Raw genomic sequence first — 115,343 nt, 5'->3', positions numbered from 1 at the left:
TGGTTGCCGGCTACTTATACACCGTCGAGCAGGCCGATTTCACCGCGCCAACTACTTTTCAGGCAGTACCGGGAGCCGTGGCCAACGGCCTGAGCGGCTTCACGGTACCGGCCGGCCGCCCCGGCTACTACCGCCTGCGCCGCACCGACATCTGCCAGCAGGCTCAAGCTGTTTCCGAACCGGTGAGCACGCTCACGCTGACGGTTCAGCCGGCTGAGCGCCGCAACGAGCTGGCGTGGCAGTTCGGCCCCAGCCCTGCCACCTACGAGCTGACGCGCAATGGCACTGCCCTGCCCGCCCCGCCGCCCACCGCCCGCTCCTACTCCGATACGGCCGTGGCCTGCGGCATCCGCTACACCTACCGCCTCACGGCGCGGTATGCGGGCGGCGTCACGTCAGTTTCGGAGGCCGTTTCGGTGCTGGCCGCGGCCACGCAGGCGCCGGCCACACCACGGCTGGTGGCTACTTTCGATGAGCGCAACCGGGTGGTGCTGACGGCCAGCGTGGCCCGCTTCCCCAGCACCGGCCAGCTCACCTACCTGCGCGACAACACCGTGCTGGGTACCACGGCGGCCCGCGCGCTCCGCGATTCGCTGGCCAGCTACAGCCCGGATTTGGCGCCGTGCTACCAGGTGCGGTTCGAGGACGACTGCGCCAACCGCTCGGCGGCCAGTGCGGCCTTCTGCCCGGCCGTGCTGGCGGCCGAGCTGGCCGGCACCCGCAACTCAGCGGTGCGGCTGCGATGGTCGGGGCTGCGGGGCGCGCCAGCTGCCACCGACTCGCTGCGCTACCGCCTGCTGGTGCTCAACCCCGACAACTCGGTGCGCAACAGCTACGCCGTCGGCTCCCGCGGCACCTACCTCGACCAGCTGCCCCCCACCGACCTACAGGCCGTGCGCTACCGCCTAGAAGTGACGGGCGCGGGCCTGCCCGCCGCCAGCTACTCCAACATTGCCAGCGTGGTGCGCCCCCTCGAAGCCTACGTTCCGACGGCCTTCACCCCCAACGGCGACGGCCTCAACGATGTACTGGAAGTGAAAGGCCGCTTTCTTCGCACCTACACCTTCACAGTGGTGGACCGCAACGGCCAGGAAGTGTTCCGCGGCACCGACCGCACCCAAGCCTGGGACGGCCGCATCCGGGGCCAGCCGCCAGTGTTGGGGGCCTACGTCTGGCGGTTTGAGGCCGTGGATGCTGCGGGCAAAACCGTAGTGCAGCACGGCACCGTCACGATAGTAAAGTAGGCCCGCCTGCACCCGCAGAGGGGATTTTGCCAGGCTTGGCAAAGACAGTTGCCAGCAGTAGCAGCGTGGTAGAAACCGTGCCTTTATCCGGGATACACTACCGAAAATGTAGCGCAACCATCCGTTTTTGCGTAGGCAGATTTCAGTTGTACCTGTTTTCTGCCTATGCTGCTCGACGTCAAGCTTCCCGTTTACTACATTTTCAAGCGCATCCTGCCCGACATTCTGCGGGTGCTGCTCATTTCTATCATTTTCCAGGTGCTGAAGTGGTTTTTCAGCAGCTACCTGCCAGAGATACCGCTGCAGCTGGCCACTATCCTGGGCAGCTCCATCTCGCTGCTGCTGGCCTTCAACGTTAGCCAGTCGTACGAGCGGTGGTGGGAAGGCCGCAAAATATGGGGCGCCGTTGTGAACGACTCGCGGACGCTGGTGCTGCAGGTGCGCAGCTTTCAGCAGGCTGACGGGCTACCCCCGCACGAGGCCGCCAGCCAGCTCACTGCGGTGGCCCACCGCCAGATTGCCTGGTGCTACAGCCTGGGCGAATCGTTGCGCGGACAAGACCCGCTGGCTTCGCTGGCAAAGTTTCTGCCGGAGCCAGAGCTAGCCTATGCCAAAACCCAGAACAACCGCCCTCTGGCGTTGCTGGCGCTACACGCCGCTCAGTTCAGGGAGCTGCATCAGCGGCAGACCATCAATACCTTTCAGCAGGTGCAGCTGGATTCCACGCTGGTGCGCCTGTGCGAGTCGATGGGCCAGGCCGAACGCATCAAGAGCACCGTATTTCCGGCCAACTATCGGCTGCTGGTGCATTTCCTGATCTACCTGTTTCTGGGCACCTTGTCGCTGAGCCTGGTAGAGTCGATGGGGTTCTGGGAGGTTCCTGTACTACTTCTCATTGCGTCCACCTTCTTCCTGATCGAGCGCACCGCCCGCTACCTGCAGGACCCGTTCAACAATGCCCCCACCGATACGCCGGTCACGGCCATTGCCCGCAACGTCGAAATCAACCTCAAGCAGCTGCTGCAGGAACCGAACGTGCCCGCTACCCTCACCTCCGACACGTTTTATCTGATGTAGTGTCCGGGGCGGCCGTGGTTCGCGCTGTATCTGGCAGGCCAGGCAAGCCGTGGGAGACGGCGCGAGCCGCGGCCTTTTATTGGCAAACCTGCTGCATAATAGGCGGGCCTGCTGCAAATCACTAATATTGCTGCCGCTGGGGCAGGCTGCGGAGGACACTCGGTAGCCTGCCCCGGCAGGTCAGGGCAGCCAGGACCGAAGATATTTGCGGTCGACCCCTGTGCTTATGAACAACTGACCATGCACTTGCAGCACCTTATGGCTTCCAATTCTCCCGCTGATATTGCCACCGACTTGAACATGTCTGTCGAGAAGATGGAGAAGGTGGCGTTCATTCTCAAGACTACGGCGCATCCTACCCGCATTGCCATCGTGCAACTGCTGGCCCAGCACGACAGCCTGTCGGTGAACGATATCTGTGAGCGGCTGAGTGTGGAGCAGAGCCTGGCGTCGCATCACCTTTCCGGCATGAAGCTGAAAGGGATTCTAAGCAGCTCGCGCGAGGGCAAAAACGTGTTTTACAGCCTGAAAATGCGGGAAGTGGTCGACGTTATTCAGTGTCTGGCCGCTTGCACCTTCCTGTAAGGACAGTACTTTTTTTGCCTTTATGCATGAATGAATCTTCATGTATATAAGGCAACTTCCGGAGTTCTGTCCGCTGCTTGTTGCCTTTTGGGCGTATGTGTACCGTAAATTGCGCCCGGCTTACCCGGTTTACTGGCTGAGCTGTTGCAAACCGGATGCTATAGTGTGCTTCTCCCGGCTGGCTTGGCGGTGAGGCAGCCCCGGCAACCGTCACTTTTCTAACCCCTTTCCGGCTCGCCGGAAATAACGACGCGAAACCTATGTTTGATATGATGGGCATGATGGGCAAAATGAAAGAGCTGCAGGAGAAAATGCAGCAGGCCCAGCAGGAAATGCAGTTTGTAACGGCTACCGGCGAGGCTGGCGGCGGCCTGGTGCGCGCCACAGCCAACGGCCAGCGCCGGGTAATCAAGCTCGAAATCGACGATTCGCTGCTTTCCGACCGCGAAATGCTGGCCGACCTGGTGGTAGCCGCCGTGAACAAGGCCCTTGATGAGGCCGGCGACAAAGCCAAAGAGGAGCTGAAGCGCAAAACCAGCGGCCTGATTCCCAACATTCCCGGCCTCGACCTCGGCGGATTTGGCCTCTAGCAGTTCCCCGGAATCTGCGGTGGCTACCTGCGCCGATGTGGCGGTGGTGGTGCTGAACTGGAACGGCGCGGCCCTGCTGCGGCAGTTTCTGCCGTCGGTGCTGGCTCACAACCACGCGGCTACCGTTTGGGTGGTTGATAACGCCTCTACCGACGATTCGGTGGCGGTGCTGGCGCGCGAATTTCCAGCGGTGCAGGTGCTTCGGCACGCTGCTAATCTGGGTTTCTGCGAAGGCTACAACCAGGCCCTGCGGCAGCTGCCCGCCGCATTTCAGTACGCCGTGCTGCTCAACTCCGATGTAGAAGTGACGCCGGGTTGGCTGCAGCCGCTGCGCCAGCTGCTGGAGCAACGCCCCAGTGTGGCCGCCGTGCAGCCCAAAATCCGGGCCTACGCCGACCAGACGCAGTTCGAATACGCCGGGGCTGGCGGCGGCTACCTCGACCGGCTGGGCTACCCCTTCTGCCGCGGCCGCCTCTTCGATACGCTCGAAGCCGACCACGGCCAGTACGACGACGCCCGGCCGGTGGCCTGGGCCACCGGCGCCTGCATGGCAGTGCGCCTGAGCAGCTGGCACGCGCTGGGTGGCCTGGAACCCGAGTTTTTCGCTCACATGGAGGAAATCGACTTGTGCTGGCGGCTCTGGAATGCCGGCCACGAGGTGTGGTACCACGGTGGCAGCACGGTATTTCACGTGGGTGGCGGCACGCTGCATAAGTCCAACCCACGTAAAACCTACCTCAACTTCCGCAACGGCATGGCCTTGGTCTATAAGAACACGCACCCGGCGGAGCTGGCCAGCACGGTGGCCGTGCGGGTGCTGCTCGACTGGGTAGCGGCCCTGCGCTTCCTGCTGCAGGGGGCCACCGCCGACGCCCGCGCCATCCTGCGGGCCCAACGCGACTTCTACCGCCGCCGCACCTACTGGAAACAGAAGCGGCAGCAGTTTCCACCCCGGCTCACGCTGGCAGAGCGCCCCGGCGTGTATCGCGGAAGTCTGGTGTGGGCCTATTTCGCGCAGGGACGGCGGAAGTTTTCGGAGCTGGATGCGGAGTTATTGACCTGAGCAGCAGGCATACAGTGTAGGCAGCTTGCGGAAATTACCGACGAAGGAATCTGTGAAATCCCCTTTCTTAATCTACAAAATCTGCGATACAAAAAAGCCTGCCCTTTTGCAGGAGCAGGCTTAGAAATCATTTGTAGTAAAGTCTACTGATCAGCTTACAAATCCCAGACGGTGCTGCGCTGCCGGCGCATGGCGCGGCGTACGTTCATCCAGAAGGCCAGCGCGAAGTACAACACAATGGGCGAGCCAAAGGTGAAGAACGAGGCATAGACAAACGACAGCCGGACGCTTCCCGTGGAAAAGCCCAACCGGTTGCCCAAGGAGTTGCAGACACCAAAGCTCTGCTTTTCGATGTAGTCGGTAAGTCGTTTCATAACGGTTGGTGGTAAGTGAGGTCTGCTGCTAACCTGGTACAAGATAGCACGATACGATAGCGCAAGCAAGCGGAAGCAGGGTAATTTCTTTCGAAGATACGTCTCCCTCCCGCGGTTTTGCGTTTGTTGTTGGAAATTCCGCCCCGATTCGCCCTGTATGAGAAGCCCGTTGCCCCGTAATCTTTCTATTCTGCTGCTGGCCCTGGCCGGTACGCTCCCTGCTTGTACGCTGCCCAGGATGCTGAAGGTTGCGCAAAGCGGCCAGCAAGTGAGCGTGCAGCCCGCAGTACTCGAAAGCAACGGCGAAAACGTGCTGTTTGAAGTAACAGCCCGCGTGCCGGCCAGCCACCTCAAAAAAGGCGCCGCCTACGGCCTCAACCTGCGCTACGTCTACGACAACGGCCTACGCGAGGATACGCTGGGCCGCCTCAGCTTCCAGTCGGGCGAGTACGTCTACGACGAGGACAAGAAGGATCAGCTGGTCATCAAAAAGCAGCTTTCCTTCCCGTATGCGCCCAACAAAAACCCCGGCCAGCTGCTGGCCCTGGCCGAAGTGCGGGAGCTGAAACCGAAAGGCAAGCGCCTCAAAGGCCAGGAAACCCGGCTGGCGCGGGGCGTGGCCAGCACCGGCCGCCTGGTAGTGCGCCAGGACACGGCCATTGGCCTGCTGCCCGAACTGGCCGACAACAACATGAGCGGCACCCGCGTGCTGCCGTTCTTCTTCGACGCCGGCCGCTCGGAAATCCGCAATTTCCTGGGCACCAACGTAGCAGCGCTGGAAGACTTTATCGAGGCTAACCAGCGCACCGAGAAGGTGATGATTGTGGCCGGTCACTCGCCCGACTCGCTCGATGCCCACGACTTGCGCTTGGCCGACAAGCGGGTGCAGGCGCTGCAGCGCTACTACAAAAACCGCGTCGACACCGACTCCTACCTCAACCAGGTGCGCGACATCGACTTCGAAACCGAAGCCTACCACCGCCGCTGGGACCTGTTTTTGAACAAGGTGCAGGAGTCGGCGCTAAAGCCTGCGCAGGTCGATTCGGTGCTGCTGCTCATCAACGACACGCCCGGCACCTACGCCCAGAAGGAGAAAAGCCTGCACAGCTTGTCGTTCTTCGACTACCTGGAGCAGTACATCTACCCTGTCATGCGCTTCGGTACGGTGGCCGTGCAGTACACGGCTCCCAAGCGCTACGATTCGGAAATCTACCTGCTATCCAAGAAGATTGTCGACAAGCAGCTGGAAGTGGATGCCCTCACGCCGGAGGAGCTGCGCTACTCGGCCACGCTCACGCCGCTGCTGGCCGAAAAGCAGCGCATCTACGAAACTTCGGCCGCCACTACGGGCCGTTGGGAGGCCTACCACAACCTGGCCGTGGTGCTGCTGCAGCGCTCCGAAAAGGAAGTCAGCGACAAGGTGCGTAAGGCCTACCTGCGCCGCGCGGCCGTCAATTTCACGCTGGCGGCGCACCGCAACCCCACGGCCACCATGTTCTACCGCGTGGCCACCGCCTACCACCGCGCCGGCGACAAGCTGGAGGCCCTGCAGAACTACGACTACGCCATCAAGCTCGGCGGCGCCCGCCCGGTCCTCGACAAAGTATTTGCCGACAAAGCCGCGCTGGAAATCGAAATCGGGCAGATTGATGATGCGCTGGGCAGCCTCAGCTACAGCGCCAAGAGCTACCAGAATACCATGAACCGCGCCCTGATCTATCTGCTCAAGGGCAACTACGACGGCGCCGCAGGCATCTACCAGGAGGCCCTCACGCTGCAGCCCAACGACCCGCTGGCCTACTACTGCCTAGCCGTTGTAGCCGCCCGCCAGAAAGACGAAGCGAAACTGGGCGAGAACCTGCGCCGCGCCGTGCAGCTGGACCGCAAATATGCCAACCGCGCCGTTGAGGACCTGGAATTCATGGATTACGCCAGCGGTAAGGTGTTTCTGGAGACGCTGCGGTAAAGGCTGTCATTGCGAGCGGAGCGAAGCAATCCTTCCCCTCGCAGCACACACTTTCCTCATCGCAAAGTTCTCCCAGCAATGGGTTAGCGACTTACCAATGGAGGCTTTCTGCGAAGGGCTGCTCAGCAAATTAAGAGGAAGGATTGCTTCGTTCCGCTCGCAATGACAAGTGGTTATTTGCCCAACCGCGCTACTCGTTGTAGCTTTACGCGCCGGCTAGCCCGGCTTTTTCATTCTGACTTTCGAACTGCCACAGACTATGCGGACCATCCAATTCCGGGAAGCCCTGCGTGAAGCCCTGTCCGAAGAAATGCGCCGCGACCCGCGCGTGTTCCTGATGGGCGAAGAAGTAGCCGAATACAACGGCGCCTACAAAGTAAGCCAGGGCATGCTGGACGAGTTTGGCCCGGAGCGCGTGATTGACACCCCGATTGCCGAGCTGGGCTTTGCCGGCATCGGCGTAGGCGCGGCCATCAACGGCCTGATTCCGGTCATTGAGTTTATGACCTTCAACTTCTCGTTGGTGGCCATTGACCAAGTGATTAACTCGGCCGCCAAAATCTATTCGATGTCTGGCGGGCAGTACTCCTGCCCCATCGTATTCCGCGGCCCAACGGGCAGCGCCGGCATGCTTAGCAGCCAGCACTCGCAGAACTTCGAGAACTGGTTTGCCAACACGCCCGGCCTGAAAGTGGTAGTTCCTTCCAACCCTTATGATGCTAAAGGTCTGCTAAAAAGCGCCATCCGTGACCCGGATCCAGTGATTTTCATGGAATCGGAGCAGATGTACGGCGACAAAGGCGAGGTGCCGGAGGAAGAGTACCTGCTGGAAATCGGCAAAGCCAACATCGTGCGCGAAGGCAAATCGGTGACGCTGGTGAGCTTCGGCAAGATGATGAAGATTGCCCTGGCCGCCGCCGACGAGCTGTCCAAGGAAGGCATCGAAGCCGAAGTAATCGACCTGCGCTCCGTACGTCCGATTGACTACGACACGCTGGTGAACTCCGTGAAGAAAACCAACCGCATGGTGGTGGTAGAGGAAGCCTGGCCGCTGGCCAGCATCAGTTCGGAGCTGGCCTACACCGTGCAGCGCCGCGCCTTCGACTACCTCGATGCCCCGGTAGTGCGCGTGACCTGCATGGACGTGCCCCTGCCCTACGCCCCTACCCTCATTGAGGCCTCGCTGCCGAACGTGAGCCGCACCATCAATGCCGTGCGCGAGGTGATGTACGTGAAGAAATAAGGAAGCTCCGGTTTCCACGAAAAAGCCCCACAACCAGCTTGGTTGCGGGGCTTTTTCGTGGAAACCGGTTTCACCACAACATCCGCGGGCCCAACTCCAGCGTGGCCTGCGCTGTGGCCGAGGCCCAGAAGCAGAGCGCCACAAACCCCACGTACGCCACGCCTACGCCTACCAGCTGCCGGCGCGGCAGCCGGGCCGGGCGCCACTTGGCGGGCAAGCCGAAACACAATACGGCGTACAGGAGCAGGTGCAGTGGCAGTAGAAAGCGGCATTCCATACTCATGGGCAGCATGGGCACGCATGGCACCAGCAGCACGGCCAGCACCAGCCACTGCGGTGGCGTGAAGCAGCGAAACCGGGTGCGCAGCAGCATCAGCCCGGCCCCAAACCACACCGTATAGTTCAGCCATGCCAAGCCCCAGGTCGGCACGTACACCTGCTTGATATAGGGTGTCGGGTACTGAATATCGAGACCATTGAAGAGCCGCCACGCATACATGCGGGCAAACAGCACGGGGTGGCGCAGTACCAGCTGCAGGTAGCTGCCGTAGGAGTTGAACCAGCCGATGTGCTCCTGCCGCACCAGCGCTTCGCCGGCATAGTCCCGGAAAATCATGACCCGGTCCGGGTAGTCATCGCCGATGCGGGTTTCGTATTTCTGGTGCAGCAGTCCCCACTTCAGCTTTTCCCGGTAGAGGTTGTCGGTTTCCAGGTTTTCATCCTGGGCTAGCACCAGGGGCGTGTTCTGGTGGAAATGGCGCTGGTTGATAAGCAGCTGCGGCCCCAGTACCAGCGCCGCCCCGGCCAGCAGCGCCAGCCCGCGCGCCAGCCGCCCCAGCTGTGAAGGCGCGGGCAGCACCAGCGCCAGTGCTACAAAAAACGGCGCCGCAATCAGGTAAGAAGGCCGGATGTTGCAGGCCGCCGCCAGGCAGGCCCCGGCCAGGGCCGTCCAGCCCAGGCCGCGCCGGTAGAGCAGCAGCAGCCCCAGCAGCAGTGCCCCGAGGCTTGGGAAGTCGGTGAGGGGGAAGTTGAAGTAGTCGCGCCAGAGGGCGAAGCCCAGCGCCGCAAACGCCGCCCGGCGTGGCCAGCTCAGCGGTGGTCTTTGGCTGGCCGTCTGCCAGAGGCGCGGCCCCAGCCAGCCAAAGACCACCGCCGCCAGCACCGCCCCAAATACCTGCGCAAACAGGATGACGGGCAGTCCGCTGTAGAACTGCGTGATGCGCAACGGCAGCAGCACCAACGGCAGCAGATACCCCCGGAAACTGTCGTGGAAGTTGAGCAGCGACAGGTGGCCGTCTTTGTGGAAGAAGATGGAGATGAACCAATAGTTCAGCGCATCATTGTAGAGCATGGGGTAGCCCGACAGCGGCAAATACACCAGATACACTACCAGAATCAGCGTCGTCAGGCGCCAGTAAGTTGGCACCGCGGCACGGCTCACAGATAGCAGGGAGGGGAGTTTCAAGGGTAGAAGTCTATGGAAAGCCAAAGGCTTAGTCGTCGACCAGGGACTTGCCGTGGTCGGGCTGCAAGTTGCGGAAAGTGGCGGCCGAAAGCCAGAAGCAGCCACCCAGCCACAACCCGGCCACCAGCACCACGGCCCGCGCCCGGCCGGGCCGGCCACGCAGCAGCCACTGCCAGTACGATGGTGAAAACCCGAACGCCGCCACTGCCAGCAGCAGCAAGTGCAGCGGCAGCAGGAAGCGGCACTCGATGGCCGTGGGGATGCCGGCCATGCAGGGCAGCAGCAGAGCCAGCAGCAGCAGGGCCCGCGGCCACGTCAGCCAGCGGGTAGGCCGGCGCAGCAGCGTGAGCAACCCCACGCCCAGCGCAGTGTAGTTGAGCAGCTGCACCCACGGCCGCTCCGGCCCATAGTCGCGGATCAGGTAGGGAGCGGGCTGCTGCACGTCAAGGCCGTTGAAGAGGTGCCGCAGGTAGCGCACGGTGTAGTCGAAGGGATGGTGCAGCAGGATACCCAGAAACTGGCCGTAGGAGCCGTACTCGCGGATTCCTTCGGCCCGTAGCACGGCCAGGCCGGCCGGGTCGGCGTAGATAAGGCGCTGCTGCAGGCTGGTATCGTAGCGCAGCACGCGGGTGCCCCAGGTGAGCTGCCGGAGGTAGAGCGGCGTGGTGTCGGTGGGATTTACACGGGCCAACACCAAAGGCGTATTCTGCCCGTAGTAGCGCCGATTGATCTGCCACTGCGGGGCCAGCACCAGCGCCATGCCCAGCAGCAGCACCGTCCAGCGGCTCCGGCCATGCCGCCGGCCATGCCGGAGGCTCCACCACACTGCCAGCCCCAATACTGCGGGCACCGCTGCCAGATAAGCCGGCCGGCTGTTGCAGGACACCGCTAGACTTAGGCCCGCCAGCAGCCACCAGCCTAGCCCAACCCGACTTAATGCCCATAGCGCCAGCAGCAGCAACGATAAAGCGGGCATGTCGGCCATAGAAAAGCTGAAATGGTCGCGCCAGAAGGCAAAGCCCAGCAGCAGTAGCAGTAGCCAGCGTCCTCCGGCCACGCGCCCCAGCCCCATGCTTCGCCACAGCGCCGGCAGCAGCCACGCATACAGCAGCGTGGCCCACGCTACGCCGGTGATTTTGGCGGCCACCGGCATCGAGCAGTGCGTGATGAAGCGCACAATGAGCGCCGGAAACTGCAGCAGCGCCGCGCAGTAGCCACGGGTGGGGTCCTGGAAATTGAGCAGCGAAAACCCGGTGGCCGGGTCTTTCAGCGCTACGGCCAGCTCCCAGTAGTGGCCGGCATCGTAGGGCATTCGTTCCCCGGTGAGGCCCCCGCCCAGCAAGAAGTAGCCCCCATAAAGCACCAACACCACCAGTACCCGCACGGGCAGCGGCCACTCGCGGCGCAGCAGCCCAGGCCCGGGCGGCACGGCGGCGTGTGGCGCAAAACCAGAAAGCGAAGCAGGCGGAACAGCCATATAACCGGAAGCAAGAACCCGCGTAGAAGCCAGCGGCGGGGATTTGTGTACCTTTTGCCCAAAGCTACGCTCTAACCGCCCACTCCCCCGCTACGCCATGAATCATCGTCTGCATTTACGCTTCGAGCAACTCGAACTAGCCACCACCCATCTGCTGCAAGCCGCGGAAGCGCTGGGCAGCAGCGCCCACCAGTCGCCGGGGCCGGGGCAGTGGTCGGCGGCGCAGGTGGTGCAGCATCTGCTGGTGTCGGAAGCCGGCATCGAGCAGTATCTGGAGAAAAAGCTGCAGCAGACGGAAGAGCTGGAGAAGGCAGGCGTGCTGCACACGCTCAAGTCGCTGCTGCTGCGCGGGTTGCTGCGGCTGCCGTTCACGCGCTTCAAGGCCCCCAGGCGCCTGGCCGAGCTCACGCCCGAGCAGGTGGAGCCGCTGCCGCAGCTGCAGGCCGAGTGGCAGTCGACCCGGCGGCGGCTGGAGCAGCTGCTCAACGAATACCCCGGCCGGCTCCTGGACCGGGCCATCTTCAAGCACCCGCGCTCCGGCATGCTCACCATCTACCAAACCCTGGACTTCATGCTCGACCACGTGCTGCACCATCAGCGCCAGATGGAGCGCATTGCCAAAGCCCTGAAAAAGTCTTAAGGCGCCAGCAACAGATGATTTCATCCAGAAAAAAGCCCTTGGCACACTATTGTGCCAAGGGCTTTTTTCTGGATCGGATACCCGAGCAGTACCGATCATAAACTGGGTTTACTCCTCGGTTTTCTTTTCGCGCATGATATCAGCGTAGGTGGCATGGCGGGTGATGCCGGTGAAGGCGGCCACCAGCTCGGGCGGCGGCAGCGTGAGCTTGCGCAGGCGCAGATCCAGCCAAGCGCCGTCGACGGTCACGGTGGCAGCTTCGCGGCCATCAGCTTTATAGAGGGTGTGGATGATGCGCCAGCGCGAGCCGTCGGCGCTGAGGCCGCCCAGCTCCGCCGATACGCGGATGGTTTCGCTCATGTGGACTTCCTTGAGAAACCGGGTGTCCTCACGAAACAGGATGGGTCCGATTTGCAGCTCGGCGAAGTGCCGCATAGTGAAGCCCTGGTCGGCCAGAAACTCCAAACGCACCTGGGCGGCGTAGTCGGTGTAGGCGGAGTGGCGCATGTGCACGTTGGGGTCCATGTCGGCCCAACGCACGGTGTAGGTTTTGCTATAGCTCATGGTAGCAGCGTACTTGTGGAAGCAAAAAAAGGTTGAATCATCCGCCGGAACACCCCGCCACGGAAATTACCTAGCTGTTGGCGAGCGTGAGGCGCACCAGGTACTGCTGCTGCTCGTCTTCGCCCAGAAACTCCACTTCGTAGCCGGCTTCTTCGGCGTAATCCTGCAGAATACCGGCCCCGGCGAACAGCCAGTGGAAGGCTGCACCCTGCTCGGCACCGTACTGCATCGTGTAGGTTACTTCGCCGTGGTAAGGGCCGTTGAGGTCGAACACCAAAGCGCCATCCTCGTCCTCGTAGAGGTAGCTGATGTCGGAGGAAGTGGCCAGAATCTGGCCGCCGGGGGCCAGCAGCTGGCGCGCGTGGCGCAGAAAATCCGCCAGCCCGTCGAGGGAACCCACCAAGCCCAGCCCGTTCATGAGCATGAGCAAGGTATCGTACTTTTCGTGGGTGAGGGCGGCGTCGCGCAGGTCGTGGTGCGCAACCTGGTGTACGCCGCGGGCCTGCATCACCTGCACCGCCCCGGCCGAGGCATCAATGGCCTTCACCTCGAAGCCCCGGCTTTGCAGCTCCAGCGCGTGGCAGCCGGCGCCGGCCCCCAGGTCGAGCACGCGCCCCTGGCACTGCTCCAGGGCCTGCCGCTCCAGCTCCGGCATCTCCCACAGGCTCCGGAAAAAATAGGAGGCCGGCAGCGGCTCCTCCTCGGCTACGTCACTGAATACGGTGAGGGTGGCCTCCAGTCGGCCATGCAGATAGTCGAGCAGGGCGTGGCCCAGGGGGTCGGCAGAAACGGGCGTGGCAGCGGCGGGCATAGGCATCGGGGGAAAAGTCAGGCGCCGGCCAGGCGCCGGCGCTGCAAGGTACGGCATCGGGCGGGGCCGCAACAGCGGGGCGGGCTCAATAAAGTTTCGCATATTTCTACTGCCGCGCTCGGCTGGCTCGTTTTCAACCGCTTATCCGCCATTCATTCCTTATATGAGTTACTCTTACTTACTACTGCCGGCGCTGCTGACGCAGCTTGCCGGCGCCGCCCAGGCCCAACGTGCCAACGAAGGCGGCAGACTCAACAACTACGACTACATCAACCGGGAGCTGGGCCACCGGCGCGACGGCCAACCCGCCACCGGCAGCCCGTTTCTGCTGCCCGGCTGGGCGCTGGGCACCGTGCTGCTGCGCACTGGCAACGTGCAGCGCGGGCAGTGGCTGAAGTACGACCTTTCGGCAGAGCGGCTGCTGTGGCGACGCCCTCAGGGCGACTCGGTGGAGCTGTTCACGACGCTGGTGCGGGAGTTCACGCTCCGCGACTCGGCCACACACCAGACACACCTTTTCCGGCTGTATCCTGAAGTAAAAACCGAACAGCCGGTGCTGCGGGCCACTTTTTTTGATGTGCGCTATGATGCCGGCCGCACGGCGCTGCTCCGCCACCTCACGCGGCAGGTCCGCACCCAATCTTCCAATGGCGCCATGACCACGGTAAAGAAGTCGGAATGGAGCAGTAAAACCGTGTATTTCCTGAAGCTGCCCGACCAAGCACTGGTGCCCGTGCGGCTGAGCAGCCGGAGCGTGCTGGATGCGCTGGCGCCACAATACCAGGCGCAGGCCAGCGCCTACGTTTCCCAGCAGCAGCTCAACCTGAATAAGGAGGCCGACGTGGTCCGGCTGCTGACTTACTACGACCGGCTGCAGCCCTAGCCAGCCGGCGCTGCATCTTTCCTTAGCCGGCTACGTTTGCCAAGGTTCATGTCTGACTCTCTTTCCTATGTCCACTAACCTCGACTACCTCGACCCCAACCTGCTGCCGCTGGAAGACAAGCTGAACGCCTATCTGGCTGCTGAAAAAGAGTTGCGAACCGCCAAAACCGACAGTGCCAGCCTGCCACAGCAGCAGCAACAGCAGGCCATAGCCGCCGAGGAATTTGAGCAGCGCTCCGCTACCGGCAGTTTCCCGCAGCACGCCGAGGAAGTGCGCGACCAACTCACTGATCTGCAGCAAGACCTCGACCGGCTTCGCCACGAAATAATAGCGCTGCTCCCCGCGCGCAACGAATGGGTGAAAGTCAATCTAGGTTATGGCCCCAGCCGCGTCGGAGCGTTCGAACTCCCCGGCCAGCCAGCGGGCACCTATGAGCTGCGCGTAGTACACTAAGCGTTCTATGTTCTTGTCTTGGGCAGCGCCCGGTAGCCACATGGCTGCCGGGCGCTTTGCTTTACAAGAGCCTCCGAAGGAACAGGACGGCGCATAAAAAAAGGACGACCAGTAGCCGTCCTCTTTCCCACAACCAAAACACCTAAATATTATTTAGATGTTTTTGCTATCCTCAATTATCGGGCCAGAATAAACAATAGAGAATCCGGCAAGACACTTTGCAGTCTTCAAATCACGTTTATGCATTATACCGCTATAATCTTTTCACAACTTCATCAAAAAATAATGAGCCCAATAGCACCAGATGATAAAATACGCTTATAATTGTGCTCAATAAGCGCACTTTAATTTAACTATTTCAATAAATCCATATAAACAATTACTTTACTATATATTGAAATAAACCAAGAATGCCTTCCACTCCTAACCCTTCCACAGATGAAAACACTATTTCCCAAATGGCCTGGAGCAGCTTCTTCCATACGGTACCTTGGCGGCAGTCTGTTGCTGGGCTCACTGCTGAGTACTACGCTGGGTTGCTTTTCAGAAGCACGGGCGCAATTCCCACGAATTGAGTCGTTTAAAAACAATTCGGCTACGGGCTTCACGGTGGGGGGCAGTGCCTCGCTTACCGGTGGCGCAGGCGACCCGAACGGCCAGGGCTATCTGCAGCTTACCTCAGTAGTCCTCAATCAGTCGGGCTTTGCGGTAGACCAGACGGCCTTTGCTGCACCGCAGGGCTTCGGTATATCGTTTGAGTTTTTCGCGTATGGCGGCACCGGGGCCGATGGATTTTCGTGTTTTCTGTTTGATGGCAGCACAGTTACGTTTGCGCCGGGGGCTTCGGGCGGCTCGCTGGGCTACGCGCAGAAAACCGTTGACCCCATCAGCAACGGGGTGCCCAATGGCTACATCGGCATTGGCATAGACGAGTTCGGCAACTATGCCAACCCTACAGAAGGGCGCATCGGCGGCCCAGGCTCCACGCCGGATGCCGTGTCCATCAGAGGCGCTGGCAACGGGCGCAGCGCCACCGACTATCCCTATCTCGACGGGAGCGGCACGCTTCCTTTCAGCCTAGACGTTCCCACGGCCAGGGCGCAGGTAGGCAGCGGCGACTACCGCCGGGCCTACATCGACCTAGTGCCCACCAATGGCACGTACCAGGTTACGGTTCGAATTCAGCACGGCAACCAAGTGACTACGGCCATCCGCAGCGTACCGGTTCCGACGCCGCCCCCTACCCTGCGCATCGGCTTCTCGGGTTCGACCGGCGGTAGTACCAACGTACACGAAATCCGCAATCTGGCCATTGTGCGGGCACCGTTTGCCAACGACGACCTGGCCGGCACGCCCTTCAACCAGGCCGTTAGGCTGAATGTCCTGGCCAATGATGTTGCGCCGGGCAGCAATTTCGACCCGGCCACGGTAGACCTCGACATCAGTGCTACCGGGGTTCAGCAAACGCTGTTGATACCGGGCCAGGGCACGTTTTCGGTGACTGCGCAGGGAGAGGTGGTCTTCACGCCTTCGGGCACGTTCTCGGGCGTGGTCACGGTTCCGTACACGGTTCGCAATGTACTCGGCGACCAGTCCAGCCCGGCCAATATCACCATCATCGTGCAGGGAGCCGATGTGGCCACTACCGTAAGCGGCCCCAGCACTGCCAATCCTGGTGCCCGCATCACCTACACGCTCAACACCACCAACCTGGGCACTGAGCCCGCCACCAGCGTGGTGCCCACCATTCTGCTGGCACCCAACCTGCCAGCCGGCAGCGTAACGCTTCCGGCCGGTGCCACTTACACCGCGGGCACAGGTCTGGTCACGTTTGCTACCATTCCCAGCATTGCGGCCGGCGCCAGCCCGTTTACCAACTCCGTGACCTTCACGGTGCCCGAAACCGGCACCACAACCATCACCGGCACGGGCAACTCGACGGCCGCCACCCCGGACCCGGTTTCGACCAACAACACGTCGGCCATTACCACCCAGGTAACGGGCCTGGCCAACATCGACAAGGTCTGCTCCGAGCCGGGCAAGGACGGGCCGGGCGCGCTTACCGCCTCCTCGGTGCCCAACACCTACTTCCAGATAGCCAGTGGCACCGTGGTGAATGCCGGCAATACCAGTATTCCACTGGCGGCGGCCGCCAGTGGCAGCACGCCCATCAGTGCCGGCGATATTGTGCTCATCATGCAGATGCAGGGAGCTGATATCAACACAACCAATACAACGGCCTATGGTACCAGCACCGGCAACTACACGGCCGGCCAGTATGAGTATGGCATTGCGCTGAACAGCGTACCAACCACCGGCGGTACGCTCACGCTGGTGAAGGGCGTAACGAACGGCTATGTAAACCAGGATTTCGGCGGTACGCTCACGGGCCAGCGCCGTTTCCAGGTGATTCGGGTGCCGCAGTACTCCAGCCTGAACGTGAGTGGCGCCGTTACGGGCGCTGCCTGGAACGGCCGCGCAGGCGGTGTCCTGGCCCTTGATGTAGCCGGCAAAACCACGTTTGCCACTAGCGCTTCCCTAAACATGGACGCCAAGGGCTTCCGGGGCGGCGCCGGCCGTAATTTGGCCGGCAGCACGTCTTACAACAGCGCCATCTTTGTGGCACCGGCCACTAACGCCGCACACGCTGCGAAAGGGGAAGGCTACGCGGGCACGCCCCAGTACACGTACAGCGGCACCGCTTTGCAGAACAACTTAGTGGAAGGCTACTTCGGCGGCAGCCAGGGCCAGGGCGCCCCCGGCAACGGCGGCGGCGGCGCCACCGACTACACCCCCGGCACCAATTCCGGCAATGCCGGTGGCGGCGGCGGCAGCAATGGCGGCGCGGGTGGCACTGGTGGCTTTGGCTTTGGCTCAGGCGGCACCGGTGAAATAGCAGATGGGGGACGAGCCGCTTCCGGCACTTCGGCCAGCCGCTTGCTGCTGGGCGGCGGCGGCGGGGCGGGCTCTTCCAACGATGCCACTGCCCTGCGCGCCAGCGGCGGCACCGGCGGCGGCATTATTGTGCTGCGTACGGGAGCCATTGCGGGCACGGCCACCCTGAGCGCCAACGGCGGCAATGCCCCCGCTACTCCGAGCGACGACCAGGGCGGCGGCGGCGGCGGCGCGGGGGGCGCTATCGTGGTGCTTGCCACGCCTCCCAGCGGCGTGGCCAATGGCCTGAGCGGCCTGACCATCAGTGCCATTGGCGGCACCGGCGGCAGCGCCAATACCGACCAGAACCAGACTACTCAACGCACTGGCCCCGGTGGCGGCGGCGGCGGCGGACTTATCTTCAGCAACGGGGCATTTGCTAATTCTGGTGCAACCGGCAATACGTCACCTGTACGCCCCGGCGCAAACGGAGTTACCGATGGGAACAGCGCCGCTGCCTTCGGGGCAACGGCTGGCACTACCGGCATCATCACGCCCAGCGTTGACCCCGCCACTACGCCCATCGTGGCCGGGGCCGGGGCCTGCGAGCCGGTGCTGAATGCTGCCCTGAGCACCAGCACCCCTAATATTACGCGCACTGGCGGCGCGGGCAGCGCAGTCAATCCGGCTACCTACCTGCTGGCCGTGTCGAATACGGGCGGCGCGGCTACCAACGTTACGGCCACTGCCTCGCTGGCAGCCAACATTGTGGGCTATGATGCCTCGTTTTCGCCGACGGTGACGCTGACGCTGGCCAACGGTACCACCTCCACGCTTGGCAGCGGCAGCTACACCCTTCCCACGGCCGATGGCACCAGCACGCCGGCTTTCGGCGGCCTGAGCATTCCGGCTGGCGCCACTACCACCATTGCCTTCCGCGCCCGGCTGGCGGCCACCGCGCAGGACAACTTCGCATACCAGGCCAGCGTGCTGCTGCAATACCTCGATCCGACGCGCCTGACCACGCCTAAGACGGTACAGCCGGGCCTGACCTACGACAGCTACACTGGCGCCGGGGCCGGCGTGGCCGCCGCCCCCGGCAATGGCTACTCCGGTAGTTTCAGTACGTCCGAAGATGTGACCATCGCGCGGCCTTTGCCAGTGGAGCTGAAAGCTTTTGAAGCCAAAGCCGTGCAGCTGGATGCCTTGCTGACCTGGACTACCGCCAGCGAGGTGAACAACGACCGGTTTGAAATAGAACGCTCTTTCGATGCGCGCAGCTTTGAGCAGGTAGGCACTGTACGCGGCCAGGGCACCACCAGCCGCAGCACCGACTACGGCTTCACGGATGCCGGGGCCGGCCGCCGCGGCTCCCAGCTCGCCTACTACCGCCTGCGCCAGGTTGATACCGATGGCAAGGAGTCGCTCAGCCCGGTGCGGGTAGTCCGGTTCTCCGGGCTCGACAAAACCGCCGTCAGCCTCTACCCGAACCCAGCCCCGGGCCGCACCACCCTCGACCTGACCGGGCTGCCCGCCGGCACCTACCAGATCCAGGTGCTGGACCTAGCCGGCCGCGCGGTACAGAACTACACCTTGGAAGGCGCCAATAAGCATCCGCTGAACCTGCTCAGCCTGCCACAGGGCTCTTACGTGGTACGTGTGGTAGGCCAGGGCGTGAGCCTGGCACTGCCTCTCACGCACCACAACTAGCGCTTGCTGATAGGCAGAAAACCTAAAAAAGCCCCTTCGGATGTTTCCGAAGGGGCTTTTTGCATCAGGCAATCTGTTGCCTACTCTTTTACAATCCGGCTTACCATACGGCTTCCCTCCGACTCTACCGTGAGCAGATACACGCCCGGCGCTACTCCGGGCAGCAGCAGCGTCTGGCGGTTGGCGCCCGCCCGAACGGCAATGGCCTGCGTGGCGACCGTGCGGCCCAGCAAATCCTGGATCTGCAGGGTGCCGCTGTTGGCGCGACGGGCCTCAAACGTCACCGTCAGCGCGTCGCGAACGGGGTTGGGATAGGCCGCGAAGCTCTCAGCAACCAGCGCGGCGGGCTGCGTAGCCAGCACAATACTCAGGTCTTTGGCGCCACGGAACACCTGGCCGCGAATTTCGCCGCCGGGGTTGGCCGCCGTGTGGATGTTTACATACATACTGTCGCGGCGGAACTGCAGGGCGCGGCGCGCCGTGAAGGGCCGGGTAGCGTTGGTGCCGGCATTGCCAGTGGGCTGCCAGAAACCCTCGGCCGAAATGGCGGCTCCGCCGCTGGGCCCGAAAAATGGCGCCAGATCAAACACCACCGGGCCAGCCTGCGTGCGTAGCGCCGAATGGAAGTGCCCTACTGTGACGGGGCCACTCAAGCCGCCCCAGGCCATACTGAAGTGCACGTTGCTCTGGTCGCGGTCCATGCTCACGAAGCCGGAGCCGTAGCCAGCGCTGACGACGGGCGTAGGCCGCTCTTGGGCGCCATTCATCGAGAACGTATAGCCTTCCCGCGCTAAGCGGTAAACCTGACCGCGAATTTCACCATTGGGATTAGCGGCTGTGGTGAAAACCATGTTCACGCCACCCTGCAGAAACAGGTTTATCAGCGCCGGGGTTGGACTCGTGAACAGTACCGAAAACGCCGCCGGGGTTCCGGCCGGAATGGCGACGTTGGCTATCGGAGCAGCCGGGTTAGCCTGCCCGGCATCTGCCTGAAACAGCGTGAAGTTGGTGGGCGCACCGCTCAGGCCGGTGTGAGCCACAAAAAGCCGAAGCGAATCCAGCGTGGTATTAAGCCGCAGAAACGAGACGGCCCGGGCCGTCGTCGTGACAGCCGGCACCATTTGCGCCCCGTCGAGGCGGGCATCGTGGCTCAGGTAGCGCGCATCCCGGATCAACTGGCCCCGAATTTCGCCGCCAGGGTTGGCGGCCGTATGCACGTTGATGTAGATCTGCCCGGCCAGCATAGCCGTCACGATGGCGGGCGTGGGCGCCACCTCGCCCTCAATTACGTTGCCGCTTACAAACGACATCAGGTCCAGCACCACGGGGCCTGCGGCACCGGCGGCACCTTGGTGGAAATGGCACATGGTAATCGGGCCGCTCAGCCCGCCTACCACTACCCGAAACTTCAGCTTGTCCTGGCTCTGCGCCAGATTGAACGTGCCAACGCCTACGCCGTTGGTTGTTACGGGCGGCACTTCCTGCGCGCCCGATAGCGACGCCACAAACTCTTCGTCCTTCTCCACCTCAATCTGACCCCGGATTTCACCGCCGGGGTTGGCCGCCGTATGAATGTTGAGGTAGTAGCCGCCCCGCAGGTAGCGGTCCAGCTTGCCCCGGTCAATGTCGGCCCCGGTCAGGAAGCCCTGGATGCGGTTGCCGCGGATAAAGCGGAACAGATCCGTCACGACTGGCCCGGCCACGCCGCGAAAGCCGTTGTGGGTGTGGGCCATCGTAATCGGGCCGCTCAGCCCCGTGAAGGAGCCCGAAATAAAGAGTGTGTCGCGGGTAGGATTGAGCGTGAAGCTGACGGCCCCGCGGGCAGCCGTCGTGACGGCTGGCACTTCCTGGGCCCCGCTGAGCGAAGCCCCCAATAGCAAATGTGCCCGCAGGTGGTCGGCAAAAGCCGAGCTACTGCCGAGTAGCGTGCACAGCAGCAGCAAACGAGTAAGAAATTGTTTCATGGAACCAGGAAATAGAAATGAACGGAATGACAGTTGGTTATCAGGCCAACTCGTTGTAATCTACCATTTCGTTGTCTGCAGGTTATGTATAAAATTGCGTCATTGCGGGCTTACCCGCCGTTGTCGCGGCCACTGGCGGCACCAAACCGTCTTTTCCGTTCTCTATTCTACTCCTTTATGGAAGCTCCCAACCCCGAATTCATGCGCGAAGCCATTCGCCTGTCTATTGAGAAGATGCAGGCCGGCCACGGCGGGCCGTTTGGCTGCGTCATCGTCAAAGACGGCCAGATCATTGCCCGCGGCTTCAACCAAGTCACCAGCACCCACGACCCCACCTGCCACGCCGAGGTGGATGCCATCCGGAAAGCCTGCGCCACACTGGGCACCTTCCAGCTCAACGGCTGCGACCTGTATACCAGCTGTGAGCCCTGCCCCATGTGCCTGGGCGCCATCTACTGGGCCCGCCCGCGCCGGGTGTTCTACGGCAACACCAAGGCCGATGCCGCCGCCATCGGCTTCGATGACCAGTTCATCTACGATGAAATTGAGAAGCCCCTCTCCGACCGGCAGATTCCCATGACCGAGTTGCTCCGCGACGAAGCCACGGCTGGTTTCCGGGCCTGGGAACAGCACGAAAGCCGCACAGATTATTAAAAGCATTTATTATATAATTCCGCTGCGAAACTTCACCCGGCCTGCCGCAAAAAATGTGCGGGCCGGGTGTTTTTTTTTCTTTCACCAGCCCAAAACATCATTCATAAGTCCATTAAATAGACAATAAGTCCATAAAATATAAACTATCATTCGCTCTTACCCTGCTTTTCCAGACTCTAACTTTGTATCATAAATATGATTAAACAAATACTCATAAGTGAAGCCATTACCTTTTCTGCTTGCGGCAGTGTGTTGGATGTTCTGCCTGAGCAGCCATGCCCAAACCGGCGCCTGGCTGCCTGCCGGCGCTAACGCGGCATATCCGCGCACCCTGCTGCAGGCCGCCGACATTCCGGCCGTGCAGGCTACGCTGGCCGGCAGCCGCAGCGCCTACACGCTCTACGCCGGCCTGTATGCCGGCACCGGTGCCACCCCACCCACTGATAACACCTCTTCCGGCGGCCGGCGGGCGCGGGCCACATTTGCCAAAAATACGGCTTTCGTGCTGCTGCTGAACCGCCGGCCCGATGGCGCGGCACTGGTGCCGCTCACCGAGGCCGAGCAAGCGGCGCTGCTGAGCGGCGCGCAGTCGGCCCTGGAAACGCTGAACTTTGCCGTAGAACCGTTTGCCAGCTTTGCGGGAGCCAGCTATACGGAGTGGCAGTGGCGCTCCAAGGAGCTGATTGACTACCTGATTGCCTACGACCTGCTGCGGGGTGCCGCCGTGCCGGAGGCTGCGCTGGCCACGGCCAAAGCCCGCCTGCAGACGTTTGCCGGCAACCTGTACCAGCAAAGCAACCAGCCGTTTTTCGGGGTGAGCTTCTACGCCACCATCAAAAACAACCACACCCTGATGACAGCCGCCGCACTGGGCATGGCGGCCGTGGTGCTGAACGATGCCACCAGCCTCAACACCCAGCAGCAGCCCCAGAACTGGATCAATGCGGGCATATACCACCTCGACAACGTGCTGTGGCAGGATGCGCAGCGGCAGTCGGACCCGGCGGTGGTAGCCGGCTACGCTGAGGGGCCGTATTATTTCAAGTATGCCTTTCTCAACTGTCTGCCCTTCTTCCGGGCGATGGGCCACTTTCTGCCGGCCGGCACGCTACCCTACACCGTGGGCAGCCGCACCCGCGACATCCCCAACCCCTACTACGACCCGCGCTACTCCCGCCTATACGACTGGATTACGGCCATTTTGCTACCCGACGGCCGGCTGCCGGCCCTGGAAGACTCCTACGTGGATATGGGCATGCCCGAGTTGGCCCTCACCGGCCAGCGCCGCTACGTGCGCCCCCTGGCGCTCCGCAACCTGGCTCCTCAGCAGCTCAACACCCTCAGCAGCCAGCTGCGCGACATCACCGTGGACATGCGCGCGGCCTACCTGGCCGCCAACCTTCAGCCGCTGGCCGCCCCCGCCGATTCGGGCCTGACGGTGCTGCCCGCCAGCGGTAACCTAGTGTTCCGGAGCGGCCCCGACACGCTGGCCACCTACCTGCACCTGTACGGCAAAAACGGCGCGGCCCAGACCAATTCCGGCGGCCACAGCCAAGCCGATGCCGGCAGCTTTCTACTGCACGCCCACGGCCAACTGCTGGCCCTCGATGCCGGCTACCTCAGCTACAGCCGCCGCGCCGAAGTTGGCAACGCCACCAACCACAACCTGGTGCTGGTCGACGGGGCCGGCCCAGCTATCGGCACAACCGGTGCGGCCAACGATGCCGCGGCCTTCGTCCAGAACACCTTCCAGACCAGCGGCCTGCGTTACGGCGAGGTACAAACCAGCTACCAGCAGGCCAGCATCACGCGGAAGGTGCTGTTTGTGCGCGGCACCTACTTTCTGCTGGCTGATGCGCTGGCCGCGCCAGTGCCGCACACCTACACCTGGCAGCTGCACGGCTACGGCCTGGCCGGCGGCACAGCCGGCACCGGCACCTTCACCGACAGCCTGACGGTGGGCGCCGGCATCTGGCACAAAAACGGCGTGCAGCTGCGGGCCCAGGTGGTGGCCACGGGCGGCACCACCTACACGGCCGCCACCGGCAGCCATGAGCTCACCTACAACACGCCAGAGCAGCACACCACGCTGCTGGCGCACGCCACCGGCACCAGCCCGCAGTTTCTGGCGGCCCTGTATCCGTACACGTCGGCCGCGCCGCGCCTGCTGGCGGCCAGCACCGCCAGCACGGCCACGCTCAGCAGCCATGCCGCCTTCACCGACGTGGTCTTCGCCCAGGCCGATACGGTGCTGAGCACGGTGGTGTCGGCGCTGCCTGAAATGGTAGCGGCCGATGGACGCCTGAACTTCTACTCCACCGATTCGCTGGGCAACTTCGCCCAGCTGTTTGTGCAGGACGGGCGGCTTCTGCAGTATGGCCCCCAGCCCATGCTGCAGGCCAGCCGCCGCGCCACCCTGAGCTGGCAGCAGCTGAGTGGCACCCAATACGAAGGGTACGCCAGCCGCGCCACTGAACTGGTGCTGGCTCTGCATTTCGTGCCGGGCAACGTCACGGGCGCCGGGGTGCGCAGCTTCACTTATGATGCCAGCACCCGCCAGCTGACCCTCACCCTCATTCAGGCGGGCCGCTTCTTCGTGTCGGCGGCCGCGCGGCCGCTGCCGGTGGAGCTAGTGCGTTTCGGGGCCGGCCGCCAGCCCGACGGCACCGTACGCCTCAGCTGGCAAACCGCCTCCGAGCTGCGCAACGCCGGTTTCACGGTGGAGCGCCGCACCGCCGCCACCACCTTCCGGGCAGTAGGCAGCCGGCCCGGCCGCGGCACCACGGCCGCTCCCACCAGCTATACCATTGATGACCTCACGCCCCCCATCGAGCCGACGTATTACCGGCTCGTGCAGACCGACCACGACAACGCAACCACCTACTCGGCCGTGGTGATAGTGCCCGGCGTTGTCCGGCAGCCCAGGGTGCTGGTGCAGCCCGTTCCGGCCAGCCAGGAGCTGACCGTTTCGTTTGCGGGGGCAGCGCTTGGCCAGCAGGTGCAGCTGTTCAACGCACTGGGGCAGCTGGCTTTGCAAGCGCCTTACCAGCCACAAACCCGCCTTAACATCAGCCACCTACCGCCCGGCCTATACCAGCTACGGCTGGTTGATACCTACGGCCAGCCCCTGGCCCCCACCGAAAAAATACTGATTGTGCGGTAAAGCCATCCGCCACTTTCCTCCAACGAAAAGCCCCTGCTGCAGCTGCAACAGGGGCTTTTTGTTGGTGCAAGTGCTGCCGCGGTAGCCGGCAAAACCGGTTTAGCGCAGCGGACCTTTCATGCCCATCATGCGGGCCATTTGCTGCATGCCGCCTTTGGTCTGGCTCATCTTGTTCATGGTACGCATCATTTTGCGCATGTCCTCGAACTGCTTCATCAGGTTGTTGACCTGCTGAATATCGGTGCCGGAGCCTTTGGCCAGGCGGCGGCGGCGCGAGCCGTTCAGCAGCTCGGGCTGGGCACGTTCGGCGGGCGTCATGCTCTGGATGATGGCCTCAATTGGCTTGAAGGCATCGTCGTCGATGTCCACGTCCTTGATGGCCTTGCTCATGCCCGGAATCATGCCCACCAGATCCTTCAGGTTGCCCATCTTCTTGATCTGCTCCAGCTGCGAGAGGAAGTCATCGAAGTTGAACTGGTTTTTGCGGATCTTCTGGTTGATGCGCTTGGCCTCGTCCTCGTCGAACTGCTGCTGCGCACGCTCTACCAGGCTGATAACGTCGCCCATGCCCAGGATCCGCTGCGCCATCCGGTCGGGATAGAACATATCCAGGGCCTCCATTTTCTCGCCCGTGGAGATGAACTTGATGGGTTTCTCCACCACGGCCCGGATGCTCAGAGCCGCACCGCCACGCGAGTCGCCGTCGAGCTTGGTGAGCACCACGCCGTCGAAGTTCAGCCGGTCGTTGAAGGTTTTGGCGGTGTTCACGGCGTCCTGGCCGGTCATGGAATCCACCACGAACAGCGTTTCGGAAGGATTGATGGCGCGCTTCACGGCCTCAATCTCATTCATCATCTGCTCATCCACGGCCAGGCGGCCGGCGGTGTCGATGATGACGACCTTCTTGTTGTTTTTGCGCGCGTACTCAATGGCATTGCGCGAAATGTCCACCGGGTTCTTGTTCTCGGGCTCCGAGTACACCTCCACGTCCACCTGCGTACCCAGCACCTTCAGCTGGTCGATGGCGGCGGGGCGGTACACGTCGCAGGCCACGAGCAGCACCGTGCGGTTCTGCTTCTTGAGGTAAGCGGCCAGCTTGCCCGCAAACGTGGTTTTGCCCGAGCCCTGCAGGCCCGACAGCAGTATCACCGCCGGCTCGCCCTTGATAACGATGTCCTGCTTTTCGCCGCCCATGAGCTGGGTGAGCTCATCGTAGACGATTTTGGTCATGAGCTGGCCCGGCGACACGCTGATGAGCACGTCGCGGCCCATGGCCTCGTCCTTGATTTTGTCGGTTACCTCCTTGGCTACCTTGTAGTTGACGTCGGCATCGACGAGGGCGCGGCGGATTTCCTTAACGGTCGCGGCGACGTTAATTTCGGTGATGCTGCCCTGGCCCTTGAGGGTTTTAAAGGCTTTATCGAGCTTGGTACTGAGGTTATCGAACATTTAATCGCAGATTTTGCAGATTTTTTTTGATTTCGCTGATTCGGTGCCGGCCTCAGGAGGCGTTGCGCAGCACGATGCTTTCCAGAATTTCCAGGCGGTGTAGCATATCCGCCCAGCGGGCTAATGTTGATGCGGCAGCGTTGGACACGACACCTGGCGCCTGACTCACGGAACCGGTTCCACTGGGTAGCGGAGCTGGAAGTGGTCCGTTGATGGCGTCAGATGGCATAACTGGCAGCGTGCGAATGAAAAACGGGTTTAGCCTTCAAAAGTAACCAGAAAACCCCGAAAGGCCGCATCTGTGTACCTTCGCGCTTTGCTTAGCCTTTTGCCTGTGTCTGCTGCCCGCCCGCTTCGTTTGCTTGTCATCACCTACTACTGGCCGCCGTCGGGTGGGGCGGGCGTGCAGCGCAGCCTCAAGTTCGTGAAGCACCTGCCGGCGCTGGGCGTCGAGCCCACGGTCATTACCGTCGACCCCGAAAAAGGCGCGTATCCGGTGCTGGACCATTCGCTGGCGGCCGAAGTACCGGCCGGCGTGCGCGTGATTCGCACGGGCACTTCCGAGCCGTTTGGCTCCTACAAGAAGCTCACGGGGCGCCAGCAGATTCCGTATGGCGGCTTCGTGGGCGAAAGCAAAACCAGTTTGGCGCAACGCTTTTTCAAGTTTGTGCGCGGCAACCTGTTCATTCCGGATGCCCGCCGCGGCTGGAACCGCCACGCCCTGCAGGCCGTGGCCGAGCTGATAGCGCAAGGCGAGCAGTTCGACGCCGTGCTGACCAGCTCGCCACCGCACTCCACCCAGCTTATCGGGCTGGCCCTGAAGCAGCGCTACGGCCTGCGCTGGCTGGCCGACCTGCGCGACCCCTGGACCGACATCTACTATCACCAAGAGCTCAACCAGACGCCGCTGGCCCGCCGGCTGGATGCACGCTACGAGCGGCAGGTACTGGAGCAGGCCGATATCGTACTGACTACCAGCGCCGACACGCGCCAGCTGTTCCTGGGCAAGTCGCCTGGGCTGCCGCCCGGCAAGTTCCACGTGCTGCCCAACGGCTACGACGAAAGCGACTTTCAGCTTCCTTCCGAGCCGCCGACTGAAGCGCTGCTCATCACCCACACCGGCACCATCTCCGAAACCTACCACATTGAGCTGTGGCTGAGTGCCGTGGCCGAGTGCGCACGCCGCCACCCGGCAGTGCCGCTGCGGCTGCGCTTCGTGGGCAAGGTGTCGGACGGGGTGCAGCGCCAGCTGGCCGACAACGGCCTGCTGCCCATCACGGAGCTGGTGCCGTTTGTGCCGCACGATGAGTCGGTGGGCTACCTGCGCCGGGCCACGGTGCTGCTGATGGCCATTCCGGACGTGCCGCACAACCTGGGCATTCTGCCGGGCAAGATATTCGAGTATCTGGCGGCCAACAAGCCCGTTATCTGCATCGGCCCCGCCGGCTCCGACGCCGACCTGCTGCTGCGGGAGTGCGGCGCCGGCCAGGCGTTTACGTACGGCGCTTACGAGGCCATGCTGGCGCATCTGGAGGAGCTGGTGGCGCAGTGGCAGATCAACCCTTCGCTGGATCTGCCCTCGCTCGGCCACGCCCGCTACTCGCGCCGCGCCCTCACGGAGCAGCTGGTGGCGCTGGTGCGGGGTGGTGTAGCATAGGCTTTAGCCTATGCCGACTTGCGTCTTGTCAGTTGTATCCGTTCAAACTCCATCTGGCACAACCGAAGGTCATGCTACACCATTACCTTTGCGCCCCACTCCTCACCCAACTCCCCTGAATGGCCCTCGACCTCAACCATAAATCCATCCTGGTAACCGGCGGTACCGGCTCCTTCGGCAAGCAGTTTGTGCAGACTGTATTCGAGCAGTTTCCACAGGTGAAGCGCCTAGTGGTGTACTCGCGCGATGAGCTGAAGCAGTACGAAATGTCGCAGACGTTTCCGCAGGCTAAGTACCCCGCCATCCGCTACTTCATCGGGGATGTGCGCGACGGCGAGCGGCTGAAGCGGGCCTGCGAAGGTATCGACATCATTGTGCACGCCGCCGCCCTCAAGCAGGTGCCCGCCGCCGAGTACAACCCGATGGAGTGCATCAAAACCAACATCTTCGGGGCCGAAAACGTGATTAACGCCGCCCTCGACTGCGGCGTGAAGGAAGTGGTGGCCCTGAGCACCGACAAGGCCGCCGCCCCCATTAACCTCTACGGCGCCACCAAGCTCTGCTCCGACAAGCTGTTTGTGGCCGCCAACAACATGAAAGGTGCCCGCGACCTGCGCTTCTCGGTGGTGCGCTATGGCAACGTAATCGGCTCCCGCGGCTCGGTAGTGCCCTTCTTTATGCAGCGCCGCGAAACCGGCGTGCTGCCCATCACCCACCCCGACATGACGCGCTTCCACATCTCGCTGGAACAGGGCGTAGATTTGGTGTTATATGCGCTGGAAAACAGCTGGGGCGGCGAAATCTTCGTGCCCAAGATTCCGAGCTATGTCATCACGGAAGTGGCCAAGGCCATCGGCCCCGACTGCCGGCAGGAAATCGTGGGCATCCGGCCCGGCGAGAAGCTGCACGAGGAAATGATAACCTCCACTGACGCCCTCAGCACAGTGGAGCTGCCCAAATATTACGTTATCCTGCCCTTTACGCCGCAGTGGGATGTGGAGCAGTTCATCCAGCATTTCAACGGCAAGCGCGTGCCCGAAGGCTTCCACTACGACTCGGCCAACAACGACGACTGGCTGGACGCCGAGCAGATCCGCGAGGAAATCCGGCTGCACGTGGATGCGGATTTTGTGGTGTAGCCGGCAGTTCATTACGGCGGCATAGGGCTTCCGTATGCAATGTTTTTTGGCACTATATATAAATGCCACTGCCGCTTCCTGATTTAGGAAGCGGCGGTGGCATTTCAGGGCCAAACTTTACAGCCCGTCCTGTACTTTTGAAGTCTATGAGTGTTCCTGTTTTCCAGCCCACCCGCCCCATCGCCTACGGCCGCCAGCACATCACCGACGACGACGTGCGGGCCGTGGTGGAAACCCTGCACTCTGACTACCTCACGCAGGGGCCGAAAGTGGCGGAGTTCGAGGAAAAGTTTGCCGCCTACATGGGCGCCCGGTACGCGGTGGCCGTGAGCAACGGCACGGCGGCGCTGCACCTGTGCGCGCTGGCGCTGGGCGTGCAGCCCGGCCAGCGGGTCATCACCACGCCCATCACCTTCGCGGCGTCGGCCAACTGCGTGCGCTACTGCGGCGGCGAGGTGCACTTCGCCGACATTGACCCGGCCACGGCCCTGATTGACTTGCAACAGGTGCGCCGGCTGCTGGAAAGCTACCCCCGGGGCCACTTCCACGGCCTGATTCCGGTGGATTTTGCTGGCTTGCCCGTGAACCTGGAAGCCGCCCGCCAACTCTGCGACGAGTTTGGCCTGTGGATGATAGAAGACTCCTGCCACTCACCTGGCGGCTTCTTCACGGACTTGCAGGGCCGGGAGCAGCGCTGCGGAAACGGGCAGTTTGCTGATCTGGCCATTTTCAGCTTCCACCCCGTCAAGCACATTGCTACCGGCGAGGGCGGCATGATTACCACCAACCGCGAAGACCTGTACCGGGAGCTACTTAAGCTGCGCACCCACGGCATCACCAAAGACCCCGCCCAGATGCAGCGCAACGACGGCGGCTGGTACATGGAAATGCAGGAGCTGGGCTACAACTACCGGATGCCCGACATGCTCTGCGCGCTGGGCATCAGCCAGCTGACCCGCGCCGACGAGGGCCTGGCCCGCCGCCGCCAGTTGGCCGCCCGCTACGATGCCGCCTTTGCCGACCTGCCCGCTGTGCGGCCGCTAGCTTGCACGCCCGGCCACGCCTACCACCTCTACGTGATTCAGGTGCCCGACCGCAAAGGCCTCTACGACTTTCTCCGAACCCGGGAAATCTTTGCGCAGGTGCACTACATTCCGGTGCACACTATGCCCTACTACCAGGGCCTGGGCTGGCAGCCCGGCGACTTCCCGCTGGCCGAAGCCTACTACGCCCACTGCCTCAGCATCCCGCTGTTCCCGAGCCTCACCGACGACGAGCAGCAGTACGTCATCGACTGCATCCGGGAATTTGTGGCGGGGTAGCTCTTTGTCATCCTGAGCAGAGCGAAGGACCTTACCACCTTGAGCGTTTCAATGAACGGCTCATTGTCAATGGCTTCAGTCTGACAAGGTCCTTCGCAAGTTCAGGATAACAGACGGGCCTCATTACCTGATTACCTCATCACTTCATTACCTCTTTTGAAAAACGTCGGCATCATCTCGCAGGCCCGCATGACCAGCACCCGGCTGCCGGGCAAGGTGTTGCGGCCCATGGCCGGCCAGCCGCTGCTGCTGCACCATGTGCTGCGCCTGCAGGCCAGCGGCCTGCCGCTGTACCTGGCCACTACCACCAACGCCACCGACGACGTGCTGGCCGAATTCGGGGCCGCCCACCAGCTGCCCTGCACCCGCGGCCCCGAGGACGACGTGCTGGCCCGCTACCAGCAGTGCGCCGCCGCCCATAACCTGGATGTGATAGTGCGCGTGACGTCCGACTGCCCGCTACTAGACGGAGCGCTGGTAGCCGACGCCGTGCGGACTTACTTAGCCGCTGACAACCCGCGCCTGTACCTGTCGAATGTGCTGGAGCGCACGTTTCCGCGCGGTTTCGACTTCGAGGTATTTTCGCGGGAGCTGCTGGAAGAGGCCGCCGCGCAGGCCACGCTGCCCTCCGACCGCGAGCATGTGACACCCTATATCCATCAGAACCGCTCGGGGCGGGTGCAGTTCCGGCACGTGCGGCGCGCCGAAGACCGCAGCGCCTACCGTCTCACAGTGGATACGGCCGATGATTTCGAGCTGATCCGGCAACTGATAGAGAACTACGACGCTGCCACGCTGCCCACCGATGGTCTGATTGCGCTATTGGACGCGCACCCTGAACTGGTGGCGCTCAACGCCCATATCGAACAGAAAAAGCTCTGATGGCTCCTCCCCGCCTTGTGCTACGCGCTGACGGCAACTCCCGCATCGGGCTGGGCCACGTGATGCGCCTGCTGGCGCTGGCTGAGATTCTGCGGCCGGACTTTGCCGAGCAACTGTTTCTGATTCGGGAGCCGGATGAGGCGCTGGCGCAGCAACTGGCGGCCGCCGGCCTGCGCGTGGTGGCGCTGCCTACCCAGCCGCAGCCCGAGGAAGCGGCCCATCTGGTGCGCCACGTATTGCGCGCCACCGATGTGCTGGTACTCGATGGCTACGATTTCCGCTACGACTACCAGAACACGGTGCGCGGGGCAGTGGCCCGGCTGGTGTATGTGGATGATCTGCACGGCTTTCCGCTGGCAGCCGACTTGGTGCTGAACCCGGCCGGCGGCGTGCAGCTCAACCAGTACCAGATGCGCCAGCCCGGCGCCCGGCTGCTGGCCGGCCCGGCTTTCGCGCCGCTGCGCAGCGCCTTCCGCGAAGCCGCCCGGCAGCCTGCCTCTGAGGCCTCCCACACGTCGGTGCTGGTGTGCTTGGGCGGCGCTGACCCCACCCACCAGACCCGCCACGTAGCCGCCGCCCTACTGGCGCTGCCCAACGTGGCGCAGGTGCACGCCGTGGTGGGCAGCGCCTATAGCGGCCGGGAAGCCCTGCAAACCTGGGCCGACCAGCAGCCACGCCTGACGCTGCACCACAGCCTGCCGGCCCCGGAGCTGGTGGCGCTGATGCGCCGCTGCGGCGCGGCCGTGTGCTCGCCCAGCACCATCAGCTACGAGTACTGCGCGGCCGGGAGCGGCCTGCTGCTGCTGCTGCCCGTGGCCGACAACCAGCACGACATCAACCACTTTCTGCTGGAAGCTGGCCTGGCCCTGCCCTACCCCAGCGCCCCCAACGTGCTGACCAGCCCCGAGGCCGACCGCCTGATCCGCCAGTTGCGCCAGGCGCAGCGCCGAGTGTTCGATGGGCTGGCGCCGGTGCGGCTGCGCCAGGAGTTCCGGGCGCTGGAGCTGCCGGCGCCGCCGTTCCTGCTGCGCCCGGTAGTAGCTGCCGATTCCGCGCAGCTGCTGGCCTGGACCAACGACCCCACCGTACGGCAGTTTTCCTTCAACCCGCAGCCGGTGGCGCAGGCTATGCACGAGCTGTGGCTGGCTGCCCGCCTCCGGGACCCCAACAGTCTGCTGCTACTGGCCGAAGACGCCGCCAGCGGCCAGCCTCTGGGCCTGATCCGGTTTCAGGTGGAGGAAGCCCGTGCCACGCTCAGCTACTTGCTCGATGCTCGGTTCCGGGGCCGGGGGCTTGCGCCTTTGCTGCTGCTGGCTGGCACTCGGGCGCTGGCGCAGGCATTTGGCGGGGTTCGGCAGGTGGTGGGGCATGTGCAGGCCGCCAACGTAGCGTCGGTGAAGGCATTTGAGCGGACTGGGTTTCAGCGAATAATTACGCGGGTAGACTCTGAAAATCTGAGCTCTCCACTTACATTTGAATGGTTAACCGATAATTTTTGACGCGTATATTCTTTCCTCTTTATGGTGCGTGATAATACTCAACGGGCCCGCCAGACGCTCTTGCTGTTCTGGGTCATCATTGCAATAAATGCCATTCTAATCCTCACCAATTTTATCTACACCACGCTCCCGGCCGGTCTCGATATCACCAGTTCAGACAGCTTTGCGCCAGTGCTTGTTCTGTTGCATGGGCTACTGGAAATAGTGTATGTAGCTATAATGGTGCTGGCCACCGTCTTCTTTTTGCAATGGTTTCGGCGGGCTTATCTTAACCTGCGCCTGGCCGGGCGCTGGCCGGAACACACGGATGGATGGGCTGTAGGTGCCTGGTTTGTACCATTTCTGAATCTGGTGCGGCCTTACACCATCATGAAAGAAATATGGCACGACACCAACGATATGGCAGGCCGCACCAAAGACCACACTCTGGTAGGATGGTGGTGGGCGGCATATCTGGTGCATAGTGTGATTACCAATGCCGCCAGTAAGAACACGGCAGATGATGTGACCATGTATACCCTGCAAAATGCAGCGGCGCTCAACATCATGTCCTGCGTCTTCAGCATCATATCAGCCTACCTCACTATCCGCGTGGTGCAATATGTGCATCGCTCAGAGCAGGAGATGCAACTGTTTCAGCAGGTGACACAACTAGGCGGTGCGGCCCCGCTACTGGATTCCGACGACCTGCAGCCGACCAGCGAAGAAAGCTACGGTTAGCCAGCTATAGGCTTCGTAGTTTTGCGGCATGACGATTTCCTTTGGCTCCCGCCTCGTGGGCCCCGATCAGCCACCGCTCATCATTGCCGAGCTCAGCGGCAACCACAACCAGGACCTCAATCGTGGCCTGGCCATCGTGGATGCTATGGCGGCCGCCGGCGCCCACGCCATCAAGCTCCAGACCTACACCGCCGATACCATGACGCTGCCCGGCGCCTACCGCATCGACGACCCCAACTCGCTGTGGTTCGGCCGCGAGCTGCACGAGTTATACCAGGAGGCCCATACGCCCTGGGAGTGGCACAAGCCGCTGTTTGACCGCGCCCGGCAGCACGGCATGCTGGCTTTTAGCTCGCCTTTCGATGAAACCGCCGTCGATTTTCTGGAAACCCTCGATGTGCCGGTCTACAAGATTGCCTCGTTTGAGAATACCGACTGGCCGCTGCTGCGCCGGGTGGCCGCCACCGGCAAGCCCGTGATTATGAGCACCGGGGCCAGCACACTGGCCGAGGTGGCCGAGGCCGTGCAGGTGCTACGCGAGGCCGGCTGCCGCGAGCTGGTGCTGCTCAAGTGCACCAGCACCTACCCCGCCACGCCCCAGAACACCAACCTGCGTACGCTGCCCCACTTCCAGCAGCTCTTCCCCGATGCCTTGGTGGGCCTCTCCGACCACACCGCCGGCGTGGGTGCGGCCGTAGCGGCCGTAGCTCTGGGGGCCTGCGTGGTGGAAAAGCACGTGACGCTGCGCCGCGCCGACGGCGGCGTGGACTCAGCCTTCTCGCTGGAGCCCGAGGAAGTGGCGCAGCTGGTAACCGAAACCGAGCGCGCCTGGCAGGCCCTGGGTCAGATTCAGTACGGCGTGCAGCGCGCCGAAGAGAAAAGCCGCCTCTACAAGCGCAGCCTCTACGTGGCGCAGGATATCCGGGCCGGCGAGCTATTCACGGCGCAAAATCTGCGCGTAGTACGCCCCGGCGACGGCCTGCCCCCGCGCTACTACGACCAGCTGCTGGGCAAGCCGGCCCGCCAGGACCTGCACGCCGGCACCCCGCTCACCTGGGAAGCGCTGTAGCCCCAGCCATGCCCGAAGCTGCCCTTCCGCCCACCCCCGCTGCCCGCCTGCGCGACATATTGCAGCTACGGTTTACGCCGCTGTTTGCAGCGCTACCGGCCCGCATGCTGGAACCCATTTCGCCGGCCAGCCCGTGGAAGCGGCTGCTGAAAGTGGCTGGATATGCTGGACTGCGGCTTGTCGGCAACATGCTACATAAGGTGCGAAACCCAGATGAGTTGCGCGGCAAAGTGTGGCTCTACACGGTAAGCCAGAACAACTACGACGCCCTGCATTTTTTACGCGAAGCCCGGCCCGATGCCGTGCTGGTGGCCGGGCAGAGCAAGGAAATCGGGCGCTACAATGGGCAGGTGAACCGGCTGTCATTGCGGCGCAAGCTACTGTACTACGGGCAGCTGCCGGGCGTGTACCGGGCGCTGCGGCGCACGGAGGGCGAGCGGGCCTGGCGGTTTTTTGATTTGATTTTCAACGCCATCGGCTACTACGAGGTGTACCGGCGGGCCCTGCGTCACTACCGGCCACGGGCCGTGGTGTTTGCCAACGACCACAACGACGACGCCCGCGCTCTATTACTGGCCTGCCACGCTGAAGGCGTGCCCACGGCTTATGTGCAGCACGCCAGCGTGAGCACCAACTTCCCGCCCCTGGGCTTCGACCTGAGCTTGCTGGAAGGCCAGGATGCGCTGGACAAGTACCGGCAGTGCGGCCCCGTGCGGGGCCAGGTGGAGCTGGTGGGCATGCCCAAAGCCGACGCGTTTCTTGGTCAGAAAAACCAGCGCCCGGCCGTGCGGCGCGTGGGCGTGGCCTGCAACACGCTTGATAACACTGAGGCCATCCGGGAAACGCTGGCCTACCTGCTGCGCGAGTTCCCGGCCCTCACCTTCACCTTCCGCCCCCACCCTGGCGACCCGCGCGACTTCTCGTTTCTGCGCCAGCAGCACCCGCAGCTGCTGTTTTCGGATGCGCGGCAGCAAAACGTGTTTGAGTTTCTGCAGCAGCAGGATGCGCTGATTGCGGCCGACACCAGCACCCACCTCGAAGCCACGCTGCTGAATCTTGCCAGCCTGTACTTCCGCTTCGGCACCCACGCCGTGGCCGACGACTACTACGGCTACGTGGCGCACGGCCTGGTGCCGCGGGCCGCCACCCTGCCGGAGCTGGCGGCGCTGCTGCGCGGCTACCAGCAGCACAAACCGCTGGATTTATATCAACGGGCAACTTACTACAATGCCACCCTGGGCACCTCCGACGAGGGCCACAGCCGGCATCGCGCCGCCCGCCTGCTCGACAAGTGGCTGGAAGATGTAGCATAAGCTTTAGCTTGTGCCCGAAACACGCCCCAAAATCAGTACGCCGCTCTATTTTTCACCAGCAATCCGGCACAAGCTAAAGCGTATGCTACATACTTTGCCGCCGTTGCCTCCCGTTGTTGCCACCACGCCCGAAAGCCGGCTGGCATACGTGCTACACCACTTCCGGCAGGCCTACGACGGCGTACAAGAGATGGACATCGGCTATGCCGCCACGCAGCCGCAGGTGGAAATTATCGAGACTGCCGGCATCTTTTTCAGCGAAACCAACCCCTACCCGGCCGCCCCTATCTGGCGCGACTGGCACGGGCAGCAACTGCCGTTCTTCTTCGACCCGCACCCAGAAGCGCCGCTACTGGAGCTGCTGCCGGCCGGCCGGGCGCGCATCAACGCCGACGTCGTGTCGGCGGCGTTTTATCTGCTTAGCGGCTGGCAGGAGTTCTTTTCCGACGAGCGGGACCGGCACGGCCGCTTTCCGTTTGCGGCCAGCGTGCAGCACCGCTACGGCTTCGTGACCGTGCCGGTCGTTAACTACTACTTCGAGGTGCTAAAAACGGCCGTGGAGCACGCCACGGGCCAGCCGCTGCCGCCGCGCCGCTGGGCAGGCGGCGCGCCCTTCGCCACCTTCGTCACGCACGATATCGACAGCCTGCACGGCGCCTGGAAGGCACCGGCCAAAGCCGCTCTTCGGAGTGGCCGGCTGCTGGATTTCGGGCGGCAGCTGTGGCGGCATTTCACGCAGCCCGATGCATGGGACAACCTGGAGCTGGTGCAGCGCACGGTGGCGGAGTTCGGGGCGAAGAGTACATATTTGTTTCTGCCTGAGCACCGGAAGGCAGCCAACGGCACGCCCAATGCGGATTATAAACTTACAACTGTGCTGCCCCGTATCCGGGCACTGGAAGCGGCTGGAGCTGAAATTCGCTTACACGCCAGCATCGGCACTGCCAATAATGCCAGCCAGCTTATGCAGGAAGCATCTATTGGTTTCTGTACTCCCGATAATGTGCCAGGGGTGCGGTTCCACTATCTGCAGTGGGAGCCACGCATCACGCCGGCTTTAGTGGATGATCTGGCTTTTGAGTACGACTCCACGCTGGGCTTCGCCGAGCATTACGGCTTCCGCAACTCCTACTGCCTGCCGTTCCAGCCATTCGACTTCCAAACCGGCAAGCGGTTCGACTTCCTGGAAATTCCGCTCAACGTCATGGATGCCACGCTGCACCACCCCAACTACCTGCAGCTGGCCCCCGACGAAATCCTGCCGGCCCTGACGCCCATGTTCCAGGAAATCGAGCGGTTCGGCGGCGTCTGCACGCTGCTCTGGCACAACGACCACTTCGACCCGGCCAACACCACCACCGGCCCGCGCCAGTTCGCCGAGCTGATGCACTACCTTCGCAGCCGCAACACGGCCTTCGTCAACGGCACAGACATATGGCAGGCCGTGATGTAGCTGTCAGGCTAAACACAGGGCATAACAAGCCGAATGCTTAGCCTCCAGACTTTTCACCCCATCACCTCATCACATCCTTTGGGTATCGTTCGGCGGCAGGGGCTGCGCAATACGGTTATTTCTTACGCGGGCCTGGCGCTGGGCTTCGTGAATACGGTGCTGGTGCTGCCCAAAGTGCTGGAGCCGCGCCAAATTGGCCTCACCAGCGTGCTGGTGGCGCTGGCCACCATGTTTGCGCAGGTGTCGGCTTTTGGGTTTGGGAATATGGGCGTCCGGTTTTTCCCGTATTTCCGGCACCCCGAAACCGGGCACCGGGGGTTTCTGCCGTTCCTGCTGAGCGTGCCGCTGCTGGGTTTCGGGCTGGTGGGGGCGGTGTACCTGTCGGGTAAGCCACTGGTGCTGAGCTGGTACGGCCATGATGCAGACTTTATCAGCGAGTACTATGTGTGGGGGCTGGTGCTGGCCTTGTTCACGCTGCTGCTCAACCTGCAGGATACCTACTTGAAGTCGCTCTACCACACGGCCTTCTCGTCGTTTGCGCAGGAAATCATCCTGAGGCTGCTGATTACGGCCGGGGCGCTACTGTTTGGCGGCGGCTACCTCGATTTTCACGGCTATGTGCTGTGGTACATCGGGGCCAGCAGCAGTATTGCCCTACTGCTGACACTCTACACGGCCTACATCGGGGAGTTGCACCTGCGGCCCACGCGGGCAGCGCTGCGGGTACGGCCGCTCGGCGAGATGCTCAGCTTCGGGGCGTTTGCGCTGCTCGGCAACGTGTCGGGCGTCATCATCACCACCATTGATTCGCTGATGGTCAGCTCCAAAGTGAGCTTCGACGGGGCAGGTATCTACAGCGTGGCGTTTTTCATCAGCACGGCGCTGGTGCTGCCGTTTCGGGCGCTCTACAAGGTGGCTTTTCCGCTGCTGGCCGACTACTGGAAGGAAAACGACCACATCCGCATGGCCGATTTCTACCAGCGCACCACCCGCCTCAACACGCTGCTCGGCTGCTACCTGGCGCTGGGCATCGGCCTCAACCTCGACTTCATCTTCGCTCAGATGAAGCCCGCCTACGCTGCCGGCTCCACCTCGGTACTGATACTACTGGCCGGCCGGCTATTCGACGGCATTACCGGCGTCAACGGCCTGATCGTCGTCACGTCGCCGCGCTACCGCTACGATTTGCTATTCAACGCCTCGCTGGCCGGCGCTACGGTGCTCATGAACCTGCTGCTGATTCCGCGCATGGGCCTGACGGGCGCCGCCGTGGCCGCTTCCGTGGCCATGGTGCTCATCAACACGGCGCGCACCTGGTTTGTGTGGCGCAGCTTCGGGCTGCAGCCGTTTGATAAGCGCGTGCCGCTGATTCTGCTGCTGGCCGCCGTGGCCGGTTTGGCGGCGTGGCTGGTGCCATTCGTGCACTCCCTATTCATCACGATGCTACTACGCTCCTCGTTGCTGACGGCCGTGTACGGCGGCTTGCTGCTGCTCACCAACGCCGAGCCCCAGGTGCGCGAGGTGCTGCAGAAGCTGCTGAAACGGCTGACTTCGTAACCCGCGCTTAACGGTTGCCACCTTCGGGCGAGATGACCTTATCAAGCATATTTCTGATATGCCTTCCGCCAGAACTAATCTGCAGCCGCCACAACCTCCAACATCTGCGGCGTAACCGCTGCAACAACTGCTTCCGGCAAAACAGTGGTTTTGTGTACGCGCCACAATAGCCCGGCCAGTACGAGGGCGCTTAGTGCCACCACTGTAACGTATATCCAAGGCGCCCCAAACATAGCCGTAATCTCTTCATCCTTTGCAGCTTCGGTGGTGGCCAGCATAGCCGTAAAAGCGAACAGGTTGTTGAGGAAGTGCACACCCATACACAGCCACAGTGAGCGGGTACGGTAATACAGCCAGCCCATCAGCAACCCCAGTACAAACGTCGCCAAGCTCTGCGGTGGGTTGGCGTGCATCAGCCCAAAAATGAGAGCCGACTGGCCGATAGCTATCCACGGACGGCCTGGAAAATTGCGCAGCAACCCTTGCAGCAGCACGCCCCGCAGCAATAGTTCTTCCAGCACCGGAGCTGCCACGCACAAAACCAGAAACGCCACTGCGGGTAGTTTCAACAGTTTCTGATAAGTGTCTGGACTGAATGCCGGCAGGTGCAGCAAATCAATCAGTGAGAGCACCATATCTGCTGCCAGCACTAACGCAGGCAAGGCCACGACCAACCAGCCGGGCACCCGTCCGTTTAGGTTGATACCGGGCCAGCGGGCTGAGTACCGCCGCCGCAGAAACCATAGCAGCGTACCATTGCTGCCCGCCGCTACCAGCAATAGCGCCACGGCTGTCGGCAGCGAGAGCAGCTTTTCCCCTATCAAAAAGGTCGGGACTCCCACCACCAGCGAAGCCAGCAGATACCACCCCAAAAAGCCCCAGCTTTCCTTGATAGTTGGGTACACCGGTGCTGGCCGCGCCGGTGTTGGTGGAAGCATATCCACCACAGTAGTTTCCGCGAATGACATGTAATAAAACCTGAATAACCGCTTAAAGCTACGCGTTTATTCAGGTCCATATATACCCCTTCGAAACCGCACGCAACCGACTAGCGCCGCCTAAGCGCCCAACTGTCGGGCAATATCTCCTATCGTAGGTCCGGTGTAGGCGGGGGCGGCGGCCAGCGGGTATTGGGCCTGTCCGGGGCGCGCCACGAAGGCTGCCTGCAAGCCGGCACGCACGGCCCCAGCCGTATCCCAGCCGTGAGCCGCAATCAGCAGGGTGTCGGCGGGGGCGGTTTTCAGGGTTTGGCAGGCCATGCGGTAGGTGTCGGGGTGGGGTTTGTAGCGCTGCACGGCATCCACGCTCAGTAACTGCTCGAAGAAGCTGCTGAGGCCAGCGTAGGCTATCTGCTTTTTCACGGCCGGGCCCGAAGAATTGGTTAGCGTTGCCATGCGAAATCCGGCTTTTTGCAGGCGCGTGAGGGCCGGCACCACGTCGGGATGCGGCGGCAGCTCGGTAATCAAGCCCAGCAGCTCCTTTTTGCGCGTTTCGGGGCGAGCGGGCTGGCCGAGGGCCTGCGCCAGCATATCGAGGGCGGCGGCCCCAATCTGCCCGAAATCGTGATAGGCGGCCGTGGTGGTATCCACCAGCGAGTATTGCAGCAGCAGCGAAAACCACTGTTTGAAGGCAAATTCCGACTTGAACTCCTGGTTGATGGCCATCTGCAGCTTGCTCAGGTCCAGCAGGGTTTCGTTGACGTCGAACAGCAGCAGTTTGGGACGGGCGGCGAGAGGCATGGCCATAAGCGAAGAAGGCAGCGCGGCCGCCGTGGCAGCCAGCGCGAGTGAGGAAAGAAACGTGCGACGAGTAGACATAACCGGGGTATACGAAAAAACCCGGCGCTAACCGGGTTTTCTTCGCAAACCACCCCGCAACGCAAACAGCCGGAACCTCGCGGCTCCGGCTGTTGCAGTGGGCATATTGGCTCAGTTTATACTTCCTTCAACTCATCAGCTTTTCCCGGATTTCCCAGCTTGCTGTGCTTGCGACCATAGCCGAAGTAGATGGCCAGACCGATAGCCAGCCACACGGCCAGCCGCAGCCACGTTTCCCAAGGCAGCGCCAGCATCATCACCACGCAGGTGAGGATGCCCAGTATGGGCACCAGCGGCACCCAGGGCGTGCGGAACCCGCGCGGGGCGTCGGGCTCGCGCTTGCGCATAATCAGGATGCCGATGCACACCATCACGAATGCCAGCAGCGTGCCGATGCTCGTCATCTCACCCACCACCGAAATGGGCACGAAGCCGGCAAACAGCGCAATGAACAGCCCCAGCAGCAGGTTCGACTGCAGGGGGGTACGGAACCGCTCGTGGATGCGGGCGAAAACCGGGGGCAGCAGGCCGTCTTTTGCCATGCTAAAAAACACCCGGCTCTGACCCAGCAAATCCACCAGAATCACGGAAGTGTAGCCGATGATGATAGCCAGAATCACGGCCGACGACAGCCAGGCGTAGGGCGTTTTCTCAATGGCAATAGCCACCGGCGCGGCGCTGTTCTTGAATTCGGTGTAGTTGGCCAGACCGGTCATGACGTGCCCGAACAGCACGAACAGCACGGTGCAGATCAGCAATGAGCCGATGATACCGATGGGCATGTTGCGCTGCGGATTCTTGGTTTCCTGGGCCATGGTGGCCACGATATCGAAGCCGATGAACACGAAGAACACCACGCCTGCCCCGCGCAAAATCCCACTCCAGCCGAACTCGCCGAACACCCCGGTATTCTGCGGAATGTAGGGTTGGTAGTTGGCCGGATCGATGTACTGCCAGCCCAGCGCGATAAACACTAGTACCACGGCCACCTTTAGCGTAACCACCAGCGCATTAAACCACGCCGAGCCCGACGTGCCGCGAATGATAATCATAGTAATGGCCAGCACAATCAGCATGGCCGGAATATTGACGAAGCCGTGCACCACGCTGCCATCGGCCAGCGTGGCCGTTTCAAACGGCGACATCACCAGCTGCGGCGGCACGATGATGCCGTACTTGCTCAGGAACTTGAGCAGGTATTGCGACCAGCTGATGGCCACCGTAGCCGCGCCCACTGAGTATTCGAGCACCAAATCCCAGCCGATAATCCAGGCGAAAAGCTCGCCCATGGTGGCGTAGGCGTAGGTGTAGGCCGAGCCGGCCACGGGCACCATGGAGGCAAACTCGGCGTAGCACAGCGCCGAAAAGGCGCAGCCCACCGCCGCCACTACAAACGAGAGCGTGACAGCCGGGCCGGCATTATTAGCGGCGGCAATGCCGGTGAGCGAGAACAGGCCCGCCCCGATAATCACGCCGATGCCGATGGTAATGAGGTTGAAGCCGTTCAGGCTTCGTTTAAGCGTTCCGGCGCCGGTTTCGGCCGCCTCCTGCCGCAGCAGTTCCAGTGATTTTCTGATCATGAAAGGGGAGAAAAAGACGCCCCGGGCCGGGGCGTCTCCTGCATAGTTGTGTTGAGACACTGCGGGCCGCTGCTGCGGCTGCACGCACTGCAAAATGGGTATATGTCCGGTCGGACGCTAGGATTTTTTGGGTTGTGTCAGGCTTTGCCTATCTGGCATCCTGAGCTTGCGAAGAACCTTATCACGTTCGAGTTATCCTTTGACGACTCGTTTCGACGTGATAAGATCCTTCGCAAGCTCAGGATGACAGGCGAATTTCAGGCAACCAAGTTACGCCACTACCTGGATAACAGATTCGGAGAAACGCTCCATTTCTTCCAGCTGCGGGCTGGCCTGCAACAGGAAAAAATCAACGCCTACAGCCTCGAAAGCGCCAATCCGGTCTTGCAGCTGGGCGGGCGTGCCGGTCAGGCCGGTGCGCAGGCCACGGTTGGACACCGAGTAGTCTTGCAACGACACCTGCTGCTCCAGCTGGGTGCCGGCCAGCCACTGCTGGTAGTTGCCGTAGCCCGAGGCCGAGGCCTTCACGTTGGTGATGCGGTCCAGCTCCTTTTTCACGTCCTGCTCCGAGTCGCGCACAATGGTGTAGCCGGCCACGCCGAATTTCATCGGCGGCAACCCTTTCTGCTCGCGGCGGCGGCGCATATCGGCAATGCGGGCCCCAATCAGCTCTGGCGAGTCGCCGTGCATCACGTAGCCGTCGCACTGCGTCGAAATCAGGTCCTTGGCCGCTTCCGATTCGCCGCCGGCGTACAGGAACGGGGCTTTGGCGGGCTTGGGTTGCAGCACGTTGTCGGCCACTTGGTAGTACTTGCCGTCGTAGCTGAAATGGTCCTGCTTCCACACGTTGGTCACCACGTCCAGCCACTCGCGGGTGCGGGCGTACCGGTCGTCGTGCTGCTCGAAGTGCAGGCCGTACTTGGTGGCCTCGTCCTTCCACCACGACGACACCACGTTCAGCGACAACCGCCCGGGCGCAATCAAATCGATGTTGGCGGCCTGCTTAGCCAGCAGCGCGGGGTTGTGGAAGGTGGGGCGCACGGCCACCATAATTTCCAACTGCTCGGTCACGGCGGCCAGCGCGGCGGCCGTGCTCCAGGCCTCCAGCGAGGGCGCCTCGGTGCCTTTGATGTCGTTCAGGTAGAGCTCCGCAATCAGCGTCAGGTCGTAGCCCAGGGCCTCGCTGCGCTGGGCCAGCTGCTTTACGTAGCTCCAGTCGGTGGGCATCTGCTCGTCCTCGACGTTGCGCAGCCAGCCCCCGAATATGGGCATCCAATAGCCAAATTTCATGGTTCGTTGAGTTGAGATTGATAGAACGTCATGCTGAGCTTGCCGAAGCATCTCTACCGCTTCGTTAGATTGCTACTGCAACGAAGCGGTAGAGATGCTTCGACTGCGGCTGCGCCTTCGCTCAGCATGACGTTCTGATTGTTTGCTTGAATGAATCGTCGGCCTACGCCGTGGCTACTTCCTCCTGAGCCACCGCCGCCACCGGCAGCTGCGACTCCAGGTAGTCCACGAAGCGGGCGTAGGGGTCGAAGCCGACCACGTTCACGGCGTCGGCCACGAAGTTGGACAGGGCGTTGATGTCGTAGAACAGCACGTCGCCAGTGCGGTCGTCGATGAGGTACTCGATGCCGCCCACGTCGATTTTGGCGGCCTCCACAATGCGCTCCACGGCTTCGATTACTTCGGCGGGCGGCGTGAAGGCTTCCACCTGGATGCCCTTTTTCGGGGCTTCGGTCAGGCAGAACTCGGCCGACTGCTCTTCCGGAATCTGGCAGATTTCGGCCGGGCAAAGGTTGAAGCTCTCGCCGGTGGTATACACCTTCATGGCGTAGAGAAACTTACCATTGAGCATTTCCACGCGGTGAATGTGGCCGCCGCGGGGCGTCACGTACTCCTGCACCAGCGCCGTCTGGTCGATACCCAGATCGATCTGGTTGTTGTCGACGGCGGCCTGCAGGCCCTCGGGCGTATCGAAGCGGATGATACCAGCGCCGCTGCCCCCGATGTTCACCTTCACCACCACCGGAAAGCGCAGCTCGCGCGCTGCGTCCACAGCCCGGGAGGCGTGGTTGATGACCCGCGAGGCCGGGTATTTCAGCCCCAGCAACTCGAACAGGGACAGTTGACGAGCCTTGTTCGTTTCGATGGCCGTGGCCGCCGAGCCGTTGATGATGCGCGTGCCGATACGCTCCAAATGCGTGGCAAAGCCGGCCGTGTGGAAGATGCCCTGCCCGTGCCCGCGCAGGTACGCCGACGAGCTCATGCGGTTCACCACCAGACTGTAGCGGCTCTCCTTTTCCGAGGGGTTGAACAGGTGATGGGCGGCGTCGATTTTCTCGTAGGGCAGGCCGCGGCGGTCCAGCTCCGCAAACAGCGGCTTAAACCACTCGGGGTGCTCGAAATAGATACCAATGGGCTTTTGGAGGGATGACATAGTCAGAAGCAAAAAGACGGAAAATGAAAAACGAAACGGCGCCGGCAGCAGCGCAACGCCACCGGCTCCCGGGAGAAAACAAAGCAGGAACGGAAGTCCGGCCTAGCCGATTACGCCGCCCGCAAACCGCGCAACGAGCGAATCAGCAGCCACCGCAGGCCGCCAACCGGAGCGCAAAGCCTGTGCCCGGCCCGGCCATCGGGTGACAATCCGAGAAAAAGAGGAGGTGCGGGCGCGAAGCCGCTTAGCGCAGCAGCCGACCGACGTGCGACGTCGGCGGGTGCGTACCCGCGAAAACAGAGAAAGGGCTAGCTACGCCCGACAACAACAGCAACAACAGCCCCGGCCCGCCAGCCGCAACGCGGCAGCCGGAGCCAAAAAAGCGGAGGTTGAATGCAGGAGGTTGTTGGAAGCGTCCACGGCAACTTGTTTTTATATGGTCAGGAATTGGCACCGTTCCGGAGGGTTCCGGGTGGTTGCCGACGCTTCATCGAGCCTGTCTCTCAGCGCCTCTGTATAAAAACAATCCTTCGGGCTAGAAAGAATTGATGGGGCAAAGGTAAAACCGGATTGCTGCCCCCGCAACCCGGACTGTACAAAGCCCGAACCGCCACGTTTTGTTGCGGCCGGCGATTGTTTCTTCCACTCCAGCAGCCTGCCCCTGCCAACCCAAAGCCGGGGCAGCGGCCCTTGCCTGCCAGTGCTGAAACCAGTCTTTTTCAGAGCATAAGCCCCGATAAAAACCCGCGACTGAGCCAGCAAACGAAGGTTTAACCGGAAAATTTAAATTTTTCAAGAGGCGCTTTTTCGGGCTTGGCACTGAAAACTGGCATCGGAGTTGCAAATGACCCTGCAGAAGCCTAAACGCCAGTCCGGACGGCAGCGGGCTTCTTTCACCCGCCATAATTTTTCCAACCATAGCCATGAAGAAGTTCCTCGTAATCCTCGCCGCTTTCTCGTTCTCCGCCGCCGCCGTTTCGGCCCAGACGCTACCCACCAAAGCCGCCCACGGCCAGCACCGCATGAAGGGCGAGAAAGGCGACAAGGCCGCCAAAACGCCTGAGCAGCGCGCCGCCCACGCCGCTCAGGCTCTCACCAAGCAGCTCGGCCTCTCCGCCGCCCAGACTGAGCAGGTTCGCCAGCTACACCTGAGCCGCGCCCAGGAAATGCAGGCCTACAAAGCCCAGGCCGGCACCACGCCCGCTACAAAGCGCCAGCAGCATGAGGCCATGAAGGGCAAAAAAGCCCAGTACGATGCCCAACTCAAGCAAATCCTGAGCGCTGACCAGTACGCCAAGTACAGCCAACTGCAGTCGGACCGCATGGCCAAGCGCAAAGCCCACCAGGGCAGCAAGCAAGCCAAAGGCTAAGCTTTTCAGTTTACAAAAAAACAGCCCTGACGTTTCCGTCAGGGCTGTTTTTTTGTGTCATTCCGAGCGGAGCGAGGAATATGGGTGCTGACGTTGCATGTGCTTACTCAGATTCCTCGCTTTGCTCGGAATGACATTTACTGTGCAGGATCCGCTTCTCCAGCAATCCGGCCCTTCTCGGCAAACCAGCGCAGGCGGTAGCACATGATGGCCGTTTCGCCGAGCTGGGCCAGCAGGCGGTAGTTGGCCACGGCGCCCACGGCCGCCCCAATCACCGGTACCAGCTGGGCCAGCTTGGCCAGGTCGATGTAGTCGCGGTACTCCTGTTGGAAAGTGCGCCAGTCGAAGGTTTCGGCCGTAACGGTTTGCTGCGTTTCGGGCCAGGCTGCTAGCTGGCGGTAGGTTTCGCGGCGGGTGTGCTGGCTGCTGAAGGCCAGTTGGAAGATGTGCAGCAGGTAGAGCCGCTCCGGGAAGCTGCGTACATCGTGGCCGTAGAGGGCGGCAATATCAAAGAGCAGTTTCAGCTTGATGCCCAGCAGCAGCGGAAAATCGGCGAGACCCAGCAGGAAGCCGCCGGCCCCGGTCACGCCGCCTTCCAGAGCCGCCGTGTTGCGGTACGCCCGAATGCGCGCCCGCACCCGTGCCTCCCGCTCCTGCAGTGTGCCCGCTAATACCGGCCGTTGGGTGGTGTGCGTGGACCCGAACAACACGCCCTGCACCATTTTCTGAATGGCCGCGGTAATGGCCACGTGCACTTTCTCCGGCAGCAACGCATTCAGCCGCGCCTGTACGCGCCGCGCTATCTGGTTCAGCCAAGTGGGTTGCTGCTGCATCCGGCGCTGCCAGGCCTGCAGGTCGTGGAGGGCTTGGTGGTCGGGGGATTTCAACCGCGGTTTGTTGATTTAGCAGGATGAGTATCTACTTGAGCACAACAATGTAAGTCATTGCCAGCACGAACAAACCACCCACGAATAGAAATCCATAGTCCACATCGTCAGAATATTTACGGGCGCCCACAGTTTTTGCTTTGACAGACAGATTAATTAATTTCTGCCTGAAAACAGCATACCCGTTCATCTGAAAGGAATAAACCTGAACCGTCTTATTATGTGCCTGAATTTGCACCTTCTCACCCTTGGCCACAGTATCGTTCTTGAGCGACCCGGCGCGACTCTTTTCAATATTGGCCTTGTCGAAAGTTAAAGTACTTATTGAATCATATGATATTCTATCGACAACAATGAACCCTCTTTTGACGACCATTCCTCCGCTCACCAGGCTCACTTCACGGGGTAAAACAAGTTCGCTGAGCGCCCACAGCCCAAGCACTATCACACTCCCATAGAATACAATAAATAAGGATGACTCGATAGAAATACTTTCTCTCGATTTATTCAACGCATCCAACGCATTTTCTGAAAATAACAGAGAAATGTTCAGGCAAAATACAACACACTCAATTAATAAAACTTTATAAAACAACCTTATTCCACCAATAAAATAAACCATACTTGCTGCTATATTATTTCAACGCATAAATCCGCTCAATCATTTCCACCACTTTCAACCCTTCCAGGGCATTGGTAGTGGCTACGCCGCGCTTTTGGATGGTGTCGACTACGTTATCGATGACGTGGACGTGGTTGGCGGCGGAGCCCTGGTAGGGGCCGTACTGGTTGGCGGGGTTGGTGGGCGCAAGTTCGGGCATCTGGTAGTCGCGCAGGTGGCAGTAGTCCACTTTATCCATGTACTGGCCGCCGAGGCGCAGGCTGCCGTGCTCGGCCACCACCGTGAGGGAGCTTTCCAAGTTCCGGTCCCAGACGGCGGTGCTGTACTGCAGGGTGCCGCTACCGCCGCGCAACAGGTCAAACGTGACGAGGCCGCTGTCCTCGAATTCGGTGAGGCCGGCGTGGTTGAAGTCGCGGAAGCGGGCTGAGATATTGGTGATGTCGCCGAACACCCAGTAGAGCAAATCCACGAAATGGCTGAACTGGGTGAAGAGCGTGCCGCCGTCGAGGGCCTGGGTGCCGTGCCAACTGCCGGGCGTGTAGTACCGCTCGTCGCGGTTCCAGAAGCAGTTGAGCTGCACCAGATACACCTGCCCCAGTCGGCCTTCGTCCATCACCTGCTTCAGCCAAGCAGCAGGCGGCGAGTAGCGGTTCTGCATCACCCCAAACACAAAACGGCCGGTTTGCAGCGCCTTGTGCACAATTTGCTCGGCGTCGGCTTTGCTGAGGGCCAGTGGCTTTTCTACCACCACGTGCAGGCCGGCGCGCAGGCCGCGCACCGCCTGCGGGGCATGCAGGCCGTTGGGCGTGGCAATGGTCAGCACGTCGGCAGCGGGGCCGTGGGCGAGGTAGTCATCGAGCGAGGCGAAGAACGGGACGCCGGGAAACTCAGTGGCCAGGGCAGCCTGGACTTCGGGGTTTGCATCGATGAGGGCTACCAGTTGGGCATCGGCGTGGCGCGTCACCAACGCGGCGTGGCGGCGGCCGATGTGGCCCACGCCGCAGATGGCAAAACGAACGGCAGCAGGAGAATCAGCCAAGGAAAGCGGGTTTCGGAGCACAGGAATGTTCGGCAAGCTCCGAAAAAACGCGGGTTTCTCCTGCACCTCCCCTGCCGCTCGTTTCAGCCACGCCGCACGCAGCAGCCAGTAGCGCGAACTTTGTAGTTCGCGCCCCCGCGCCGTTTGCCTCATTCAGGTAGTTCTACCGGCGCGAGGGCGCGAACCACAAAGTTCGCGCTACTGCTACGGTCTGTTGGAAACGTAAAAAAGCCAGTTCCGGCCGGTTGAGGCAATAGAACTGACTTTTTGAATTGAAGCAGAAGGCAGCAGACGTTACAGAATCCGCTTCAGCTCCGCGAAGTTGGTGTTGCTGACCGAGCGGCTGGCGCAGCCCAGGGCCTGGGCACTTTTCTGGATGTTGGTGATGCGCGAGCCGGGATTGGGGTGGGTGCTCAGGAACTCGGGCGTGCCGCCTCCCCCCTGCTTTTCGGCCTTGATGAAGAAGCCGGCGGCGCCGTCGCAGTCGTAATAGCGGGTACCGTTGAGGTAGATGGTGGAGTATTTGTCGGCGTCGAGCTCGTAGTCGCGGCTGAACTTGAGCTGGCCCACGCCGGCCGCCAGCTGCACCAGTTGGCTATTGGAGCGGTTGCCGAGCACGATGCCCAGCAGCAAGCTGGTGCCGTACTGCTTCTGGAGCATCTGGGTGCTGTGGCGGCGGTCGGAATGCGCAATTTCGTGGCCCAGGATACCGGCCAGCTCGCTTTCATTATCCAGGAACTTAACCAATCCTGAATACACATAAATGTGGCCGCCGGGCGTGGCAAAGGCGTTTTGCACGGCGTCGTCCTTGATGATTTTCACGTCCCAGGGAAACTGGGTGCGGTACTTCACGTTGCCGTTGTCGAGCACGCGCTTCACCACGCCATCGAGCAGCTGGTAGGCGCGCGGGTTACGGCTGCGCTCCAGCAGCTGGCCTTTGGCACGGTAGGTGGAGTCGGTCTGGCGGGCCACCTGGGCACCTAGCTCAATGTCCTGCTGAATGGAAAACAGGCTGAACTGCGCGGGCTTGTGGATGGCGGCGGTGGTGAGGGCGGCTACCCCGGCCAGTGGCAGAAGAAGCGTCAGGAAGGAACGGCGCATATATCGGAGATTCTGGAAGCGTGAAAAGTGGTGTCTATACGGCGAAAAGAAAAAACAGTGCCAGTACGTATTTGTCATTCCGACGAAGGAGGAATCTGAGGTAAAAGCCAGACGATTTCTACTCAGATTCCTCCTTCGTCGGAATGACAGCCAGCGCGCACCACAGCAGCCACGTAGGCTACCTGCTCGTCGCTGAGTGTGGGGTGAATGGGCAGCGACAGTACCGTCCTGCACAGCCGCTCGGCCACCGGAAACTGCCCAGCGCGGTAGCTCAGGTGGGCATAGGCCGGCTGCAGATGCGTGGGCAGCGGATAGTACACGGCGCTGGGCACGCCGTGCGCCGCCAAGTGCTGCTGCAGCGCGTCGCGGCGGCCGGGCGTGTCGTCAGTTAGCGTGAGGGTGTATTGGTGGAAAACGTGGGTGCTGCGCGGGTCGCGGGCGGGAACGGCCAGGCCGGGTACGTCGGCCAGGGCGGCATCGTAGCGGGCGGCTACGTGCTGACGGGCGGCGGTCCAGGCGGGCAGGTGGGGCAATTTCACGCGCAGCAGCGCGGCCTGCAGCGTATCGAGGCGGGAGTTGAGGCCGATATGGGCGTGGTGGTACTTACGCGTCTGGCCGTGGTTGGCGAGCTGGCGCAGGTAGGTGGCGCGGGCTTCATCGCGGGTGAACAAAGCGCCCCCGTCGCCGAAGCCGCCCAGGTTTTTGCTGGGAAAAAACGAGGTGGTGCCCACCTCTCCCACCGTGCCGGCCACCCAGGTTTCGCCCAAGCTGGTGCGGAACGTGGCCCCGATGGCCTGGGCATTGTCCTCAATCAGGGCCACGCTGTGCTGGTCGGCCAGAGTGCGCAGCGCCTCCAGATCGGCGCACTGCCCGAACAGGTGCACGGCCACGATAGCGCCGGTGCGGGCAGTAATGGCAGCCGCACCGGCCTGCGGATCGAGGTTGAAGGTACCGGGCAGCACCTCGGCCGGCACGGGCACCAAGCCCAGCACGGCGGCGGCCTCCAGCGTGGCCACGTAGGTGAAGGCCGGCACAATTACCTCGGTGCCAGGCGGTAGGCGTAGCGCCATCAGGGCCAGCTGCAGGGCGTCGGTGCCGTTGGCGCAGGGCACCACGTACGGCCCGCCGAGGTAGTCGCTCAGCTCCTGCGCAAACTGCTGCACGGCCGGCCCCTGAATGAAAGCCGCCTCGTTGAGGGCGTGGCGCAGAACCGTTTCCAGCTCGGCCCGGATGGGCGCGTGCTGGGCGGGCAAATCGAGCAGCTGAATGGGTGATGAAGGCGGGGTGGATGTGGGCACGGGGGCAAAGCAAGCGAATGAGCGCGAAAGATAGAACAACCCCGGCCCGCCGGCCGCCAAAACGGCCGGCGTAACCTCCGGCGTTCGGCCTGCGTTATATCTGCCAAGGCCGGGGCACCAGCTGCTACGGCCCTTCACCCACCACACTCTCTCCCGCCATGTTCAAAAAACAACTCACTCTCCGCGCCCTGGCAGCCTTGATGCTGATGGGCGGCGGCGCCTTCACGCAGGTAAGCTGCAGCCAGGATCAGAAAAAAGAAATTTCGGCCGAAAGCGACCAGGCCTACAACGACTTCGCCACCTTCGTTTCGGATGCTGAAGCCAAAGCCGACGCCGTAGCGACCGAAGCCGAAGCCGACTACGACCGCGAAACTGCGCAGATGAAAGCTGATTTCGATGCCAAAGTAGCCGCCGTAGACAAATACGCCGATGGCTACGATGACGCCCGCCGTCAGGAAATAGAAACCCTGCGCACCCGCTACACCGCCGCTTACGACAAGCGCGAAATGGCTTGGAAGAACCGCGCCGGCGCTGACATGGCTACCGCAGCAACAGGTACGGCTGCCACTACCGACATGAGCACCGCCAAGCCGGGCAAATACTACAAGCCCATGAGCCCGGCCGCCCAGATTACTGCTTCCAACGCCCGCGCTACGTACGAGAAGTTCGTGGCCAACGTGAAGCAGAACGAAGACAAGTACGACATCGAAGACTGGCGCTATATCAATACCGAGTGGCGTGCGTTGGATGAAGCCTACGACAAGGTGAAAGGCGACATTCCGGCCAAAGATCTGGCCGAGATTCAGAAGGAAAAGCTGAAATACGCCGCCTTTAAATCGTTTGACAAGTCGGAAGCCCGGGCCGCTCAGGGAGCTGACGCCGTGAGCCAGGGCGCCAACAATGTGGAGGAAGAAACCGCCGACGAGCGCAGCAAGGTAGGCCAGGCCGCCAGCAACACTGCCTCCGACGTGAAAGGTGCCGGCAAGAAAGTTGGCAGCGCCGTGAAGGGCGCGTTCAAAGAAGTGAAATCGGAAGTTAAAAACACCGATAACGACTAAGCACCCACCCGGGTCAAAGGCCTCTTCCTGCAAGGGAAGGGGCCTTTTTTTGTGCCTTATGCTTTGGGGTTTGTTTCTGCGCAGCGGCTACTTCAGCTCTGTTAGCAGCCAGTAGAGCTTGATGGCATCGAGCTGGCGCAGGCTGGGCTGGCCGGAGAGCAGGTTTTGGCGCACCTGCTGCTGCCGCAGCGCAAACGCCACGCGCACTGCCTCGCCGAGGCCCCAGCGGCGCAGCTGCAACGCGGCCTTTAGCAGCTTGGTATCGGCGCCCAGGCCCTCGGCGTGGTAAAGGCGCGCCAAGTTGCGGACGGCATCGTGCGTCTTGCTCAGAAACAGGGCCGCAGGCTCCAGCCCATCGTGCAATACGGGGTTATCGAGGTGATGCACGCTGGTGCCGGCCTGCCGCAGCAGCCAGCCGAACTTGGTGTCTTCGTGGCCGTAGCGGGTCAGGGTTTCATCGAGGCCAAACCGGCGGAACACGGTCGCCTGCACCAGCATGTTATTGAGCGTAAGCTGGCCGTGCGGAGCCCGCTGGCGCAGGGCCGCCGGCCGGGCCTCGCGCCGCCGCCCGTACAACCAGCGCAGGTACAGCTCCGGCTCAACTGGTGGCAGCGCCTCATAAGTGGTGCCGCCCACCAGCACTGGCGCCAGCAGTCGGGCCGCGGCGTAGCGGGCCAGAAACTGTCCATCCGGCAGCAGGCTGTCGTTGTCGAGCAGCAGCAGCCACTCGTGGGCGGCGGCGGCGGCCAGTTGGTTGCGGATGGCCGCGCGCCCTACGTTCCGGGGCAGCTCCTGGTAGCACACGCCCGGCAGCGCGGCCAGCGCCTGGTTCAGGCGGCGATACTGCGGGGCGGAGGCGTCGTCGAGGCAGTGGATTTCCACCGGCCCACCCCAGTCAGCAGCCTGGGCCAGCAGGGCACGGACCAGCGGCGTCACGTCGCGGTTATACACCGGAATCAGCACCGAAAGGCCGGGGGGATTCAATTGAGAATTGAGAATTGAGAATTAGGAATTAAGAATTAGCAGTGACGCGCAAGAGCAGCCCTACTCTCCCATTCTGCTTGACCAACGCCACCGCTTACCGGTCGCCCTGCAGCTGGAAGGGCGTGGTGGCCGAGTCCACCAGCTGGCCCTGCTCGCACTTGAGCACGCGCTTGGGATACTGCTGGATGATCTGGTAGTTGTGGGTGGCCATGAGCACGGCCGTGCCGGAGTTGTTGATTTCCACGAACAGGCGCATGATGCTGTCGGCCACGTCGGGGTCGAGGTTGCCGGTGGGCTCGTCGGCCAGCAGCAGCAGCGGCTCGTTGAGCAGGGCCCGGGCAATAACCACCCGCTGCTGCTCGCCGCCAGAAAGCTGGTGCGGCATCTTAGCCGCCGAGTTGGCCAGCCCCACCTGCATCAGCACTTCCGAAATGCGCTGCTGCTTGCGGGCTTTGCCGTTCCAGCCGGTGGCGTTCAGCACAAACAGCATATTTTCGGCCACCGTGCGGTCGAACAGCAGCTGGAAATCCTGGAAGATGATGCCCAGCTTCCGCCGCAGAAACGGCACCTTGCTGCCGCTGCTGAGCTTAGGCAGCGGGAAGCCGACCACCGTGCCCGTGCCGCCGCCCAGCGCCAGATCGGCGTACAGGGTTTTCAGCAGCGAGCTTTTGCCGGAGCCGGTGCGGCCCACCAGATAGGCAAATTCGCCTTTGTCGAGCGTGAACGTCACCTTCTGCAGCACGGTGTTCACGTCCTGCATAATATAGGCGTCGTGGAGCTCAATAACGGGGTTGGTGGCAGTAGGCATAGGGCGAAGATACGGGGCAGATGGACTTCCTGAAAAAACAGAATTCCGGATGAAGCCAACTGGTGGCCGGCCGGTAAACCCGGCCAGCCCCACAGTTTCACTTCATCCGGAACCCTAAAACGGGGCGCGGCAGCTCAGACTTCCAGCTTCTGCAGCTTGCCAAACGCCAGGCCTTCGATAACGGCGGCCAGCGGCTCTTCCTTGCCCTGCAGCCCGTAGCGGTGCAGGTCCTTCAGCGGCCGGTCGGCGCGGAAGTAGGCGATGAGCACAAACTCCTCGTCGCGCAGCTGGATGTAATCCGGAATCTTGGCCTTGCCTTTTACTTTGATAATGTACATAGCTTGATGGGCTGATTGTTAATCTGTTGATATGCTGATGCGTTGCTTGTGAATGAGCTTAGCCGGTAGTTGACGACGATACGTAGCGAAGCCAGTCAGCACATCAACACATCAAAAATCAGCACCTCAGCTAGCCATTCACCTTGGCATGGTCGGCCAGGAACGTGGCCAGGCCTTTGTCGGTGAGCGGGTGGTTGAGCAGGCCGGTGATGACGTTCAGCGGGCAGGTTACCACATCGGCCCCAAGCTCAGCGCACTGCAGCAGGTGCGGCACGTGGCGCACAGAAGCCGCCAGCACCTGCGTGGGGTAGCCGTAGTTCGAGAAGATGTCCACGATCTGCTGCACCAGTTGCAGGCCGTCGTGCCCGATATCATCGAGGCGGCCCACAAACGGCGACACGTAAGTGGCGCCGGCTTTGGCGGCCAGCAGTGCCTGCCCGGCCGAGAAAATCAGCGTGCAGTTGGTTTTGATGCCTTTCTCCGAGAAATACTTGATGGCTTTCACGCCGTCCCGGATCATGGGCACTTTCACCACGATGTTGGGGTGCAGGTCGGCCAGGGCCTCGCCTTCCCGGATGATGCCCTCGAAATCGGTAGCAATTACCTCGGCCGATACGTCGCCGTCCACCAACTCGCAGATCTGCTTGTAGTGGCTCAGCACCGCATCGGTGCCGCGGATGCCCTCTTTGGCCATCAGCGAAGGGTTGGTGGTCACGCCGTCGAGGACGCCAAGTTCTACGGCCTCCTGAATTTCTTTCAGGTTGGCGGTGTCAATGAAGAATTTCATGCGGGTAGGTTGGGAACAACAATGGCTGCAAAGCTACTCACGGATTAAACGGATTCTTCGGATTGCGCGGATTTTGTAGCCTACCACGCCAGCGTATAGCCCTCTGCTGAGGCCATAAAACACAAAAAGCGGCTTCAGGAGCCGCTTTTTGCTTGCTGTCGAACTGGCCACGCTTCCGTGAAATCCGAAAATATTCGGCGCAATCCGTAATAAAAAAGCGAGCCAAAATCGCACCGCTCAACCGTCTACCCTTGCTACCTTCCGGTCCTGGGGGAGTTCAACAGGAGCTGGTCGTTCTGACTCGCCGGGTCAAAGGTACGCACAGATTCGGCTATTGCGCCATCCCTGGCAACTATTTTCCTGGAAATTCTGCGGCAGCAACCGGGCGGGAGGTTGTCGGCAGGCAGTAAGTCGTTCTTGCCCAAAGAGCTGCCCTAGTTTTTGCGCCAGGCTTTATCAGCCGATTTCAGCTGCTTTTTAAGCTGCTTTTTGTAACGAGCCACGGCCCGCAGCTCCACCACCAGCGGCTGGCCGGCCGGCGGCATCACCACGGTGGTGTCGTAGTAGCCGGCGAAGCTGACGCGCAGCTCAGGGGTAGGCTGTGGGCTGGGCAGCAGAAAGCGCCCGGCGGAATTGGTGATAACCGACGAGTTGCGGTTGGCGGCCAGCATGACGGTGGCACCAGCCAGCGGCTCGCCGCTGCGGTTGGCCACGGTGCCCACCAGCTGGTGCGGGGCCGTCTGCTGAGGCTCTGTCCGTGCCTGAACAACCGACGAAGCAGCCGGCACCCATGATGCCAGGCCCGCAACCGCCAACACCCCTACAAAAACGCTCTTGAAAAGCATGGCAAACGTAAAAGATGATGAAACTTCCAATCTGCAAACCCGGCCCTGCCGCATCTGCCCGGGCAGATGCGTACCGGTATAACAAACGTCACGCCGCAATTGGCATCCTGGCCACTATGCGGCAAGGTACGGCGCCTGCAGGCCCGAGCAAGATTGCTGACAGACGCTTTTACCTGATTAATATGCCGGAAGTTTCCTATTCCGCAAAATCCGTTAGTAGCTTTGCACTATGCCTCAACAAATCCTGATTCTCGATTTTGGGTCGCAGTACACGCAACTCATTGCCCGGCGCATCCGGGAGCTGAATGTCTACTGCGAAATCCATCCGTATAACCACGCCCCGGCCCTCACTGAGGATATCCGGGGCGTTGTGCTTTCGGGTTCCCCATGTTCCGTGCGCGACGCCGACTCGCCGAGCCCTGACCTGAGCGCCTACCTAGGCCAGGTACCGGTGCTGGGCGTGTGCTACGGCGCACAGCTGCTGGCCCACCAGCAGGGCGGCGAAGTGCTGCCCGCCACCATCCGCGAGTACGGCCGCGCCCGCCTCAGCCACGTCCACCACGAAAGCCCACTACTGCACGGTGTGCCCACCGAGTCGCAGGTGTGGATGTCGCACGGCGACACGATTAAGACGCTACCAGCCGGCTTCGACATTGTAGCCAGCACGCCGGAAGTGGCCGTGGCGGCTTTCAAAATAGCCGGTCAGGAAACCTACGGCATCCAGTTCCACCCGGAAGTCACGCACTCGACGGACGGCAAAACGCTGCTCCAGAACTTCGTGGTGAACATCTGCGGCCTCGACCAGAGCTGGACGCCGGAGCACTTCGTGGACAGCATGGTAGAAACCCTGCAGCGCACTATCGGCGAGCAGGACCAAGTGATTCTGGGCCTTTCGGGCGGCGTGGATTCATCGGTGGCGGCGCTGCTGCTGCACAAGGCCATCGGCACGCGTTTGCATGGCATTTTCGTGAACAACGGCCTGCTGCGCAAAGACGAGTACGAGCAGGTGCTCCACTCCTACCAGGGCTTGGGTTTGAACGTGCGCGGCGTAGATGCCTCGCAGGAATTTTACGACGCGCTGGCGGGCCTGACGGACCCTGAGCAGAAGCGCAAGGCCATCGGCCGCACCTTTATTGAGGTGTTCGACCGCGAGGCCCAGAAGGTGGAGGGCGCCCGCTGGCTGGCCCAGGGCACCATTTATCCGGATGTTATTGAGAGTGTATCGGTACACGGCTCATCCGTGACCATCAAGAGCCACCACAACGTGGGCGGTTTGCCCGAGAAGATGAACCTGCGGATTGTGGAGCCGCTGCGGGCTTTGTTCAAGGACGAGGTGCGCGAAGTGGGCCACACGCTGGAGCTGCCCGCGCACATTCTGCACCGCCACCCCTTCCCCGGCCCCGGCCTGGGCATCCGCATCCTCGGCGACATTACCCCCGAGAAAGTGGATCTGCTGCAGCGCGCCGACGCCATCTTCATCAACGGCCTGAAAGAGCACGGCCTCTACGAGAAAGTGTGGCAGGCCGGCGTAATGCTGCTGCCCGTACAGAGCGTGGGCGTAATGGGCGATGAGCGCACCTACGAGCGGGTAGTAGCCCTGCGCGCCGTCACGAGCGTGGACGGCATGACCGCTGACTGGGCCCACCTGCCCTACGAGTTCCTAGCCGAGGTGAGCAACAAAATCATCAACCAGGTGCGCGGCATCAACCGCGTGGTGTACGACATCAGCTCGAAGCCGCCAGCAACGATTGAGTGGGAATAGCGACTAGTTGAGTAACTGAGTAAAGGGCCGCTGGCATTGCGCTGGCGGCCCTTTTTGCGTCTTTACCAGCGGCAGAAGTCAGGGGGCGGTGATGGTTACCAGTGCACTGCCGGCAAAGGTGTAGCTGCGTTTGTTTTCCGTATCGCAGGACAGTCTTCGCAGGTACAGATCCAGAGTGTGGCGGCCGTTTGACACGCGCAGTGTGAGGGCCTGATCAGGAACTTCCCGGGACATGTCCGACTCACTACCGGCTTTGGCCATCAGCGAATCGGCCAGGCGGCCAGGGTAGGCCGTCAGCTGCGGCTGCCAGCTGCCGTCGGCGCGCTCCTGCTCCAGCAGTATCCGGGCTCCGGAGTCAGAAACATACAGGCGAAAGTTGCCCTCCCGTAGCGTCAGCGGAATAGTGCCGCCTGTTTCCACGATATTCGAGCTGACATTGTTTACCCAGTATTTTCCATTCCCAAGGCTCCTCACGTCAGGATACTCGGCGTAGAAGGACACGATTTCCTCTTCCTCACCATCGTTGCTGCTATACATATTATAGCGCTTCAGACCACTTACGCTGAACAGCCGGTCATTCAACCAGTCATTTTGCTGCCACACGTCCTTGTTCAGCAGCGAATCTGCGGGGATAAGGGCAGTTGCGAACAACGGCTGCAACTGCTCAATAGCTTCCCGCTTCGCGAAGAATTCGAAAATGGAGGCCACCTGCTTCTCAACGGCTACCGGCAGTTTGGGCACCCGCTCCCCGGCCCCATCCAACTTGCCATTCTTCAGCAGCTTGTATTCGGTGGCAAGCCGACTCAGCTGGTTGAGCTGGCTGCGCTCGGCTACGGCAAATGCACCCCAGGGCCCGCCCGCTGCCAGAAACGCCACCACCGCCAGGGAGGCCGGCACCCAGATGATGCCCTGCCCCTGCCGCCACAGGAAGTAAGCCGCCATAACCGCCAGCCACGCCGCCAGCACCAGCACGAAGTAGCGCTCCTCGGTGACACCGTACTCGCCCACGCGGGTACCGATGGCCACGAACAGCAGCCCCAGCAGCGGAAACAGCGCCCGGTAGAACCAGCGGGCGAACGTGCGAATCCAGGTGTTTTCGGTGGCGTTGCGGATGGGATGAATAAGGAGCAGGGCGAAGATGCCGGCTACTGAAAACGCCAGAATCAGGGTGGACACCCAACCTTCGGGCAGCTCCCAGCGCACCACAATCCGGGCCAGATAAGCGTAGAGAATCACCAGGTAGAGCACCACCAGCGGCAGCAGCACAAACTGCGTAAACAGTTTCAGGCCCTTCGGGTACGTGGTTTCCTGCTCCAGCGCCGCCCAGTCGTGGGGCACGCCGGCCAGGAAAAACCAGGTATTGAACCCCGTGGCCAGCACCGTGAACAGGTGCTCGTAGATGTGGCGGTCCAGCTTGACGTCGAACAGGTTTTCGATGGCCGCCAGCGCCAGCGCGCAGCCCACGTACAGCACGCCGGAGTACAGGCCACCGGTTAGCAGCCGCAGGAACAGGGTTTCGTTGTAGCGCCAGAAGCCGGCAGTATCGGCCTGGCGGCGCAGCTCCGGCAGGTAGGGCACCACCGCCACCAGCAGATGCAGCCCCAGCAGCAGCAGAGCCAGCCGCAGGCCCCAGACCAAGGTGGGTTCGGCGGGGCACAGCACGTACCACAGCGCCAATAGCCCCACCGCCCCAGCTGCTGCCAGAGCTTTTAGCCACACCGGCCAGCGGTACCGCTCCCCGGCCAGCGCCACGTTCAGCGTGAGCGTCAGGCCCAGCCCGGCCGCCGACAGCAGCGGAAACAGCCAATCGGCGTGGTTTTTCTCGGTGAAGCCGAGCCGCTGGTAGTAGATGCCGACCGCGCCCAGCAGCAGGCTGCACAGCAGCGTGAGGGGAAAGCGCCGCACTACGCGGGCCGCTTCGGCAGCCAGAAGCTGCAGGGAAGGAAGTTTCATGGATACCAATAGAATAGGGCCCGCAAGAAACGGACTTCTCCGACTTGCCGCGGATTTATCTGACTGACCCGCCCGCTCCCGTATCACAATGGCTGATTCTGCGTATTAGCCCCCAACCACCTGCTCCCGCGCCCCTGCCAATTCTGCCCATATGAAAAGACCGTCCTTTCGCCAATTGCTGGCCGTTGCCATGCTGGGATTGGTAGTGATGGTACTGGGCGGCGCCTGGCTGATAACCTCAGAATGGGCGCAGCGCCGCCTGGAGCAGCTGATCCGGGAGCGGCTCACGCGCAACTCCGACCTGGTGCTGGCGCCCTTTCAGGTGCGTATCTCGGCGCTGCGCGACTTCCCGCACCTTTCGGCCTCGCTGCAGGGCGTGCAGTTCACGGATACTTCCTACCGCCAATCGGTGCCGGTATTGCGCGTGGGCCGGTTGGATGCCCGCCTGGATTTGTCGCGCATCTGGCGCGGCGAATTCCGGGTGAGCCGCCTGACGCTGCGCGACGGCGAGTTCTGGCAGCTGACCGATACGCAGGGCCGCGACTGGGGCCTGCGCGGCAAAGGCCCGCGCAACGGTACGCCCAAAGGCCCGCCCGATTTCAACCTGGACTCGCTGCTGCTCTACAACGTGCGCGTGACGGACCGCAACGAGCTGCACCAGAGCGGCTTTTCGGCGTACGTGCGCCAGGGGCGGCTGGCGGCCCGGGTCCGGGAGGGCGTAGCGCACGTCAGGGGCCGGTTTGATGGGAAGCTGGTGTACCTGCGCAGCGGGCGCGGCAATCTGTTTGCCAACAAGCCTGTGGTGGCGCAGGTGCGCTACAGCTACAATTTCCGGCAGCGCCAGGGCCGCTTCCACAGCACCCGCGTCACGCTCAACAACGACACCATTCTGGTGCGCGGCACCCACCGCGGGGCGGCCCCCAACGAAACCCGCGGCACCCGCCTCGACCTGCGCTTTGCGGGCCGGCAGCCGCTGCTGGAAGTGCTGCGGGTGGCGCTGCCTACCGGCCTGGAGCGTTTCCTGGATGATGCCCGCAGCCCCAGCCACGCCTTTATTCGCTACAGCATCCGGGGCGTGAGCGGGCCCACCACGCGGCCCCGCACTATTCTGCATTTTGCCATGCGCAACGCCCAGGTGCAGTGGGCCGACTCGGCGCGGCGCATCCGGCGCTGGGACGCCCGCGGCACCTTCGACAACGGCGCGGCCCACGCCCCGCGCACCACCAGCCTGTCGTTTGAGCAGTGCCGGCTTTATTCCCAGGCCGGCGAGCTGGATGCCGTGCTGAAAGTCACCGATTTCACCCGGCCCCGCTTCAACGGCCACGTACGCGGCCGCACCGACCTGCAGACGCTGGCCGCCGTGGTGGTACCGGATTTCTGGCAGGCCCGCCAGGGCGAGGCGGCCATCAACCTGGAGCTCAACGGCGTGCTGCCCACCATTCCGGACCGCGCCGGGCGCCGGGCGGCCCAGGCCGATACGCTGCTGCCGCCTATTGCCGCCCGGGGCACCGTGCGGCTCGAAAATGCCTCCTTTGCCATTCCGCGCCGCCACGCCGATATGGTGGGCCTCAACGTGAATATCCGGCTGCACGACAGCCTCTGGACGCTGGAAAACCTCACCGGCCGCATCAACGGCATGCAGCTGCGGGCCAACGCCACCACCACCTACCTGCTGGCCTACTTCAGCGGACAGCACCCGATTACGACGGTGGCCGGCACTTTTGAGGTGGATGAGCTGCACCTGAGCGAGATGCGCCGGCTACTGGCCGCCCCCGGCAGCAGCCAGCGCCGCAAGCGCCCCGCCCCGCCCACCGACCACAACCGTACTTCCAACCAAAGGCTGGCGGCGCAGGCCCTGAACCTGCTGCCCCCCGGCCTGCGCCTCAACATTCAGTTGCGGTGCGGACGACTGGTGCTGGCCGCCGATACGCTGGAAAACCTGGCGGCCACCGTGCGCCACAATGGCCGCTACGTGCAGCTGCGCGATCTGCGCGCGCAGGTGTGGGGCGGCCAGGTGCGCGGCACCATCAGCTGGCCCACCGATACGCTCAATCTGCAGCCCGTGGCGGCCCGGCTGGCCGTGCACTTCCCTTCCCTCAGCTACCAGCAGTTGCTGGCCCGCGTGATGCGCCCCGCCCGCCGGGCCACCACCGCGCCCAAAGACCCGACGCTGCGCGAGGTGCTGCTGGCCGCCAATGGCCAAGCCACCGTGAAGGTAGATCAACTGATACTGCCGGGCTCCGCGGCGCTGCAGCAGCTACGCCTGCGCATTGATAAAAACGGCCGCCGCTTCCTGATTCCGGCCTTCACGTTCCGCTCGTCCACGGGCGGCCAGGGCCGCATAAGTGCCACCGCGCTGCTGAATGGCACGCAGCTGGCCCGCGCCCGCGCCGACCTCGACCTACACTACGCCACCCTCGATATCCAGCACCTACTACAACTGCTGGCCGCACTCAGCACCATGCCCGCCCCACCCGAGGAAGCACACTCCCGCCTGCGCCGTTCGGCCGGCGCGCGGCCCTCGCCTTTTCTGGACGGCACCGTAACGGGCCGCGTAAACGTGACGGCCGACCAGGTGAAATATGGCGCGCTGCGGGGCGGCCGTTTCCGCCTCCGCAGCAGCCTGGAGGCCAACCAAGTGCGGCTGGAGCAATGCTCGCTGCAGGCGTTTGGGGGCGATATTTCGTTGCGAGGCGTGCTGCAAACCGATGCCGAGGCGGGCCATCACCCGCTACGGGCCCAGCTCCGGCTGCGCCAGATTCAGTTGAGCCAGCTGTTTGGGCTAGCCGGCGCGGTAGGGTTCGATGTGCTGGGGGCTGATAATGTGCGGGGCACGATGAACGGTGAAACCGACCTGCGCACCGACCTCGACGACACCTTCCTGCCCGACATCAACCAAACCTACGCCTTCCTCAAAACTGACCTGCAAAACCTGGAGCTGCTAAACGTGGACGCCCTGATGCAGGCCCTGCGTTTTATGCGCGAGGAACGCACCAGCCACCTGTATTTCGAGCCCGTGAGCCCCCGTTTTGTGCTGGCGGGCGGGCGGCTGCTGATTCCGGACCTGCACCTGAACAGCAACCTCACCGACATGCACATCAGCGGCGAATACTACCTCAATGGCCAGGCAGACCTGTATGTAGGCCTGAGCCCGCTGCAAACCCTGTTCGGCAACAACGAGAAGCGCATTGCCCGCATCCAGAGCGGCGAAGCCACCCAGCGGCCCAGCCGCGGCCTCGTTTATGTGGGGCTGAGCCGGCCGGCCGGGGCCCGCCGCTACCAGGTGAAACCGTTTCGGCAGCAGCAGCAGCGCCAGAACCAGCAACGGGTGCAGCGGCAGTACCAAACGCTGCTCCGCACCCAGCAGCTGGATACCACCTTGCGGCTGCTGCGCTAGCGGCCTAAGCGGGCAGGCACACCATAAACTCGGTGTACTTGCCAGGCTGCGTAGCTACCGTGAGCGTGCCGTTGTGGGCTTTCGTGACGATGTCGTGGGCCAGCGACAAACCCAGGCCGGTACCTTGTCCCAGCGGCTTGGTGGTGAAGAACGGCTGGAAAACCTGCTGCTGCACATGCGGCTCCATGCCGGTGCCGTTGTCGCGCACCCGGATGCAGACCTGCCCGGCTTCCCGGCTGGTACTCACGTGCAAGGTGGGCTCGTAGTCGGCGGGCTGCTGGCGGGCCCGCTCGGCCAGCGCGTGGAACGCATTGGTAAACAGGTTTAGCAGCACCCGCTCAATCTCCGTGGGCACCAACGGCACCTCCCCTACTGCCGCATCCAGCTGGGTGTGCAGCGTAGCCCGAAAGTCCGGGTTCTGCACCTGCAGGCCCGCGTAGGCCAGCTGCAGGGCATTGTCTACCATGGCATTCAGGGCGGTGGGCTCCTGCTGGCTGGTGCCGGTGCGGGCGTGCGCCAGCATGTCGGTGATGATGGACGAAGCCCGCTGCCCGTGCTGACTGATTTCCTGCAGGTTCTGCTTGAGGCCGCTTAGAATCTCCTGCTGCAGGCCCGGCACGGCGGCGGCCTCCGGGGCGCGGGTGCTGTCGTGGTCGAGGAGTTCGACGCTCACTTCCGCGAACTTTTTCATGAAGCTGAGCGGGTTCTGCAGCTCATGCGCAATGCCCGCCGACAGCTCGCCCACAAACGCCCACTTTTCGGCGGCCACCAGCTGCTGCTGGGTGGCCAGCAACTCCTGCTGCTGCTGCTCCAGGCGGGCATAGGCGCGTTTTTTCAGCTGGTTGCTCCGCCAGAGCACCACGCTCAGCCCAGCTACCAGCACAAATCCCGTCAGCGACACCCCCAGCAGCCACTGCTGCTGCCGGTTCTGCTGCCGGATGAGCTGCGCGTTGCGGGTCAGCTGGCTGATGCGGGCCTGCTGGCGAGCGAGCTGGGCGGCGTACTGCTGGGCCGCCAGCCGCCGGATCAGGTCGCGGCTGCTGAGGCTGTCCTGGTACACGCTGTAGAGGCGCTGGTAGCGGTAGGCATCGGCAAAGCGGCCCTGCTGCACGCTGGCCTGGGTCAGCACCTGGCTGGCGTCTCGAATGCTCTCCTTCACGCCACTTTTCAGGCTGGCGTTGAGGCTGGCCTGGCCGTAGTAGAGCGCGCTATCCGGGCGGCTGGTGTGCAGATGGGTGCGGGCCAGCACCAGCTGGGCCCAGGGCAGGTAGCCAACCACATCCAGCTTTCGGATGGTGCGCAGCACGCGGTAGGTGTAGGCAAAGGCCTCGGGGAAGCGTCCCTGGTGCTCGGCCATGTCAGCCACGTTGAGCTCCTCCACCAGAAAGCCGGGCTCGTCGCCCAGCTGGCGCGTGAGGGCGGCATCCTGCTCGTAGTAACGGCGGGCGGTGGCCCACTGCTGCTGCATCCGGTACAGGTCGCCGAGGCCCCGCAACCCCTGCGACACGCCGGGCTGATTGTGGTGCTGCCGCGCTATCTGCAGGCATTTTTCCAGGTGTTGGCGAGACTGGGCATATTCGCCCACTTCCGTGGTGATGATGCCCATCTGCGCGTTCATCAGCACCAGCCAGTGCGGGTCGCGCAGGGTTTCGGCCAGCGTAAGGGCCTGCTGGGCATAGGTCAGTGCCTGCAGGTAGTTGCCCTGGCCGGAGTAGATATACGCCAAGTTGTAGGTGCAAGCCAGCTGATTGCGCCGGTCGTGCAGACGGGCAAAAATCTGGCGGGCCTGCTCCGTGTACGCCTGGGCCAGGCCATATTCGTTGCGCTTGCGGTAGTAGAAGCCCAGCCCCAGCTGCGCCTTGGCCTCGCCGGATCGGTACCCCAGCAGCTGCGCCAGCTCCAGCGCCTCCTCGAAGCGCACCCGCGAGTCGCGCGGGGCAGTGAAGCGCAGCACGAAGGCCAGCTCGTTCAGCCGGTTCACGCGGGCGGTGTCCAGTTCCGGGTGCGCCCGCAGCTGGTTCAACGCCTGCCTGAGCATCGGCGACTCAGCTCCCAATGCCAGACTGGAAGACAGCAGCAGAAACAGAAAGAGCCAGAACTTCAAAGCAAACAGGTGGATAGATATAGAGGCGCGGGACCTTGCAAAGCTACTATATTCTACCTGTAAATAGTCGGCTTGCCGCTTATCCTGGCTTGGCCGACGATGCCGCTGCCGGCCGTTCTCCCGTTAAAATCCCTTCGGCAAATCGATACCGCGAATGGTGCGAAACAGGCTGAGGGCATTTTGATCGGTGAGTCCCCCGATATGGTCGGTGAGCAGCACAATCTGCTCGTAGGCCGAGGCACCTTCCTGCGGGCCCGACGCCCGGAACTGCTCGGGCAGCAGCTGCAATAATTTTCGGGAGCGAGGGCTGGCCTGGGGGTCGAAGGTGGCGTGCAGAAAGGCATCGAGGAGGCCGGCCAGCACCTCGAAGCCGGCGGCCTCAATCTCCAGCACCGGCCGGCTCTGGTAGAGGTGCTCGACGGTGAGGCGGTGGATTTCCTGCAGCTGCTCCCAGCAATCCAGCTGCTGCACCAGCGGCTCGTCGGCGTGGCCGCGGAGCAGGTCGGGGGCGCGGTCGGCGAAGAGGCGGGCCGTTTGCTGCACAAGCCGGTTGATGAGGCGGGCGCGCAGGTAGCCCAGCTCCTCGCGCCAGTCGCGCCACTCCACCGAGCCACGGCGGTCGGGCGCGTCGCCGAGCATGGCGCGCAGCAGCGCCAGACCGGTTTCGCAGGGAATCAGGCCCAGCTTCAGGCCATCCTCGAAGTCGATGATGCGGTAGCACAGGTCGTCGGCGGCTTCCACGAGGAAAGCTAGCGGATGACGGTGGTAGAAGCCGGCCGGGTCGGAAGCCGCCGATTTGGGCAGCAGCCCCAGCTCGCGGGCCACATCCTGGAAGCGTGACGTTTCGGTCTGAAAGTAGCCGTATTTCTTTTCGCTGGCGCCGTGCGTGCGGCTGGCATCCTCCACCACCGAGGGCCGCGGATACTTCGTGAAAGCGCCCAGCGTGGCATACGTGAGGCCCAGGCCGGCCGAGCCGCTGCTGTGCGCCGCGTACGTGTGCGTCAGGACTCGAAAGCCGGCGGCGTTGCCTTCAAACTGCTGCAAATCGGCACGCTGGGCGGGGTTGAGCATGCGCACGAACGGCTCGGCGGCAGGACTGCGGAAGTAGGCCGAAATGGCGTCCTCGCCGGAATGGCCGAAGGGCGGGTTGCCGATGTCGTGGGCCAGGCAGGCCGCGGCCACAATGTCGCCGAAGTCGGAATCGAGATGAGGCAGGCTTTCGGCGAGGCCTTCGGTTTCTTCGAGCAGCAGCCGGCCCCCGAGGCGGCCCAGGGAGCGGCCCACGCAGGCAGTTTCGAGGCTGTGGGTGAGGCGGGTGTGCACGAAGTCGGTTTCGGGCAGCGGCATCACCTGGGTTTTGCGCTGCAGCCGCCGAAACGCCGAGCTAAATACCACCCGGTCGTAGTCGGCCACGAAGGCGCCGCGCACGGGCGGCGCGTCGGTCACGACGTGGAGCTGGGGCTGCTCGGGGTAGCGGCGGCGGCTAAGCAGCTGCTCCCAGGTCATGGTGGCGGTATCGGCGGGATCGGGCGTGAGGTGCAGCATGGATGGCAAGGTAGCGGGCTGAGCTGAGCTTTTTTGTGCAGCGCTTACGCAACATCTGCGCAAATCATCTTACTTCGCTGCTTCAATTTCTATTCGCCTATCCTTTTTAGTATGCCTTCTATTGAAAAGCCGGCGGCAGGCCGCGCGGTTGTTACCAAATCAGCCACCAATTATTGTGTTACGCTGGCCAACCGACGCTTATGGCTGCTACTGCTACCGCTATGCTTCGGCTTAATTATCCACTCTACCGATAATCCGTGGCACCGCCTGACGGATAATCGTTCGGGTCTGTTAGGCATTTTCTGGATAATAGCAGCCGCCATGCTGGTCTTGTTGGTGCTAGTTTTCACCTGGAGCCTGCTGGGTAGCGAGAGTCTGTTGGCGGATGACCAAACCATAACCATGCAGAACCGACTGCTGGGCTGGCCATTATCAACCACGAAACTGTCGGTTTCGGAGATAAGCAGGTTATGGGTAGAGCCATTGCCGGAAGTTTCGATTCTTACTGGCCGCCCGCAAAACGTACAGCAGATAGCTATACAGTACGGTTTCGGACCGGGCGCCATTCAACTGACTGCCAACGGAAAGTTGTACTCATTTGGGCGGGCCCTGGATCAAGCCGAAGCCAACTACTTGCTGGGCGAGATAAACGATTTTCTATACCGGCCCTGTGTTTCAAACTAGCCGCTGCACAATAGTGGCACAGCAGTACGGCACGCTGCTGCGCATCAGGGCCGTACAGTTGCCTCGCTTTAAAGGATTTGGGCTATTCTGGTTCACCTTCTGGTCTTTGGGCGGACTAGCCATGCTGAGCAAAAGCACCGGCACACTACTCCAGGACCAACAGCCAGCAGCATTTGAATGGATCTGGCTGATTGGCTGGGCAGCTGGATGGAGCTGGATGGCGTGTATGCTGGCCTGGACTTTCTGGGGCGAAGAGTTGGTAACGATAGCCGGGGCCCAACTTAGTATCCGGCAGTGTATCGGACGTTTCGGCCGGGAAAAGCATTACGCAGTTGCCAATATCCAGCATCTGAGCGCCACCGCTGACGATGACTACAACGAAGTACGAACGGGCCTGAATTTCCAGCCGCCCCGCCTGACCGGCGGGGCCTTACAGTTCAGCTACGGCATGCGCACGGTGCGTTTTGGCCTGCAAATGGAAGCAGCGGAGGCCATAGCGGTGCTGGAGGAACTACGCCAACAAAAGTCATTGCCAATGGCCTGCTTTACTCCTGCTTAGTTAGCTCCTCGACCGGGCCCAGCAGCCGCACGGTGGCGTAGCCGAGCAGCAGAAACACGCCGTAGAGCAGCGTAACGCCCCAGGTACCGGAATAGGCCAGCGGGTGCAGAATCCGGTGCACGATGTCGTAGAAGAGGGTGAGCGGGTTGGTGATGATGTCCCAGGAATTGAACCGCAGGTAACGGCCCAGGTACACCCCGAAGCTGCTCAGCAGCAGCGCCACGGTAGCAAACGCCCAGCCGGCGCCCCAGCCCAGCCGGCGCGCTACCAGCGCCTGCATGTCGGTGAGCGAGGCGTAGGCCAGCATCAGGCCGTTCCAGGCGGCGCTCAGCAGCAGGGCCAGGTCGAACCAGTACGGCACGCCGGCGCGGGGCTCCAAGTGAAACAGGTCGGTGAGGATGTAGGGCGCGTTGGGGAAAAACAGCAGCCACACGGCGCCCACCGGCAGTAGTACCCGCGCCTGCAGCCGCCCCGCCGACAGCCCCAGCATGGTGCTCAGCCCAAACGGAATCAGGGCCAGAAACAGGTTCCAAAGCAGGAACACGAAGGTTATCTGGTGCGTCAGGAAGACGCGAAACGTAATGAGCACCACGCTCAGCGTGAGCGACGCGCCCAGCACCAGCAGCAGGCTCAGGCGCTGCCGCAGCTGCGGCATAGCAATAGTTATGGGCATCGGCATAGCTACAAGTACGGAAATTCCGGGCTTGGAAACGACCAGCCGCGCCCGGTATTGCCTGGCTTACTTATCGAACCATAACGAATAGACGAACCACGCCACCACGAAGATGACCATGATATACCAGCCCCATTTAGCGGATTCGCGGGAGGTGTCGTTGTGCAGGCGCGGGCGGCGCTTGATTTCCGGAAGCAGACCCATGACGGTGAAAGTTGGTGCTAGGGCCTTAACACGCACAGCCGCCGCTCTGTTCCGGCAAGTGGCCGTGGCTGTGGCACGGACTTTAGTCCGTAGCCTGAACACACTGTGCACGGTACACGGTACAGATGTTACGCGCTAAAAACGGGCTGCGGACTGAAGCCCGCGCCATAGCCTCAGAGCTTACTCCTCCACTCCGCCGGCGGCCCAGCGCAGCGTGGCCTGGGTCTGGGCATATTTGGCTTGCAGCTCGGCCAGCTTCACGCGGGCACTCACCAGGCTGGCTTCGCGGGCGTTGATGAGGAACACCGAGCTTTCGCCGTTTTCGAAGCGGATCTGCTCGCCGTCGCGCAGGCGGCCGGCGTTTTGCACCACCTGTTCCTGCAGGCGCAGCTGCTCGCGCAGGGCTTCCCATTCGTTGGCTACCGCCCGCACTCCGGTCTGGATTTCGCGGCTGTCCTGCTGCAGATCCAGCTCGGTTTCGCGCAGCTTGAGCCGGTTGAGCTGCAGCTTGGCCCGCTCTTGGCGCAACAGCAGCGGATAGGCGAAGCTCACGCCCAGCTTGTAGTTGTTGGTCAGGTAGGTGCTGCTCAGGCTGGCGGTCTTTTCGGGGTTGAACGGCTGGCCGGCCTGCAGCAGGTTGTAATCGACGTTGAGCTTGGGCAGCAGCTTGTTGCTAAGCAGGCGCCGCTCGATGCCCAGCTGGGCCAGCTTGGCGCGGCTTTTCAGCAGCTCCGGATGGATTTGCTGGGCCAGCGCCGTGAGAGCCGCCAACGAGTCGGGCGGCAGCTGGCGCCAGTCGGTGGGGCCGGGCAGCACCTGGGGGCGCACCCCGGCGGGCAGCTCACGGGGCTGCTGCTGCTCGTCCCATAGGTAGTTGCTGAGCTGCAGGGTGGCATTTTGCCATTGCACCTGCGCCTGCGAGAGCAGCGCCAAGCGGTTCTGCAGCTCCGTGAGGGCCTCCACCGAGTCGATGGCGGCCAGGTCGCCGAGACGTACCCGCTCGCGCACCGCCCGGAAGCGCACGTCGGCCAGCTCGGCGTTCTGGCGCAGCAGCTCGCGGCGGCGGAAGTTCAGGGTCCAGTCCCAATAGTCCTTGGCGGCCTGCAGCAGCAGCTTGTTGAGGGCCGAGCGGCGCTCAGCCTCCGCCAGACCCTGCAGCGCCTGCGCCTGGCGCACGGCGGCCCGCCGCTCATCAATCAGCAGGCCCTGCGCCAGCGGCACCGAGAGGCCCACGTAGCTTAGGCCGGCCGGGGAAGTGTAGTTTTCACCGCTGATGTACGGGCCTACGCCCCGGTCGAAGCCGGCTTTCACGTCGAGCCCGTACCATACCGGCACCCGTAGCTGGGTTTCCCAGTCGTGAAAATACTCCAGGCCCTTGAAGGTTTTGCCGTAATATTTGCTGGTGGCGGTAGGGTCGAAAAGGCCGCGGGCGTAGCGCACTTCTTGCAGGGCGCGCTCAGGCAGCAGGCCGGCCTGCCGGGCCACCGGGTGGCGCAGCGCTACGTAAGTCAGCAGGTCGTTCAGGCCAAAGACGCGGCCAGAATCGGGCAGCAGCAGCGGGCGGGCCACCAGGGCGGGCGCGCTAATCACCTCCGGCTGGGTGGGCCGGACCTGGCCCACGGCCGCGGGCGCACTCAGCAAGGCCAGCAGCAGCGCGGGCAGGGCTGCCCAGCGGGCCCACCGCCCCTGCCGGCGCCATTGGGCAAGATTCATATGCAGGTGCTGGCTCATTTGGCTTCCTCTTCTTCAGCGGACGCCTCGGCTTTGCCTCCCTTGTCGGGTTTGCCGTACGTGGCCTTGGCTTTGGCGGGCTTGCCCACGAAATTAGGCGGGAAGCCGTTCACCTGCCGCCACAGCTCATACCAGATCGGCACGTCGTCGAGCAAAGCCCAGCCATACACGCCGGAGCCCACGCGCAGCGGCGGCGGCCACGCTTCCTGCTCCGGGTCGGGCGTCACGAGCACGCGGTACTGGCCCTGCGAGTCGATGTTGTCGATGACGGCCACTACGCCGCCGAACGTGCCGAAGCTGGTGCCCGGCCAGCCGCTGAACACCAGCGCCGGCCAGCCATCAAACTGCAGCCGCACCTTGCGGCCCACGCTCAGCAGCGGAATATCCATGGGCTTCACGTAGAGCTCGGCCGCCAGCATGGGAGCAATCGGCATCACCGTCAAAATTGGCTCGCCTTCCTTCACGATTTCGCCCAGGCCTTCCTTGAGCGCCCGCACCACGTAGCCGTCCTGGGGGGCCGTAATCTGGTAGTAGCCGGAGCGGATGCTCAGGTTGGCCAGCTCGTTGCGCATCTTGGCAATCTGGCCTTCGGTGTCGAACTGGTAGGCCGTCACGGAGCGCCGGTCGGATTCCGACTTGGCCAGTTTGTCCTGGTATTCAGCGTTCAGCGAGGCCAGCTCCAGCTGCGAATTGGTGAGCTCCTGGAGGCTGGCGTCCAGCTTATTTTGGGCTGATTGCAGCTTGGCGGTGCTTTCCTGGAACTTCAGGCGGCGCTGTTCCAGCTCGGTCAGCGACTTCAGCCCCTGCTTATACAGCGCTTCCTGACGCTCCTGCTGGCGCTCGGCAATCGTGAAATCGTTCTGGGCAGCGCGCAGGTCGGCTTGGTCGGAGTTCACCTTCAGGCGGCTCTGCTCTACCTTATTGCGGGCCTTGTCGAGGCTCACGCGCAACGACTGGCGCAGGGCCACCTGCTGGCTTTGCAGAGCCAGGTCTTTCTGGCGGTTTTCCCCGAGCGAGCCAATTTTCGCGTTGAGCTGCTCGCCGGTGCGCTGCACCAGCTGCGGATCGAAGTATTTTTCCTTGACTTCGGCAATGTCTACCAGCGTGTCGCCTTTGCGCACGCGCTGGCCTTCGCGCACCCGCCAGCGCTCAATGCGGCCGGCAATGGTGCTGGGTACAGTCTGGGGCCGGTCCTGGGGGCGCAGGGTGGTAAGCGAGCCAGTGGAACGAATATTCTGGGTCCAGGGCAGGAAGCCGGCCAGCAGCACCAGCAACCCCAGGCCGGCGGCCCAGCGGGCCAGCGTGCGGCCCGCCGAGGGCGTCTGCACGTGCGCAAACGAGCGGAAGCGCCCGGTCAGGGGGTTGGTTTCGGCAAGCGGATTTTCGGCAAAAGCCATCTATTGAATTGCTTAATTGTTGAATTGCCAGCTGGCTGAAGAGATGACCGTGCACAGACGATGTCGGGACGGTCAGCTAGGTAACAACGCAGCCATTACACCATTGTCACTCAGGCCAGCAGCGCCTGTATTTCGGGCTGCTGCGAAACGCTTTCAAACGTCCCGTTGGCTACTAGGCGCCCCTCGTGCAACACTGCCAGGCGCGGAAGAAGTGCCGTGACGCGCAGGTCGTTGGAAGCCAGCACGATGGTCCAGTTGTGCTTAGGCGCCAGCACAAGGTGCAGAATCCGCAGGCGCTCGGCCGGCTCCACGCCGGGCAGGAAGCCGTCGAGCAGCAGCAGGCGCGGGCGGCGCACCAGAGCGCGGGCCAGCAGCAGCTTCTGGCGAGTGCTGTCGGCCAGGGCAGTGCCCGCGCCCAGCACTGTATTCAGGCCCATTGGCCGGGCGTACACGTTGTCACGCAGGCCTACCAGATCCAGCACCCAGGCCACATCTTCGGGCCCGATGCCGGTCTGCCCCAGCGTAAGGTTGTCGAGTACGCTGCCCTCAAACAGGTGCTGATGCGAGATGTTGTCGCCGACGTGCTGCCCCAGCGACTCCGGCGAGAGGTCCTGCAGCGCCAGGCTGTCGTAGGCAATAACGCCGGTGTATTCGGTCAGCAAACCGGCCATGATGCGCAGGAGCGTGGTTTTGCCGGAGCCATCGGAGCCGGCCAGCGCCAGGTGCTTGCCGGGCTCAATGGTGAGGGTGATGTCGTGGAGCGTGGCTTTCTGGCCGTACGGATACTGGTAGCCGAGGTGGTGCAGCTCAGCCTGCAGGCCGTTGCGCACGGCCGGCAGCGGCAGGTTGGTGCCCGCGCGCTCGTTCACCACCGGCAGATCCAGCACGTGCCCGATCTTATCGAGCGAGGTCAGCGCGTCGTACACCACATCCAGCTTCAGCAGCACCTTTTCCACGGCCGAAATGGTAAGGATGATAACGATTTCGGCGGCCACAAACTGCCCGATGTTGATCTGGCGGTCAATCAGCAGCCAGCAGCCGATGATGAGCAGGCCGGCCGTAATCAGGGTTTTGAACACCACAAAACCCCAGTATTGCGTGAGCAGAACTTTGAAGTGGCTCTGCCGGGCGTGCAGGTAGCCTTCCACCAGCTTGTCGGTGCGCTCCAGGGCCAGCTCCTGCCGGGGTGGGTGCCGGAAGGTTTGCACGGTGCGGGCCACGTCTTCCAGCCAGGCCACCACCTTGTACTTGTACTTCGATTCCTGCAGGCTGGTGCTCAAGCCCTTGGGGCCGGTAGCGCGCAGCATCAGCACCAGCAGCAGCACCAGCAGCACCCCGAAGGCAATGAAGATGGGATGGTAGAACGAGAGCAGAATCACGCCGAACAGAATCTGCAGGGCGGCGGCCGAAAACTCTATCAGAATGGTGGCCAGGCCCTTTTGCAGCGTGGGCGCATCAAGCAGGCGGTTCATCAGCTCGGGCAGATACTCGCCGTCGAGGCTCTCGGTGCGCACCCGCGGCAGGCGCACGGCAAAGTCCATGCTGATGCGGGCAAACAGGCGCTGCTGAATGAATTCAACCAGATACACCTGCATTACCTGCAGGCCGCCGACCAGCAGCGTACCCAGCACAATGAAGCTGATGAGTACCACCAGCGAGGTGCTGACGTCGCCGCTGCTTACAAAGCCGATGACGGACTGCACGCCCAGCGGCAGTGAAAGATTGATGAACCCGGCCAAGGCCGCGTACACATATAAGTAGGTGATGTCGCGCTGCTCGGAAACCAGCAGGCGCCACAGGCGCTGGCCGGGACTGAGAGCAGAAGCGGAGGAATCTGCCATGGCAGGAGGTCGGGAAGATAAGTGTGTGAGTGGAGAGCAGGACGTGCACAGCCCGGCAAGTAAGCGTCTTTGACGGAGGCTGACAGCTGATGCATGCGCGGCGCAAAGGTACAGCAGGTAAAAGGGAAGCGCCTTAAACGGGCATTAAATGGAGCTTAACTTTGCATTAAAGAAGAAGTGGTCCGGTAGCAACAACTGGCAGCCGACCGGAGTTTCGAGTGAGGCGGCCCCGGGCCTCCCGGCCAGCCCCGGCCAACGGGCCGTGGCGGCCACGCCACATCTTCCCCGGCGTTCCTGCGTACCTTTGCGGCGTGGGTTTCGGCCTGCCTGTTGTTCCTCTCTCCCGCCTCTCACTTCTGGCTTCTCTGCCATGCGGTATCTTTTTGCTCTTCGGTTGGCTTGCCTGAGCACCGGCCTGGCCCTGGTGGGCCCGGCGCTGGCCCAGCAGCCGGCTCGTCCTGCCACCACCCCGTCTGCCCGGCCTGCTACGCCGCCTGCCAAAGCGCCAGCCAAGGCAGGTGTTACTGCTGCCGGCAAAACGCCCACTCCGGCCACCAAGCCGGCTGCTGCCACCACTACGCCCGCCAAAGCCGCCACGCCCGCAGCTAAAGTAATGGCCCCGGCTGCCAAACCCGTTACGCCGGCCCCACCCCGGCCGCAGGGCCCGCCCCTGCCCGCCAACCTGGGCTCCACGGACTTCAACACGCGCTACAAAAACGGCAAAACCCTCATCGGCCAGGCCCGCTACGACCTGGCCCTGCAGGAGCTGGAGCCCCTCACGGCCCCCGGCAACAAGTTCGGCCGGGCTCCGGAAGCGGCTTATCTCTACGCCGTGGCTGCCGCCAAAGCGACTAAGTGGCCCGAAGCTGAGCAAATGCTGAATCTGCTGCGCAGTGAGTATCCGCAGTGGCCTAATCTACCGGAAGCCTTCTTTTTGCAGGGCCAGGTGTCGTTTGAGCAGGGCGACTTCGACAATGCCCTGCGCGTGCTGGCCCAGCTGCCGCCTGACCGCCTTACCACAGAGCGCGAGAACATGAAGGCTGTGTACCTGCCGCGCATCAAAGACAAGCCAGCCTTCCAGAAACTGCTGCAAACCTATCCGCAGGAAGCCGCGCTGGGCCGCGCCTACGCAGGCAAGCTAGCCAACGGCGGCTGGTACACCGATGCCGACAAGCCGCAGCTCGACCAGCTCATTACGCAGTTTGCCCTGGACCGCACCCGCTATACGCCCCGCCCCCAGGCCCAGCGCAAAAGCACCTACAACATTGGCGTGCTGCTGCCCTTCGAGTTCAACGACCCGAGCTGGGAAACCCGCCGCAAAAACCAGTTCGTGACGGACCTCTACGCCGGCCTGCGCCTGGCCCAGGACTCGCTGCAGCGTGAAGGCCGGCCGGTGCAGCTGTTTGCCTACGATACCGGCGCCGATACGCTGCAGCTCAAGCAGGTGCTGGCCCTGCCCGAACTGGCCGGCATGGACATGCTCATCGGGCCGGTGTACAAGTCGGGCGCCCGGATTCTGGCCCGCTACGCCCAGCAGCGCCAGATTCTGTGCGTCAACCCCTTGTCGCAGGATGCCGATTTGGTGCTGGACAACCCGTGGCACTACCTCTACGAGCCCAGCACCGCCACCCAAGCCCGGCAGGCGGCTCAGTTTGCCTTCACCCGCCTCGGGGGCCCGCGCACGGCCGTGGTGCTCCACGAAGACACCAAGGACGAAACCGCCTTCGGCCTGGCCTACAAGCAGGCTTACGAGGCGCTGGGGGGCCGCGTGCTGCAGCTGCGCCGCATCAACTCCGACGTGGACGAGTCGCTCAGCACCGGATTTGCCGGGCTGGATCTGAAATCCGTAGGGCACCTGGTGGTGGCTTCCGACGCCAAAAAGGCGGGCCCGTACACGTTTGGGATAATGAAAGCGCAAGAAGCCCGCGTGCCGCTTATCACCTACGCCTCCTGGCTCGACAACAGCCGCGTGGGCCTCTACCAGCTGGACGCCCGCGACGTGTACTTCGTGCATTCCAAGTTTCTGGACCGCACCAACCCCGGCGTGCGCCGCTTCCGGCAGTTGTACCTGCAGCGCCAGAAGCTGCCGCCGTCGGTGTTTGCCTTCACTGGCTTCGAGCTGCTCTACTACTTCGGCTCGCAGCTGCACCAGTATGGCCCGGCCTTCCAGCAGAACCTGGCGGCCAGCGGCCCGGTTTCGGGCGCGGTGTTCCAGGGCATCGGCTACCCCGGCGGCACCCACGACAACCAGTACGTACCCATCACCAAGCTGGAGCGCCTGGAAGTGGAAGTGCTAAACCCCGTGGGTATCCGGTAGGTTGTAACACCAAGCTCCAGCTCGGTGCATCGTCGAACGAGCCGGCTGGCGCATTACATTAAGGTATCGTTTGACCACAGCAACGACTCACCAAGCTGGAGCTTGGTGCTACATACTCCTCATGTCACAGCAGACCCTCACCCCCGCTCTCAACCTTTCCACTTCCGATGCGCTGTTTACGCGCGCCAAAAACCACATTCCCGGCGGCGTCAACTCGCCGGTGCGGGCCTTCCGGGCCGTGGGCGGGCATCCCGTCTTCATGCAGTCGGCGCAGGGCGCTTGGCTTACCGATGTCGACGGCAACCGCTACCTGGACTTCATCAACTCCTGGGGGCCGATGATTCTGGGCCACGCGCCGCAGATTGTGCTGGACGCTGTGCAAGGGGCCATCGGCAACTCACTTTCGTTTGGGGCCCCTACCCGCCGCGAGGTGGAAATGGCCGAGCTCATCAAGCAGATGGTGCCCAGCATCGAGAAAGTACGGCTGGTAAACTCCGGCACTGAGGCCACGATGTCGGCCATTCGGGTGGCCCGCGGCTACACGGGCCGCACCAAGATTCTCAAGTTCGAAGGCTGCTACCACGGCCACGGCGACTCGTTCCTGATTGCAGCCGGCTCGGGCGCCCTCACCCTGGGCACCCCCGACTCGCCCGGCGTGACGCCCGGCGTCGCCCAGGACACCCTCACGGTACCCTACAACGACCTTGCCGCCGTGGAGCAGGCCATTGCCGCCAACGACGGACAGATAGCGGCTTTGATTCTGGAGCCCGTGGTGGGCAATATGGGCCTCGTGGTGCCTGCCGAAGGCTACCTGCAGGGGCTGCGCGAGTTGTGCACGCAGCACGGCATCGTGCTCATTTTTGATGAGGTAATGACCGGCTTCCGCCTGGCCCGCGGCGGCGCGCAGGAGCTCTACGGCATCACGCCCGACATGACGACGCTGGGCAAAATTATCGGCGGCGGCATGCCCGTGGGCGCCTACGGTGGCCGCCAGGACATTATGGATCAGGTAGCGCCGGCCGGCAAGGTCTACCAGGCCGGCACGCTTTCCGGCAACCCCATTGCCACCGCCGCCGGCATTGCCCAGCTCACCTATCTGCAGCAGCACCCCGAGCTTTATGACGAGCTGAACCGCATCACCACCCGCCTCGCCGACGGCACCCGCCAGATATGCGCCGAGCTGGGCCTCAACTACACCGTGAACCAGGTGGGCTCGATGTTCAGCGTGTTCTTCACTGATAAGCCCGTTGTCAACCTCGAAGACGCCAAAACCTCCGACACCGAGGCTTTCGGCCGCTACTTCCAGGGCATGCTGCACCGCGGCATCTACCTGGCCCCGGCCCAATACGAGGCCCTGTTCGTGAGCACCGCCATTACCGACGAGCTGGTGGACCACTACCTCACGGCCTGCCGCGAAGCCATGCGCGAAGCGCACAGCCTGTAGCATCAGCGGCCGCTGATATGGCGGCCCCGCTTCCGGCCCGGCATTTTTCTTTGCCCCGAAAGCCTCCTGACCACGCGTCGGGAGGCTTTTTGCCTTCCGGGAGCAGCCGATAAAAACCCGCGCAAGCCTATGGGCAACGTGTTACCTTTGCGGCAACCATTCGCGTTGCCATGTCCCGATTTCGCCCGTTGCTGCCGCTTTTCCTGTTGCTGTGGCTAGCCGTGCCTGCCTCCCTGCGTGCCCAGAACGGCACCCCGGCCGCCGCCAACAAGCAGCTTTTCGACCGCACCGTAGACGAGCTCAACTTCCGCACCATGGAAACCGTGTACGACAAGTCGTTCACGCGGCGCAAGTTTCCGGCGGCCATGCGCACGGCCAAGGCCCGCCGCGACTTCACTGATTTCAACGGCCGCACCGACCTGCAAACGCTGTTTCAGAACTACAACGGCGTGTCGGAGCGCTACAAGGGCCGCTTTGGCAAAGGCCGCACCGATCTGGCCGAGTTCGAAAAGCAGCTGGGCAGCATCCTGGTCGACAAGAACTTCGAGTTTTTCATCCGGGTACTGCCCCGCGACGAGCGGGTTGCGCTGATCCGGGCGCTGCAGCGCGTGATTTCGCAGGGCGCCGCCCGCTTCAACGCCTCCGAGGACCCCGTGCCCGAGGAGCTGTCGGCCGACGGCGCGGCTGTGCCGCCTGCCGACGTGGATGCCCCCGCCACTACTTCAGCCGCCACGGAGGATCCGTCGCCGCAGCCCGAAGCGCCGCTTACCACCACTACCACTTCGGTCAGCACCGGCCCCCGCGCCCTCGACGTGCCCGTGCGCCACGACTGGCTCGACTACCTCACCCTGCTGCTGGCGGCCACTTCCACGCTGCTGCTGCTGCTGCTCGTGACCAGCGTGCTGCCCGACCTGCGCGCCCGCCTCGACGGCCTGGCCGAAGAGCTGGACCAGCAGCCGGCCAAGCCCCGCTCCCGCTCCAACGCTTTGCCCAAAGACCGTTACGACGACGAGGAAAGCGCTTAATTTTTGAAACACCTGTCATTTCGAACGGAATGAGAAATCTCCCCAGGGTACTATTGAATACCACGCTGGCAAGATTCCTCACTCCATTCGGAATGACGTTTATTCATACTCCATGATCCTCACCGACCAGCAGATTCTCGCTGAAATCGAAAGCGGCAACATCGTCATCGAACCCTACGACCGGAGCTGCCTCGGCACCAATTCCTACGACGTGCACCTGGGCCGCTACCTGGCCACCTACCGCGACAAAGTCCTGGATGCCCGCAAGCACAACGAAATCGACGTATTTGAAATCCCGGAGGAAGGCTTCGTGCTGCAGCCCGGCGTGCTCTATCTGGGCGTCACGGAGGAATATACCGAAAGCCACGCCCACGTCCCGTTTCTGGAAGGTAAGAGCAGCGTCGGCCGCCTCGGCATCGATATTCATGCCACCGCCGGCAAAGGCGACATCGGCTTCTGCAACACCTGGACCCTGGAAATCAGTGTATCGATGCCGGTGCGCGTTTATTACCTGATGCCAGTGGGCCAGCTGATCTACTTCAGCGTGCAGGGCGATGTGGAAACGTTCTACAACCGCAAGCCCAACGCCAAATACAACGAGCGCACGGTGAAGCCCGTGGAGTCGATGATGTGGAAGAACAAGTTCTAGGGCAGTAAAGCCCTGCCTGCAAGGCGTTTTGCCGGGGCTGAATATAGCCTGGGCAAAACGCCTTTTTGCGTTCGGCATAAACTCCCTGGCACAGTTTTTCGTTAGGTAAAAAGCAACTAGCTGCCTGTTCTCCTTCTGGCTACGCTGGTTTTCCCGATTTTCGAACGATCAACGATGTCTACCATGAGAAACCAACTTGCTACTGCTGCCCTGCTGCTGGCCGCCACGCTCGGCTCGCAGGCCCAGCAAAAGCCGGCCCTGGCTCCTAAAGATAAAACCCAGTCGTCGCCGCGCCTGACGCCGGTGCAGGTGCGCGCCGCCCGCCTCTCCGACCAGATGGCCCGCGAGCTGCGCCTCAACGGCTACCAGGCCACCCGTCTGCGCGCCATCAACGAAGACAAGATTGCCAAGATGGCCGCCATTGAGCAGCGCAACGCCGGCAACCCCAAGCTCATCGACGAGCAGTGCGGGGCCGTGTGCAAAGAGCGGGACCGGGAGCTGCAGGCCGTCCTGTCCAACGACCAGTACAGCAACTACTTTGGTTCCCGCTCGGCTTACTACCGCTACGATAAGGATTACGCCTCCCGCTCCGGCAACGTCAACTCCGACTTCGTGAATTCGGTGCAGAACCCTTCCCCGGCCTCCAGCGGCGCAGTAATCGCGCCGGCCCGTAAGCCGGCCAGCACAACCCGCTAGTAAACGCTTCCATACAAAAAGCCCCGCTCAGCAGCTGCTGAGCGGGGCTTTTCTGTGGGCCGCAAAGACCTAACTCTGTTTCTTGGTTTCCAGGTCGATGTGGTCGGTGAGGGCGCGGCACAGGTCGCGCATCTTGGTGGCCATCACCACGTCGTTGGTGGCCGTCATGATGGTTTCGGCCATGGCCCCGATGTTGTCGACCACAAAGTATTTCATGGCGTCGATGGGCATGTCCTTGGTCCAAAGGTCGATTTTCATCGTGCCGTCCTGGTCCCGGTCCCAGATGGCAATGTTGATGGCTTTGGCAAACTGAATATCGGGGCCCGCGTCAGTGGCCGACCAGCTGATGGCCTCCGGCACTTTCTGGTCGTCGAGGGCAATGCTGAAGCGGATTTCGGATTTCTTCATGGGTTCAAAAGGTGAAAAGCACGTCATGCAGAGCGGAGCGAAGCATATCGCCAGTGTAGTAAACTCATTTATTGAATTACTATACTGGCGAGATGCTTCGCTCCGCTCTGCATGACGTGCTAAAGTATTGCAAAAGAGTTAAACGTAGTTGTTCAGCATCACCGGCATCACCAGCATCAGGATGCTTTCGTTGTCGTCGGCGAGGGTGGGCATGAGCAGGCCGGCGCGGTTGGGCGTGCTCAGCTCCAGCGTGATTTCCTCAGAGTCGATGTTGCTGAGCATTTCCTGCAGGAACTTGGCGTTGAAGCCGATTTCCATGTCCTCGCCGTCGTACTGGCAGGCCAGCTTCTCGTTGGCTTCGTTCGAGAAGTCGAGGTCCTCGGCCGAAACCGTCAGCTCAGAGCCGGCCAAACGCAGGCGCACCTGGTGGGTGGTTTTGTTGGAGTAGATGCTGATGCGCTTCACCGAGTTCAGCAGCTCCTGGCGGCTGATGATGAGCTTGTTGGGGTTGCTAACCGGAATTACGTTTTCGTAGTCGGGGTAGCGCTCATCAATCAGGCGGCACACGAGGCGCATCTGGTTGAAGCTGAAGAAGGCGTTGGAGTTGTTGAACTCCACGCGAACCGGCGTGGCCTCGGAGGGCAGCGCGCCTTTCAACAGGTTGAAGGCTTTGCGCGGAATGATGAGGTTGGCGGTCTGGCCGGCGCCCACGTCGGAGCGGCGGTAGCGCAGCAGGCGGTGGCCGTCGGTGGCCACAAAGGTTACCTGGTTATCAGCCAGCTGCACCAGAATGCCGGTCATGGCCGGGCGCAGCTCGTCGGTGCTAACCGCGAAGATGGTCTTGTTGATGGCGCGGCTTAGCGACGACGACGGAATTTCCACCGGCGTGGAGCCTTTTACCACGGGCACGCGGGGGAAGTCGGTGGCGTTTTCGCCGGCCAGCTTGTAGCGGCCGTTGGAGCTGGCAATTTCGATGCTGTAGGTTTCCTCGTCCAGCGTGAAGGTCACGGGCTGATCGGGTAGGTTTTTGAGGGTATCGAGCAGGATGCGGGCGGGCGCGGCAATACGACCACTTTCGCGGGCTTCCACGGGCAGCTCGGTCATCATGCTCGTTTCCAGGTCGGAGGCCGTAATCGTCAGCTTACCGTCTTCGATTTCAAAGAGGAAGTTCTCCAGAATCGGCACCACAGGGTTGTTCGTGACCACGCCGTTGATGCTCTGAAGCTGCTTGAGCAGGGCGGAAGACGAGACGATGAACTTCATAAAGGATGGGGTTCGGGAGTGTTTTTGGAAGGGTGACAAAGATAGGAAACCGGGGCGGGGTTTTCTAGCATTACGCAAGTGGCTTTGTATGGCACAGTGCGGCTCAAAAACCGTTGAAACTGCGTCTGAGCTAGCAAGACCTGCATGGGCTACCCCACGCCAGATTTTGAAGGCATAAACTGAGCGGGGAGCCTTTAGCTCCAGCCGTGGCGCAAGACAACTATCAGTATACCAATCCAGAACGCCACTAACAGCAACACGCCTAAAATCTGCATCAGCGAATTCGCCACCGCAGAGCCGGCAGTAGCATAGCGGCCAGCGTATTGCTGGGCTAGCACCTGCTTTACCACCTGCGGCTTCCAGTAGCGGCCATAGAGATATAAAAAGCCGATTGCACCCAGAAATCCGTCATTGATGGCATTCATCAGTGACTCGCCCAGAATATCACTTAGCAGCTCACCCAGCATACAGCTTATTCAGTAGTGCTTATGGGAATTGCTGCCTAAAACCGCGCATACCGCCGCTTCCGGCGCCAGGCCCGCACGGCGCCAAACACACCCAGCAGCACCAGCGGGGCCACCAGATTCAGCAGCTGCCACTGGCGGCGCTCCTCGGCCACGCGCAGCTTGTCGAGGGGCCGGAGCGTGATTTGCTTGCCGCGCACCGATATCAGGTTGCTTTCGTCAAGCATGTAGTCGACAGCGTTGAGCACCAGCTCGCGGTTGGCAAACTCGGTGGCGGCGAGGCGGTCGAAGCCCAGGCGCAGGGGGCGGCCGGTTTTGGGGTCCACGTCGTTGCGCACGAAGTCGCCGTCGGAGAGCACCAGCACTTTGGCGGGGCGGTCCTGGGGGCTGGTGGCGGGCTGGAAGCGGGCCGTGCCGGGCTCGGCGCGGTTGGCGTAGAGCGAACGGAACTGGCCTTCGAGCAGATAGCCGACGGGCTTGAACTGCGAGGTATAGAGCTTGCGGTCGGGCTCCATGCGGGCGTCGTTGAGGTTGACGGGCACTGGCGAGGGCAGCACGCGGGTGTAGCGCGAGGTGAACAGCAGCGGCGTTTTACGGATGCCGGCGGCCTTCACCGTGTCGATGCTGCTCACGAACTTGGTGTACACCGCGTCGAGGTTGCGGGTGATGGGGTGCTGGCTGAAGTTGTTGATGAGCGGGTAGAACTGCCAGGGCATGGGCTCCACCTTGGGCTTGTTGCCCATCATGCCGGTCACGAGCGGGATGACGCCGGAGTTTAGGTCAAGCAGCAGGTCGGGGTTGACGCGCACGCCGTATTTGAACAGCAGGTCGTCGAGGTTGGTCTGGATGGGGAACGAGAGCATGCCGCCACGGCTGGCGCTATCCAGGTTCACGCGCATGGCATCCACGAAAAACAGCGCGTTGCCGCCGTGGGTGATAAACTGATCCAGCTTGAACTTCTCGGGCTCAGAGAAAGTGCCGGCGGGCTTGGCCACCACCAGAGCGCTGAGCGTGCGCAGGTCCTGGGGGCGGGTCTGGGCGAGGTTCACGCGGAACACGTCGTAGAACTGGCTTAACGAGCCAATCAGGTCGCCGGCTTCGGCGTTGCTCAACTCGCCGTGGCCTTCCACTACCCCAATGCGCTTGCGCTGGCCCGGCACCAGCTTACGGATGGCGCTGGCCATTTCGTACTCCAGCCCTTCAATGCTTTGGTTGAGGCGCACATCAGCGGGAGCGGCCTGGTTGCCGCGCAGCAGCAGTACCTGCTGCTCTTTGCCCCCGGCCGATACGGTAGCCCAGGGGAAGATGATTTTCTCGACCCGCTTGCCGTTTTCGTTGGCCCCGAGGTTGGTGGGGCGCAGGCCCTTCTTGAGCAGCGTGGCGTAGTAGGCGTTGCGGGCCTGCTCGGTGCCGGCCGCCGAGGGGTCGATGAACACGTAGCGCAGGTTCTGGCCGCCATAGACCTGCATTTCGTTGAGGGTTTCGCGCACGGCCTGCTGCAGGCGCCGGAAGGACGGCGGAAAGTCGCCGTCGAGATACACCGTGACCGTGACGGGCTGCGGCAGCTTCTGCAGCAGCTCCTTGGTGGCCTCCGCCATGGTATAGCGCTTCTCCTCCGTCAGATCGAGCCGGAAAAAGAACTGCTGGCCCAGGAAATTGAACAGCAGCAGCAGGCCGATGACCAGCAGAAAGCGGGTCAGGTCGCGGCGTTTGCGGGTTTGGGTGGGCGCGGTGGATTGTGTTTCGGGCATGTTCTGTCGGGGGCCTCACCCCCTAGCCCCCTCTCCTGCAGAGAGGGGGGACTAGTTTTTAGCTTGTTAGCACCATGTTTTTCTAGAGCTAGTTCCCCCTCTCTGCAGGAGAGGGGGTTAGGGGGTGAGGCAAACGGCCTGCTACCAGTTGCGGCTTTGCAGTACCAGGCGCGTGCCGAGCAGCAAGGCGGCTACCAAACTCAGAAAGTACACTAGGTCGCGGGAGTCGAGCAGGCCTTTGCTGATGTCGCGGTAGTGAGCGGCAATGCCGAGCTGGCCGATGTAATAAGCCGGCGCCCCGTCGAATACCGAAGCCACCGAATCGAAGCCCGAGTACACCAGAAAGCAGCCCACTACGGCCACCAGAAAGGCAATGATCTGGTCGCGGGTGATGGCCGAGGCAAACACCCCGATGGCCGCAAAAACCGCCGCCAGCAGCACAAGCCCCAGGTAGGAGCCCACGGTAGCAGCCGAGTCAATGTTGCCGGCGGGCGAGCCCAGCTGATACACCGAGTAGTAGTAGAGCAGCGTGGGCAGCAGCGCCAGCAAGGCCAGCAGCAGGCAGGCCAGGTACTTCCCTCCTATTATCTGGCCGTCGGTGAGCGGGCGGGTGAGCAGCAGCTCCATGGTACCGGCCTTCTTTTCCTCGGCGAAAGTGCGCATGGTGAGGGCCGGAATCAGGAACAGGAAAACCCAGGGCGCGATGTTGAACAGCGTCTGCAAGTCCGCAAAGCCGGAGTCCAGCACCGAGCTATCCGGAAAGACCCACACGAACAGGCCCGTAGCCACCAGAAACACCCCTATCACCACGTAGGCGACAGGCGAATTGAGGAAGCTGTTGAATTCTTTGCGAAGGATGGCGAGCATCTAGGCGGGTAATGATGTGATGATTGGTTGTAAGAACGTCATGCTGAGCTTGCCGAAGCATCTCGCGTGCTGACGTTGAGTTACTAATCCTGAGTCAGCACGCGAGATGCATCGGCAAGCTCAGCATGACGTTCAAGCGTCACTTGGTCAGTTCCTGGAACACCTGCTCCAGATTCTGTTCTTCCTGACGCAGGCCCAGCAGCACCCAGCCCTGGGCAGCGGCAAGGCGCGAAATAGCGCCGCGCTGGTCGGAGCCGGCGGCAGCCCGAATGCGGTAGGTGTGGCCGGTTTCTACGTCCACGCTCCGGATGCCGGGCAGCGCCAACAGCGGCGCGGGGTCAATGGCCTGCTCAAACTCGGCGCGGATTATGGTTTCGCGCAGGGCCTTGCCGCCCAGCTCCGCCACCGGCGAGTCGGCCACGAGCTGACCGCGGTTGATGATGATGGCCCGGCTGCACAGCGCGGCTACCTCGGGCAGGATGTGGGTGCTGAAAATGACGGTTTTGTCCTGGCCCAACTCCCGGATTAGATTGCGGATTTCGCTGATCTGGTTGGGGTCGAGGCCGGTGGTGGGCTCGTCGAGAATAAGCACGCCGGGGTCGTGGATGAGAGCCTGCGCGAGGCCCACACGCTGGCGGTAGCCTTTCGACAGCGCCCCGATCAGCTTGTTTTGCTCGCGCCCCAGCCCTACCCGGTCCACCAGCTGGCGCACGCGCTGGCGCAGCGCGCTACCGCCCAAGCCGTGCACCGACCCGATGAATTCCAGGTACTCGTGCACGTACATGTCGAGGTAGAGCGGGTTGTGCTCGGGCAGGTAGCCCACGCGGCGGCGCACTTCCAGCGGTGCCGTCTGCACGTCGTACCCTTCGATGATGATGGTGCCGGCCGAGGGCGGCAGGTAGCCGGTGGCCATCTTCATGGTCGTGGACTTGCCCGCACCGTTCGGCCCCAGGAACCCCAGAATCTCGCCTTTGCCCACCGTGAAGGATATATCGTTCACGGCGGCCTGGGTGCCGAAGAGTTTGGTCAGATGTTGAATTTCTACCATAGAATGTGTGGCCTGTCAAACCAGAACGTCATGCTGAGCGGAGTTGAAGCATCTCCACCGCTTCGTTGCAATGCCATGCAGGCAAAGCGGTAGAGACGCTTCGACTCCGCTCAGCATGATAACGTCTCATGCAGCAGACTATTTCGGCATCGTGGGCCGCATCTGAATTTCCGAAATCATAGTGGCCTGTGGAGCTTCCAGCGTGTGCACGATGGTGGCGGCAATGTCCTCGGGCTGCATCTTGTGCGGGTTGGGCTCGGCGCCCGGCTCCATCCCGCCAAAGTTGGTTTCCACCGAGCCGGGCATGATGCACGTTACGCGCACGCCCTGGGGCCGCACTTCCTTGAACAGGGCGTCGGAGAAGCCGCGCACGGCGTACTTGGTGGCGCAGTAGCCGGCCAGGTTGGCCGTGCCGGCCGTGCCCGCCAACGACGCCACGTTAATGATGTGGCCTTCCTTCTGCTTTTTCATCTGCGGCAGTACCGCTTTCGTGCAGTAAAACAGGCCGTGCACGTTGGTGTCGAACATGGCGTGCCAGTCGGCGGCCTCGAAGCCGTCAATCGGGCCGAAGTTGCCGATACCGGCGTTGTTGACCAGTATGTGCACCTTGTCGCCGAGCAGCTTGGTGGTGGCGGCGTAGGCCTTCTGCACGTCGGCTTCCTTACGGATGTCGCACTTGATGAAGTGGAAGCGCGGGTGTTTGAAATCGTCGGGGGCGGTACGGCCCCAGCCGGCCACCTCGGCCCCTTTGGCCAGCAGCGCCTCGACGGTAGCACGCCCGATTCCTTTGCTGACGCCTGTGATAATGGCTACCTTGCCGTTGAGTTCCATAGCTGTAGAATGATGGTTGGGCGTACGTTTGGAGTGCAAGTTAGTGCCCCCTGCGGGGTTTTACGTGCCGCGCTGGCCTTGGGGCTGAGTATGGGGCTGTTAGCGTCGTGCGGCAGCGACGACTGCCTGAAAAGCGCCGGCCCGGAAACCACCGAGCGCCGCGAGTTGCCCGCCTTCCACGACCTCACCGTGGCCGACAACGTGAACGTGACGCTGGTGCAGGACACGGCCACCTACGCCGAAGTCCGCACCGGCTCCCACCTGCAGCCCGACCTTAAGCTGGAAGTGCAGGGTACGCGCCTGTTCATCAGCAACGAAAGCCGCTGCAACTGGGCCCGCAGCTACGATGTGGCCCACGACGTGGTGCTGCACCTGCCCCGCCTCATCAACATGGACCACACCGGCCAGGGTACCGTGCGCACCCAGGGCCGCTTCCGCGCCGACACGGCCTACTATCACCTGAAAGGCCCCGGCGACTACGACCTCGACCTGCAGAGCCAGTACCTCTGGCTCGACCAGTACGAAATAGGTGACTTCCGCCTGCGCGGCACCACCGACCAGCTACTGCTCTCCGGCGGCGGGCTGGGCCGCTTCTATGCCACCGATATGCGGGCCCGCGCCTGCTACCTCAACCTGACCATCTACGCTGGCAACGACGTCTACGTCAACGGCTCGGAGGAAGTGCTGGGCACGCTGGCCGGACCCGGCACGGTCTACTACTCCGGCAACCCCACCACCGCCGACGTCCGCGTGACGGGCAAAGGCAAGGTGGTAAAGCTGAATTAGGTAGGTAGGGGCTTAGGGGCTTGGATGATGTTCCGGGAGCTATAACTCCAAAACGTCATCCAAGACCCCCAAGCCCCTAAGCCCCCACTTACAAGTCGCCCAGCTGCGGGCGGATCAGCAATTCCTCAATTACGGCCTGCGGCGAGAGGCTGTAGGCTCCGAAAATGGCTTCTGCCACGTCTTCCGACCGGATGAAACGCTCCGCCGGCAGGTCCACGCCTTCCCAACTGGCCGTGAGGGTGGCGCCGGGCAGCACGGCCGTCACCCGAATCTGCTGGTCTTTCAGCTCCTCGCGCAGGTTACGGGTGAAACCGTATAGCGCGTGCTTGGCAATGCCATAGGAGCCGCCGTTGGCGTAGGCCGCAATGCTGGCCGTGGAGCAGATGTTGAAAATATGACCCTGACGGCGCGCAATCAGGCCCGGCAGCAGCGGCAGGGTCACGTCATAGGCGCTGAGCAGGTTCACGGCCAGCATCTGGCGCAGCTGCGAGCCGTCGGCGGGCTCATCCTGCAGGCGGCCGGGCAGAAACGCGCCGGTGTTGTTCACCAGCACCTCCACCGCCCCACCCAGGCCCAGCACGAAATCGGTGAACCGGTGACACTCGGCGGCCTCGCTCAGGTCGGCTGGCAGCGTGTGCAGCACGGCCTGCGGAAGTTGCTGCCGCACATCGGTTTGCAGCGCCTGCAGATCCGCAGCGGAGCGGGCGCACGTAACTACCGGCAAGCCGGCCTGCAGAAACCGCATGACCACGGCCCGGCCGATTCCTTTGGTACCGCCGGTTACTACCACATATTTTTCCATTCCTTTGGTTGTTATTTCGGTTTTCACGTAAGTACGCGGGGCCGAAATGCCCCGTGCACGCTGCTGCGCAAGTTCCTGCTTTTCCTCTCATTCTCCTTACCTCATGGTTAAGACCTTCGGCTCTTTCCTGCTGTTTATTCAGAGTATGCTCTCCCGCAAGGAGCGGTTTGCCGTGCTCTGGCAACGCACCATCGACGAGTGCATCCTCATCGGCACCGATTCGGTGTTCATCGTGTCCATCGTTTCGGCCTTCATCGGGGCCGTAACGTGCGTGCAGATTGCCTACAACCTCATCAACCCGCTCATTCCCAAGAGCACCATCGGGTTTATGGTGCGCGAAATGACCATTCTGGAGCTGGCCCCTACCATCACCAGCATCGTGCTGGCCGGCAAGGTGGGCAGCAGCATCGCCGGCGGCCTGGGCACCATGCGCATCACCGAGCAGGTGTCGGCGCTGGAGGTAATGGGCATCAACTCGGCCTCCTACCTAGTGCTGCCGCGCATCGTGGCCTCCATGCTGATGTTCCCGCTGCTCGTGATTCTGGCCATGATGCTTTCCATTATGGGCGGCTATCTGGCCGGCACGCTCTCCGGCGCCATGTCGGCCCAGGAGTACATTGAAGGTATCCGCACCGATTTTGTGCCCTACAACATTCTCTTCGCCCTGATCAAGTCAGTGGTGTTTGCCTTCCTGGTGTCCGCTATTTCGTCCTTCAAAGGCTACTACACCGAGGGCGGGGCCCTGGAGGTAGGCGCCGCCAGCACGGGCGCGGTTACCAACTCCATCATTGCCATTCTGCTGGCCGACTACGCACTGGCCGCTATCCTGTTGTAAGGAGCTGCTTTATGGCTGAGCGGGCTGCTGGATCATCTCACACGTCAGCAGCCGGTACAGCCCATTCAAAACCAGCACATCAGCACATCCCCAAATCAGCATCTCACCCATGATTGAGGTTCACAATATCCAGAAGGCGTTCAACGGCAACCCGGTACTCAAAGGCATTACCTGCACCTTCGAAACCGGCAAGTGCAACCTGCTGCTGGGCGGCTCGGGTACCGGCAAAAGCGTGCTGCTGCAGTGCATTGTAGGGTTGATGAAGCCGGATCTGGGCAGCATCACCTTCGACGGCACCGTTTTTACCAACAATAAGGTGGACATTCGGCAGGAAATCCGACGTAAAATCGGGATGCTGTTCCAGGGCTCCGCGCTGTTCGACTCGATGACGGTGTATGAAAACACCGAGTTTCCGCTGAAGATGCTCACGCCGGAAATGACCAAAGAGGAACGCCGCGACCGGGTGGAATTCTGCCTGAAACGCGTGGGCCTGGAAAATGCCGGCACCAAAATGCCCTCCGAAATTTCCGGTGGCATGAAAAAGCGCGTCGGCATTGCCCGCGCCATTGCCCCCAACTGCACCTACCTCTTTTGCGACGAGCCCAACTCCGGCCTCGACCCCGCCACCAGCATCAAAATCGATGAGCTGATTCACGAAATCACCCACGAATACGGCATCACCACGGTCGTCATCACCCACGACATGAACTCGGTGGTGGAAATCGGCGACCATATCATCTTCATGCACAAAGGCCTCAAGCTCTGGGATGGCACCAAGGATGAAATCCTGAATGCCAAAGTACCCGAGTTGCGCGAGTTCATCTTCAGCAGCAGCCTCGTACGTGCCGCGAAGCGCGTGGACGAGGAATCGGAAGGCGGCCTGGAAGCGCTGGCCAACGAGCCACTTTCGGAAGTATAACCGCGCAAGTCACGGCAGCAAAGCAGTCAGCGAATACATCCTTCAACGAAAAGCCCTCCGGCATTAGGCAAGTCCTAACGCCGGAGGGCTTTTTGCTAACTAGCTACGCTGATTTTCAGAAATCAGCTCGCCGCTGAATTACTACCAATTCTCGCGGCGGCGCAGCTCCGTGATATGGGCCAGATGGTGCCGGCTGTGCCAGGAATACAGCGCCAACGCCTGGTCCAGCGTGAAGTTGCGGCCGGAATCGGGGTGGTGGAAGGTGCGCTGCCACTGGGCCTCAGTAAGGTTGCGCAGCAGCCGCACCCAGCGGATATGCAGCGCCTCCAGCAACGCCAACGACACGGCCGGGGGCGTAGCCTCCACATCGGCCAGCTCGGCCCAGGCGGCTTCGTCGTAGGGCTTGATGGTGGGATTGTCCTCGGTGAGGGCCAGTCGGCAGCGGGTGTAGGCGTTCAGGTGCGAGTCGGGCAGGTGATGGATGAGCTGGCGTACGGTCCAGCCCTCGGGGCGGTAGGGCGTGTCGAGCTGGGCCGGCGTGAGGCCGGCCACGGCGGCTCGCACTTGGTCGGGCAGGGTGGCTAGGTGGGCAATGTAGGCCGTGCGGCGGCCGTGGTCCAGCGCCGCATCAGGCAGCACGGGCCGGCCGATGGGGTAGCGGAGGTCGGAAGAAGCAGAATCAGGCATAGTAAAGACGGGTTGGGGGCGCAAAGTAAGGCAGCTGGTTGCAGCCGTACCTTTGCAGGCCAAATTTCAGGCACAAAAAAGGCCTTCCCGGGCAGGAAGGCCTTTTATTTATTTCAGACAAGCCGCGGCTTAGCTGTCGCGCTTGTTGAGTTCGTCGCGGATTTTGGCGGCTTTCTCGTAGTCTTCGCGCTCCAGGGCCTGGGCCAGCATCTTGGTCAGCTCGTCCAACGACACCTGGCCGCTGGGCTCGCGGGGCGCGGGAGCCGGCTTGGCCGGGCCCTCGTTGGTGTCGTCCTCGTCGTCCTCATCCTCGTCGTCGTCCGAATCTTCGGCATTTTCGTCGAGGTCAGACAGGATGATGCCGGCTTCGCTGAGCACGCTTTCCACCGTGAAGATGGGCACTCCGAAACGCAGACCGATGGCAATAGCATCAGACGGGCGCGAATCCAGCTCGAAGGTGGTAGCCCCATCGGAGCACACAATCTTGGAGTAGAAAACGCCTTCCTTGAGGTCGGAAATCAGCACTTCCAGCACGGCCACGTGCACCTGCTCGGCAAACGACTTGAACAGGTCGTGCGTGAGGGGCCGGTTCGGATTAATTTTCTCTATCTGAATGGCAATGCTCTGCGCCTCAAACATGCCAATGATAATCGGCAGGCGTCGGTTGCCGGTCTTCTCGCCCAGGATGAGGGCAAAGGAACCCGACTGCGACTGGCTGGACGAGAGGCCCAGGATTTCGAGCGGTATTTTTTTCACAAGGAAGGTCTTGGTGAATTTGCTAGTGTGAAGAATGTGAAAATGTGCGAAATACGGGAATGGCCGCAGCACATTTTCCGCATTTCGCACATCATAAGCACATTAGTTCAGCTCTTTTACCGCTTGCGTGAGCTTGGGCAGCACGTCGAACACGTCGCCTACGATGCCGTAGTCGGCGGCCTTGAAGAAAGGAGCCTCGGGGTCTTTGTTGATGACCACGATAACCTTGCTCGAGTTCACGCCGGCCAAGTGCTGGATGGCACCCGAAATACCACAGGCAATGTACAGGTTCGGCGACACGGTGATGCCGGTCTGGCCCACGTGCTCGTGGTGAGGGCGCCAATCGACGTCCGATACGGGCTTGGAACAGGCCGTAGCCGCGCCTAAGGCCTTCGCCAGCTCCTCGATGAGGTTCCAGTTTTCGGGGCCTTTCATGCCACGGCCACCCGATACCACGAGGTCAGCCTCGGGCAGCAGAATGCCGCCGGCTTGGTCCTGCATCACCACTTGTTTGGGAGCATCGGCAAAGTCAGCATCCGACAGCTGGGCCGAGAAGGCCTCTACCTGAGCGGTTTTACCGGCTTCGTGCAGCGCTTCGATGGAGTTCTTTTTAACGGCAATGATTTTCCGGTCGCCGTCCAGCTTCACATCAGCAAAGGCTTTGCCCGAGAAGGCACCGCGCTTCACCGTGAACGAGCCACCGTCGATTTTGGGCAGCTCTACCACGTTGGTGGCGATGCTGGCCTGCAAGCGGATCGAGAGGCGCGAGCCTACCGAAGCACCGATGTTGGAGTTGGCCAGCACGATGATTTTGGCGTCCTCCTTCTGGGCGGCAGCGGCAATCAGCTTGGTGTAGGCACCGTTCACGAAATCCTTGAGGCGGGGCTCGGCGTCGTGCAGCACCTTGGTGATGCCCTGCTCACCCAGTTGGGCCAGGTTGGCTTCGGTGGCCTCGCCCACGGCCACGGCCGTAGCGGTGGTACCCAGCATCTGGGCTACCTGGCTGCCGTAGGAGGCCACTTCCAGCGAGGATTTCTTTACCTCGCCGCCGTCACATTCAACAACTACTAGTACAGACATTTTTTTTTGAGAACTTAGATAGTGAGAACTTAGAGCTTAGTTTGAACTAGAGGCAGGCAACTTTGCGGCTTGGAAATGTAGCTAAGTTCTGGGCTCTAATCTCTAAGCTCTCCCAACTAGATGACCTTGGCTTCGTTGCGGAGCAGGCGAATCAGGTCGCCGGCGCTTTCGGCCGGAATGAGCTTCACGCCCTGCTTCTGTGGGGGCAGCGCGAAGGCAGCTACCTCGGTGCGGGCCGCGTCGGCGGTGGCTTCCACCACTTTCAGGGGCTTGGTGCGGGCCGTCATGATGCCGCGCATGTTCGGGATGCGGGGCTCGCACATCGGCTGCTGGCACGAGGCCACGAAGGGCGTGTTAACCTCCACGATTTCCTTGCCGCCTTCGATTTCGCGCTCCAGCGTGGCGGTGTTGCCGCTCAGGTCCAGCTTCATGGCCGGGGCCACTGTCGGGATGCCGAGCAGCTCGCCCACCATGCCGTGCACCTGGAAGCCGTTGTAGTCGATGCTTTCCTTACCCATCAGAATCACGTCGTAGCCGCCGTCTTTGGCGATGCTGGCGATTTGCTGGGCCACGAAGAAGGCATCCTTCGGATGGGCGTTTACGCGGATGGCGTCGTCGGCGCCGATGGCCAGGGCCTTGCGGATGTTGGGCTCGGTGTCGGCCTCGCCCACGTTGAGCACCGTAACGGTGCCGCCGCCCTGGGCCTCCTTCAATTCAATGGCGCGGGTGAGTGCATACTCATCCCAGGGATTTATTACGAACTGCACGCCAGCTTTGTTAAACTCCTTGTTATCAGGAGTAAACGCGATTTTAGTGGTCGTGTCGGGTACGTTGCTGATGCAAACGAGAAACTTCATCTACGGCTGCTTATATGGAAGATACTAGGAGAAAGTGCCAAATTTGGGGCGAAGATACTCAAAACTCCCGCCCTATGGAAACTGCGCCGAGCCGCCTGCAACAACTCCTGGCCTTCTACCAGGATGATCCTACCGACGCGTTTACCATCTACGCACTGGCCACCGAATACCGCGTTACGGAGCCGGAACGGGCCATGACGTACTACCAGAAACTGCTCGACGAGCATCCGGAATACGTGGGTACGTACTACCACGCTGGCAAGATGCTGCAACAGCTGGAAAAGCCGGAAGACGCCGAAAAAGTTTACCGCAAAGGCCTGACCGTGGCCCGCAAAGCCGGCCAAATGCACGCCGCCAGTGAAATTCAGCAAGCCCTCAACCAACTGCTGGGCCTGGATTATGAGGATGAGGACTAATTATTTCTGATTCGTTGTTCGCCGCCTTATTTTTTTGTGGCAGATAACAGGCGGCGAACATTGGACCGGCACCCCTACTTCACGGCTACCCCGCCCTTTTCCAGCACCTGCTGGAAGAACTGTACGTGGTAGGGCAGCGCGTTCTGCCAGTATTCCCAGGTATGGGCGCCGGGTCGCTCGGTGTAGTCGTGGGGCGTGTGGTTGTAGACCAGGCGACGGTGGACTTCGCGGTTGATTTCGATGAGGAAGTCGTCCACGCCGCAGTCGATGATGAGGGGTAAACCGTTGGTGTAGAGCTTATCGGCCATGTTCACTACTGAGTTGGCGCTGTACGGGCTGGGCGCGGGCGTTTCGGGGCCGAGAATGGGGTTGAACAGGCTCTGCCGCTGCTGGGCTTCCTGGGGGTTCAGCTTGCGGTTGGTGATGCTCAGATCCAACGCCCCGCTCATGCTGCCAGCCGCCGCGAACAGCTCCGGGTGCCGGCCCGAGAGGTACAGCGCCCCGTGCCCGCCCATCGACAGGCCCGAAATAACCCGGCCTTCTTTGCGCGCCACGGTGCGGTAGGTCTGGTCGATTTTGCTGATAACATCCTGCGTAATGTACGTTTCAAACTGGCTGGCCTTGTTCACCGGCGAGTCAAGGTAGAAGCTGAACGTTTCGCCCTCGGGCATGACGATGATGAGGTTGTACTGGTCGGCGAGGCGGTGGATGAGGGTTTTGTCGGGCGTCTTGCTGCTCCAGTCGGCGAAGTGGCCGTAGGCGCCGTGCAGCAGATAGAGCACCGGGTAGCGGGCCTTCTTGTTTTTGGCGTAGCTGGCCGGCACCGCTACGGCCGCCTTGTATGTGCGCTGCATGGCGGCGCTGGCAATGGCCACGGTATCGACAGTGGCGGCGCGGGCGCTCAGGGCGCTTATCAGCAGCAGGCACGCCAGGAGGCGAAGAGTTTTCATACTTTCAGGAACGGTTTGTCTTTTGCCGGAAAGTACGGATTCCTTCCTAACCCCGCCGCCCATGCCTACTCCTGCCTCCGCCACTTCCTGGCCCACCCTTCCCCTAGCCGCCTGGTCCGATACGCTCGCCACGTTGCACATGTACACGCAGGTGGTGGGCAAAATCCGGATGGCCAGCACCCCACTCGTCAACCATTTCTGGAACGTGCCGCTCTACGTCACGGCCCGAGGCCTCACCACCTCGGCCATGCCCTACGAAGGCCGCAGCTTTCAGATTGACTTCGACTTCCTCGACCACCAGCTCATCATCCGGTGCAGCGACGGAGCCGAGCGGCAACTGGCCCTGCAGCCTCGCTCCGTGGCCGTGTTCTACCACGAAGTGCTGCGGATGCTGGCCGAGTTGGGCATTACGGTGCACATCTGGCCGGTGCCGGTGGAAATCGAAAACCCGGTTCCGTTTGCTGAGGACGAGCAGCACGCCAGCTACGACCCCGAGGCGGCCCAGCGCTTCTGGCACGCCCTCACCCTCATTACGCCGGTGCTGGAGCAGTTTCGGGCCGAGTTCATCGGCAAGTGCAGCCCGGTGCATTTCTTCTGGGGTTCGTTTGATCTGGCCGTGACGCGCTTTTCCGGCCGCCTGGCCCCGCCCCGCGCCGACGCCGACGGCATCACCCGCGAGGCGTACTCCCACGAGGTCATCAGCCACGGCTTCTGGCCCGGCGGCAACGGCCAGGAAGCCGCATTCTACGCCTATACCGCCCCGGCCCCGGCCGGTTTTGCCGAGGCCCAGGTGCAGCCAGCCGCCGCCTACTACAGCCCGGAGCTAAGCGAATTCCTGCTGCCCTACGAGGCTGTACGCACTGCCTCCGACCCCGCCGCCGCCCTCCGGGAATTCCTGGACAGCACCTACACCGCCGGGGCCACCCTGGCCGGCTGGGACCGGGCCGCGCTGGAACGGCAGGCCTGAGGCTCCGGCCAGATCCTACGAAACGCCACCGGCAGCAGCTTCCCTATATAGCGCCGCTTCGCTCCAAATGGCAACCTGCCGCGGCCGGCTTGGACTCTGCACCGAAAACGGCGGCCAGCCAATCGGTTAGTGCTTTCCCGGCGAACTTTCCGGGGTCTGAGGGTGTCGGGAGGCATGCGCACGACCACTCTGCTGACCGCTGGCGGGCTTTTGCTCGCGGCCCCCGCCTGCACCCTGGCCCAAACTATCGACCCTGGCGTCGGCAATACCGAAACGCCCTTCATCCGCAACATTCGCCCCGACCGCCCCGGCCAAACCGTAACGACCAGCATGCTCCGCCCCGGGCAGGTGCAGGTGGATTTGGGCACGCAGGGGCAGTTGAAACCGGCCATAGGGGCACCTCGCTCGTTTTCGCAGGGCTTGTTGCGCGTGGGTTTCTTCGGGCTGATGGAGCTGCGGGTGCAGCAGCACTACCTGCCGCAAGGGCCCACGCCGTTGCCGGCCACCGAGGGTGGCAGTGCGGTAGTTAGCCGGCCGGGTGGCTTCGCGCCCCTCACGGTAGGCGCCAAAATGCTGGCTTCCTCCAACCAGGATACCCGCTCGCAGGTGTCGGTGCTTGCCGAGCTGACGCTGCCCGGCACCGGAGATGCTTCTTTTGCCGACAAGGTGTACGAGCCGGCGGCCCGCCTGCTGGTGTCGCAGCAATTGGGGGAGCGGTTCGGGCTGGAAGCCAACCTGGGCTTCAGGCAGCGCGGCTTCAGGGCGGCCGACACCAGCCGGGGCCAGTACCTGGGCACGGTGGCACTCAACGGCCCGCTGGGGGAGAATTTTGGGTTTTTCGCCGAGACGTATACCACCTGGCAGAAAACCGCCAGCTGGAAACCCGGCCTCACCGGCGGCCTCTACTGGCGCCCCGCGCCCAACCTGCGCCTCGACGTGACGGCCGGCGGCGGCCCCGGCACCAGCACTTATGCCCCGGCCGGCCCCTACGTGGGCGGTGGTCTGAGCGTACGCCTGCCCCATTAGCCAGTCGATTGGTGCTTCATCAGCCTTTCCTATATCACATCATCATGTGATTGTACAGGGCATCGCCAGCTGGTAGATTTGAAGATCTACTACCGACTTCTGCTGACGCCAGCGGTAGTAGTATACCTGCTTACACACCTTGCACATTATTCGCCAGCCGCTACCCCTTTTCTTCTGAACGCAAACACCCTGCAGGCAGCCTGCAGGGTGTTTTTTTTTATTATCTGTCTTAGCAATTCAGGCCCGACTATTATTTACTGCCTCCGGTGGACGGGGCCGGCTTCGGTGCTTCCGGCGCAATACGCGTGGGCGTTTGCTGGCCCGCAATGATGCCCGCGGCCCCGCGGGCCACGGCCGTTATCACGGCCGTCATGTTCGGCAGATCCAGGCTCTGCACCTCGTCGTCCACGGAATGGTAGAGCTTATCGGTCGGAATCTGGTCTGTGCTGATGCTGTGCGCGGGCACGCCCAGCCGGGCCAGCGTGGCATTGTCGGAACGGTAGAACAGGTTCTGCTCGGGATACGGGTCGGGCTCGAAGCGAAACAGGGTGCCCTTGACATTGGTCTGCAGCATCGCCCCGAAGTCCGATTTGTCGAAGCCCGTGATGAAGGCCGTATTGGGGCCGAACTTGGCTGGCTTGCCAATCATCTCAATGTTGAACATGGCCACCACCTTATCCGGATCCAGCTGCCGCGAGAAATACGTGGAGCCAAAGCCGCCGATTTCTTCGGCCGTGAAGGCCACGAACACCAGCGTGCGGGCATTGCTGTTCTTCTTCTTGAAATGCTCGGCCAGCGCCACCACGGCGGCCGTGCCGCTGGCATCATCGTCGGCCCCGTTGGCAATGGAGTCGCCGGCCACGGCCGGTAGCAGCCCGATGTGGTCGTAGTGCGCCGAAAACACCACCTGCTCCTTGCTGCGCGCCGAATCCTTACCGGGCAGCACGCCCACAATGTTGCGGATTTCTACCGTGCGCGTGGTAGTATTGGCTGCCAGCTTGAACGTGACTTTGGCCGCCGCCGGCAGCGCCTGCATGATCACCAGGCTGGAATACGGATTGCCCGCTTTATCGAGGCGGGGCGCGCTCCGGCTGACGTAGCCGGCTATGCGGCGAAACTCCTCGTCGTGCACCGGGTGCAGTACCACCACCAGGTTTTCGCGTGGCCGCATGATGTCGCGCATGTAGGGCTGCACTTTGTCGTCGGGGCCCACTACCACTACTTTGGTGGCGGGCTCGTCGGTATCAGTCCAGTTGAGGTGAGACTGCGAGGAAATAAGCAGCGCCTTTTCCTTGGGCACCGGCGCATTATTGAGGGTCACAAACAAGGCCGCCACTTTCGACTCATAGGCCGGAAATACCTGCTCGTAGCTCGTCAGCCCGGGGAGCATTCCCAAGCCGATGCGCTGGAATTCAGTGGCCAGAAACTGGGCCGCTTTCTGCCCGCCGGGCTTGCCGGTGGCCCGGCCCTGCATGTCGTCGGCGGCCAGGGCTTTCACTACCCGTTCAACCGTGGCAGCCGATACCCCGGCTGAGGCGGGAAGGGCTACCGGTTTTTTCTGAGCATAAAGCGAGGAGGATGTTGCAAGCAGAAGCGGAAACAGAACGAAGAGGGGGAATTTTCGCATACTGCAAAATAACCCTTTTGTTATGGTTTGTGTACAACTGAATTGGTGCACAGTAATTTTTTGTTCTTCTCTCTTCCGCTATTCTCTTGCTGCCCATGCGTACTCCTCTGGTCCTCATAGCTACCGTGCTGCTGGCCACCGGCTGCCAAACTGCTGCTCCTGTCACTACCAATGCCCCTGATGCAGAGGCCACCAGCCAAGCCGGTCAGACGGGTGCCCGCACGCCGGATGCGGCACTGCGCAATACCCGTTGGGTACTGCGCCAGCTAAACAGCCAGCCAGTGCCGCCACCCACCAACGCCGAGCCCTACGTAGTACTGCGCCAGGATGAGTCCAATGCCGAGGGCAACGGCAGCTGCAACCGTTTCCGCGGCACGTTTGAGTCGGCGGCGGCAGGGCAGCTGCGGTTCGGGGCCCTGCTGTCCACTCGCATGGCCTGCGCCAGCCCCGACGGCAACACCACCGAAACCGGCTTTATGCGCGCCCTCGAAAACACCCGCACCTACCGCATCAGCGGCGACACCCTGCGGTTGTTTGCTGATGGCAGCGCTACGCCAGCGGCGGTACTGCACGCGGTGTATCTGCGGTGATAAAATGAAGAATGGCCATTGAATCGTCACAACTGACGATTCAATGGCCATTCTTCATTTACCAGATTACTTCCTACCCCAGTGTCAGCACCAAGTCATCGGCATTCACCAGGCTGCCTTCAGTGAGGCTCACGGCTTGTACGACAGTGTCATCGGGGGCAGTGATGGTGGTTTCCATCTTCATGGCTTCGATGATGAACAGTGGCGCGTTACGCTTCACCTCTTGGCCGCTTTCCACCAGCACCCGCGAAAGCAGGCCCTGGAGCGGGGCGCCCACCTGCCGCGGGTTGGCTTTGTCGGCTTTCGGGTTCTGGATCTTCTTGACTTCCACCGAAGTGTCCCGGATTTCCAGGTTGCGGGTCTGGCCGTTGAGGTTGAAGAAGATGGTGCGGTTGCCTTCCTCATTCACCGGCCCGATGCTCTGCAGGCTCACGATGATGCTCTTGCCGCGGGCAATTTCGATGAGCGTTTCGTCGCCGGGCTGCAGGCCGTAGTAGAACACAGGCGTGGGCACCACCGACACGTCGCCGAATTCCTGCTGATGCCCCCAGTATTGCTCGAATACCTTGGGGTAGAGCAGCCACGACAGCACGTCGGTGAACTTGCCGCGCTGCCCGAACTTCTCCTCGAACTTCTGCCATTCGGCCTCGAAGTCAATGGGGGCCAGGTGCTCATTGGGGCGGTCCGTGAACGGGGTTTCGTCTTTCAGAATCACCTGCTGTACGTCGCGGGGCCAGCCGCCTTCGGGCTGCCCGATGTCGCCGCGGAACAGCTCCCGCACCGACTCGGGGAAATTGAGCGTGGCGCCTTTTTCCAGCACGTCGCGGGTGGTGAGGTTGTTGCTGACCAGGAACAGGGCCATGTCGCCGACCACCTTCGAACTGGGCGTCACCTTCACGATGTCGCCGAACAGCTGGTTGACGTCGGCAAACGTGGTTTTCACGGTTTCAAACTTGTCGAGCAAGCCCAGGGAGGCCGCCTGCGGGCGCAGGTTGGAATACTGCCCGCCCGGAATTTCGTGCTGGAACACCTCCGAGGTGCCGGCCTTCAAGCCCGACTCAAACGGATAATAATGCTCCCGCACGGTTTCCCAGTAGTTGCTGAACTCGTTGAGGGATTGCTGATTGTACTCGCGGTGCCGCTCCTGCCCGCGCATCATCTCCACCACCGAGTTGAAGTTGGGCTGCGAGGTGAGGCCCGAGAGGCTGCCCAGCGCCACGTCAATCACATCCACGCCGGCTTCCACGGCTTTCAGGTAGGTGGCAGGCTGCAGGCTGCTGGTGTCGTGGGTGTGCAGGTGGATGGGCAGGCTGATGGTGTCGCGCAGGGCCGTAATCAGCTCGGTGGCGGCGTAGGGCTTCAGCAGCCCGGCCATGTCCTTGATGCACAGAATATGGGCGCCGGCGTCCTCAATCTGGCGGGCCAGGCGCAGGTAGTAGTCGAGGTTGTACTTCTGGTTGCGCTTGGGGTCCAGAATGTCGCCGGTGTAGCAGATGCTGGCTTCGGCGAGGCGGTCGGTTTTGTTGCGCACGAAGTTGATGCAGGCCTCCATGCCCGGCATCCAATTCAGCGAATCGAAGATGCGGAACACGTCGATGCCAGTTTCGGCGGCCTGCTGCACGAAACGCTCCGTCAGGTTGTCGGGGTAGGCCTTATAGCCCACGCCGTTAGCCCCACGGATCAGCATCTGCAGCAGGATATTGGGCACGGCGGCGCGCAGCTTGGCCAGCCGCTCCCAGGGGTCTTCGTGCAGGAAGCGCAGCGCCACATCAAACGTGGCCCCGCCCCAGCACTCCAGCGAAAACGTCTGCGGGTGCTGGCGGGCGTAGCGCTCGGCCACCTTCAGCATATCGAAAGTGCGCATGCGGGTGGCCAGTAGGCTCTGGTGGGCGTCGCGCAGGGTGGTGTCGGTGTAGTGGATCTGCTTGTCGTGACGCAGCCACTTAGCAAACTCATCGGGGCCCAGCTCCGTGAGCTTCTGCTTGGTGCCGGGCGGCGGGGTGGCGGTCAGGTCGGCTTCGGGCAGGCGGGGCTTGCGCAGCTCGCGGCGCGGGTCCAGCAGGTTGCGCACGTCGGGGTTGCCGTTCACAATCACGTCGCCGAGGAAGCTGAGCACCTTGGTGGCGCGGTCCTGCCGGGTCTTGAACTTGAACAGCTCGGGGTGGTCCTTGATGAAGTCCACGTTGGCCTCGCCGGCCATGAAGACCGGGTGGGCAATGATGTTCTGCAGAAACTGGATGTTGGTGCTCACGCCCCTCACCCGAAACTCGTCGAGGGTGCGGGCCATTTTCTGGGCCGCATCAGCCAAGCTGGGCGCATGCGTCGACACCTTCACCAGCAAGGAATCAAAGAACGGCGACACTTTCACGCCGGTGTACACCGAGCCCTGATCCAGCCGAATGCCGAAGCCGCCCGCCGAGCGGTAGGCCGTGATGGTGCCGTAATCGGGCTTGAAGTCTTTGGTGGGGTCTTCGGTAGTGATGCGGCACTGAATAGCCACCCCGATTTTCAGCGGCTTCACGTCGGGCCCCAGTCCGATTTCGGGGTCGGTGAGGCGGCGGCCGTCGGCAATGTGGAGCTGGGTTTTAATCAGGTCGATGCCCGTAATCATCTCCGTCACGGTGTGCTCCACCTGAATGCGGGGGTTCACCTCGATGAAGTAAATCCGGTCGTGCTCGGGGTTCACCAAGAATTCCACGGTGCCCACGTTGTTGTAGTTCACGGCCCGGCCTAGGCGCAACGCATACTCATATAAGAGGTGGCGCATGTGGTCGGGCAGGTTCAGCGAGGGCGCCACTTCCACTACTTTCTGGTAGCGGCGCTGCACCGAGCAGTCGCGCTCATACAGGTGCGTGAGGCCGCCGTAGTTGTCGGCCACCAGCTGCACCTCGATGTGCTTGGGCTGCTCCACGAACTTCTCCAAAAACACGGTGTCGTCGCCGAAGGCCTTGAGGGCTTCGTTGCGGGCCTCGAAGAAGCCGCGCTCCATCTGCTCGTCGTCGCGGATGATACGCATGCCGCGGCCGCCGCCGCCGCTGGCCGCCTTCAGCATCACGGGGTAGCCAATACGGTGGGCTTCCGAGATGGCCGTTTCGGCATCTATCAGGTCGGCCTCGCTGCTCTCAATAATGGGAACCTGGCAGGCTACGGCCACTTTTTTGGCCGCTACCTTGTCGCCGAGGGCTTCCATCACCTCGGGCCGGGGCCCTACGAAGATGAGGCCTTCCTCGCCGCAGCGCCGGGCCAGGGTAGCGTTTTCGCTCAGGAAGCCATAGCCGGGATGGATGGCGTTGGCCCCGTTTTCTTTGGCCGTCCGGATGATGCCTTCAATATCCAGATAAGGCTTGAGCGGCTCGTCGTCGCGGCCCACCTGGTAGGCTTCGTCGGCCTTGTAGCGGTGCAGCGAGTAGCGGTCTTCGTAGGTGTAGATGGCCACGGTCTGAATGCCCAGCTCGGTGGCGGCGCGCAGCACGCGAATCGCAATTTCGCCCCGGTTGGCGACCAGCAGTTTGCGGATGTTCATCTTGGAAAACGGAATTTAGGGAGGGAACCAAATGTGGATGGCAAGCTACAGAAAGAGCGGGAAAGCGCCAGCGAAAATTCGCTAACACTTTCCCGCTCTTCGCTTATCCTCTGGCTATCAAGCCAATTATACTGTGGTGCGGCTTCGAAAGCGGCTATTTATTGATTACCCGCACACTCAGGCGGCGGTTCATGGCGCGGCCGGCGGGGGTGGTGTTGGAGGCGATAGGATAGTTGGAGCCGTAGCCGCGGGCTTCCAGGCGCGCGGGGCTCACGCCCAGCTCTACCAGCGCGGCCCAGGCAGTGCGGGCGCGCGCCTCGCTAAGCTGCCGGTTCATCTGGTAAGCGCCCACGCTGTCGGTGTAGCCGCCCAGCTTGATGCGGGTCTGGGGGTAGCTCTGCAACAGGAGCGCAATGTTTTTGAGCTGCTGCATCGACTCCTTGGTGAGGGTAGCCTTGCCGGTTTCAAAGTACACCCGGTCGAAGCTCATCCAGCCTTTGGTACGGTCTACAGTGTCTATCTGCTGCTTCGGGTCAGCAATGAATTGATGTAGCTTAGTTTCAATCGAGTTGACACCCACGCCACTCAGCTTGCGGCCGTTGGTTAGCTGCAGCGTCGTCGGAGTACCGGTGTCATAGATATAATTGCCCGACGCGGCATCGTAGTGCCCGCCAATGGCCGGCGCTTCAATCGTTTTGGGCGAACGGCTGCCGGGCCGAAACGCCGGCCGCGCCGCCGGAGCACTGATCATTGCAGCCTTGCTATTAGCAGGTGCAGGAGTCGCAGGTGCCATTGCAGCAGTGGGTGCCGGAGTCGGAACTGCAGAGGCCATTCGGGCCGGGACGGGCGCGGCGGTTACGGTCGCTGCAGTTACGGGCCGGGTGCCGGCTGGCTGGCCGGCGGCCATTGGCTGGGCAGAAGCCATGGCCGGCCCGGTGCCTGACGGAATGATGCGGCACTGCTGAATGTAGGTGAGATGGTAGCGCGTAGGCACGGCTGCCACGGCCTGCCCACCGGCCGAGGCCAGCAGTGCCGGGCCGGCATCGGCTCCGGTAGCCAGCTTTTCCTTGCCGGATTTTTTGCGCGTGTTGGCTACCGCTTTATCAGCAGTGGGATGCAGCACGAAGGTTCCGTTGGCAGTTTTGCCCGTCAGCAGAAACACGTCATTCACGATTTCCGGCTGGTAGTTGGGCTGGCTGACCTGCACGGTGTACGGGCCGCCCACGGCTAGCTCAGTCACGGCAAAATTGCCGGCGGCATCGGTGGTAGTGGTGTGCCGCTTGCCGGTAGGCACGTACACCACTACCACGGAGGCCTTGGCCAGCAGCTGATTGTCGGCCGAGCGCACGGTTCCTACAATGCCTACCGGCGCCTGAGGGTCGTTGGGCACGGCACACGCCCACAGAGACCGAAACACGAGTAGAACAGACATTAAAAGAGTCTTCATCGGGGTAGCGTAAGAATATCTGTGAAATCGACATTTAAATGTAATACTTATTATAAAAACAGTTATAAAATATCATCCAATTATTTCTTTTTTTATTTTCAGATCCTGCTTCAGCCAGATTACAGCCGCAAAATTATGACACCATAAATCCTGCTACTTTATCCTACCAGGCGGCAAACTTTCCCGGGACGGTTCAGTTCTGAACCCACCTCCCTACTTCTGACTTCGCACTCATGGAATTTGCCGACAAAAACATCCTCATCGTAGGTGCCTCCTCGGGCATTGGCCTGGCTACGGCCCGACTTCTGCACAAGCTCAAGGCCCACCTGTTCACGGCCTCCCGCCACGAGTCGGCCGAGCTGGCTGAGTTGGGCACTACCTTTCTGCCCCTCGACGTGACCCAGCCTTTTGGCACGGCCCTGGATGGCCTGCCGGAGGTGCTGCACGGCGTGGTGTACTGCCCTGGCAGCATCAAGCTGCGCCCATTCGAACGGATTCCTGCCGACGATTTCCGGGCTGATTTCGAGCTGAACGTGATGGGCGCGGTGCAGGTGCTGCAGGCCAGCATGAAGCGGCTCAAAAAGGCCAACGGCGCATCGGTAGTGCTGTTCAGCACCGTGGCTGCCGATACGGGCATGGCGTTTCACGCCAGCATTGCCACCGCCAAAGCGGCCGTGGAAGGCCTAACCCGCGCTTTGGCCGCCGAGTACGCCGCCAGCGGCGTCCGGGTGAATGCCGTGGCCCCGTCGCTCACCAACACGCCGTTGGCCGCCGCTTTGCTTAGCACGCCTGAAAAGCTGGAAGCCGGCGCCAAGCGCCACCCACTCCAGCGCATCGGCGAGCCCGAGGATCTGGCCTACATGGCGTCTTTCCTCCTCTCCGACCACGGCTCCTTCATCACCGGCCAAGTAATGCCCGTGGATGGCGGTATGGGCCGACTGAAGTAGCGAATCGCCTGTCATCCTGAGCGGAGCGAAGGATCTTATCACGTTAGAACTGTTTTCTCCGACGTGATAAGGTCCTTCGCTCCGCTCAGGATGACAGGGTAGTATCATTCTCTCCCACTTCTCTATTATGAAAGTATCCCTGTTCTGGCACCGGCGCGACTTACGCTTCCAGGATAATGCCGGGCTGGCCGCCGCGTTGCAGGGCGAGCAGCCGGTGGTGCCGCTGTTCATCTTTGACCCCGAAATCCTCGATAAGCTGGACAACCGCCAGGATGCCCGCGTCATGTTCATTTACGATGAGGTGCAGCGCCTGACGAAAGAGGCAGAGGCGGCCGGTGGCACCATGCTGGTGCGCTACGGCAAGCCGGAAAAGGTATTTGCCGCGCTGCTCAAGGAGCTGGACGTGGCCGCCGTGCACACCAACCACGACTACGAGCCCTACGCCGCCACCCGCGACCAGGCCGTAACCGAACTGCTGGCCAAGCACCAGATTCCGCTGCATACATACAAGGATCAGGTCATCTTCGAGAAGGACGAGGTGCAGACCAAAACCGGCCAGCCCTACAAGATTTACGGCCCCTACAAGCGCTCCTGGCTGGCCCGTCTCACCGAGGCCGACTACCGCCCCCACCCTTCCGCCGACCACCTCGATAAGCTGGCCCGCGTGCCGGCCGGCGCCCGCCCCACCCTGGCCGATATGGGCTTTGAGCGCAGTCCCGAGCACATTCCGGGCCGACGGCTGGCTTCCCGCACCCTAGAGCAATACGCCGACACCCGCGACCTGCCCGCTCGCGACTCCACCAGCCGGATGGGCCTGCATCTGCGCTTCGGCACCGTGAGCATCCGCCACCTGGTGCAGCGGGCGTTGGAGGCCAAGGCCGAAATCTGGCTGAGTGAGCTAATCTGGCGCGACTTCTTCATGCAGCTGCTCTGGCACTTCCCCCACACCGCCCACGAAAGCTACGACCCTAAGCTGCGCGACATCAAGTGGCGCAACAACGAGGACGAGTTCCGGGCCTGGTGCGAGGGCCGCACCGGCTACCCGCTCATTGACGCGGGCATGCGCCAGCTCAACGCCACCGGCTTCATGCACAACCGTGTGCGGATGGCTACGGCCAGCTTCCTCATCAAAAACCTGCTCATCGACTGGAAATGGGGCGAGGCCTACTTTGCCGAGAAGCTGCTCGACTACGAAATGGCCTCCAACGTGGGCAACTGGCAGTGGGTGGCCGGCACCGGCGCCGATTCGCAGCCTTGGTTCCGCATCTTTAGTCCCGATTCGCAGCTGGCCAAGTTCGATAAGCAGCACGCCTACGTGAAGCAGTGGGTGCCCGAGTTCGGCACGCCGCGCTACCCCAAACCCATGGTGGAGCACCCCGCCACCCGCGACCGGGCCCTGGCCGCCTACCGCGCCTCCCGCGACCTACACGCCTAGCCAAATCCAGTCGGGTTTCTCACAACTTTCAGCCGCTGACGCGGTTATACCGCTACTATGAAACAGCAACCCACGCCCGCTCCTGAAGCGGCTTTCTCGCCCAAAGAACGGATCAAGCAAGCCTACCTCGACTACGTGCTGCGCAAAGGCAAGCCGCCGATTTCGGTGTTCAAGCTGACCCAAAAACTAGGGCTGCCCGAGCAGGAATTCTACGCCAGCTACCCTAATTTCGATGCCATCGACCGGGAAATCTGGGCCGACTTTGGCCGCGAGGCCCGCGCCACGGCCGCCCGCGAGCCGGTATGGGAGCAGTACGGCGCCCGCGAAAAGCTGCTGGGCTTTTACTACACACTGATCGAGATTCTCAAGCACAACCGCAGCTACGCCCTGCAAAGCCTGCGCCGCTCGCTCTCCAAAATGCCCGGCCTCACGCCCCGCGTGCTGGACGATTTCCGGCAGGATTTTGAGGCCTTCGTGGAAGATTTGCTGCGCGAGGGTCGTCGCACCGAGGAAGTGGCCAGCCGCCACCTGGTGCAGCACGGCTACCCCCGCTTCTTCTGGCAGCAGCAGCTATTCGTGCTCGGCTTTTTCGCCAAAGACGACAGCGTAAACTTCGAGCGCACCGACGCCGCCATCGAGAAAGGCGTCACGCTGAGCTTCGACCTGGTGGGTCGCAACACCCTAGATTCCGCCACCGATTTCGTGCGTTTCCTGGTGCGCCGGTAAGTCAGAACGTCATTCCGAGCGAAGGCGGAGCCGTAGCCGAGGAATCTCGCTAGCGTAGTAATCAACGGCATTACAACGTCAGCACGCGAGATTCCTCGGCTGCGGCTCCGCCTTTGCTCGGAATGACGGTTTTATCCTTTGACATTTTCCTCATGGACGATACCCCCAAGTCGCTTACCTCCCTGCCCACCACCAAAGTGGCCCGGGCGGCGCGTTTCGCCAAAACCGGCCTCAACGTGGGGGCCAACTACGTGAAGCACTACGCCAAGCGGGCCGTGGGAGCCGATAGCCCCACCGCCGACCTGCACGCGGCCAACGCGGCCGAGCTGTACGGCACGCTCAGCGAAATGAAAGGCTCGGTGCTGAAAGTGGCCCAGATGCTGGCCATGGAAAAGAACCTGCTGCCCACCGCCTACGCCGACCAGTTTGCCCAAGCTCAGTACCAAACTCCGCCGCTTTCTGGTCCGCTGGTGGTGAAAACGTTTCGGGAGGCGTTTGGCCGGTCGCCATTTGAGGTGTTCGACGAGTTTGATATCGAAGCCCGACAGGCGGCCAGCATCGGGCAGGTGCATTTTGCCCGCAAAGACGGCCGGGAGCTGGCCGTGAAGGTGCAGTACCCTGGCGTGGCCGACAGCATCCGCTCCGATATCCGGCTGGTGAAACCCATTGCCCTGCGCGTGCTGGGCCTTGATGAAGCCACCGTGCGCCCCTACATGCAGGAAGTGGAAACCCGCCTGCTCGAAGAAACAGACTACGCCCTGGAGCTGCGCCGTGGCCAGCAGATTGCCGCCGCCTCGGCCGGTCTGGCGCACCTGCAATTTGCCCAGTATTACCCCGAGCTGTCGGCCGCCCGCATCCTGACCATGGACTGGCTGCCCGGCCAGCACATGAAGGAGTTCCTTGAAACCAACCCCAGCCAGGAAGTGCGCAACCAGCTCGGCCAGGCCCTCTGGGACTTTTACATGTTCCAGCTGAATGAGCTGCGCCAGGTGCATGCCGATCCGCACCCCGGCAACTTCCTGCTCACCACCACCGACGGCGGCACCGTAGGCGTGCTGGATTTTGGCTGCGTAAAGGAAATTCCGGCCGACGTGCACCGCCTGTTTACGGCCCTGCTCACACCCGAAACCCTCGCCGACCCCGCCCAGTTGGCGGCGCTGCTAGAAGAAGGCGGCGTGCTCCGCCCCGATGACCCGGCCGCCCGCCGCGAATTCTACGTGCGCACCATGCGCGCCTCCCTGGAGCTGGTGGGCCGCCCCTTCCGCCAGCCCACCTTCGATTTCGGCGACCCAGCCTACATGCAGAGTCTCTATGCCCTCGGCGACGACCTGATGCAGGAGCCGGAGTTACGCCAGCAGCGCGAGCCCCGCGGCTCCGAGCACTTCATCTACCTCAACCGCACCTACGTGGGCCTCTACGCCCTGCTCACGGAGCTGCGCGCCTCCATCCGCACCAATCCTGCCGAATAATCGAGGGTTTCCAAACTAAACCGGCAAACTCTAGTTTAAGCATCCCGGAGCAACTCGTGTACTTACACGAATAGCCCCGGGATGCTTTTTTTCTCTCTCCATCTTCACCTCCTGTTTCCATGAAAAAACTCTGGACCCTTTGCGCCGCGCTGCTAAGCGTAGTATCGGTGGCCTCAGCCCAATCGACGATGAGCTGCTGCACCAAGTCCGCCGCCGGCCAAGCCGCTACTGAGGTATTCGCTATGCTGGCCTCCAACGAGGACTTCTCCGGCGGCCACGATGCCCCGCTACCCTTCACCTACGCTGGCGAAGGCAGCATGATTGAGTTCAAGACGGCCGATGGCCAGATGGGCAAAGCCTTTGAAATCAAGAGCAAGACCAAGTCGGACAAGTACCTCTTCGTGATTCACGAGTGGTGGGGCCTGAATGATTATATCAAGCAGGAAGCCGGCCGCTTCGCCGAGGAACTGCCCGGCGTCAACGTCATTGCCCTCGACCTCTACGACGGCCAGGTAGCCACCGACGCCGACATGGCTGGCAAGCTGATGCAGGGCGTGAAAACCGAGCGTGCCCAAGCCATCATCAACGGCGCCCTTACTTACGCCGGCCCCAAAGCCCAAATTAGCAGCATTGGCTGGTGCTTCGGCGGCGGCTGGAGCATCCAGACGGCCCTGTTGGCCGGCTCCAAAGCCAAAGCCTGCGTGGCCTACTACGGTATGCCCGAGAAGGACGTAGCCAAGCTCAAGACGCTGAATACCGACGTGCTGTTCGTCTTCGCCAAGCAGGATAAGTGGATCAACCAGGAGGTAGTGGACCAGTTCAGCAAGGACATGGCCACCGCCAAAAAAGGCCTCATGGTGAAAACCTACGACGCCGACCACGCCTTCGCCAACCCCTCCAACCCCAAGTACAGCAAGGACATGGCCACCGACGCCCACGCCGCCTCAGTTGCCTACCTCAAGAAGAGCCTGAAGCTGAAATAAATCACGGATTTAGCCGGATTCATCGGATTGCACGGATGCGTTCCGACAGCCGGTGGTTTTCCAGCAATGCGTAAAAAAGGCTGCCCGCTTGGGCAGCCTTTTTTTGTTTCAGCTTGAACGGCTGTAGAGACGCGACACTTCGCGTCTTTCGCCAGAACAACTGGAACCACGCCACCGGCATAACGCCAGCACGCGCCGACGTGTATTATCCAGACAACCGGCACCGCATGGCCTGAACAACGTCAGCACGCGCCGAGACGCGAAGTGTCGCGTCTCTACAGCTGGGCAGGGCTTTCCAGGCCGCCGGGAATCTGCTACCTTTTAGCCCCCGCCAACTCACTGCACCATGTCTACCGCCCTCGTTTCTCCGGTTCAGCGGCTGCTGAACGAGTACGCCGAAAGCCACCAGAACCCCACCAACAAGCTGGTGCACTGGGTGTGCGTCCCGCTGATAATGTTCGCCATTCTGGGCCTGCTGTGGTCGGTGCCGGTACCGGCGGCAGTGCAGAATATCAGCCCGTGGCTGAACTGGGCTACCGTGGTGATGGTGCTGGCCGTGGCGTACTATGTGCGCCTCTCGGGGCGGCTGGCGGTGGGCATGGTGCTAGTGTGGGTGGTTATGGCGCTGGGGTTGCGCGTGGTGGATTCCGGGGCAGCTCTGCCGCTGTGGGCTGTGTGCCTAATCGTGTTCGTGCTGGCCTGGGTTGGGCAGTTCTGGGGCCACAAGGTGGAAGGCAAGAAGCCCAGCTTCCTCAAGGACCTGCAGTTTCTGCTCATCGGCCCGTTGTGGCTGCTGCATTTCATCTACCGCCGGCTGGGCTGGCGGTATTGATGAGGTGTTGGACAAAGTAGCCCGTCATTCCGAGCCTGCGAGGAATCTCGCGTGCTGAGGCTGCAGTATTTGGCAACCTCAACCGCTCCGTAGCTCAGGGTTTAAACCCTGGGTTATGGAGCAACGTCCGCACGCGAGATGCTTCGTCTGCCCCTCTGCATGACGTTTAACATTGTCCATCACCTCCTCACCCAAAACCTACTCCAGCAGACGCGCCTGAAGCTGAGCCAGGCTTTCGGGGAGCTGCTGCATGTCGGTGAGCACGAAGTAGAGGTCCTGGAATTTGTCTTTCTCGAAGGGCGTATCCAGCACGCCGTCGAGGGTGAAGGGCAGGCGGGTGGGCGCTTCGCTGAGGCTGAACTTCACCTCCCCGTGCGACGACAGCAGCCCGGCCCCGTAGATGCGCAGGCCGTCGGGCTGCTGAATCAGGCCAAACTCGGCCGTGAACCAGTACAGGCGCGTGAACTGCTCCAGCGTGCCGGGCCAACGCTGCCCGTGGTGCACGGCGGCCGCGCCCAGTTTCTGCAGGAAGTCGGTGAAGCCGGCATCCGTCAGCAGCGGCACGTGGCCGAACACGTCGTGGAACATGTCGGGCTCTTCGAGGTAATCGAGCTGTTCGAGGGTGCGCAGCCAGGTGGTAGCGGGAAATTTGCGGTCGGCCAGCAGTTGGAAGAACACGGCGTCGTCCACGATGCCGGGCACTACCACCAGCTCCCAGCTGGTCAGCTCCTGCAGGCGGGGGTTCACCTCCCGGAAATCGGGGATGGCGTCGCGGGTGAAGCCCACTCGGCGCACACCCTCCAGAAACGCCTCGGCGGCGCGGCCGGGCAGCAGGGCCATCTGGCGGTCAAAGAGCAGCTGCCACACGTGCTGATCGGCGGCGGTGTAGTCGGCATAGACCTGGGTGAGCAGCGGAAGGGCATCGGAAGCAACGGGAGCGGCAGAAACAGACTGCATAACGAAAAAGGAAAAGGTGGAAAAAGAAAAAGCCTGCCTCCGCAGGAAGCGGAGGCAGGCTTGAAAGACGTTGGGGAGGGTGATGTGCTCTACTCAGTTCCTCGCATACGCCGTGGCCGCTCCGCTCCGGAGGGGAGCGTAATAGGTGGCGGCGTAATAATAGCGGGACGTGAAGAGCAGCATGTGCAGCAAAGGTAAGCGGGAAAACATGGCAAACAACTTGGCTGCCCGATTCGGCGGCACTCGCGGCCAGTTATAAACGCTGGATTCGCCCTCAATACAGCCTTGTCGCCTTGAATGTTTTGGCCGTGCGGTTTTCGCCCCCCTTTGCCTGGATATTCTCAGCGCTGTTACCACTATGGAGTAGCCTGCCTTGCTGAGAGGCCCATAAGCACTATATCATTGCCTGACAATTAATTATCACCACACACACATGTGGTATTTTATAATTAAATAAATTATATATTTAATGCAAATTAAATACTACGTTGGCAGCTTTTGTTTGCTGGCGACGACCCGGCTGCTTGCTGTCAACCGATCCTTTTTCATCGTTCACCTTTAACTCATAAGTCACTATGCGCACGTTTCCTCTGGTGTTGTTTTATCGATGGATGCTGGCACTGTGCCTGGCTGGAACGCTCGGGCAGCAGGCTGCTGCTCAAACAGCCACGTCCCGAGCCATCGACCCTTCCCTGCTCGATCCGCAGTACGATTTGCGCAAGCAACGCCTGATCAGGCCCGGCACCCAGGCCCGGTCTTCCGCCCGCCCGGTCCTCGGCAGCAGTGCCGCGCCGCAGCTGCCGGCGTGCTTCGAGCCGCTGGATTCTGTGTCGGCTCCGGCCGCCGGCGGCTATACCAACCTGCCACGCAACGACGACGGTTCGTCCAGCCTGATTCCGCTGGGCTTCACGTTCACGCTGTTCGGTACGCCCTACACTGGCGTATACATCAACACCAACGGCAACCTGTCGTTTGGCGCTTCAGTGTCGCAGTTTTCCGCCAATGGCTTCCCGATTGTCACGCCCATGGTGGCGGGGTTCTGGGCCGATGTGGACACGCGCCCCGCCAGTAGCGGCAGCATCTGGTACAAACTCTACCCCGACCGATTGGTGGTCACCTGGAACCGCGTAGGCTACTTCAGCGGCAAAACAGATAAGAAAAACACCTTCCAGATCGTCATTCGGGCCAACTCGGCGGGTGTCACGACGGATGACGTGACGTTTGCCTATGGCGACATGCAGTGGACCACCGGCGACGCCTCCAACGGGGTAGATGGCTTCGGCGGCTCGCTGGCCACGGTGGGCGCTAACCGCGGCACCAATGGCGACTTTATCCAGACGGGCCGCTTCAACCTTAACAACGCTATCCGCACCGACAACGTGAGCCCCAGCGGGGTCAACTGGCTGGATGAGCAATGCATCTCCTACCGCGTTTTCGCGAACGGCAACCTGCCGCCTTCCGCCACCAATCTGCCGCTCAACAATACCATTACCGTCAACCAGGGCCAGACGGTGAGCATTGCGCCGCAGTTTTCGGGTCCAGAAGCCGGCCAAGCCGTGACACTGGCCGTGAACACCAACGGGCTGTGCAACGTCACGTCCAGCGTTAGCGCGGGCATCAACCCGGTGCTGAGCCTGAGTGTAACCGGGGCTCCGTGCAACGTTGGCACCAACACCATCAGCATTGTGGCCACCGACAACGGCACGCCGGTGGCAAGCCGGCAGTTTAATATCACCGTCATCGTAAATCCGCCCGCCACGGCCAACGGCCAGTGGAACGGCAGCGTGAGCACCGTATATACTGACCCGGCCAACTGGGCTAACAGCACGTTACCCACGGCCACCACCGATGTTACGATTCCGGCTGCAGCCGTGCGGATGCCGGTGCTGAGCAGCGCCGCCAGCGCCAACAGCTTCACCATTGCCAGCGGGGCCAGCCTCACGGTAGCAAGCGGCGGCACTCTTACGCTCAATGGCACATTCCTGAACAATGGCAGCTGCATCGGGGCGGGCGCCCTCGTCCTGGGCGGCCCCGCCCAGCAAAGCCTGGGCGGCAGCAACCTGATCAGCATGGCCGGCCTGACCGTTGGCCCGGCCGGCGCCCAGCTCACCGGGCCGCTGGCCGTGAGCCGCCTGCTGACCCTGAATGGCAACCTGGCTACCAATAGTCAGACGCTAACGTTGCTTTCGGATGCTTCCGGCACGGCCATGGTAGTAAACAACGGCTCCGCCGTAGTAACCGGGGCCGCCACGATGCAGCGCTACATCAGCCCCAGCCAGAATGCCGGGGCCGGCTACCGCCACTACAGTGCGCCCGTCAGCAATACCACAGTAGCTGACCTGGGCGCGGCCAACTTTACACCGGTTGTGAATCCGGCCTACAATACGGCCCCGGTGCCGGCCGCCGTTACGCCTTTCCCCACGGTTTTTGGCTACGATGAAAGCCGGGTGAATGCCACAGCCGCCAGCTTCGACCAGGGCTGGTTTTCGCCGGCGACCCTATCGGCGGCTATGACGCCGGGTGTGGGTTACACCGTGAATCTACCGGCCACCGCCACCGTCGATTTTGTGGGTACGCTCACGAGCGGGACCGTGGCGCGCACCGGCCTAACCCGCGGCACGCAGCCTACCTCGGGCTGGCACCTGCTGGGCAACCCCTATCCCGCCCCCATCGACTGGACCCTGGCCACGACCGGCCTCTCGGGCCTTGATAACGCGGTGTACGTGTTCAAGTCGTCGGGGACGTATGCGGGCAGCTACAGCAGCTTCGTGAATGGTGTGGGCGACGCCCGCTTCATTGCGTCGGGTCAGGGCTTCTTTGTGCGAACCACCACGGCCGGCACGCCGGGCAGCCTGTCGCTCAGCAACGCAGCCCGCCTCACCACCTACCAAAACCCGGACTTCAACCGCCCTTCGGCTCTGGAAACCCGCCCGCTGCTTCAGCTCGATCTGGTCAACGGTACTCAGCGCGATGCTGCCACCGTCTATTTTGAGCAGGGCGCTACATCTGCCTTTGATGCCGCCTTCGACGCCTACAAACTGACCACCGGCAACGTGGCCAGCCTATCGTTGCCCGTGGGCTCCGAGCAGTTGAGCATCAGCGGGCTGCCCGCCCTCAGCCGCGCCGACGTGTTGATTCCGTTGCAGGTGCGCGTACCGGTATCGGGCTCCTACCAACTGGAAGCCGCACAGCTGCTAAACCTGCCGGCCGGGCTCTACGCCTACCTGCGCGACGCAGAAACCGGCACCAGCCTCGATCTGGCCCAGCAGCCGGTATACGCCTTCCGCCAAGCCGCAGACGCCACCGGCCCGCGGTTTTCGCTGCTCCTGACCACTAACCGCATACTGGCCAGCGCGGCCACGCTGGCCGGCCAGCAGATTCAGCTGTATCCCAACCCGGCGCATACCACAGCCACCCTGGTTCTGCCTGCTACTTTACGCACCGTGCCGGGCACGGCAGTGCTGTACAATGCGCTGGGGCAGGCGGTTCGCAGCTATTCGTGGGCACCAGGCACGGCGGGGACGCCACAGATGCTGTCGGTGAGCGGGCTGGCGCAGGGCGTTTACACGTTACGATTGTCCACTCTCGTTGGCCCAGCCACCAAACGTTTGGTAATAGAGTAGTTCGAAAGCGGCGGGCATTACCAGTGTCCGCCGCCTTCCAATACATCCTTCCTGTTTCTCGACTTTCTCCTATGAAGCTCTCTACTCACCGTTTTCTGCTGCCAACTATCGGACTAGTGGCTATTCTGCTGCACACTTCGCCTGCCCATGCGCAGGGCCCCGGCACGGGCGGCCCCACACCCGACCCCAACAATCCAACTGCCGTCCCGATTGATGGTGGCGCATCGTTGCTACTGCTGGCCGGTGGTGCGCTGGCCTTACGCCGCCTGCGCCGCTCATCCGCAGCCAGCAAGCAGCGCGATGATGCTGGCTGATAAACCATATTCAGCAAGCCTAGTACTTAAAAAGCCTCCTGGATGATTAATCCAGGAGGCTTTTTAAGTACTAGGCCTTCACGTACAGCGCTGGAAGTGCCACAATACAGCGTCCTGCCTTACGCCTTTCCGGCTGCTTACTCCACCGGCTGCAACTCCCAGCCCGACGACAACAACGCGGCCAGCTCGGCTACACTTTCGGTGAGCTGCGCCCAGCTGTTGAGCACGAAATACTGATCTTGGAGGTGGGCTTCGCTGTAGGGCGTGTGCAGCACGGTAGCTAGGTCGAAAGGAAAGCGGCGCGTGATGTCGCCGATGCAGTGGTGAATTTCGCCCGA

97 protein-coding genes, 1 other RNA gene and 1 riboswitch (2 of these 99 only partly in view) are annotated in these 115,343 nt (G+C 62.1%); of the genes, 49 read left to right on the top strand and 49 right to left on the bottom strand.

Translation table 11 applies throughout. From position 1 onward, the window contains the following. From O3303_RS03680 to O3303_RS03660, 5 genes are all read left to right on the top strand, one after another. A protein-coding gene (locus O3303_RS03680) for a T9SS type B sorting domain-containing protein (protein WP_269560715.1) crosses the window boundary here: on the top strand, positions 1–1,244 show its 3' portion. Its footprint begins 706 nt before the window's first position; the window shows 1,244 of its 1,950 coding nt (coding positions 707–1,950); its start codon lies beyond the left edge, outside the window; its stop codon occupies positions 1,242–1,244. Between the two features lie 165 nt (positions 1,245–1,409). Continuing rightward, positions 1,410–2,321 carry a bestrophin family protein gene (locus O3303_RS03675; RefSeq protein WP_269560714.1) on the top strand — a complete coding sequence of 304 codons (912 nt, stop codon included), beginning with the start codon at positions 1,410–1,412 and terminating at the stop codon, positions 2,319–2,321. A 258-nt stretch (positions 2,322–2,579) separates the two neighbouring features. After that, positions 2,580–2,906, top strand: coding sequence for an ArsR/SmtB family transcription factor (locus O3303_RS03670; RefSeq protein ID WP_269560713.1), 327 nt, complete (start codon positions 2,580–2,582; stop codon positions 2,904–2,906). 260 nt (positions 2,907–3,166) lie between these two features. Further along, positions 3,167–3,496, top strand: coding sequence for a YbaB/EbfC family nucleoid-associated protein (locus O3303_RS03665; RefSeq protein WP_044017950.1), 330 nt, complete (start codon positions 3,167–3,169; stop codon positions 3,494–3,496). 19 nt (positions 3,497–3,515) lie between these two features. Further along, positions 3,516–4,559: a glycosyltransferase family 2 protein gene (locus O3303_RS03660; RefSeq protein ID WP_269560712.1), complete on the top strand. Its 1,044-nt coding sequence runs from the start codon at positions 3,516–3,518 to the stop codon at positions 4,557–4,559. A 155-nt stretch (positions 4,560–4,714) separates the two neighbouring features. Here the strand turns inward: O3303_RS03660 and O3303_RS03655 are convergent, their stop codons facing one another. Then, entirely contained in the window at positions 4,715–4,933 is a 219-nt protein-coding gene (locus O3303_RS03655; protein WP_269560711.1) for a PspC domain-containing protein, read from the bottom strand. 238 nt (positions 4,934–5,171) lie between these two features. Between O3303_RS03655 and O3303_RS03650 the strand changes: the two genes are divergently transcribed. Together O3303_RS03650 and O3303_RS03645 are read left to right on the top strand one after the other, a co-directional pair. Continuing rightward, a complete protein-coding gene (locus O3303_RS03650) occupies positions 5,172–6,899 on the top strand; it encodes a tetratricopeptide repeat protein (RefSeq protein WP_269560710.1) in 1,728 nt (575 codons plus the stop codon). A 259-nt stretch (positions 6,900–7,158) separates the two neighbouring features. Continuing rightward, a complete protein-coding gene (locus tag O3303_RS03645; RefSeq protein WP_269560709.1) occupies positions 7,159–8,142 on the top strand; it encodes a pyruvate dehydrogenase complex E1 component subunit beta in 984 nt (327 codons plus the stop codon). 70 nt (positions 8,143–8,212) lie between these two features. Here O3303_RS03645 and O3303_RS03640 read toward each other — a convergent pair whose 3' ends face one another. Both O3303_RS03640 and O3303_RS03635 read right to left on the bottom strand, forming a co-directional pair. Beyond that, complete coding sequence (locus O3303_RS03640; RefSeq protein WP_269560708.1) at positions 8,213–9,583, bottom strand: hypothetical protein; 1,371 nt, start codon at positions 9,581–9,583, stop codon at positions 8,213–8,215. A 52-nt stretch (positions 9,584–9,635) separates the two neighbouring features. Further along, positions 9,636–11,084, bottom strand: coding sequence for a hypothetical protein (locus O3303_RS03635; protein ID WP_269560707.1), 1,449 nt, complete (start codon positions 11,082–11,084; stop codon positions 9,636–9,638). Positions 11,085–11,181: 97 nt separating this feature from the next. On the opposite strand from O3303_RS03635, the gene O3303_RS03630 reads away from it, so the two are divergent. Next, positions 11,182–11,724, top strand: coding sequence for a DinB family protein (locus O3303_RS03630; RefSeq protein ID WP_269560706.1), 543 nt, complete (start codon positions 11,182–11,184; stop codon positions 11,722–11,724). 108 nt (positions 11,725–11,832) lie between these two features. Here O3303_RS03630 and O3303_RS03625 read toward each other — a convergent pair whose 3' ends face one another. Further along, a complete protein-coding gene (locus O3303_RS03625) occupies positions 11,833–12,288 on the bottom strand; it encodes a thioesterase family protein (RefSeq protein ID WP_269560705.1) in 456 nt (151 codons plus the stop codon). A gap of 70 nt (positions 12,289–12,358) precedes the next feature. Further along, on the bottom strand, positions 12,359–13,099 hold the full coding sequence (locus O3303_RS03620) for a class I SAM-dependent methyltransferase (RefSeq protein WP_269560704.1): 741 nt from the start codon (positions 13,097–13,099) through the stop codon (positions 12,359–12,361). A 163-nt stretch (positions 13,100–13,262) separates the two neighbouring features. Here O3303_RS03620 and O3303_RS03615 point away from each other — a divergent pair, with 163 nt between their 5' ends. The 3 genes from O3303_RS03615 (at position 13,263) to O3303_RS03605 (ending at position 19,020) form a co-directional block, all read left to right on the top strand. After that, the gene (locus O3303_RS03615; protein WP_269560703.1) at positions 13,263–13,982 is read left to right on the top strand and encodes a hypothetical protein; all 720 of its coding nucleotides are present in this window, start codon (positions 13,263–13,265) and stop codon (positions 13,980–13,982) included. A 67-nt stretch (positions 13,983–14,049) separates the two neighbouring features. Further along, positions 14,050–14,436 (top strand): hypothetical protein, encoded by a 387-nt coding sequence (locus O3303_RS03610; RefSeq protein ID WP_269560702.1) that lies wholly within the window; start codon positions 14,050–14,052, stop codon positions 14,434–14,436. Positions 14,437–14,940: 504 nt separating this feature from the next. After that, complete coding sequence (locus O3303_RS03605; RefSeq protein ID WP_269560701.1) at positions 14,941–19,020, top strand: T9SS type A sorting domain-containing protein; 4,080 nt, start codon at positions 14,941–14,943, stop codon at positions 19,018–19,020. 80 nt (positions 19,021–19,100) lie between these two features. Here the strand turns inward: O3303_RS03605 and O3303_RS03600 are convergent, their stop codons facing one another. Continuing rightward, positions 19,101–20,984 carry a CHRD domain-containing protein gene (locus tag O3303_RS03600; protein WP_269560700.1) on the bottom strand — a complete coding sequence of 628 codons (1,884 nt, stop codon included), beginning with the start codon at positions 20,982–20,984 and terminating at the stop codon, positions 19,101–19,103. A gap of 177 nt (positions 20,985–21,161) precedes the next feature. On the opposite strand from O3303_RS03600, the gene O3303_RS03595 reads away from it, so the two are divergent. Together O3303_RS03595 and O3303_RS03590 are read left to right on the top strand one after the other, a co-directional pair. Further along, entirely contained in the window at positions 21,162–21,638 is a 477-nt protein-coding gene (locus tag O3303_RS03595) for a nucleoside deaminase (RefSeq protein WP_269560699.1), read from the top strand. 256 nt (positions 21,639–21,894) lie between these two features. Then, entirely contained in the window at positions 21,895–24,801 is a 2,907-nt protein-coding gene (locus tag O3303_RS03590) for a heparinase II/III domain-containing protein (RefSeq protein WP_269561873.1), read from the top strand. Positions 24,802–24,900: 99 nt separating this feature from the next. On the opposite strand, the gene ffh is transcribed toward O3303_RS03590, so the two are convergent. Next, a complete protein-coding gene (ffh, locus tag O3303_RS03585; protein ID WP_269560698.1) occupies positions 24,901–26,250 on the bottom strand; it encodes a signal recognition particle protein in 1,350 nt (449 codons plus the stop codon). A gap of 334 nt (positions 26,251–26,584) precedes the next feature. On the opposite strand from ffh, the gene O3303_RS03580 reads away from it, so the two are divergent. The 10 genes from O3303_RS03580 (at position 26,585) to O3303_RS03535 (ending at position 38,861) form a co-directional block, all read left to right on the top strand. Then, positions 26,585–27,907 carry a glycosyltransferase family 4 protein gene (locus O3303_RS03580; protein WP_269560697.1) on the top strand — a complete coding sequence of 441 codons (1,323 nt, stop codon included), beginning with the start codon at positions 26,585–26,587 and terminating at the stop codon, positions 27,905–27,907. Between the two features lie 119 nt (positions 27,908–28,026). Next, on the top strand, positions 28,027–29,046 hold the full coding sequence (pseB, locus tag O3303_RS03575; protein WP_269560696.1) for a UDP-N-acetylglucosamine 4,6-dehydratase (inverting): 1,020 nt from the start codon (positions 28,027–28,029) through the stop codon (positions 29,044–29,046). A gap of 146 nt (positions 29,047–29,192) precedes the next feature. Next, positions 29,193–30,368: a UDP-4-amino-4,6-dideoxy-N-acetyl-beta-L-altrosamine transaminase gene (pseC, locus tag O3303_RS03570; RefSeq protein WP_269560695.1), complete on the top strand. Its 1,176-nt coding sequence runs from the start codon at positions 29,193–29,195 to the stop codon at positions 30,366–30,368. A gap of 156 nt (positions 30,369–30,524) precedes the next feature. Beyond that, the gene (locus O3303_RS03565; RefSeq protein ID WP_269560694.1) at positions 30,525–31,250 is read left to right on the top strand and encodes a glycosyltransferase family protein; all 726 of its coding nucleotides are present in this window, start codon (positions 30,525–30,527) and stop codon (positions 31,248–31,250) included. Continuing rightward, positions 31,250–32,749, top strand: a complete 1,500-nt coding sequence (pseG, locus tag O3303_RS03560; protein ID WP_269560693.1) for a UDP-2,4-diacetamido-2,4,6-trideoxy-beta-L-altropyranose hydrolase — start codon at positions 31,250–31,252, stop codon at positions 32,747–32,749. Before O3303_RS03565 ends, pseG begins: the two co-directional genes overlap by 1 nt. A gap of 21 nt (positions 32,750–32,770) precedes the next feature. After that, complete coding sequence (locus O3303_RS03555) at positions 32,771–33,469, top strand: DUF4328 domain-containing protein (RefSeq protein ID WP_269560692.1); 699 nt, start codon at positions 32,771–32,773, stop codon at positions 33,467–33,469. Between the two features lie 28 nt (positions 33,470–33,497). After that, the gene (gene pseI / locus O3303_RS03550; RefSeq protein ID WP_269560691.1) at positions 33,498–34,538 is read left to right on the top strand and encodes a pseudaminic acid synthase; all 1,041 of its coding nucleotides are present in this window, start codon (positions 33,498–33,500) and stop codon (positions 34,536–34,538) included. An 8-nt stretch (positions 34,539–34,546) separates the two neighbouring features. Next, positions 34,547–35,851: a glycosyltransferase family protein gene (locus O3303_RS03545; RefSeq protein ID WP_269560690.1), complete on the top strand. Its 1,305-nt coding sequence runs from the start codon at positions 34,547–34,549 to the stop codon at positions 35,849–35,851. Positions 35,852–35,933: 82 nt separating this feature from the next. Continuing rightward, the gene (locus O3303_RS03540; protein WP_269560689.1) at positions 35,934–37,304 is read left to right on the top strand and encodes a DUF7033 domain-containing protein; all 1,371 of its coding nucleotides are present in this window, start codon (positions 35,934–35,936) and stop codon (positions 37,302–37,304) included. 78 nt (positions 37,305–37,382) lie between these two features. Further along, a complete protein-coding gene (locus O3303_RS03535) occupies positions 37,383–38,861 on the top strand; it encodes a lipopolysaccharide biosynthesis protein (RefSeq protein ID WP_269560688.1) in 1,479 nt (492 codons plus the stop codon). 74 nt (positions 38,862–38,935) lie between these two features. Here the strand turns inward: O3303_RS03535 and O3303_RS03530 are convergent, their stop codons facing one another. The 5 genes from O3303_RS03530 to O3303_RS03510 form a co-directional block, all read right to left on the bottom strand. After that, positions 38,936–39,547 carry a CPBP family intramembrane glutamic endopeptidase gene (locus O3303_RS03530; protein ID WP_269560687.1) on the bottom strand — a complete coding sequence of 204 codons (612 nt, stop codon included), beginning with the start codon at positions 39,545–39,547 and terminating at the stop codon, positions 38,936–38,938. Positions 39,548–39,919: 372 nt separating this feature from the next. Next, positions 39,920–40,678: a haloacid dehalogenase type II gene (locus O3303_RS03525; RefSeq protein ID WP_269560686.1), complete on the bottom strand. Its 759-nt coding sequence runs from the start codon at positions 40,676–40,678 to the stop codon at positions 39,920–39,922. A 116-nt stretch (positions 40,679–40,794) separates the two neighbouring features. Next, positions 40,795–42,258 (bottom strand): amino acid permease, encoded by a 1,464-nt coding sequence (locus O3303_RS03520; RefSeq protein ID WP_269560685.1) that lies wholly within the window; start codon positions 42,256–42,258, stop codon positions 40,795–40,797. A gap of 270 nt (positions 42,259–42,528) precedes the next feature. After that, entirely contained in the window at positions 42,529–43,548 is a 1,020-nt protein-coding gene (locus tag O3303_RS03515) for an LLM class flavin-dependent oxidoreductase (RefSeq protein ID WP_269560684.1), read from the bottom strand. 163 nt (positions 43,549–43,711) lie between these two features. Then, the gene (locus O3303_RS03510; RefSeq protein WP_269560683.1) at positions 43,712–44,701 is read right to left on the bottom strand and encodes an ATP-grasp domain-containing protein; all 990 of its coding nucleotides are present in this window, start codon (positions 44,699–44,701) and stop codon (positions 43,712–43,714) included. Between the two features lie 429 nt (positions 44,702–45,130). Then, a riboswitch (SAM riboswitch) is annotated at positions 45,131–45,224 on the bottom strand. Between the two features lie 400 nt (positions 45,225–45,624). On the opposite strand from O3303_RS03510, the gene O3303_RS03505 reads away from it, so the two are divergent. Beyond that, positions 45,625–46,071: a DUF4890 domain-containing protein gene (locus tag O3303_RS03505; protein ID WP_269560682.1), complete on the top strand. Its 447-nt coding sequence runs from the start codon at positions 45,625–45,627 to the stop codon at positions 46,069–46,071. Positions 46,072–46,208: 137 nt separating this feature from the next. Here the strand turns inward: O3303_RS03505 and O3303_RS03500 are convergent, their stop codons facing one another. The 5 genes from O3303_RS03500 to O3303_RS03480 all read right to left on the bottom strand — a co-directional run bounded on the left by O3303_RS03500 (position 46,209) and on the right by O3303_RS03480 (position 51,018). Then, on the bottom strand, positions 46,209–46,958 hold the full coding sequence (locus tag O3303_RS03500) for an EcsC family protein (protein WP_269560681.1): 750 nt from the start codon (positions 46,956–46,958) through the stop codon (positions 46,209–46,211). 31 nt (positions 46,959–46,989) lie between these two features. After that, positions 46,990–47,580 carry a hypothetical protein gene (locus O3303_RS03495; protein ID WP_269560680.1) on the bottom strand — a complete coding sequence of 197 codons (591 nt, stop codon included), beginning with the start codon at positions 47,578–47,580 and terminating at the stop codon, positions 46,990–46,992. Positions 47,581–47,593: 13 nt separating this feature from the next. Continuing rightward, a complete protein-coding gene (locus O3303_RS03490) occupies positions 47,594–48,619 on the bottom strand; it encodes a Gfo/Idh/MocA family protein (protein ID WP_269560679.1) in 1,026 nt (341 codons plus the stop codon). A gap of 294 nt (positions 48,620–48,913) precedes the next feature. Then, positions 48,914–49,720, bottom strand: a complete 807-nt coding sequence (locus tag O3303_RS03485; RefSeq protein ID WP_269560678.1) for a M48 family metalloprotease — start codon at positions 49,718–49,720, stop codon at positions 48,914–48,916. A 122-nt stretch (positions 49,721–49,842) separates the two neighbouring features. Next, positions 49,843–51,018 carry a DegT/DnrJ/EryC1/StrS family aminotransferase gene (locus O3303_RS03480; protein ID WP_269560677.1) on the bottom strand — a complete coding sequence of 392 codons (1,176 nt, stop codon included), beginning with the start codon at positions 51,016–51,018 and terminating at the stop codon, positions 49,843–49,845. 158 nt (positions 51,019–51,176) lie between these two features. On the opposite strand from O3303_RS03480, the gene O3303_RS03475 reads away from it, so the two are divergent. Then, a complete protein-coding gene (locus O3303_RS03475) occupies positions 51,177–52,076 on the top strand; it encodes a DUF6565 domain-containing protein (RefSeq protein WP_269560676.1) in 900 nt (299 codons plus the stop codon). Between the two features lie 87 nt (positions 52,077–52,163). Here the strand turns inward: O3303_RS03475 and O3303_RS03470 are convergent, their stop codons facing one another. The 6 genes from O3303_RS03470 to O3303_RS03445 form a co-directional block, all read right to left on the bottom strand. After that, positions 52,164–53,060, bottom strand: coding sequence for a glycosyltransferase (locus O3303_RS03470; protein ID WP_269560675.1), 897 nt, complete (start codon positions 53,058–53,060; stop codon positions 52,164–52,166). Between the two features lie 94 nt (positions 53,061–53,154). Continuing rightward, positions 53,155–53,868 carry a cell division ATP-binding protein FtsE gene (locus O3303_RS03465; protein ID WP_269560674.1) on the bottom strand — a complete coding sequence of 238 codons (714 nt, stop codon included), beginning with the start codon at positions 53,866–53,868 and terminating at the stop codon, positions 53,155–53,157. Between the two features lie 134 nt (positions 53,869–54,002). Then, positions 54,003–54,206: a fructose-6-phosphate aldolase gene (locus O3303_RS03460; RefSeq protein WP_269560673.1), complete on the bottom strand. Its 204-nt coding sequence runs from the start codon at positions 54,204–54,206 to the stop codon at positions 54,003–54,005. A 130-nt stretch (positions 54,207–54,336) separates the two neighbouring features. Continuing rightward, positions 54,337–54,993 carry a fructose-6-phosphate aldolase gene (gene fsa / locus O3303_RS03455; RefSeq protein ID WP_044012824.1) on the bottom strand — a complete coding sequence of 219 codons (657 nt, stop codon included), beginning with the start codon at positions 54,991–54,993 and terminating at the stop codon, positions 54,337–54,339. Between the two features lie 211 nt (positions 54,994–55,204). Continuing rightward, positions 55,205–55,301, bottom strand: an RNA gene (ffs, locus tag O3303_RS03450) — signal recognition particle sRNA small type. Between the two features lie 126 nt (positions 55,302–55,427). After that, positions 55,428–55,838 (bottom strand): carboxypeptidase-like regulatory domain-containing protein, encoded by a 411-nt coding sequence (locus O3303_RS03445; protein ID WP_269560672.1) that lies wholly within the window; start codon positions 55,836–55,838, stop codon positions 55,428–55,430. A 229-nt stretch (positions 55,839–56,067) separates the two neighbouring features. Here O3303_RS03445 and guaA point away from each other — a divergent pair, with 229 nt between their 5' ends. Then, on the top strand, positions 56,068–57,600 hold the full coding sequence (gene guaA / locus O3303_RS03440) for a glutamine-hydrolyzing GMP synthase (RefSeq protein ID WP_269560671.1): 1,533 nt from the start codon (positions 56,068–56,070) through the stop codon (positions 57,598–57,600). A gap of 78 nt (positions 57,601–57,678) precedes the next feature. Here the strand turns inward: guaA and O3303_RS03435 are convergent, their stop codons facing one another. Next, positions 57,679–59,553 (bottom strand): DUF4153 domain-containing protein, encoded by a 1,875-nt coding sequence (locus O3303_RS03435; RefSeq protein ID WP_269560670.1) that lies wholly within the window; start codon positions 59,551–59,553, stop codon positions 57,679–57,681. 151 nt (positions 59,554–59,704) lie between these two features. On the opposite strand from O3303_RS03435, the gene O3303_RS03430 reads away from it, so the two are divergent. Then, positions 59,705–62,950, top strand: a complete 3,246-nt coding sequence (locus O3303_RS03430) for an AsmA family protein (RefSeq protein ID WP_269560669.1) — start codon at positions 59,705–59,707, stop codon at positions 62,948–62,950. 4 nt (positions 62,951–62,954) lie between these two features. Here the strand turns inward: O3303_RS03430 and O3303_RS03425 are convergent, their stop codons facing one another. Beyond that, on the bottom strand, positions 62,955–65,054 hold the full coding sequence (locus O3303_RS03425) for a tetratricopeptide repeat protein (protein ID WP_269560668.1): 2,100 nt from the start codon (positions 65,052–65,054) through the stop codon (positions 62,955–62,957). A 123-nt stretch (positions 65,055–65,177) separates the two neighbouring features. After that, positions 65,178–66,599 carry a dGTP triphosphohydrolase gene (gene dgt, locus O3303_RS03420; protein ID WP_269560667.1) on the bottom strand — a complete coding sequence of 474 codons (1,422 nt, stop codon included), beginning with the start codon at positions 66,597–66,599 and terminating at the stop codon, positions 65,178–65,180. A 111-nt stretch (positions 66,600–66,710) separates the two neighbouring features. Here dgt and O3303_RS03415 point away from each other — a divergent pair, with 111 nt between their 5' ends. Next, positions 66,711–67,283, top strand: coding sequence for a hypothetical protein (locus O3303_RS03415; RefSeq protein WP_269560666.1), 573 nt, complete (start codon positions 66,711–66,713; stop codon positions 67,281–67,283). Positions 67,284–67,296: 13 nt separating this feature from the next. Continuing rightward, the gene (locus tag O3303_RS03410) at positions 67,297–67,842 is read left to right on the top strand and encodes a hypothetical protein (protein ID WP_269560665.1); all 546 of its coding nucleotides are present in this window, start codon (positions 67,297–67,299) and stop codon (positions 67,840–67,842) included. Here O3303_RS03410 and O3303_RS03405 read toward each other — a convergent pair. The 5 genes from O3303_RS03405 to O3303_RS03385 all read right to left on the bottom strand — a co-directional run bounded on the left by O3303_RS03405 (position 67,829) and on the right by O3303_RS03385 (position 73,688). Then, a complete protein-coding gene (locus O3303_RS03405; protein ID WP_269560664.1) occupies positions 67,829–68,515 on the bottom strand; it encodes a DUF1361 domain-containing protein in 687 nt (228 codons plus the stop codon). The genes O3303_RS03410 and O3303_RS03405 overlap by 14 nt on opposite strands. A 66-nt stretch (positions 68,516–68,581) precedes the next feature. Beyond that, positions 68,582–68,719, bottom strand: coding sequence for a hypothetical protein (locus O3303_RS03400; RefSeq protein WP_269560663.1), 138 nt, complete (start codon positions 68,717–68,719; stop codon positions 68,582–68,584). Between the two features lie 180 nt (positions 68,720–68,899). Then, positions 68,900–70,432, bottom strand: a complete 1,533-nt coding sequence (locus O3303_RS03395; RefSeq protein ID WP_269560662.1) for a TolC family protein — start codon at positions 70,430–70,432, stop codon at positions 68,900–68,902. Between the two features lie 14 nt (positions 70,433–70,446). Further along, positions 70,447–71,847 (bottom strand): HlyD family secretion protein, encoded by a 1,401-nt coding sequence (locus tag O3303_RS03390; RefSeq protein WP_269560661.1) that lies wholly within the window; start codon positions 71,845–71,847, stop codon positions 70,447–70,449. Between the two features lie 110 nt (positions 71,848–71,957). Then, positions 71,958–73,688: a peptidase domain-containing ABC transporter gene (locus tag O3303_RS03385; protein WP_269560660.1), complete on the bottom strand. Its 1,731-nt coding sequence runs from the start codon at positions 73,686–73,688 to the stop codon at positions 71,958–71,960. 370 nt (positions 73,689–74,058) lie between these two features. Between O3303_RS03385 and O3303_RS03380 the strand changes: the two genes are divergently transcribed. From O3303_RS03380 to O3303_RS03360, 5 genes are all read left to right on the top strand, one after another. Then, positions 74,059–76,005: an ABC transporter substrate-binding protein gene (locus tag O3303_RS03380; protein ID WP_269560659.1), complete on the top strand. Its 1,947-nt coding sequence runs from the start codon at positions 74,059–74,061 to the stop codon at positions 76,003–76,005. Positions 76,006–76,126: 121 nt separating this feature from the next. Then, positions 76,127–77,449 (top strand): glutamate-1-semialdehyde 2,1-aminomutase, encoded by a 1,323-nt coding sequence (hemL, locus tag O3303_RS03375; protein WP_269560658.1) that lies wholly within the window; start codon positions 76,127–76,129, stop codon positions 77,447–77,449. 170 nt (positions 77,450–77,619) lie between these two features. Continuing rightward, positions 77,620–78,474, top strand: a complete 855-nt coding sequence (locus O3303_RS03370) for a hypothetical protein (protein WP_269560657.1) — start codon at positions 77,620–77,622, stop codon at positions 78,472–78,474. Positions 78,475–78,586: 112 nt separating this feature from the next. Next, positions 78,587–79,123, top strand: a complete 537-nt coding sequence (dcd, locus tag O3303_RS03365; RefSeq protein ID WP_269560656.1) for a dCTP deaminase — start codon at positions 78,587–78,589, stop codon at positions 79,121–79,123. Between the two features lie 183 nt (positions 79,124–79,306). Then, positions 79,307–79,819 (top strand): DUF4890 domain-containing protein, encoded by a 513-nt coding sequence (locus tag O3303_RS03360; RefSeq protein WP_269560655.1) that lies wholly within the window; start codon positions 79,307–79,309, stop codon positions 79,817–79,819. A gap of 69 nt (positions 79,820–79,888) precedes the next feature. On the opposite strand, the gene gldC is transcribed toward O3303_RS03360, so the two are convergent. The 7 genes from gldC to O3303_RS03325 all read right to left on the bottom strand — a co-directional run bounded on the left by gldC (position 79,889) and on the right by O3303_RS03325 (position 86,451). After that, on the bottom strand, positions 79,889–80,227 hold the full coding sequence (gldC, locus tag O3303_RS03355) for a gliding motility protein GldC (protein WP_269560654.1): 339 nt from the start codon (positions 80,225–80,227) through the stop codon (positions 79,889–79,891). A gap of 138 nt (positions 80,228–80,365) precedes the next feature. Beyond that, a complete protein-coding gene (gene dnaN, locus O3303_RS03350) occupies positions 80,366–81,490 on the bottom strand; it encodes a DNA polymerase III subunit beta (RefSeq protein ID WP_044012853.1) in 1,125 nt (374 codons plus the stop codon). Between the two features lie 194 nt (positions 81,491–81,684). Next, positions 81,685–81,957: a hypothetical protein gene (locus O3303_RS03345; RefSeq protein WP_269560653.1), complete on the bottom strand. Its 273-nt coding sequence runs from the start codon at positions 81,955–81,957 to the stop codon at positions 81,685–81,687. 35 nt (positions 81,958–81,992) lie between these two features. After that, a complete protein-coding gene (gldG, locus tag O3303_RS03340; RefSeq protein ID WP_269560652.1) occupies positions 81,993–83,705 on the bottom strand; it encodes a gliding motility-associated ABC transporter substrate-binding protein GldG in 1,713 nt (570 codons plus the stop codon). A gap of 141 nt (positions 83,706–83,846) precedes the next feature. Further along, positions 83,847–84,572, bottom strand: coding sequence for a gliding motility-associated ABC transporter permease subunit GldF (gene gldF / locus O3303_RS03335; protein ID WP_269560651.1), 726 nt, complete (start codon positions 84,570–84,572; stop codon positions 83,847–83,849). Positions 84,573–84,711: 139 nt separating this feature from the next. Further along, complete coding sequence (gldA, locus tag O3303_RS03330) at positions 84,712–85,620, bottom strand: gliding motility-associated ABC transporter ATP-binding subunit GldA (protein WP_269560650.1); 909 nt, start codon at positions 85,618–85,620, stop codon at positions 84,712–84,714. Positions 85,621–85,758: 138 nt separating this feature from the next. Further along, entirely contained in the window at positions 85,759–86,451 is a 693-nt protein-coding gene (locus tag O3303_RS03325) for an SDR family oxidoreductase (protein WP_269560649.1), read from the bottom strand. 90 nt (positions 86,452–86,541) lie between these two features. Here O3303_RS03325 and O3303_RS03320 point away from each other — a divergent pair, with 90 nt between their 5' ends. Further along, entirely contained in the window at positions 86,542–87,237 is a 696-nt protein-coding gene (locus O3303_RS03320) for a GIN domain-containing protein (RefSeq protein WP_269560648.1), read from the top strand. An 88-nt stretch (positions 87,238–87,325) separates the two neighbouring features. On the opposite strand, the gene O3303_RS03315 is transcribed toward O3303_RS03320, so the two are convergent. Then, positions 87,326–88,039 carry an SDR family oxidoreductase gene (locus tag O3303_RS03315; protein ID WP_269560647.1) on the bottom strand — a complete coding sequence of 238 codons (714 nt, stop codon included), beginning with the start codon at positions 88,037–88,039 and terminating at the stop codon, positions 87,326–87,328. A 103-nt stretch (positions 88,040–88,142) separates the two neighbouring features. Here O3303_RS03315 and O3303_RS03310 point away from each other — a divergent pair, with 103 nt between their 5' ends. Continuing rightward, positions 88,143–88,874, top strand: coding sequence for an MlaE family ABC transporter permease (locus O3303_RS03310; protein WP_269560646.1), 732 nt, complete (start codon positions 88,143–88,145; stop codon positions 88,872–88,874). A gap of 109 nt (positions 88,875–88,983) precedes the next feature. Beyond that, positions 88,984–89,793: an ABC transporter ATP-binding protein gene (locus O3303_RS03305; protein ID WP_269560645.1), complete on the top strand. Its 810-nt coding sequence runs from the start codon at positions 88,984–88,986 to the stop codon at positions 89,791–89,793. Positions 89,794–89,934: 141 nt separating this feature from the next. Here the strand turns inward: O3303_RS03305 and O3303_RS03300 are convergent, their stop codons facing one another. The 4 genes from O3303_RS03300 to O3303_RS03285 form a co-directional block, all read right to left on the bottom strand. Further along, a complete protein-coding gene (locus O3303_RS03300; RefSeq protein ID WP_269560644.1) occupies positions 89,935–90,480 on the bottom strand; it encodes a YfiT family bacillithiol transferase in 546 nt (181 codons plus the stop codon). A gap of 129 nt (positions 90,481–90,609) precedes the next feature. Beyond that, positions 90,610–91,236 (bottom strand): bifunctional nuclease family protein, encoded by a 627-nt coding sequence (locus O3303_RS03295; protein WP_269560643.1) that lies wholly within the window; start codon positions 91,234–91,236, stop codon positions 90,610–90,612. Positions 91,237–91,338: 102 nt separating this feature from the next. Then, the gene (locus tag O3303_RS03290; RefSeq protein ID WP_269560642.1) at positions 91,339–92,316 is read right to left on the bottom strand and encodes an electron transfer flavoprotein subunit alpha/FixB family protein; all 978 of its coding nucleotides are present in this window, start codon (positions 92,314–92,316) and stop codon (positions 91,339–91,341) included. A 116-nt stretch (positions 92,317–92,432) separates the two neighbouring features. Next, positions 92,433–93,173: an electron transfer flavoprotein subunit beta/FixA family protein gene (locus tag O3303_RS03285; protein WP_269560641.1), complete on the bottom strand. Its 741-nt coding sequence runs from the start codon at positions 93,171–93,173 to the stop codon at positions 92,433–92,435. 74 nt (positions 93,174–93,247) lie between these two features. Here O3303_RS03285 and O3303_RS03280 point away from each other — a divergent pair, with 74 nt between their 5' ends. Continuing rightward, complete coding sequence (locus tag O3303_RS03280; RefSeq protein ID WP_269560640.1) at positions 93,248–93,589, top strand: tetratricopeptide repeat protein; 342 nt, start codon at positions 93,248–93,250, stop codon at positions 93,587–93,589. A 74-nt stretch (positions 93,590–93,663) separates the two neighbouring features. Here the strand turns inward: O3303_RS03280 and O3303_RS03275 are convergent, their stop codons facing one another. Next, positions 93,664–94,539 (bottom strand): alpha/beta hydrolase, encoded by an 876-nt coding sequence (locus O3303_RS03275; protein WP_269560639.1) that lies wholly within the window; start codon positions 94,537–94,539, stop codon positions 93,664–93,666. A 61-nt stretch (positions 94,540–94,600) separates the two neighbouring features. On the opposite strand from O3303_RS03275, the gene O3303_RS03270 reads away from it, so the two are divergent. Further along, a complete protein-coding gene (locus tag O3303_RS03270; protein ID WP_269560638.1) occupies positions 94,601–95,506 on the top strand; it encodes a DUF5996 family protein in 906 nt (301 codons plus the stop codon). A 174-nt stretch (positions 95,507–95,680) separates the two neighbouring features. Beyond that, positions 95,681–96,532, top strand: a complete 852-nt coding sequence (locus tag O3303_RS03265) for a transporter (protein ID WP_269560637.1) — start codon at positions 95,681–95,683, stop codon at positions 96,530–96,532. A 250-nt stretch (positions 96,533–96,782) separates the two neighbouring features. On the opposite strand, the gene O3303_RS03260 is transcribed toward O3303_RS03265, so the two are convergent. Beyond that, entirely contained in the window at positions 96,783–98,159 is a 1,377-nt protein-coding gene (locus tag O3303_RS03260; protein WP_269560636.1) for a M20/M25/M40 family metallo-hydrolase, read from the bottom strand. 95 nt (positions 98,160–98,254) lie between these two features. Between O3303_RS03260 and O3303_RS03255 the strand changes: the two genes are divergently transcribed. Further along, positions 98,255–98,749 carry an META domain-containing protein gene (locus O3303_RS03255; protein WP_269560635.1) on the top strand — a complete coding sequence of 165 codons (495 nt, stop codon included), beginning with the start codon at positions 98,255–98,257 and terminating at the stop codon, positions 98,747–98,749. 73 nt (positions 98,750–98,822) lie between these two features. Here O3303_RS03255 and O3303_RS03250 read toward each other — a convergent pair whose 3' ends face one another. Together O3303_RS03250 and O3303_RS03245 are read right to left on the bottom strand one after the other, a co-directional pair. After that, the gene (locus tag O3303_RS03250; RefSeq protein WP_269560634.1) at positions 98,823–102,272 is read right to left on the bottom strand and encodes a pyruvate carboxylase; all 3,450 of its coding nucleotides are present in this window, start codon (positions 102,270–102,272) and stop codon (positions 98,823–98,825) included. Between the two features lie 154 nt (positions 102,273–102,426). Then, positions 102,427–103,704: an OmpA family protein gene (locus O3303_RS03245; protein ID WP_269560633.1), complete on the bottom strand. Its 1,278-nt coding sequence runs from the start codon at positions 103,702–103,704 to the stop codon at positions 102,427–102,429. Between the two features lie 248 nt (positions 103,705–103,952). Here O3303_RS03245 and O3303_RS03240 point away from each other — a divergent pair, with 248 nt between their 5' ends. The 6 genes from O3303_RS03240 (at position 103,953) to O3303_RS03215 (ending at position 110,111) form a co-directional block, all read left to right on the top strand. Further along, positions 103,953–104,666: an SDR family NAD(P)-dependent oxidoreductase gene (locus tag O3303_RS03240; RefSeq protein ID WP_269560632.1), complete on the top strand. Its 714-nt coding sequence runs from the start codon at positions 103,953–103,955 to the stop codon at positions 104,664–104,666. A 127-nt stretch (positions 104,667–104,793) separates the two neighbouring features. Further along, positions 104,794–106,101 carry a cryptochrome/photolyase family protein gene (locus O3303_RS03235; RefSeq protein ID WP_350356605.1) on the top strand — a complete coding sequence of 436 codons (1,308 nt, stop codon included), beginning with the start codon at positions 104,794–104,796 and terminating at the stop codon, positions 106,099–106,101. Positions 106,102–106,158: 57 nt separating this feature from the next. Next, positions 106,159–106,827, top strand: a complete 669-nt coding sequence (locus tag O3303_RS03230; RefSeq protein WP_269560631.1) for a TetR/AcrR family transcriptional regulator — start codon at positions 106,159–106,161, stop codon at positions 106,825–106,827. Between the two features lie 152 nt (positions 106,828–106,979). Continuing rightward, entirely contained in the window at positions 106,980–108,296 is a 1,317-nt protein-coding gene (locus tag O3303_RS03225) for an ABC1 kinase family protein (protein ID WP_269560630.1), read from the top strand. Positions 108,297–108,415: 119 nt separating this feature from the next. Next, on the top strand, positions 108,416–109,279 hold the full coding sequence (locus O3303_RS03220) for a dienelactone hydrolase family protein (protein WP_269560629.1): 864 nt from the start codon (positions 108,416–108,418) through the stop codon (positions 109,277–109,279). A gap of 346 nt (positions 109,280–109,625) precedes the next feature. Further along, positions 109,626–110,111, top strand: a complete 486-nt coding sequence (locus tag O3303_RS03215) for an Mpo1 family 2-hydroxy fatty acid dioxygenase (RefSeq protein ID WP_269560628.1) — start codon at positions 109,626–109,628, stop codon at positions 110,109–110,111. Positions 110,112–110,309: 198 nt separating this feature from the next. Here O3303_RS03215 and phhA read toward each other — a convergent pair whose 3' ends face one another. After that, positions 110,310–111,068, bottom strand: coding sequence for a phenylalanine 4-monooxygenase (gene phhA / locus O3303_RS03210; protein ID WP_269560627.1), 759 nt, complete (start codon positions 111,066–111,068; stop codon positions 110,310–110,312). 575 nt (positions 111,069–111,643) lie between these two features. Between phhA and O3303_RS03205 the strand changes: the two genes are divergently transcribed. Next, positions 111,644–114,691 (top strand): DUF8693 domain-containing protein, encoded by a 3,048-nt coding sequence (locus O3303_RS03205; protein ID WP_269560626.1) that lies wholly within the window; start codon positions 111,644–111,646, stop codon positions 114,689–114,691. Positions 114,692–114,762: 71 nt separating this feature from the next. Then, on the top strand, positions 114,763–115,005 hold the full coding sequence (locus tag O3303_RS03200; RefSeq protein WP_269560625.1) for a PID-CTERM protein-sorting domain-containing protein: 243 nt from the start codon (positions 114,763–114,765) through the stop codon (positions 115,003–115,005). Between the two features lie 137 nt (positions 115,006–115,142). Here the strand turns inward: O3303_RS03200 and O3303_RS03195 are convergent, their stop codons facing one another. Then, positions 115,143–115,343: the end of a phenylalanine 4-monooxygenase gene (locus O3303_RS03195; protein ID WP_269560624.1), read on the bottom strand. Its footprint extends 534 nt past the window's final position; the window shows 201 of its 735 coding nt (coding positions 535–735); its start codon lies beyond the right edge, outside the window; it ends in the stop codon at positions 115,143–115,145.

Source organism: Hymenobacter canadensis (assembly GCF_027359925.1).
In the GTDB taxonomy this organism is placed as follows: domain Bacteria; phylum Bacteroidota; class Bacteroidia; order Cytophagales; family Hymenobacteraceae; genus Hymenobacter; species Hymenobacter canadensis.
This window is presented reverse-complemented; position numbering and strand designations above follow the sequence as displayed.

Excerpts from the sequence above, each read along its gene's own strand:
- O3303_RS03675 (WP_269560714.1), top strand. The coding sequence starts at position 1,410 with ATGCTGCTCGACGTCAAGCTTCCCGTTTACTACATTTTCAAGCGCATC.
- O3303_RS03670 (WP_269560713.1), top strand. The coding sequence starts at position 2,580 with ATGGCTTCCAATTCTCCCGCTGATATTGCCACCGACTTGAACATGTCT.
- O3303_RS03665 (WP_044017950.1), top strand. The coding sequence starts at position 3,167 with ATGTTTGATATGATGGGCATGATGGGCAAAATGAAAGAGCTGCAGGAG.
- O3303_RS03655 (WP_269560711.1), bottom strand. The coding sequence starts at position 4,933 with ATGAAACGACTTACCGACTACATCGAAAAGCAGAGCTTTGGTGTCTGC.
- O3303_RS03650 (WP_269560710.1), top strand. The coding sequence starts at position 5,172 with ATGCTGAAGGTTGCGCAAAGCGGCCAGCAAGTGAGCGTGCAGCCCGCA.
- O3303_RS03645 (WP_269560709.1), top strand. The coding sequence starts at position 7,159 with ATGCGGACCATCCAATTCCGGGAAGCCCTGCGTGAAGCCCTGTCCGAA.
- O3303_RS03635 (WP_269560707.1), bottom strand. The coding sequence starts at position 11,084 with ATGGCTGTTCCGCCTGCTTCGCTTTCTGGTTTTGCGCCACACGCCGCC.
- O3303_RS03630 (WP_269560706.1), top strand. The coding sequence starts at position 11,182 with ATGAATCATCGTCTGCATTTACGCTTCGAGCAACTCGAACTAGCCACC.
- O3303_RS03625 (WP_269560705.1), bottom strand. The coding sequence starts at position 12,288 with ATGAGCTATAGCAAAACCTACACCGTGCGTTGGGCCGACATGGACCCC.
- O3303_RS03620 (WP_269560704.1), bottom strand. The coding sequence starts at position 13,099 with ATGCCCGCCGCTGCCACGCCCGTTTCTGCCGACCCCCTGGGCCACGCC.
- O3303_RS03615 (WP_269560703.1), top strand. The coding sequence starts at position 13,263 with ATGAGTTACTCTTACTTACTACTGCCGGCGCTGCTGACGCAGCTTGCC.
- O3303_RS03610 (WP_269560702.1), top strand. The coding sequence starts at position 14,050 with ATGTCCACTAACCTCGACTACCTCGACCCCAACCTGCTGCCGCTGGAA.
- O3303_RS03600 (WP_269560700.1), bottom strand. The coding sequence starts at position 20,984 with ATGAAACAATTTCTTACTCGTTTGCTGCTGCTGTGCACGCTACTCGGC.
- O3303_RS03595 (WP_269560699.1), top strand. The coding sequence starts at position 21,162 with ATGGAAGCTCCCAACCCCGAATTCATGCGCGAAGCCATTCGCCTGTCT.
- O3303_RS03590 (WP_269561873.1), top strand. The coding sequence starts at position 21,895 with ATGTTCTGCCTGAGCAGCCATGCCCAAACCGGCGCCTGGCTGCCTGCC.
- ffh (WP_269560698.1), bottom strand. The coding sequence starts at position 26,250 with ATGTTCGATAACCTCAGTACCAAGCTCGATAAAGCCTTTAAAACCCTC.
- pseB (WP_269560696.1), top strand. The coding sequence starts at position 28,027 with ATGGCCCTCGACCTCAACCATAAATCCATCCTGGTAACCGGCGGTACC.
- pseC (WP_269560695.1), top strand. The coding sequence starts at position 29,193 with ATGAGTGTTCCTGTTTTCCAGCCCACCCGCCCCATCGCCTACGGCCGC.
- pseG (WP_269560693.1), top strand. The coding sequence starts at position 31,250 with ATGGCTCCTCCCCGCCTTGTGCTACGCGCTGACGGCAACTCCCGCATC.
- O3303_RS03555 (WP_269560692.1), top strand. The coding sequence starts at position 32,771 with ATGGTGCGTGATAATACTCAACGGGCCCGCCAGACGCTCTTGCTGTTC.
- pseI (WP_269560691.1), top strand. The coding sequence starts at position 33,498 with ATGACGATTTCCTTTGGCTCCCGCCTCGTGGGCCCCGATCAGCCACCG.
- O3303_RS03545 (WP_269560690.1), top strand. The coding sequence starts at position 34,547 with ATGCCCGAAGCTGCCCTTCCGCCCACCCCCGCTGCCCGCCTGCGCGAC.
- O3303_RS03540 (WP_269560689.1), top strand. The coding sequence starts at position 35,934 with ATGCTACATACTTTGCCGCCGTTGCCTCCCGTTGTTGCCACCACGCCC.
- O3303_RS03525 (WP_269560686.1), bottom strand. The coding sequence starts at position 40,678 with ATGTCTACTCGTCGCACGTTTCTTTCCTCACTCGCGCTGGCTGCCACG.
- O3303_RS03520 (WP_269560685.1), bottom strand. The coding sequence starts at position 42,258 with ATGATCAGAAAATCACTGGAACTGCTGCGGCAGGAGGCGGCCGAAACC.
- O3303_RS03515 (WP_269560684.1), bottom strand. The coding sequence starts at position 43,548 with ATGAAATTTGGCTATTGGATGCCCATATTCGGGGGCTGGCTGCGCAAC.
- O3303_RS03510 (WP_269560683.1), bottom strand. The coding sequence starts at position 44,701 with ATGTCATCCCTCCAAAAGCCCATTGGTATCTATTTCGAGCACCCCGAG.
- O3303_RS03505 (WP_269560682.1), top strand. The coding sequence starts at position 45,625 with ATGAAGAAGTTCCTCGTAATCCTCGCCGCTTTCTCGTTCTCCGCCGCC.
- O3303_RS03495 (WP_269560680.1), bottom strand. The coding sequence starts at position 47,580 with ATGGTTTATTTTATTGGTGGAATAAGGTTGTTTTATAAAGTTTTATTA.
- O3303_RS03485 (WP_269560678.1), bottom strand. The coding sequence starts at position 49,720 with ATGCGCCGTTCCTTCCTGACGCTTCTTCTGCCACTGGCCGGGGTAGCC.
- O3303_RS03475 (WP_269560676.1), top strand. The coding sequence starts at position 51,177 with ATGTTCAAAAAACAACTCACTCTCCGCGCCCTGGCAGCCTTGATGCTG.
- O3303_RS03465 (WP_269560674.1), bottom strand. The coding sequence starts at position 53,868 with ATGCCTACTGCCACCAACCCCGTTATTGAGCTCCACGACGCCTATATT.
- O3303_RS03460 (WP_269560673.1), bottom strand. The coding sequence starts at position 54,206 with ATGTACATTATCAAAGTAAAAGGCAAGGCCAAGATTCCGGATTACATC.
- fsa (WP_044012824.1), bottom strand. The coding sequence starts at position 54,993 with ATGAAATTCTTCATTGACACCGCCAACCTGAAAGAAATTCAGGAGGCC.
- O3303_RS03445 (WP_269560672.1), bottom strand. The coding sequence starts at position 55,838 with ATGCTTTTCAAGAGCGTTTTTGTAGGGGTGTTGGCGGTTGCGGGCCTG.
- guaA (WP_269560671.1), top strand. The coding sequence starts at position 56,068 with ATGCCTCAACAAATCCTGATTCTCGATTTTGGGTCGCAGTACACGCAA.
- O3303_RS03435 (WP_269560670.1), bottom strand. The coding sequence starts at position 59,553 with ATGAAACTTCCTTCCCTGCAGCTTCTGGCTGCCGAAGCGGCCCGCGTA.
- O3303_RS03430 (WP_269560669.1), top strand. The coding sequence starts at position 59,705 with ATGAAAAGACCGTCCTTTCGCCAATTGCTGGCCGTTGCCATGCTGGGA.
- dgt (WP_269560667.1), bottom strand. The coding sequence starts at position 66,599 with ATGCTGCACCTCACGCCCGATCCCGCCGATACCGCCACCATGACCTGG.
- O3303_RS03415 (WP_269560666.1), top strand. The coding sequence starts at position 66,711 with ATGCCTTCTATTGAAAAGCCGGCGGCAGGCCGCGCGGTTGTTACCAAA.
- O3303_RS03405 (WP_269560664.1), bottom strand. The coding sequence starts at position 68,515 with ATGCCCATAACTATTGCTATGCCGCAGCTGCGGCAGCGCCTGAGCCTG.
- O3303_RS03400 (WP_269560663.1), bottom strand. The coding sequence starts at position 68,719 with ATGGGTCTGCTTCCGGAAATCAAGCGCCGCCCGCGCCTGCACAACGAC.
- O3303_RS03395 (WP_269560662.1), bottom strand. The coding sequence starts at position 70,432 with ATGAATCTTGCCCAATGGCGCCGGCAGGGGCGGTGGGCCCGCTGGGCA.
- O3303_RS03390 (WP_269560661.1), bottom strand. The coding sequence starts at position 71,847 with ATGGCTTTTGCCGAAAATCCGCTTGCCGAAACCAACCCCCTGACCGGG.
- O3303_RS03385 (WP_269560660.1), bottom strand. The coding sequence starts at position 73,688 with ATGGCAGATTCCTCCGCTTCTGCTCTCAGTCCCGGCCAGCGCCTGTGG.
- O3303_RS03380 (WP_269560659.1), top strand. The coding sequence starts at position 74,059 with ATGCGGTATCTTTTTGCTCTTCGGTTGGCTTGCCTGAGCACCGGCCTG.
- hemL (WP_269560658.1), top strand. The coding sequence starts at position 76,127 with ATGTCACAGCAGACCCTCACCCCCGCTCTCAACCTTTCCACTTCCGAT.
- O3303_RS03370 (WP_269560657.1), top strand. The coding sequence starts at position 77,620 with ATGTCCCGATTTCGCCCGTTGCTGCCGCTTTTCCTGTTGCTGTGGCTA.
- dcd (WP_269560656.1), top strand. The coding sequence starts at position 78,587 with ATGATCCTCACCGACCAGCAGATTCTCGCTGAAATCGAAAGCGGCAAC.
- O3303_RS03360 (WP_269560655.1), top strand. The coding sequence starts at position 79,307 with ATGAGAAACCAACTTGCTACTGCTGCCCTGCTGCTGGCCGCCACGCTC.
- gldC (WP_269560654.1), bottom strand. The coding sequence starts at position 80,227 with ATGAAGAAATCCGAAATCCGCTTCAGCATTGCCCTCGACGACCAGAAA.
- dnaN (WP_044012853.1), bottom strand. The coding sequence starts at position 81,490 with ATGAAGTTCATCGTCTCGTCTTCCGCCCTGCTCAAGCAGCTTCAGAGC.
- O3303_RS03345 (WP_269560653.1), bottom strand. The coding sequence starts at position 81,957 with ATGCTGGGTGAGCTGCTAAGTGATATTCTGGGCGAGTCACTGATGAAT.
- gldG (WP_269560652.1), bottom strand. The coding sequence starts at position 83,705 with ATGCCCGAAACACAATCCACCGCGCCCACCCAAACCCGCAAACGCCGC.
- gldF (WP_269560651.1), bottom strand. The coding sequence starts at position 84,572 with ATGCTCGCCATCCTTCGCAAAGAATTCAACAGCTTCCTCAATTCGCCT.
- gldA (WP_269560650.1), bottom strand. The coding sequence starts at position 85,620 with ATGGTAGAAATTCAACATCTGACCAAACTCTTCGGCACCCAGGCCGCC.
- O3303_RS03325 (WP_269560649.1), bottom strand. The coding sequence starts at position 86,451 with ATGGAACTCAACGGCAAGGTAGCCATTATCACAGGCGTCAGCAAAGGA.
- O3303_RS03320 (WP_269560648.1), top strand. The coding sequence starts at position 86,542 with ATGGGGCTGTTAGCGTCGTGCGGCAGCGACGACTGCCTGAAAAGCGCC.
- O3303_RS03315 (WP_269560647.1), bottom strand. The coding sequence starts at position 88,039 with ATGGAAAAATATGTGGTAGTAACCGGCGGTACCAAAGGAATCGGCCGG.
- O3303_RS03310 (WP_269560646.1), top strand. The coding sequence starts at position 88,143 with ATGGTTAAGACCTTCGGCTCTTTCCTGCTGTTTATTCAGAGTATGCTC.
- O3303_RS03305 (WP_269560645.1), top strand. The coding sequence starts at position 88,984 with ATGATTGAGGTTCACAATATCCAGAAGGCGTTCAACGGCAACCCGGTA.
- O3303_RS03300 (WP_269560644.1), bottom strand. The coding sequence starts at position 90,480 with ATGCCTGATTCTGCTTCTTCCGACCTCCGCTACCCCATCGGCCGGCCC.
- O3303_RS03290 (WP_269560642.1), bottom strand. The coding sequence starts at position 92,316 with ATGTCTGTACTAGTAGTTGTTGAATGTGACGGCGGCGAGGTAAAGAAA.
- O3303_RS03285 (WP_269560641.1), bottom strand. The coding sequence starts at position 93,173 with ATGAAGTTTCTCGTTTGCATCAGCAACGTACCCGACACGACCACTAAA.
- O3303_RS03280 (WP_269560640.1), top strand. The coding sequence starts at position 93,248 with ATGGAAACTGCGCCGAGCCGCCTGCAACAACTCCTGGCCTTCTACCAG.
- O3303_RS03275 (WP_269560639.1), bottom strand. The coding sequence starts at position 94,539 with ATGAAAACTCTTCGCCTCCTGGCGTGCCTGCTGCTGATAAGCGCCCTG.
- O3303_RS03270 (WP_269560638.1), top strand. The coding sequence starts at position 94,601 with ATGCCTACTCCTGCCTCCGCCACTTCCTGGCCCACCCTTCCCCTAGCC.
- O3303_RS03265 (WP_269560637.1), top strand. The coding sequence starts at position 95,681 with ATGCGCACGACCACTCTGCTGACCGCTGGCGGGCTTTTGCTCGCGGCC.
- O3303_RS03260 (WP_269560636.1), bottom strand. The coding sequence starts at position 98,159 with ATGCGAAAATTCCCCCTCTTCGTTCTGTTTCCGCTTCTGCTTGCAACA.
- O3303_RS03255 (WP_269560635.1), top strand. The coding sequence starts at position 98,255 with ATGCGTACTCCTCTGGTCCTCATAGCTACCGTGCTGCTGGCCACCGGC.
- O3303_RS03250 (WP_269560634.1), bottom strand. The coding sequence starts at position 102,272 with ATGAACATCCGCAAACTGCTGGTCGCCAACCGGGGCGAAATTGCGATT.
- O3303_RS03245 (WP_269560633.1), bottom strand. The coding sequence starts at position 103,704 with ATGTCTGTTCTACTCGTGTTTCGGTCTCTGTGGGCGTGTGCCGTGCCC.
- O3303_RS03240 (WP_269560632.1), top strand. The coding sequence starts at position 103,953 with ATGGAATTTGCCGACAAAAACATCCTCATCGTAGGTGCCTCCTCGGGC.
- O3303_RS03235 (WP_350356605.1), top strand. The coding sequence starts at position 104,794 with ATGAAAGTATCCCTGTTCTGGCACCGGCGCGACTTACGCTTCCAGGAT.
- O3303_RS03230 (WP_269560631.1), top strand. The coding sequence starts at position 106,159 with ATGAAACAGCAACCCACGCCCGCTCCTGAAGCGGCTTTCTCGCCCAAA.
- O3303_RS03225 (WP_269560630.1), top strand. The coding sequence starts at position 106,980 with ATGGACGATACCCCCAAGTCGCTTACCTCCCTGCCCACCACCAAAGTG.
- O3303_RS03220 (WP_269560629.1), top strand. The coding sequence starts at position 108,416 with ATGAAAAAACTCTGGACCCTTTGCGCCGCGCTGCTAAGCGTAGTATCG.
- O3303_RS03215 (WP_269560628.1), top strand. The coding sequence starts at position 109,626 with ATGTCTACCGCCCTCGTTTCTCCGGTTCAGCGGCTGCTGAACGAGTAC.
- phhA (WP_269560627.1), bottom strand. The coding sequence starts at position 111,068 with ATGCAGTCTGTTTCTGCCGCTCCCGTTGCTTCCGATGCCCTTCCGCTG.
- O3303_RS03205 (WP_269560626.1), top strand. The coding sequence starts at position 111,644 with ATGCGCACGTTTCCTCTGGTGTTGTTTTATCGATGGATGCTGGCACTG.
- O3303_RS03200 (WP_269560625.1), top strand. The coding sequence starts at position 114,763 with ATGAAGCTCTCTACTCACCGTTTTCTGCTGCCAACTATCGGACTAGTG.